Source organism: Paenibacillus sp. UMB7766-LJ446 (genome assembly GCF_030226665.1).
In the GTDB taxonomy this organism is placed as follows: Bacteria; Bacillota; Bacilli; order Paenibacillales; family Paenibacillaceae; genus Paenibacillus; species Paenibacillus vandeheii.
Map to the genome: position 1 here is coordinate 1 of NZ_JASOYM010000007.1, position 115,343 is coordinate 115,343.

Below are 115,343 nucleotides of genomic sequence, written 5' to 3' on the forward strand. Positions count from 1 at the left end.
ATGCCGCCAGCGTTCGTCCTGAGCCAGGATCAAACTCTCCAATAAAGTATTGAAAAGAGCGATATGCTCATTTTGAAACTGACGAGATTAAAAATCTCATTTATGCTTCGAAATCATACGGTCCGAAGACGTGTACTGATTTCGAAGCGTCGATCTTGCAAGCAAGATCGTTACTCACTCGTTGTTCAGTTTTCAAAGATCAAACTTGTTTGTTACTCTTTACCCTGTCAACACTGTGTTTCAGCGGCGACTTAAATAATATATCACACTGACGAAACCAATGCAATAGTTTTTTCGAAAAACATTTAATAGATTCTAAATCCCCGTCTTCCCTGCTAAACCTATTTTGATTTGAAGCACTATTTCCTTATTCATAACGTCGCATAATATGGCTTTTCTGAGATCTACTAAGAGTCCTAGCAGACGAGACATTACCATTATGCTCTTGTATTCCCCTATTTCAATACAATACCCAAAAGGCCAACTCTTCTGACAGTCGGCCTTTTGAAGCTTAATGCTTTTCACTTACTCTACAATGTTATTGTTGTATCCATGGATTTCTACGCTTTTTGTCTGAGCTGCGTTTAGTGGATGTTCCGGTTCGCTCTCTTGATGTTTTCCCGGACACAGATACTTTGGATTTGGCTTTTGCAGCAGGTCTGGCTGTTCTGCGCTTTGCGGTTCCTGTTTTGGCTGCTTGTTTTGGCTTCGCTTCAATATTAAACTCAGCCTCATTCTCTGTAGCCGACTGGCTTAGACTTGCCTCGTCACGTCCGCCCTTTTTGCCTTCCCCCTTGCCTTGTGGAGGATACATTTCACCAAATGCACCAAGCGGAGACGACGGCACCATGTTCTGAGTAGGATATGGGTTTTGATACGCATACTCGATTGGCTGATTTGGCATCATGGATGTAGTCATTTCGGGTTGCATCCCGTATGGATTGTATGTGCCCCATCCTGGGTTCTGATAGTTATGTGAGGGATATGGGTATTGATGATTGGGCATATGATGGTTGGGCATATGATGGTTGCCACATCCACATGGCGGGTACGGAAGCATAGAGTAAGGAGAAATGTGCGGTGGTTGGTGGTTCATATGATCATTGGCTGCAAATGGAGGAAATGGGCTGTTCACCTGACCTGCTGGAGCGATCGGATAGGAGTTATTTAGCATTTCAGCAGATACGTTTGGCATAACGTTGACGTTGTTATGATTATACTCTGTGCCGGTCCAAGGCGTGTTCGATGTATTCCCCATGGAGTACGGACTCACTTCTGGTATACCCGGGAAAGTATTATTGTCATACGCCCCGGCCGTGTACATGTTTTGTGGAGCAGTGTAAACCTCTTGTGCTGGTACAGGAACTTGAGCATACGGATGCTCGGCAGGAGCATGAAGCATTTTACTGCCGCAACCACACGGAGCTTTGGTAGCAGGTGCCACTTCTGTAGGCCATTTCATGTTGTTGTTAGGTATTTCAGGTAAAGGCATGACCTCAGGTGAAATATTAGGCATCGTATACGTCGGCGCTTCAGTTATTGGTTTTAATTGCACTTCGGATTTAGTATTTTCTTTTTTGTAAGCTTCCTTCTGCGGCTTCTCTTCAGGAATTTCAGGTAATTGTGGTAAAACTTCCACTTCTGGCTTGACATTAGGTATGACTGGATTTGCAGGTACCGGAGCTGGAACCGAATTGGAGACTTCCGGTACAGGTGCTGGTTCAGGGGCTGGGGCTACTGGTACAACTGGAGCTGTTTCTTCTTTAACTCCCGTGTATTCCTTCCCTTCTGGTGACAGCTTCTCATGAGCAACATTGGATGATGCACCGTTCTCTGAAGCCGCATTTCCCCCTGCATTGCTTGCTGGGATGTACACGGTTTCCCCTACAAGAAGAGCATTTGGATTTTTCAATTGCGGATTGGCATTGATCATGTCTTTCAACGGAATTCCCCATGCCTGTGACAGCTTCCACAATGAATCGCCTTGCTGAACTTTATGACTGTGCAACATACCTTCGGGCTTTGGTGTTACAGGCTCCGCCGGAATTTTGACCTTCATGCCGATCTCCAACTTGTCGGGATCTGCAATTTGCGGATTAGCTGCGATAATTTTGTCCAACGCTACATTATATTTTTGGGACAGCAGATATAATGTGTCGCCTTTTTTCACCATGTGTATTTTCACTTGGAACTAACCTCCTAGACGTGATACTTGGGCAGTGCATTCGCCCATACCGTTACTACATCCTATGCAGAAATTAGGCTAATGACATCAACTAAACAAAAAAAATCCTTCCTGCCTCAAAAACCGCATACTCCGGGTATGCTGAATTTCTGAGACATGAAGGATTTCTTGCTCCCCTATTCAGGTCGTGCCATTAATCTTCCCAAACTTTGTAACCGTCTTTATCGACAATTTGACGGAACGCTTCCAGCAACCTCAAGGTTACAGGACCTGCGACACCCGTTCCAATCGTTCTGCCGTCTACTTCATAAGCAGCAATAACTTCTGCAGCTGTTCCAGTGAAAAAGACTTCGTCGGCAATGTACACATCATGCAGCGTAAATGGCACTTCTTTTAATTCAAGGTCCAACTCACCGCACAGATCGATAATAGCCTGACGTGTAATTCCTTCGAGTGCTCCAAGATAACAAGGTGGCGTATAGACCACACCATTTTTAATAATAAAGATGTTATCACTGGAGCCTTCCGTAACATATCCTTGGGAATTCAGCATAATCGCTTCACCAGCACCTGCATAGGTGGATTGAATTTTAACAAGGATGTTATTCAGATAGTTCAAGGATTTAATTTTTGGATTAAGGGCATCCGGGATGTTGCGGCGCTGGGATACAGACACGGCTTTCAGCCCGGTAAGATACGCTTCCTCCGGATAGATCGCCAGTTGCTCTACAATGATGATAACGGATGCTTTAGGGCAGCGGAGCGGATCAAGACCCAGATTACCAGGTCCACGCGAAACGATCAGACGAATATAACCGTTACGCATATCATTACGACGTACCGTTTCAGCCATCACTTCCAGCATCTCATCATAAGACAGTGGAATGTTCAGACTGATGGATTTAGCCGAATCGTACAAACGATCCAAATGCGCTTTGCATCTGAAAATGTTACCGTTATAAATCCGAATACCTTCGAAAATACCGTCTCCATACAAAAATCCATGATCATATACCGAAACGGTTGCGTTCTCTTTGGTCACATATTGACCATCCAAATAAATCCATTGTTCTGACACCGATGACTGCACCTCCATAAAATTTTCCATTCCTTGATTCCGAAACTAGATTTATCTCGTTCATTGTACAACAAATGACAAGCTATTTCTTGCTCATTTTACCCAGTCTTATGACAATCCTCAACAATGTTCGCCCTGATTCAGGACGTTTTTAACGAAGGATATGTATAACACGGATAGCTGCCAAGAACGCGCACCTGACAATTCAAAGCCTCAATCTCAGCCATCGCTGCGGTAAGCAATACGGAATCTGCACTTTCCTCAACATCAATGTAAAAGTAATAACTACCCAACTTTTTCTTCGTTGGACGTGACTCCAATCGGGTCAGGTTCAGTTTTCGCCAGGCAAAAGTCGACAGCACCTGATGCAATGCACCCGGCGCATCTTCAGGCAATGTAACCAGCAAACTGGTTTTCACATGGTCAGGCTCTCGTGGTATCTGTACAGGCTCATGACCTATCAGCACAAAACGAGTATAGTTGTTGTCATGGTCGGTAACCCGTTCAGCCATAATGTCCAAACCATGCTTCTGTGCAGCAAGCCTTGTGCCAATCGCAACCCAGCCTTTGCCAGGATTTTTTTTCACAATTTCTACAGCCTCCGCTGTACTGTTCACACCCTCAAGATCTGCTCCAGGTGAATGCAGGCGAATAAAATTCTGGCATTGCGGAATCGCTACGGGATGGGACATGATCTTCGTAATTTTCCCGAAATCATATTCGCCACTCTCTGTCCTGAACTCGGAGCCATGCCCAATCACATTTTGTATGGAGGGATACACCCATTCAGCCTGCATCGGAATGTCCACTTCGTTAACCAGCCAGTCCATATGCAAGCTAACGGAGCCTTCAATCGTGTTTTCAATGGGTATGACGCTGTACTTGGACTTTCCACTATCCGTAGCACGGAAAACATCAGAAATCAGCTTGGAATGAAGCAATTCCAAAGGCTCCCCATTAAACAGAAAATCTACTGCTTCATGAGAAACGGAACCTTCAGGTAATACAGCAATTCGTTTCATGCGTTAACTTCCCCTTTAACTCTGTCCATAAAAGGACTTTCATCTTGATCAGGCAGCACGGTAACACCGTCCAGGTCCGGATCTAACCACAATGCCGATGCAGTGATGCCTTCACGGCTCATCGTGTCTATTAAATATTGCTCCAGCTCAAGCTTACGGGTATCATGACGGTCTACCATCGTCAACACGGTAGGTCCAGCTCCACTCAAAGCGGCTCCAAGCGCGCCATGACTAACCGCGTTCTCCAGGATATCAGCCATGCCGGGTACCAAGGATGCCCGGTAAGGTTGATGAATCCGATCTGACATCGCCTTTTGAATCATATCCAATCTTCCACTGGCCAAGGCAGCAACAAGCAAGGATGACCTGCTTATATTGTGAATGACATCCGATTTGTCGAACTGCTGTGGAATTACATTTCTGGCTTTTGAAGTGGACAACTCGAAGTCCGGCACGATGACCAAAGTTTGCAAATCCTGATGCGGCTCAATGCGAATGTGGTCTACCCGACTGCCATCCCACGCTGCTGTAATGATACCTCCATATAGTGAAGCACCTACATTATCCGGATGTTTCTCCAGCGACGTAGCCATGTCAAGAAGCTTGGCATCAGATAATGGAGTGCCAATTAATGCATTAGCAGCAGCCAATGCAGCTACGATAGCAGATGCACTGCTTCCCAGTCCCCGAGTAAGCGGAATATCGGAATACATGGAAATCTCCAACTCCGGCACGGAGACCCCGGCTTCGTTGAAGACCATCTGTGCAACTTCATATATCAAATTGGATTTATCTGTTGGAAGACCAGTCAGATGATCCCCATGTAAATGGAATGTCGTCTGCTCAGCCGGTTTCATCTCAAGCCAGGCATACAAAGACAATGCCATGCCCAGGGTATCAAACCCTGGACCCAGATTGGCTGTACTTGCAGGTACCTTAACGATTACCCTTGGCTTCAAGCTCATACCGATTGTTGCTCCAGTTGCGCAATTGCCGCCATAACCGCTTCTTCGGAATCTTCCACAACAAGCGGCTCAGTCGCTACCGTTTTAATTGCGATATTAGGATCTTTGAGGCCATGTCCTGTCAGTACGCAAACCACAGTCTCTCCGCCTTTAAAGTACCCTTCACTCTTCAGTTTGTATACACCGGCAACAGAAGCAGCGGACGCAGGTTCAGCAAAAATCCCTTCACGAGCAGCGATCGTACGATAGGCTGTCAGAATTTCTTCATCAGTAACATAGTTAATCTGTCCGCCAGACTCTTCAGCTGCAGCTACCGCGGTTTTCCAACTTGCCGGATTACCAATTCGAATAGCTGTTGCTACGGTTTCAGGCTCAAGGATCGGTTCACCTTTGACAATTGCCATGGCGCCTTCCGCTTCAAAACCGACCATACGAGGCAGGGAATTCGATTTGCCTGCTTCTTTGTACTCCTTGAATCCTTTCCAGTAGGCTGAGATATTTCCTGCGTTCCCCACCGGAATTGCGAGTACATCAGGTGCCTGACCCAGCTGCTCAATAACTTCAAATGCAGCCGTTTTCTGACCTTCAATCCGGAACGGATTCACGGAGTTCACGAGCGTAATTGGATGTTTGGCCGTAATCTCACGTACAATTTCCAATGCACGGTCAAAGTTGCCATTGATCGCAATCACCTTGGCTCCATAAATCATGGCTTGAGCCAGTTTACCCAGCGCAATGTTGTTATTCGGAATCAATACGATACAATTCAGACCCGCACGAGCCGCATAGGCTGCTGCTGCTGCTGAAGTGTTGCCTGTCGATGCGCACATAATCGTGCGGCTGCCTTCTTCCAATGCTTTAGCAACAGCCATAACCATTCCGCGGTCTTTAAATGAACCTGTTGGATTCAGACCTTCATATTTGAAATATAAATTCAATCCAAGTTCCTCGGACAGATTCTCGGCATGAACCAGGGGTGTGTTTCCTTCGTGAAGCGTAAGCAGGGGTGTATTTTCATTAACCGGCAGGTGCTCTCTGTACGTTTGCAGTAATCCTTGATATCTCATTGTGGGTAAACTCCTTTGTCAATTAATAAATCGAATATGATTGCATAAATCTATATGGTTAATCGTGTTCCTTAAAACCGGGACTTCAACCTGAAGATTCAAACCATAATATGAGGAACGAATTATCCTTCTACCCGATACACACTCTTAATGCGACGAATGACGGCAAGGGACTCAAAGTGTTTTAATACTTTATCCATGCTCGCCTTGCTAGCGTTATGCGTAACGATGATGATCTCAGCATCCGGGTTGTGCTCGTTTGGCTGTTGTACAACTGAAGCCAGGCTGACTTCGTATTCAGCGAAGATTTGAGTAATTTGCGCCAGTACCCCTGCCTTGTCATCCACATGCAGCAAAATGAAGTTTTTCGACATAATGTGCTCGTCACTTTGCAAGCGTTTCTGTTTATAAGGCACAATCGCTTTGAGACCATTCACGCCCAGCTTGAGGTTTTTTATCACAGCCACGATATCCGCCACTACAGAAGTAGCCGTCGGGAGTTCACCTGCACCTGCACCGTAGAACATCGTCTCACCTACAGCTTCGCCATGAACATACACCGCGTTGAACACCCCATTGACGGAAGCAATCGGATGATTCTGTCTTACCATCGTCGGCTGAACACTAATCGTGATCTCATCATCCCGACGATCTGCGATACCCAGCAGCTTCATCTCGTAGCCGAGTCTTTTGGCATACGTAATATCTTCACGGGTTACGGATGTAATCCCCTTAACGGTCACGTCTTTCAGTTCGACATTGGTGCGGAAGCCCAACGTACCCAGAATCGCCATTTTGCGAGCTGCATCGAGTCCTTCGACGTCCGATGTTGGATCGGTTTCTGCATATCCGAGTGCTTGAGCCTCTGCCAGAACCTCTTCATACGAGGCGCCTTCCTGGCTCATTTTGGTCAAAATAAAGTTCGTTGTTCCGTTCACTATCCCCATAATGCGGGTAATCCGGTCGGATGAGAAGCCTTCAATCAGCGTGCGGATGATCGGAATGCCCCCTGCCACACTCGCTTCATAGAAGACATCACATTGCTTTTCCTGTGCTTTGGCCAAAATCTCGGAACCGTGCAGAGCCATCAGATCTTTATTTGCCGTAACGATATGTTTGCCCCGCTCCAGCGCTTCAAGAATATACTCTTTGGTCTGATCAATGCCGCCCATCACTTCCACGATAACATCAATATCCGGATGACGAATGACTTCCCAGGGATCTACCGTGAGCTTCGCACGATCTACAGCAATGACACGATCTTTCTCCGTATTCTTCACTGCAATTTTCTCTATGACAATCGGTGATCCAACCTGACTGCTCAGATCCTCCTGATTCCCTTCCACGATGCGAACGACCCCAGTACCCACCGTACCCAGACCCAACAATCCCACTTTTACCGGTTTCACCAACGCTCTACCCCCATTGTCTTTTTCTCCTTCACCCCTGTACGATTCAAACATCCATACAACTTATTACTAAACGTTTTACGATAACGTCTATTTAACCTTGGCCTACAATGCGCGTGCGTCGAACCCCGGGCATATCCTGCATCCGATCGAGCATTTCTCCGATTTCCCCATGGAGATGCGATGTCTCCACCGAAATTACAACGTTGGCTCTTCCCTGGAGCGGGATACTTTGATTAATGGTTAGCACGTTGGCTCCATAACCAGCTACATGTCCGAGCACACGAGACAGTATTCCTGACTGATGCTCCAAATCAATGGAGATCGTTACAATTCTCTCCCGTTCAAGCTGGTTGATCAAATGGATGCCATCCTTGTACTTATAAAAGGCACTTCGGCTTAATCCAACCTGTTCAACCGCCTCATGAACTGTTTTGACATCTCCGGAAGCCAGCAGTTCTTTAACCTGCATGGTCTTCACTACAGCCTCTGGCAAAATGTCTTCCCGTACTAAGTAATAGCGTTCATTCACAGAACGTCCTCTCCTCAAAGACTCATGTATTCATATAGTGGACATTATAAAGGAACTATTCCAAAAGGGCAATACGTTACATGTCTATTTTTGAAAAACAGTTCCTAACAGTATACAAGTTTATCCTGCGTGCAGGTAAGAGAAAAATAAAAAAAACGCAGAGCAGCGGGTCATCTCCCACTTCTCTGCGTATGTTCTAGCCTTTATCTGTACATAGCGGCCAACTGCCTTAGTAGTAGCTGCTGCCTTCCACAAATTCGAACTCAAATTCGCCAATGCGCACAATGGTGCCTTCTTCAGCTCCGCGTTTACGCAGTTCCGCATCCACACCCATATACCGCAATGTACGCGCCAGTTTGAGAATGGCTTCATGGGAGTTCAACTGCATCCGTTTCATCATACGTTCAATCTTGGCACTTTCGACAACGAAGATTTCGTTCTCCCGTACAATACGGAAGCCATCGTCCTCTTTCTTGTCCAAGCTGTACACTTTACGTTCGGATAAGTCTGCCACTTCTTCAACCACTGGCTCGTCCGGAATTTGATCCAGCAGATCAGCGGCACGATACAAGAGCTCTTGAATGCCTTTCCGTGTCAGGGATGAAATAGGCATAACTTCAATATCCGGTTGAACCTCACGTGCCTTCTGCAAGAATTCTTCAAGATTAGCTTCGGAGTCTGGCATGTCCATTTTATTCGCTGCTACAACCTGTGGTCTTTCGGCGAGAACAGGATTGTACAATTTCAGTTCCTCGTTGATTTTCTGCCAGTCTTCGAACGGATCACGTCCTTCGGAACCAGACATATCAACGACATGAACGATGATACGCGTCCGTTCAACGTGACGCAAGAACTCATGTCCAAGTCCAATACCTTCATGAGCACCTTCAATCAGACCCGGCAAGTCGGCCATAACAAAGCTGCGGCCTTCTCCCACACCAACAACACCCAGGTTAGGTGTAATCGTTGTAAAATGATAGGCTCCAATCTTTGGCTTGGCTGCCGATACAACAGACAACAGCGTGGATTTACCAACACTCGGGAAACCAACTAAACCGACATCTGCCATGACCTTAAGCTCAAGTACGATGTACCGCTCTTCGCCCTCTTCACCATTTTCGGCCAGTTCTGGCGCTGGATTGTTAGGCGTGGCAAAACGGATATTTCCCCGTCCGCCTCGTCCACCACGAGCAACAACAACCTGTTGACCATGACGTGTCAAATCAGCCAGTACTTCTCCACTGTCTTCATCCAAAATCACAGTCCCTGGTGGAATACGTACAATCATGTTCTCAGCGTTCGCGCCATGCTGACTTTTATTACGTCCTTTCTCACCGCGAGGGGCCTTGAAGTGACGTTGGTAACGGAAATCCATCAACGTACGCAGACCTTCATCCACACGGAAAATGATGTCAGCTCCTCTGCCTCCATCGCCCCCGGCAGGTCCGCCGTTCGGTACATACTTCTCACGACGAAACGAAACAATTCCGTCCCCTCCGTCTCCGGCTTTCACATAAATCTTAGCTTTATCTACAAACATTGGTTAACCCCTTCTTCCTATATTCCGCAAGGCATTCTGAATTGTATAAACGTATCCTCAGACGGAAGCTGCTCCGTTCTGACTTTTTTTCCTTTGAGTACGGCATTGAGCTGCCGCAGTGTTTCCGGATCGGGTGTTTGATCCCCATCCAGCCGAACAACCACATCTCCATGGTCCTGTCCGAAGTTCAAGGTCAGTTTGCGAACCTCTCCCCAAGACGACCGGCCGCCGCCATATTGATAGGCACGAATCGCATCGGCAATCGCCCCCGTAAGTGACTCGCCATCCTCGGGAGAGACCAGAGCACTAAGCTGTAACTCTTCCTCTACTACCACATGCAATTCCAGAGCGACTCCACTGGTCCGGAAAGATTGAAGATAAAAAACGAGTGAAGGAATACCCAATCTGGAGATTCGGCTTTCTTCGTTAACCCGCTCTACTATTCTTTCCACACATTGCACTGATTTATCAAGTTTGCCCAGCCGAAGATATCCATATAACACCTGAAGATCGTTCATCCAATCATGCCTATGATGATTTAATGATGCAATTGCTGTCTTTTCCATAGATTGTATGATGGTTCTGCGTTCCGCCTCTGCCTGTCTTTTCATCACGTTCACAGAAACAAAAAGCACCGCGACGGACCACAATGCGTATACAGCCATTGAAATAACCACTGGATACAGCATAACGAAAACCAAAGGAATCAGAAGTGAACATGCCGCAATCCACGGCACTCTTTTCCAAGATTTCATGGCTTCTCCCCGTTCTACAAAACTCGGTTGGTTTAATCCCCACCGTACACAAGTATAACATGTCTTTTCTGCCAGTTCATTATCGAATAACCTAAAAATACAAAAAGCCTCCGGCAAAAATGCCGAAGGCTCCTTAGGCGGAATGCCGATATTATGCTTCTACTGCAGCTGCTACTGGAGCAACATTCACAGGGTAGATGCTTACTTTTTTACGATCGCGTCCCCAACGTTCGAATTTCACAACGCCGTCAACTTTCGCAAACAAAGTGTCATCTTTACCGATACCCACGTTAGTACCTGGGTGAATTTTCGTTCCGCGTTGGCGAACGAGAATGCTACCACCAGTTACTGTTTGACCGTCAGCACGTTTAACGCCAAGGCGTTGTGCGTTACTGTCACGACCGTTCTTCGTGGAACCTACACCTTTTTTCGATGCGAATAACTGAAGATTTAATTTCAACATGATTGGTTGTCCTCCTTCTTTAATTATTTGACTTGCTCTATCTGAATATACTTTCCGTATGACTCTGCAATATCAGTGAGCATAAGCACCATGGATTCGAGTAGCAATTGTACCTGGGACCAGGTTCCGTCTTTCTCCAGCACCGGTAAAGAAGCGCTTAAAAAGCCATTCTTCATCTTGGCATCCATTTCGACACCAGTCAGTGTTTCGATCGAGTTCACCGTACCCACTGTAACAGCGGATACCCCGGCACATACGATGTCTTCTCCTCGCTTGGCAAAATTAGCATGCCCTTTGATGGAGAAACGATCGATGCTCCCGTCATCATTACGAAAGACTTGAACGATAATCACTTATCGCACCTTCTTACGCTTTGATTGCTTCGATAGTTACTTTAGTATACGGTTGACGGTGACCTTGCTTCACATGGTAGTTCTTTTTAGGTTTGTATTTGTATACAACAACCTTTTGTCCTTTGCCATGTTTCTCCACTTTAGCCGTTACAGTTGCTCCGGAAATCAATGGTGTACCTGCTGTCAAACCTTGATCGTTAGATACAGCCAGGACACGGTCGAACGTTACGCTTTCGCCATCGTTCGCAGTCAATTTCTCGATGAACAGAACATCGCCCTCTTGGACTTTGTACTGTTTTCCACCTGTTTCAATAATTGCGTACATTTGCCTTGCACCTCCTCATGTCTCAGACTCGCCCGGTCTCAGGTGACAGTCTACTTTCGGAACTGTTCTTGTACCCGGCCAGTGCGGTTACAGCATGTGCAAGACCGTTAGGCTAAACACATACCTGAAGATTATACCACCAACTATACTGAAAATCAATGCAACGGTGAAATATATCTTTTGCCTGTCCCATGACAGGAAGAACACGGCTCCACATAAGGGAGCGTACTCTCTTCCCGTACCTTCTTACGGGTAAGTTCGAGCAACCCCAGCTTGGTCCACCCCATGACAAAAGCCTTAGTTCGATCCTTCTTGAGTTCATTTTCCAGTGTTGCCGCAACTTCCTGCCGATTCAACGCTTCCTCCATATCAATGAAGTCCACAATGATCATGCCACCGATATCCCGAAGACGCATTAAACGGGCGATCTCAACCGCTGCCTGCATATTCGTCTCCGTTACGGTCTCTTCCAGACTGTCACCGCCAGCTCCCGTATACTTGCCTGTATTGACATCGACTACAGTGAGCGCCTCGGTATGATCAATGACAATATATCCGCCTCCAGGCAGCCATACCTTGCGAGCAAAATCCTTGTTCAGCTGCTCCTGCACACGATAGGCAGCAAAAATTGATTCTTCTCCCCTGTACACCTGTACTTTAGGTTGATGGCCTGGACAGATTTCCTTCAGCAAAGCACTCAATTCCCTGGCTTGTACTTCATTATCTGTAATGACTTCATCGCTGCCAGGCGTATACACATCCCGAATAATCCGCTGAACCATACTGTGATCCCGATGCAGCAGGCTTGGTGAAGGCAAGCTATTCGCTTTTTCACGGATCAGACGCCACTGCTCACGTAATGTTTCCAGGTCGGCCTGAATGGCTTCCCTCTGTTCCTCTGCAGATACGGTTCGTATGATAAGCCCCTCTTCGTCCCGTCTCAGTTGTTCACCGAGCGTCTTGAGGCGGGATCGATCGCCCTCACGGGCAATTTTCTTGGAGACGGCTACATAGTCCGCTAAAGGCATGAAGACAAGCCAGCGGCCCGGCAGCGAATAATGAGTCGTCACCCGGGCTCCTTTGCTTCCTACTGGCTCCTTCAGGACCTGAACGATTACATCCTGACCTGGACGAAGCAGCTCCGAGATCGAAGGCTTCACTTTCGGTTGTTTCTCCAGATTGGGATGCAATACATCGTCCACATACAGAAAAGCATTCTTTTTCTGACCGATATCCACAAAAGCAGCTTGCATACCTGGTAACACGTTCACTACCCGTCCTTTGAAATACGAACCCAGCAGCCCACGCTCGCGTGTACGCTCTGCCATGAACTCTACAGCTTTGCCTTCTTCCAGAAGCGCCATTTGCATGAGGTTATGTTCATTATGTACAATCATTTGTTTCATGGCTTCACCTCTAGAAGACAATTCAATTCATCCACATCCATTCTGTATCTTTGCCATACTCATTGTACATGTATTAACCCATTTCAGGACAGATCCACCAAGATGCTACAACTTATCCGTGTCTTGTTTGAAATAAGAACCGATGATTCGCTGCTCAGGCAAAACGGCCATGATTCTTCCCTGTCTATTCATCACATATATCATATGGTATCTTTCTCTCTTAAATAGACGCAAAATAGACTCCAAAGGTTTCGCCGGAAATGAGATTATCGGCTGCGCCAAACTTCCTGTAGCTGCATGGCGGGTGAATGCACTTTCACGATTCATCAGAAATCGGATAAATCGATATGGAATATTTCGGTAATCAGTCACATTGGAATAGAACAGAAAAATCCCGATCAACAGAATATTTAACGGTAACCCGTAATCACCAGTAAACCAGCGTCCAATGGCAACCAAAATAACCCCTGCGCTGCACAGAATGCTGATCCTGTAAGTCCACATCAATGTCGTATAGTAGGGAGCAGCCAGACTAACGAGTGCCTGTACAATTTTACCGCCATCGAGCGGCAACACGGGTAGCAGGTTAAAGAGGGCAATTAGCAGATTCCCCTGTATAATATAATCCAAAAAAACCGGGTCTCCCAGGTTTCCATACTTCAATAATAAAACGACTCCAACCATGAGTATATTTTGAAATGGGCCTGCCAATGCGATAATGATCTCCCGACGAGCTGTAATATTTCCGGCATCCTCAATAACGGCAACGCCGCCAAAAGGAAGCATCTGTATCGAAAGGACACGGCAGCCCAGAAGGGCTGCCGCTGCAGCATGTCCACATTCATGAATAAAAACGATGGCAAACAGCGTGATGAGTTCAATAAAGTTTCCGGTCAACAGGGAGGCCATCATGATGATCACAAAAAAAGGGTGAAACGAGATACGCACCCCCCATAACCTAATCAAGGGCAACCACTTCCGCAGGGTCTACGTACTCCTCTCCCTCTTTTACAGCGAAATACAATGTGGCAGGTTGATCATTTCCAGTCTCCTTCAGGCTACCGACTGCGTCACCCGCTTCTACCCAATCATTCACCTGAACTTCACTTTCGTTCAAGCGTCCGTATATGGCTGTCACTTGGCCAGAGTGCTGGATTACGACCGTAGTTCCATTTTCCGGATCATCCAATACTTGAAGTACTCGTCCGGCATCTGAACTGACAACCTGAACTAGCCCAGTGCCGGCAGGTTCGGGAACAATTTCAATACCTTTCATGCTCAGTGCAAAAGGCTGAACAATGGTTCCAGAGATCGGTTTGCCCAGCAGGTGTCGAATACCCGAGCCGTTCACAGGATCAGTGGTATGTCCAAGAACAGGCAGGAATGATGGCGTTCCGCCAAAGTGACGTTCGTACCATGCAGCGGCATACGCAAAGTCCATATCACGATGCAGCATATCGGCGATCACGGTTTTGGCAGGTGTCGTCCACGCGGTATTCAACTGGAATAATCCCCAAACGCCGCCGAATAATAAAATGCTAACCACCGTTCGTCCCATGAAAGACTTCATCAGATTGAAGCGTGGATGGCCGCCAGGACCATAATGCCCATTCTCTTTTTTCCACAGCCATTCCGGATCTCTTTCCTGTTCTGCCAGTGAAGATCTTGCCGTTCGTAGATTTTCTTGTATATCCATAGCCGAGAGAGGCTTACGTTGCGCTGATGTACGCTTATCAGATACCGGGCCCGATTCTCGCTGCTGCATAATTTCCTCCGTCGCACCATCCATCAGCCGTCGAATGCGCTCTTCTCTTCTCTGCTTGATTCTGAGTTTCGTATTCATGGAATATCCTCCCGCCGAGGCTTGTTTACTACATCCTATGAGGGGCCCGTTCATAATATGAACAAGCTTCGGCTGGAAGCAAAAATAACCCCACAATGTGGAGCCCTTACTTGAAGTACATATCCCGTTCTATACAAGACACCTTAATTAAAATGCCCCATAATAATCAAAAAGCCGGGCTTGAGGGCCGCGGCTGTCATACAAGAATGCGATAAGGACGATCGAGTTAACCCATTCCAAAAAACTTTTTGAAACGTGAAAAGGCACCCTTTTTCTGCTCCAATTGCATCAAGGGAACGGTATCCCCCAGAATACGACGGGCAATATTACGATAGGCAATGGCCGCAAGTGAATCCGGATTCATTACTGTAGGCTCTCCCGAGTTAGCTGCCTTGATGACAAGCTCATCATCAGGAACGATCCCGATCAGATCAATATTAAGTACTTGTAAAATGCCGTCAATGTCGAGCATGTCGCCTGATTTGACCATATTGTTGCGGATACGGTTCACGACCAGCTTTGGTGATTGAATATGTGAACTCTCCAGCAAACCAATGACACGGTCCGCATCACGGACAGCTGCATTTTCTGGTGTAGTGACCACAATCGCTTGATCCGCTCCTGCAACCGCATTTTTGAACCCTTGCTCAATTCCGGCTGGACAATCAATAATGACGTATTCAAAATCTTTTTTCAATTCGAGGATAATGTCCTTCACCTGTTCGGGTGACACAGAGTTCTTATCTCTCGTTTGTGCTGCAGGCAGCATATATAATTCTTCGAAACGTTTATCTTTGACCAAAGCCTGATTCAGTCGGCAGCGGCCGTCTGCAACGTCGCACAGATCATAAATGATCCGGTTTTCGAGTCCCATCACGACATCCAGATTGCGAAGGCCGATATCGGTATCTACCAGACAAACCTTTTTTCCGAGCAGCGCCAGCGCTGTCCCGATGTTTGCCGAGGTGGTTGTTTTACCCACGCCGCCTTTACCCGAAGTGATCACGATCGCCTCTCCCATGAGCTACACTCCTTTAAACACATTAAAATCTCGGCGCAACCGAACGATATTGCTCATCTTGTCGATCTGCATCTGATTGTCCTGTAAATAAGCAAATTCCATTCCGGTCTCTCGGCTCTCCCACTCATCGGGAGGACGGCTGATGATGTCAGCGATCCGCAGCTGCGTCGGTGCAAATACCGAAGCGGCAATGATCGAGTCTTCGTCCCCACCAATTCCAGCGTGAGCCATGCCTCTGAGTGAACCCAAAACATATATATCTCCGGTACACGTTACTGTGCCCCCCGGATTGATATCTCCAAGAAACAGTAGATTCCCATCATGATGAAGCACCTGGCCAGAACGTACCATACCACACATGGTCACAATCGGCGGCGGCCCTTTAACCTCTGGTTTAAGGGCCGGTGAGTCGATGGAACGAATGAGCAAATTCCCTTTTTGTTTCAATATATCAAGAATTGCTTCTTTCTGGTCCTCTGTCACTTCACGGCTGCCCAGTTTGATATCCACATGAACAATCGGTCCGGTCAAAATATTTTGATGGCTGTGTTCCAGCTTATAGCGGAGCTCGTAGAGCAATTCCTCGAATTCACATTGATCGTCCAACAGGAAAACCAGGCCGTCTCGGATGCCTTTAATCGTTACGTGATTCGATTTTACCGTCATAAGCCTGTCCCTCCCATCTCATTACATTTCGTGCCCGGGTCCCCAAGTTCCTGCTTCTCACTCCAAAAATGGTTCAAGAAGCTTCTTGTGCTTTGCTCTTTCTCTTACCAATTCGCTCCAATTGTTTCCGAAGAGGAACATAAATGATCAGCGCGAACACAAAATGAATGAACAAATTGGGAATCATGTATTCAAGCAGCGCCCAGTCAAATGTCACGTGATTGAGTTGGAAGAGCTTATACAGAAAGAATAACATGGTATCATTCAGCAGACTTCCTAAAAGGACGACGGAAACCATCACTGGCAGTGGTGCACGAGGGGCTTGGAAAATAAGTCCCATCATATATGCTGAGAGTCCCATAGAGAATCCGTATGGTCCAATCATTTCGCCGTAAAATACGACGTCATGCAGCAGTCCAAAAAATATGCCAAGCACCAACGCCGTGTGCCGATGATGATATACAGCGATAAATAAAATTACGATGTAAACCAGATTCGCAGAAATGCGCATTTGCCAACCCGAAGGAATGAGTAACGGAAGAATCGTTCCTTCCGCAATGAACAACACGAACAGCAGCAGGAATAAGACTTGCTTGCGCGTCACCATTACTCTTTTACCTCAGGCGGGATAATGACAATCAGCTCTTTCCAGTCTAAAAAGCTTGCGTATGGTTTAATAATCGCAGTCCTTGTCAAACCGTACTCCCCAACTTCAACCTTTTCTACTTTCCCAATACGCATGTACTTCGGAAAATTGTTGATAATCCCGGAGGAGATGATTTCATCATCCTTTTTGATATTGGAATCTTCCGAGATCTTGGTCATTTTGAGCATGCCGGTCTTTGGATCATAACTCTCGATCATGCCAAACACTTTTTCTTTACCAACCGCTGTAGCTGCAATGGCATTGGATGTTGGATCATTGGCGTCCATGGAAGTCAACAGATTAACTGTGGACGTATATGAGCTGACATGACTAACGACCCCAACCAGCCCTTCCTGCGAAGTGACAGCCATCCCAGCCTTAATTCCCGCATTTTCACCAATGTCGATATTAATCGTTCTGCTGTTCGGGTCGGAATTGGCGCTGATAACTTGAGCAATTCGTGAACCGTAGTTATACCGATTTTTTTGTTCCTCGGTAAAATTGAGAGCTTTCTGGAGCTGTTCATTTACCTGCTCCATATCATTGTATTTCAGCCGATCCCGGGTATAGTGACCCATCGCAATGCGAAGCTCTTCATTTTCTTGATATACCGTACGCATGTTCGCCAAATCTTTAAAAAAGCCCGCTACAGAAGAAGCGGGCTTGTAAAATACGTATTGTACAAATCCGACTGAATCCTTCAGGAATTTCTCCGGCCAGGATAGAGCGGTTCGCGGACCGAGCGTAAAGCCCATTAACGCGATAAATGTAACAAGGCCCACCAGCAAAACAAAAAGTCTTTTGTTACCCAGCAGTTTAAACAGTTCGACCACCCTCTAACATCCATTATTCTCTTCCGAGCCATGCCCGGCGGGGAGACTGTCAGACTTATAGTCCCTTCGAGAATATCAGTCCATTCTCCCCGGGTATGCGGGTAATAGCTCTCCCAGCCTAAGCCAGGTCCTCTTCGTTGATATCACGCCCCTTGGCCGATAAGCGAGCCAAGCAGGGGGAGATATCAATTATCGTTTGGAGCGAACTGCCGAACTGCTTCTGCTCTTGAACAAATGAATATTCTCAAGCGCTTTACCTGTTCCGATTGCAACGCAATCGAGCGGGTTCTCTGCTACGATAACAGGCATTCCTGTCTCACCAGCAAGCAGCTTGTCCAGATTGCGAAGCAATGCGCCGCCACCTGTGAGAACAATACCACGGTCCATAATATCTGCTGCCAGCTCAGGAGGACATTTCTCCAATGTTACTTTTACAGCTTCAACAATGGCATTCACCGTATCCGCCAGAGCTTCGCTGATTTCATCCGAAGTAATCGTAATCGTCTTCGGCAGGCCTGTAACGAGGTCGCGTCCACGAATTTCCATGGTTTCCACTTGCTCAAGCGGCATAGCTGATCCGATATCCATCTTCAACTGCTCCGATGTACGTTCACCGATCATCAGATTATATTGGCGTTTAATGTATTGAATCACGGACTCATCCATCTCGTCACCCGCTACACGAACCGAACGACTCGTTACAATCCCGCCCAGGGAGATAACAGCCACTTCTGTTGTACCGCCACCAATATCGACAACCATGCTTCCCGTTGGTTCCCATACCGGAAGATCTGCACCGATTGCTGCTGCAAAAGGCTCTTCAATTGTGTAGGCTTCACGCGCACCGGCTTGTTTTGTTGCATCTTCAACGGCACGTTGTTCTACCGCAGTAATCCCGGATGGTACACATACCATCACGTTAGGATGACGCTGGAACATGGAGCGTTGCTTCTGCGCCTCACGGATGAAGTATTTGATCATCGTTGCCGTTGTATCGAAATCGGCAATAACGCCATCTTTCATTGGACGAATGGCACGAATGTTACCTGGTGTACGTCCAATCATTTTCTTGGCGGCTTCACCTACTGCCTCGATGGTTTTTGTATCTGTCCGTATAGCGACAACCGAAGGTTCTCGCACCACAATTCCTTTTCCACGTACATAAACCAAAGTATTCGCTGTCCCCAAATCAATACCCAAATCTTTCGTAAAACCACCAAACATGACGTAATCTCCTTTTCTGCCTCATATAGCCGCCCCAGTTCATCAAGAGCGTTTCATTTTCATTCCCACCACAATGGCGGAGCTAATATTCGCATTTGTTTTGTGTTGCATTGCTTTGCATGTGTAAAGTGAACCTATCTTCTACGGACAACGCCGTCAACATTCATAGGAAAACATCAACGCCAACCATTATATTATACTAAGCCCTTCTCCTTCAAACTTACGTACGTTCCATCTCCGATAATAATGTGATCCAGCACGTCTATGCCAACAATCGCGCCGGCTTCGATCAGTCTTTTGGTTATTTGGATGTCCTCTGGACTAGGCGTAGGATCACCACTGGGATGGTTGTGTGCGCACACAATAGATGCGCTGCTGCATTTGATGGCAGCCCGGAACACTTCACGCGGATGTACAATCGAAGCGTTAAGGCTACCCATGGAGAGTGTTTCCTGGGCAATAATGTGGTTTTTGCTATTCAGGAAAAGACACACAAAGTGTTCTTTCTGCAAGTAACGTAATTGTTCGGTAAGGATATCGGCCGCATCACGAGGGGTACGGATGGAAGTGGACTGTGTAAGTCTGCTCTTCGCAATCCGATGACCAAGCTCAATGCTGGCTTTCAGCTGTACAGCCTTGGCCATGCCGATTCCCTTCATCGCAGTCAGTTCTTCAAGGCTCAAATCCATCAACGAGCGAATTCCACCCGCTTCGGTCAGAATCCGCTGTGCCATATGCACTGCGGATTCCTGTCTTGTACCCGTTCGAAGTAAAATCGCCAGCAATTCAGCATGGCTTAAGGCGCCCGCCCCGTATTCCATCATGCGTTCTCTCGGGCGTTCTTCTTGGGGGATGTCGCGCATCATATATTGAGGCGACTCCATATGTTCCCTCTTTTCAGATCGTCAATTGCGGAATTTCATGTACGCGGCAGTACATGTATGCCGAATCCATCCAGCATATCGCTAAGCAAGGACAACGGTAGGCCCACCACATTAAAATAACATCCTTCAACACGGTCTATCAGTGAAGCACCAATGCCCTGAATGGCATATGATCCTGCCTTGTCCGAAGGCTCCCCGGTCTGAACGTACGCACGAATCGTAGCTTCAGACAGTTCCTTCATCGTTACATCAGTCTGTCGATACTGAACCATAGATTGCCCATTGTTTGCATCAATACAGGCTACTCCCGTGAAAACACGGTGTACACGTCCCTGTAAACGAGATAACATACGTTCAGCGTCCGCTTCGTCTACGGGTTTGCCAAGAATATCACCGTCCAGAACGACAACTGTGTCACTACCCACGATAACCGCATCCTGTTCACGGCCTTCCAGCCCACGATAAACGGCAAGCGCCTTACGCATCGCAAGCTCCTGTACCGTCTGTTCAGGAGTCCATTCCGTTGGTGTATCTTCATCAGCATGACTTGGTATTACTTCAAAAGCTAGATGAAGTGATGCGATCAGTTCTTTACGCCGTGGCGAAGTGGAAGCCAGAATAATGCGACGCTGTTTTGTTTTATCCAAAATAACCGGCCCCTTATGCTACGGCGACAATCCTATCGGATCACGCTAGTAGATATCATTTTTTTAGTTTCTTCGTCAAAATTCGTCATTCTCCTATAACCTGCGATACAGCCATACAGCAGCAATAATACCAATCAGACTCAGGAGGCTCATTTGAAATTGAAGTGAAATATCATAACTGATAATATCCAGATCAGCCTGCGGCGACCAACGAATGGTCGTGGCTTTCGTTAGAAAGGCAACGGCCTTTACAGGCTGCAGTGCCTTGGCGATCCACGCACCGGCCAGCCAGCCGAGCAGCAGAAACAGCAATAACATGCCGAAGTTTTTTTTCATCGGTGATCTTCCCTCGCCATTTTTTGACACCCACATTATTATACGGGGTTTTGTACGTCAATACAAACACAAATCCGGCAAGGGGAACTATTTCCAGTTCCTTGCCGGACAGGTATTTCAAGGCTGTGTTATGGGAAAGCGTTGATTACTGTTTTATCGCCTCAAGCCATTTTTTTTGCTGTAGTACATATTCCATCAGATCGGACTGTACAGACCACATATGCACATTCGCCGGATTTTTGTTGTATTCGGCAAGTGCGGTTACCGCACTGTTCATCGATTTTTCCATCGCGGATACATAGGGTTGTACGTCTGCACTCAGACCCGGTGCAATACTATTCAAACCAGTCAGCCAGAGTTCATGTTGGTTCTGTAGTGCAGTCATCGTTTCGGCTGAGACGGCTTCAGGAACAGCTTGACCGAGCTGCTGGATCGAGAGGGTAGACAGTTGTTCTACCAAAGTTGATCCACTTGCGAAGAACTGCTGAACATCCTCTGCTTTTCCGCCGAATACTGCTGGATTCACTTCAGGGTTGACGATTTCCTTGACGTACAGTTCCACACCTTCGGCCTTAAGCCTTGTGCTAAGCAGCTTGGCCTCCTCACGGTCAGCCGAAATGCCTGCGTATACCCGATTACCATCCTCCGGGTCGGAGCCTGCTGCAATGCCTGCCTGGGACAATTCCACCTTCGCCTGTTCAGCGCGTTCAGGAGAACTGAATACACCGTATTGCAGTGCATAATAACTGCCGCCTGTAGTTGCTGCTTGGAGCTGCTGTTCCGAACCAGCCACTCCCCCCTGACCTGTCACAGCCGACACCGCCTGATTGGCGGGAATCTTGCTCCCAGGATCTACGGCCCCTTCCCGATTGAAAAAAGAAAGAATAACCATGCCGAAGAGGGCCCCGGTTACAAGTGCACCGGTAACTGAACCTATCATTTTCCAGCCCCTCGGGGGACGATTTCGCTTATAAGAGTAATTTTCACTATCTGCAATCCAATTATGATCACCATAATTCTCGTCCGATCTGCTCTCGTCCTCATCCCCCGGATATGCAGTAAGGTGATTATAGTTGTATTCGGGCTCATCAAGTATCTCATTCTTGTCCGTTCTTTGGTAAGGTTCAGGTACAGTGGAGCCTGTCAGCATCGTCTCTCCCCAGTCTCCGGGTATATCCTCTGGTGTCCATGAAGGCGTTGTATTTAACCGCGTTGGCGTTGGCGTCGGTGTTGGACTGTGCGGAATTTCTTCACTCAAAGCGGCAAATGTGCTGGATGTGGGTATCCCCTTGTTTTCAGGCTTGTCCGACTCGTTATCCCCAAAGCGAAACGTCATTCTAGCATTGCTCACCCCGTACCCTCTCCTTTGTCCCATTTATAACAGCTATATGCGAAGAGAATCTGAAACATTCCATTTCATGCAAAAAACCGCCCGCTTCAAAATGAAGTCAGACGGTTTTAAGGATGTAATTATTTCAACCCTTTGGCAAGTGTATCGCCAACTTTCCAGATATCACCTGCACCCATTGTGAGCACAAGATCACCTGGCTGGAGTCGGTGCTGCAAATCTGCAACAACTTCTTCCTTTGTCGGAAGATAACGCGCAGAAGCATTACTGTTCTGAACGATAAGTTCAACCAGTCTGGCCGAGTGCACACCTTCAATCTGTTTTTCACCCGCAGGGGAATAGATATCGGTAATGAGAACCTCATCCGCTTCTGCAAAGGCGCGACTGAACGCATCAAGCAGGAAGAACGTACGTGTGTAACGCTGCGGCTGGAATACTGCAATGATACGTTTCCCCGTCGCTTTGGCGGCACTGATCGTAGCCTCAATCTCGGTCGGGTGATGAGCATAATCATCAATAATCAGCATATCACGCGCCTCACCCAGCACCTGGAATCTGCGTTTCGCTCCATGGAACTGGATAATGGCAGCCGTAATTTTCTCGAATGGAATACCTGCTTCCAAGCATGTAATGACCGTAGCCATCGCATTATAAACGTTATGTTTACCTGGAACGGACAACTCCACCGTACCCAAAGCATTCCCCTCGTGGTTCATTGTAAAGGAAATTCGGCGATCACCAAGCACGATATCTGTTGCTGTATAATCAGCAGCATGGTCAATGCCGTATGTGGTCACCCGTGATTTTAACGCTGGCAAAATAGCTTGAACATTTTCGTCATCAGAACATACAATGGCCGTACCCTCTGGACGAATTTGACTCAGGAACTGCACATAAGCCTTTTTGAGTTCCTCAAAATCACTGTTGTAATTCTCAAGGTGATCCGCTTCAATATTCGTTACAATACCTAGCCAAGGGTGATACTGCAAAAATGAACCGTCGCTTTCGTCTGCCTCCGCAACAACCCAGTCGCCCTGGCCTGCCTTGGCGTTAGTACCCACGTTCATGATTTCTCCGCCAATGATGTATGTCGGGTCTGTATCACATTTATCCATAACGAGTGCAATCATGGATGAAGTGGTTGTTTTGCCATGAGCCCCCGCCACAGCCACACCCTTGCGCTCGTTCAGCAAACGCGCCAGCATCTGGGCGCGATGCAGAATCGGGATGTTCAGCTGTTCGGCTGCCACACGCTCCACATTATCCGCCGGAGCTGCCGTAGAGTAGACAACCAGGTCTGCCCCATTTACGTGCTCTGCCGTATGTCCGATATATATTTTCGCTCCCTTGGCTGCCAGCTTCTCGGTCAACTCCTGTGAAGCGACATCCGATCCGGTAACGGTGTATCCCATCTCAAGCATAACTCTCGCGATGGCACTCATGCCATATCCGCCAATCCCTATAAAATGAACGTGTTCCGATGTATTTAACAAAACTTTCACCAACCTTTTTCAGAATCGGTTTGATGCAAAAGGGCTGCCCGCACATCTGCAATCAGGTACAATGTGCCGGACACCACCCCCAGATCTTCCGCTTCCGTCCGTGACTTCAATAGATCAAGTGCCTTTGCCCATTCAGGCTCGACGATGATTTCCAGCTCCGGTTTCGCAATGGCGGGACGTACCCGTTCGACAATCTGCAGCAATTCGGCTGCAGCCATTTTGCGTCGGAAATCTGGCTCGGTCAGGATCAGCGTATCCACTAGTGGTAGTATATGCTGTAAATACGCTTCGTGATGCTTATTCGCCAGCATGCCCATCATCAAAATTAACTTGTTGTGAGGATATACTTCGATAATGCTCTTGGCCAATGATTCAGCCCCTTCCGGATTATGTGCTCCATCCAGTACAATTCGGGGTTCATCAACAACTTTCTCAAACCGGCCTGCCCAGAAGGCATTCTCCAGTCCAAGCGCAATATCTTCGTCATCCAGCATAAATGCCATGTATTGCCGAAGTAACTCAAGTACCATAAGCGCACCCGCTGCATTTTCGCATTGATGTATGCCTTGCATGCGTATGCGAGCGTCCAGATCACGGAACGGTCCTGTAAAATGAAAGGATTGACCGTTCTCATCACTGTCCAGTCTATGATAGGAGAAACGATCTCCTGCCAGATACACGGTTGAACTTAACCGTTTTGCGGTCTCCCGAATCACCTTCACAGCCTCTGGCTGCGTAGCACAGGTAACAACGGGTACCCCCGCCTTAATAATGCCTGCCTTCTCTCCTGCAATCGCCTCAATCGTATCTCCCAGTACATCCGTATGGTCCATACCGATATTGGTAATGACCGATATCACGGGTGTAACAATGTTCGTTACGTCCATCCTTCCCCCGAGCCCTGTCTCCCATACCACAATGTCCGGGTAGCATTCTTCCGCATAATACAGAAGGGCGAGTGCCGTGGAAACCTCAAACATTGTAGGTGATCCAAGGGGAGTTGTAGCCATCTCTTGGACTAATGGATACAGGCGGTTCGAGATTTTGAGCAAAGTTTCTTCAGGAATATCCTCACCGTTGTACTGAAAACGGTTTGTGAACTTGGTGATATAAGGGGATGTATACGTTCCAACATCATATCCCGCCTGAAGCAGCACTGACGTCAAAAAAGCGCAAGTCGAACCTTTGCCGTTCGTTCCCGCGACATGAATAAATTTGAGACGCTGGTGAGGATTGCCCAGCAATGACATCAATCCCTCGATTCGTTCCAATCCGGGTCGGATGCCGAAAGGAATAAGGCCATTGATCCAGTTGACTGCCTCGTCATAGGTAAGTAAAGGAGCTGCTATTTCTGTCCCGTTAAGTTCCGTCATATGATTCACCTTTGGTTTTGAGTTTGGTTGAAAAAAGCGGCCGGATGGCGCAAAAGCACTCCATCCGACCCGAATACATTAACCTTTCAGTTCCTTGATTCGTGCAATCACTTTATCCCGTTTGTCGGAATAATCCGCTTGCTTGGCGCGCTCTTCCTCGATAACCTTGGCAGGAGCCTTGGCAACAAAGCCTTCGTTCGCCAGCTTTTTCTCCACACGGAGTACTTCGCCCTCAAGGTTCTGCAACTCTTTCTCCAGACGAGCCACTTCCTGTTCAATATCAATAAGACCCGCCAGCGGCAAGTACAGCTCAGCCCCAGTAATGACAGCAGTCATTGCTTTATCCGGTGAGCTCAGATCCAGGCCGCTGTCGAACTCGGACGTATTACAGAAACGTTTGATGTAATGGCTGTTGCGTTCAATGATGCTGGATGTCTCTGCGTTGTTCGCTTTCACCATCAATTCGATTTTCTTGCTCATAGGTACATTCACTTCTGCACGGATGTTTCGCACTGCACGGATGGTATCCATAAGCAGATTCATCTCGGCAACGGCTTCTGGGTTCTCCAATGCAGGATCATATACCGGCCAGGAAGCCAATGTGATCGTCTCGCCCTCATGCGGCAGATGCTGCCAGATTTCTTCCGAAATGTAAGGCATGAACGGATGAATCAGGCGCATGGTCTGATCCAGCACATAAGCAAGCACCGATTGTGTTTTCTTCTTGGCAACCGAATCTTCCCCATAGAAGGACAACTTCGCAAACTCGATATACCAGTCACACAGGTCATCCCAAATAAAGTTATACAGCAAACGGCCTGTTTCTCCAAATTCATATGCTTCGATTAGACGCGTAATATCACGAGAAGTTTCGTTCAGGCGGTGCAAAATCCAGTAATCCGCTGTTCCAAGATCTCCACTAATATCGCGATCTTCATAGGTGAACCCTTCCAGATTCATCAGGGCGAAGCGTGATGCATTCCAGATTTTGTTTGCAAAGTTACGAGCCTGTTCCACACGCTCCCAGCGGAAACGGAGATCCTGCCCCGGAGTGCTGCTGGTAGAGATCATGTAACGCATAGCATCCGCGCCATATTGCTCAATCACATCCAGCGGATCAACACCGTTGCCAAGCGATTTGGACATCTTGCGTCCGTCTGCATCACGAACAAGACCGTGCATCAGCACATCTTTGAACGGAACCTCTTCCGTGAACTCCAGAGCGGTAAAGATCATGCGCGCCACCCAGAAATAAATAATGTCATACCCAGTTACTAATACACTTGTCGGGTAATAACGTTTCAGATCTTCCGTGTCTTCCGGCCAGCCTAATGTAGAGAACGGCCATAATGCAGAGCTGAACCATGTATCCAGAACGTCTTCATCCTGTCTCAGCTTGCGCCCAGCGTATTCTGGCAGTGTTGTCGGATCTTCAGCAGATACAATAATTTCTCCAGTCTCCTCGTCATACCAGGCAGGAATACGATGACCCCACCACAATTGACGAGAGATACACCAGTCACGAACATTCTCGATCCAGTTCAGATACGTTTTCTCAAAACGATCCGGAACAAAACGAACCCCTTCACCGCTTTGTTGCTTCTCAATCGCTTTTTCCGCGAGCGGCTTCATCTCAACAAACCATTGTGTCGACAAATACGGCTCAACGACAGCTCCTGTCCGTTCGCTGTGTCCAACCTGATGCGTGTGATCCTCGATGTTGATCAATACGCCCTGTTCTTTCAGATCTGCAACGATTTGCTTGCGGCAGTCACTGCGATCCAGTCCCTGATATTTGCCTGCGTCGGCATTCATCGTACCGGTCTCATCCATCACCGTAATCTGTGGCAGATCATGACGGAGGCCCACTTCGAAGTCATTCGGATCATGAGCAGGCGTAATTTTCACGGCGCCACTTCCGAAATCTTTATCTACATACTCATCTGCAATAACCGGAATTTCGCGTCCGATGATAGGCAGCACAAGCACTTTGCCAATCATATCTGCGTAACGCTCATCCTTCGGATGAACAGCAACTGCCGTATCTCCCAGCATCGTTTCAGGGCGAGTTGTCGCTACTGTGACATAACCACTTCCGTCTTTGAGCGGATAACGCAGGTGGTACAAGTGACCCTGAACTTCTTTATATTCAACCTCGATGTCGGACAATGCAGTCCGGTTCACCGGGTCCCAGTTAATAATTCGTTTGCCTCGATAAATGAGGCCTTTTTCATACAGTTGAACAAACACTTTACGCACAGCCTGAGATAAACCTTCGTCCAGCGTAAAACGTTCACGCGTATAGTCGAGCGACAAGCCCATTTTGCCCCATTGCTGACGAATAGTTGTTGCATACTGGTCTTTCCAGTCCCATACTTTCTCCAGAAACTTTTCGCGTCCCAGATCATAACGAGTCAGACCTTCTTCACGCAATTTCTGCTCGACTTTGGTTTGGGTAGCAATTCCTGCATGGTCAGAACCCGGCAGCCACAGTGCATCATAGCCCTGCATCCGCTTGGTACGAATCAGAATATCCTGCAGTGTGAAATCTAGCGCATGCCCGATATGGAGCATTCCGGTTACGTTCGGGGGTGGGATTACAATCGTATAAGGTTCAGCATCTTTACGCTGGCCTGCCTTGAAATATCCATTTTCCATCCAAGTGGAATACCATTTTTGTTCCGCAGCTTTCGGATCATACGTGGTCGGCATTTCTGTTGCAGCTGAATTTTTTTGTTCAGACATGTGTCATTCCTCCGTTACTTATTCATCATCGCCAAAAAACAAAAAAACCTTTCATCCATCAAAGGACGAAAGGTTAGCTTTCGCGGTACCACCTTTGTTTCACGCAGATAGAAAGACAGACTTCCCCTCCTATACTTACGTGACACTTCAAGCAGATAACGGCTGCGACCGGCCCATCCTACCTCAGGTATGAATGACTCATCCCTTGTATTCAAACAGGCAACTCCCGGGCGACTTCGATCAGTTGGTTCCTACGGAATTTCCCAGCGTTACAATCCCGCTCTCTGAAAGGTCATACTGTCTACTACTCCCGATCCACGTTGTTCTTCAAAAAACCTAAACACATCATACCCTGCCCGTGCCCGATAGTCAACCTGACAACAGCGGAAAAAGCGCGCTGCAATGCAGGTTGAGGGCAGATAAAGCAAAAACCCGCCATCCTCAAGGGATCACGGGTCGAAATGGACATTAACCTACCTACAGTTAAGGGATATATAGAATCTGCCCTTCTTCCACAACCTGTTCGGATAACCGGTTATACAACTGGAGCTCTCTGGTACTTAACTGATATCGGTCTGCAATCGTATCCAGTGTCTCTTCACGCTGTACAATGCATAATTTCACCTTACGAAACGGGGTCTGATCCACAAGGGTGCCGAGAAACAGGTTCTTCCACTCTACATCATCAGGCTGATATGCTTCTTCCTGCAGTACTCCAGCGAGTGCCTCTTGCTCCCGTTCAGCTTCCGCCTCACGTGTCACTCTGCCAGAGGATAACAAGGAGGAGATGCCTACGCCCTCTGCCTGTTTTGGTGCAGACTCTCTCTTGCTGCCAAAAGCAACCTTGAGCTCCGGCTTGTCTTCCGTTTCAGCCACAGGTTCAGGGATAAAGGCTTCTTTTTCTTCAGCGGACTCATTGGTGTCCGATACTTCATGAGGTTTGTATTCTTCCGAAATTTCCGGTTCAGATGTTGCGAAGACATCCTGCCAGTTCTCCGACTGGGAATTTGCCGGGACATCTGCTACCGCCTGCTCCTCTTGTTTGGATTCAGATCGGGCAGATTCAAAATGCCAAACGTTCGGTGCTGCTGGTTCATCCGAAGGCTTTGAGACCAATTTGGAATCGGCCTGCTCCGAGTTCCTTGAGTTCGTATGTAAGGTCTCGACGGAAGGCTCGGACCAAACTGACGACTCTTCAGTCAGAGGAAGCAGAGGCTCAGATTCAGGGTAAGAAGCCAACCTGTCGGCTGTCTCCGCCAAAAAAGACGAAACTGGAGAAGGCGTTTCGGATACATTCGATTGCGCTTCATCCTCTTTGTCCCTCAAGGACAAGGACTCTTCGTTTTCAGCCGATATTGGGCTTGGCTGCGCGTATCCAGCCCCTTGCTGCCCGTTCTGAAACTGCTCAGGAGAAACTTGATATAGATGTGCCTGCTGCGACTCCTCTTCATTCCGTGCCGTCTCATCTCCAGCAGAAGGATCAACGAATCCCTGACTGCCATAGGCAGGCTCTGCTGTACTCGTAAGCCCTTCCTCTTCGCTCCGTTGAAGCAGGTATTCCTGAGCAAATACATTGGGATCGCTGCCTGTCTGCTCCAGTTGAGCTGAACGGTCACTCTGCTGAGGGTCAGGCGAATGTACAACGGTAAACTCATCTGCTGACCAGACCTGCGGCTCCTCCACCGGGAAGCCCTCAATGCCGCGAAGCGACAATACGCCTGTAATATTCAAACTTCGGTTGGATAACAAATCGACATCAAAATTTTCAATCTCAATGGAAATATCCTCAAGCGATCTTACCCGGTTCAGGGGTACCGTGATCTCCACCGGGATAAAATGTTTGAGTTCCTCCGAGATCTCGTTCTCTCCCCGATACGCACCTGTCAGCAAAAGATGGCCTCGCAATGTTGCATGATCATCCTGACCTATCACCTGAATGCGAGGATAAAGCTCAATTTCCTCCAGTTCCTCAATCGCAGGGACTCCCTCTGACAAATGAACGCGCTCATAAATATCGAACCGCAAACCATAAGGTTGATTCAACAAAGGTGGCGTCCTCCTTTCGGCATATGTTCACCATGATCCTTCTCATGGGACTGATCCATGGTCCAAATCCTTCGTTACCCCATCTATATGCCTTGAATGAGATGAGCATGCCACCTTTTGTGCAAACCTTTCCGTTTATTGGTCCTTGCCTTCACGTTGTGCCAGTTGTTCGAGATCCGCCGGCCAAGGGTCAACCACTTCAATTCGTACGCCGGTCAGCGGATGGGTAAAACTCAGTGTCTCACCATGAAGCGCCTGCCGGCCAATCGAATCCTTTCTGCCCCCGTATAACTCATCCCCTATGAGGGGGTGTCCTGCATAACTTAAATGCACCCGAATCTGATGTGTGCGTCCTGTATCCAGTGTCAGCCGTACAAGAGTAGCTCTATCCCATACCTCCACGATCTCCACATGGGTTACCGCTTCCTGCCCACCTTCCGAGACACGTCTGCGTTGCTTGTGGTGCCTGTCCTTCCCGATCGGAGCATTAATCGTATTCAACTCTGTGGATATCTGACCGCCTGCAATGGCGACATAATGGCGTCCAATGTCTTTACGCCGCATCGCTTCATCCAGTTTTGCGAGAGCAAAAGCATTTTTGGCATATAAAACAGGTCCTGTCGTGTCCTCGTCCAGACGATGAACATGGCGTACATTCGCCTGAATATTATTCATTTCGTAGTAGGAGGCTACCGCATGATCCAGCGTAATCGCTTGATCCGCACGGCTCCCATCGGGATGCAGCTTCATTCCGGCAGGTTTGTGCACGACCAGACAGAAATCATCCTCATACAAAACATCAATATCCGCCCACCTGGGCTCAACGTCAATCGGCTGAGACGCAAAAAGGGCCAGCCGAAGCCGGTCCCCTGCCAGTTGTATGCCCTGGTTCGTCTTTAGCTGACGCAGCAATTTCTCCGGAAACTGAAGTTCAGACAGAAGCCATTGCTCTGCAGCTGCCTGCCTGTCTGGACTGCCTGTCACCACTTTGCCTGGCATCAGCTCAAGCCATTCCCCACGGCGTTTCCAACTTTTAATCGTCATAATGATTGAAGAGCCTTACGGTTTGCCTCAATCGTATCGTCAATATCCTGCTCCGTATGCACGCCAGAGACAAACATGCCTTCGTATTGAGAAGGGGCAACACTTACACCTTGATCAATCATGGCCGCAAAGTAACGACGGAATTGATCCAGGTTGCTTTCTTTGGCAATATCATAATTCGTAACGGGAACAGCACTGAAAAATGGACAAACCATTGAACCAACACGGTTAATCGTAATCGCTATGCCCGCCTCTGCTGCATTCTTTTCAAACCCAGCCTGCAAGCGTGCAGACAGCGTCTCCAAACGGTCATAGACCTCTGGCGTCAGCAATTTGAGCGTGGTATAACCTGCTGCCATAGCCAGCGGATTGCCGCTCAATGTACCTGCCTGATAGATCGGTCCGGTTGGAGCAATTTGTTCCATCAGATCGCGTCTGCCGCCATAAGCGCCAACCGGAAGTCCGCCACCGATGACTTTACCCAAGCAGGTCAGGTCAGGTGTAACGCCGTATCTCCCCTGCGCACAGTTCAGTCCCACACGGAAACCGGTCATGACTTCATCAAAAATAAGCAGACTGCCGTACTGAGACGTCAAACTGCGCAAGCCTTCAAGGAAGCCCGGAACAGGAGGCACAACGCCCATATTACCTGCAACAGGTTCCACAATGATTGCTGCCAATTCTTCACCGTAACGTTCAAAAGCAAGCTTCACCGACTCCAGGTCATTGTATGGAACCGTAATCGTATTGATAGCCACACCTTCAGGAACACCCGGGCTGTCAGGCAGACCCAGTGTTGCTACGCCAGATCCTGCTTTGATCAGCAAGCTGTCGGCATGCCCGTGATAGGAGCCTTCAAACTTCAAAATTTTACTGCGTCCTGTTACCCCACGTGCCAGACGAATCGCACTCATCGTTGCTTCCGTACCGGAATTCACCATCCGCACAATATCGATCGAAGGCACTCGTTCACAGACGAGTTTTGCCATCTCTGTCTCCAGCAGCGTTGGCGCACCAAAGCTGGTTCCTTTAAGGGCTGTCTCACGCAAAGCTTCTACAACATCAGGATGTGCATGTCCCATAATGAGCGGACCCCAGGATCCCACATAATCAATAAAAACATTGCCATCAATATCATAGATTTTGGAGCCTTCTCCGCGCTCTGCATAGATCGGGGTAAGCCCAACCGATTTGAACGCCCGAACCGGGCTGTTTACACCCCCAGGTATGTACTGTTTGGCTTCTTCAAATGCGCTGCGCGAGCGCTCATCATTACGACGAGTTCCTTGTTGTGCAGTCATGAACATCCTCCTTAGTGATGAGGCCCCTCCAAACTTATTGGATGAGGCCTTTTATATTTTTTTGATAAATCATAATAAGTTTTGTTCATCCTAGCTGTTATTGAAGCAAGCTAATTACTTCTTATTTCTCTGACAACCAGCGTGAAGCGTCTTTTCCGTAGTACGTAATAATCATATCTGCACCCGCACGTTTCATACTCAGCAGAATTTCCATCGCCACTTTCTTCTCATCAATCCAGCCTTGAATCGCGGCTGCCTTCACCATGGCATACTCTCCACTTACGTTGTAAGCAACCAGTGGAAGATCGAATTGGTCCTTGATCGTACGCATGACATCCAGATAGGAAAGCGAAGGCTTCACCATCAGCATGTCCGCTCCTTCCAGCACATCCGTTTCGGCTTCACGCAATGCTTCACGGGCGTTCGCCGGGTCCATCTGATACGACTTGCGATCTCCGAATTGCGGCGTAGAATCCGCAGCTTCGCGGAATGGACCGTAAAATGCCGACGCATATTTCACCGAGTAGGACATAATCGGAATGTGACTGAACCCATTCTCATCGAGTCCGGCACGGATCGCTTGAACGAAACCGTCCATCATGTTGGAAGGAGCAATAATGTCCGCGCCTGCCTTGGCCTGGGATACTGCCGTTTTCACGAGCAGATCCAGCGATTCGTCGTTGAGAACATCTCCGCATATGTGACCGTCCACTTCTACGGTATGCACCATGCCGCAATGACCATGATCCGTGAATTCACACAGACAGGTATCAGCAACAACCAGCAGCTCAGGATACCAGGATTTAATCAGCTTCGTCGCTTCCTGCACAATGCCATCTTCCGCGAATCCAGACGAACCGACACTGTCTTTGGTTTCGGGAATACCGAATAACAGCACAGCCGGAATACCCAACTCGGCAATCTCCTTCACTTCTTCCTGCAGACGATCCAGCGAGAAGCGGAATACGCCCGGCATGGATTTGATCTCGGATTTTACATTTTCACCATAAGTCACATAGATCGGTTGGATAAAGTCATCCACAGTCAAATGGGTCTCTCTCACCATATTTCGAATACCTGTGGATTGACGTAAACGGCGATGCCGTACAATTGGAAAACTCATATGTGTGAAACCTCCCTAAATAGTTATATAGTGCAAAAAGCGAAGCGCGCCGGTATCGTAATGATTCAGCACGCTTCATCTATCGATTGCGTTCAATTTATATGTTCAACGGGGAAAGGCAGCTGCCGCAGCAGGCTTTCGTTCCCACTCACACAAGACAGAGATCAGGCTCTCAATCGTTGCTTCTTCAGCCATCATGGTGACCTTCAAGCCTGCTGCTTCTGCCGTGTTCGCTGTAACAGGCCCGATACAAGCAACCTCTACGTTTTTCAATAAAGGCAAGGGATCCTGTAATCCCATCCGTTTTAGAATGTTCAGGAAATTAGTAACGGTGGATGAGCTCGTGAAGGTCATCGCATGAATGCCGCCCTCTTCGAGCAGCTTCAGCAGTTCATCGTCATCCTCGCCAGCCAGGATGGTGTCATAGATAATGGCCTCGGTGACCAAAAGCCCTCGCTCCCTCAACTGTTCCGGCAACCAGGTGCGAGCAAGATCTCCGTGCGGAAGCAGCACCTTCTGGCCTTCCTTCAGCTCACTTTCGAAAGCCTCCAGCATGCCTTCGGCCTGAAAAGGTCCTGGGATGACCTCGGCAACGATGCCATACTTACGCAATGCCTCCCCAGTGGAAGGTCCTACCGCAGCAATTCTCGCTTGATGGAGCGCACGGACATCCTTCCCCTGCTGCTCCAAATGACGGAAGAAAAAATCCACCCCGTTCACACTCGTGAAAAATACCCAGTCAAACGTATTTAACGCACCAAAAGCCTGTCTGACACTTTCCTGTGCCGACTCCGTTGATGGCATTACGGTCTCGATCACCGGAAATTCATAAGGTTCACCGCCAAGCTCCTCAATCCGGTTCACTAATTCACTAGCCTGACTGCGTGCCCGCGTTACCAGAATGCGTTTGCCAAACAGCGGCAGTGCTTCCGCCCATTTCAACTGCTCACGCTGGTTCACCACCTCACCTACAACAATGACAGCGGGCGGTTGGAAGTTTGCAGCAATGACTTTTGCTTCGATATCTTCTAGCGTGCCTGTTATCGTTTCCTGCTCTGCTCTTGTGCCCCAGCGAACCAATGCCACCGGTGTTTGTGCCGGGCGTCCATGGCGAATCAACTGTTCACTGATATATCCAATTTTGGAGACACCCATCATAAATATAAGTGTGCCTGTTGCATTCGTCACTTTATCCCAATGGATGCTGCGATCAAGCTTGTCCGGACTCTCATGCCCCGTAATGATGGAAATGGAGGAAGCATAGTCGCGGTGGGTCACAGGTATTCCGGCGTAAGCAGGTACACTTATGGCTGAGGTTACACCAGGTACAATTTCAAAAGGAACGCCATTTTTGCGTAGCAAGTCAGCCTCTTCGCCTACGCGTCCAAATATCGTCGGGTCTCCCCCTTTAAGTCGGACCACAACCTTACCTTCCAATGCAAGATCAACCAATAGCTGGTTGATTTCTTCCTGCTTCATCGTATGTCGATCCGGGCGTTTACCCACATATATCTTAACCGCGCCGGGCTTCATTTGTTTGAGTAGTCTTGGACTGGCCAATCGATCATACACTACTGCATCCGCTCTACCGATTGATTCCCAGCCCTTTACTGTAATCAGCTTGGCGTCCCCTGGACCTGCACCAACCAAAAAGACCTTTCCCACCATGTCTCTTCATCCCCTAACTTCTGCCAGTATCTGCTCTGCTCCCCGTTCAATCAATCTCCAAGCCACTTCTTCACCAAGACGAACCGGATCTTTGCCCGTCAAGGCTTCTTTAAGAATCAGCCCGCCATCCGGCGTTCCGACCATACCTGTTAATTGTAACGCGTTTTGTCCATTCGCGGAATCTGCATCTTGCTGTGGCACCCATACGGCATGAGCTCCAATCGGAACCTGACAGCCCCCATTCAATACACTAAGGAAGCGACGTTCAGCCAACACAGGAAATGCCGTTTCCGGGTCGTTGTACAACTGCAACAGATGAAGCAGTTCCGCATCTTCCTCACGGCACTCAATGCCGAGTGCACCCTGACCCACTGCAGGAAGACAAGCTTCCTCTGACAGATATTCCGTAATTCGATCCTGCCAGCCCATTCGATACAAACCTGCGGCAGCCAAAATAATGGCGTCCAGCCCTTCGGTCTCCAGCTTGCGCAGACGGGAATCAATATTACCACGAAGTGATTCAAGCTGCAGATCCGGACGATATGCTTTCAATTGACTGGAGCGACGCAGACTGCTCGTCCCCACTCTTGCGCCTTCCGGCAATTGATCCAAGGTAAGTCCCCCATTCGAAATCAGTGCGTCACGGGGATCTGCCCGGCGAGGAACAGCTCCGTTCGTTAACCCTTCAGGCAACTCCGAAGGCATATCCTTCATGCTATGAACAGCCATATCTATCGTGTGATCCAGCATCGCCTGTTCAATCTCTTTGACAAACAGACCTTTGCCTCCAACTTTGGACAAGGTTACATCGAGAATCAAATCCCCTTTTGTAACGATTTTATGTACTTCAAAGTCAAACGCTAATCCTTCTCGCTCACAAATATCACGTAAATCTTGAATTACATGGCCTGTCTGGGTCAAAGCAAGTGCGCTTTGTCTGCTTCCCACTTTTATTGTCCGCATGTCTACACGTCCTCCTGATTATGGGAAATCCAGTCCCCAATTTGTTCTTCTGTCCACCACTCAAACTGACCTGTACGGATATCTTCCAGCACATTCATCTCGGTTAAACGACGGAGTAATTTCCCCCTGACTTCTGGAGAAGATACACGTGCCTTTACTTCCATCCTCATCTGATACAAAAATTCAATATACGTCTCGTACTCATCTCCGAATTGCTGTTCCAATGTGTCACGAATTTCTGCTGCGGCCACAGGCCCTGCTCCAGCAGTCGATATCGCAATGCTCAGCCTTCCACGCCTGACCACACTTGGTGTAATAAAGGTGCTTCGTTCAGAAGATATGGCGTCATTCACCAGTATACCCGCATCTTCGGCTTCTTGGACAACCGCTGTATTCACTTCACTATGGTCCGTTGCTGCATATACGAGAAAGGCCCCCCGCAAATCTCCATTGCGGTAGGACCGGGCCAGCCATTGAATTCGGGAATCATAATGCAATTGTTGTAACGTTGGCGTAACTTCCGGACTAATCACCTTGATTTGCGCTTGCGCATGGAGCAGACCTTTTATTTTACGTTCAGCAACACGTCCGCCCCCAACCACGCAGCAAGACTTCCCTGATATATCTACAAATATGGGGGTGTAGCGTTCCATCTCCTTCACTCTCCCGTCCAACGATGAAACGCTGAATACGCATTGGATAAAAAACTGATAATGACAAAGCCGTATCCGATGAGCGTCCATCTCGCCATAATGACTGTGGAGAACTGTTTCCTTCTCTTAAAGACGAAGTATCCCACATAGATCGCCATGGCAAGCCCTGTGGCAATAACCTTGAGATCCAAGAGCAAGCTCCAGCGCGTTTCGGCTACGATAGACAATACCGCGAGCATAATTGAAACACCAAGGAGAGGTGTGCCAATCAGTGTAGCACCATCCATATATTTGCTGATCACTTCTAGACTCGGCAGACGACGTACGGTATCATTCCACTTTTTATTCTTGAGCTTGCGGTGCAAAAACAGATATAACATGGCAAATACAGCACCCACCGTCAGAGCTGCGAAGCCAAGATTCGCCAAGGTTATATGCATAATAAGCAATCCATGCACGGTCTGCCAATTATGCAGAGATATCTCGCCTGCTGTAAACCACAAACGGTTCAACACCGTAACCGAGAAACCAACCACGTTCAGCAACAAAATAACAAATTCAGAACGCTGGATACGAGTCATTACCAGAGACATCAGCACGATACTAAATGAAAATATAAACAAAAAATCAAACGTGGTGTAGATTGGAAAATGCCCTTCGGTTAACATGCGTAAAATGACATGGAGCACCTGAAGCGCCCATACAACAACAAGAAACCCTGTGCCTGTCCGCTTCGCCCCCGCATTGCGTCGAATGCAGTCCGAGAAATAGAACAGTAGGCTCAGGGCATACATATAGATTAAAGCTTCATAGATTTGTTCAGCTAGGGTCAAGCTGCCCACCCGCCTTATACGCCTGCCGGAGCATAAGCCGGCACGTGGTCTTGCCGGGAATCGTTAAGATGAACGGTATCCGGTTTGCGCAGAGCCGTGGCGTCGCTCTGGTTTACTTTCTCAGCGGCCACCTCTACTGCATCCTCCAGAGCAAAGATCTGAGTAAACATGCGCAGTGCTTCATCACCGTGCTTGGTTCCAGCCATTTCCTTGATCCGGTTGATCGGATCTGTCGTCATTTGATTCACGATACTTTTCGTCAAACGACGGATAACTTTACGCTGATGTTCATCCAGTTCAGGCAATTTATTGAACAGACTATCCATCGTTTCTTCATGAATGGAAGCGCCTTTTTCCTGCAATGCCCGAATTACAGGCCGAACGCCCAATGTTTTGAGCCATTGATAATAGTCTTCCATCTCAAGTTCAATCATTTTCTCGATCTTCGCAGCTTCCACCTTACGCATCTCCAGGTTACTCTCCACGATTCCTTCCAAATCATCAATATCATAAAGGAATACATTGGATAACTCGCCGATTGCGGGATCGATATCCCGAGGAACAGCAATATCAATCAGGAACAGAGGGCGTGATTGACGACGCTTCATGCTCTCTCGAACAACAGTGGCGTCCAGTACATATCTTTCTGCACCCGTCGAGCTGATGACAATATCCACCTCGTTCAGTCGCTCTAATGCCTGCTCCATCGTACAAGGGGTCCCCCGAAACTTCGCGGCCAATTCCTCAGCTCGCGCAAGTGTTCGATTCGCTACAATGACTTCAGAAGCTCCGTTGGTATAAAGATGTTTTACTGTAAGTTCACTCATTTTGCCGGCACCCAGAATCAGCACCTTCTTATCCGTGAACATGCCAAAGATACGCTTGCCCAGTTCAACAGCAGCATAACTTACAGATACCGCGCTCTCTCCGATCGATGTCTCCGAATGCGCGCGTTTCCCCAGCGTAACAGCCTGTTTGAACAGCATGTTAAACCAGGTCCCCGTAGCTTTCTCTTCCTGAGCTTTGAAAAAAGCTTGTTTCACTTGTCCAAGAATCTGAGTCTCGCCAATAACCATAGAGTCCAGCCCACAAATGACACGGAACAAATGGCGCATGGCTTGATCATCTTCATATATATATAAGTGTTGCGTAAATTCTTCCCGCGGAACATTAAACCATTGTTCCATGAACGTCCGAATAAAATAACCACACATGTGAAGACGGTCTACCACAACATACAACTCGGTACGGTTACATGTGGCTACGATTACACCTTCCAATACACTCTTGGTCAGCTTGAGCTGCTGCAGCGCTTCAGACAAGTCCTTTTCTGCAAATGTGAATCGTTCCCTAACCTCTACAGGCGCCGTGCGATAATTCAAACCAACGACAACGATGTGCATTGCAAGTTCACCTGCCTAATAAATTTCCAATCAAAGTGTTTTCTACATATGTTCATCCATTTATGATTGACATGGTTAATTATATCACACATCCATACAATGGCCGGGCCATTTTTATGAAATGTTTATGAAATCCACATGTAAATCATCTTATGCATTGTCATTTATTGTAGTGTCTCACCAATCTTCGCCCTTATGCGTTAAATACTTGTTTTAATAATAAAGATTCATGAAAACCCCATATAAAAAAATAGCCATGGAAGATTCCATGACTATTTGGGTTTAAGATGATCCTGGGTTCATCCCGATATGTGAACATTATTCATGCTGTCATAATTAAATCATGTATACCAGATCATTTGGTTTCATTTCTGGTGTCTCAACTTGCAATTCGCCCAATCCACGTACCAGTTTTTTTGCGTACGTTTTTTCCGGTTTTAATACGGATACCAGGTAATCAATGGCCAGTTGTGGGTCTACGGTCTCCCCGCAAGTGTAACAATCAATCGCTGCAAACCCTCTCTCAGGATACGTATGAATCGAGAGATGACTCTCAGACAATAGTACAAGCACTGTCGCTCCTTGTGGTTCAAACTGCTTGGATTGTACGGACATTACTGTCGCGCCACATGCCTCCGCTGCTTCAACCAGTTGAGCTTGCAAATACTCCGCACTGTTCAATAGATCAAAGTCTACACCCCAAACATCAACAGCAACGTGTCTTCCGAAAGTTGAATATTCCATCCTTCGGCGCCCCCTTCCTAGGAATAAAATGTTTGAAAATTTCATCCGCTAGGACCTACGTCATTCACTTCCCGAGGGAAAAATCTCTCGCAACATATAATGTCCTGAGTGAATCCTGGTTCCTATATTCTTTTCAACGAGATTAAAAATAACATCTAATCAAAAGGAATGCAACCCCTTTTAAGAAGAACAAAAAAATAAAAAAATCCAGTGTCCGTTAGACTCTCAAATTCAAAAAAATCCCCTTTCGCTACGCCTGGAATGTGCCAGATCAGAGCATAAGGGGACGGTTATTTAAATACTTGTATCATTCACACCTTCAGGTCAATAAGCCTCAAGCTCAAACAGCCGTTTCTGGTGAAGAGCAAGCTTTTCATCAATCTGCCGGAGTTGTTCAGAAGTAGACGCATCTTTTCTTGTATCGAGTAACGAATCAACCTCGGCGTATACCCAGTTTATCTCGCGTTCAATATCCCGAGCCTGGAACACACGCTGCAATTCAAGCAACGTATTTTTGTATTCGTAGATGACACGGATATTTTCACCGGTCTGCTCCACAATTTTACGGACAACGCCCTGAGTATAAACATACGTCATGGTGAACTCTTCATAAATTCGATGAACAACGCCGTCACCCTTAAAGGTCATAAAGAGCTTCCGAACTACGTTCGTCAGATGATGGTTCACCAGGCGGCAAGATAACTCACAGATGTAAAACCCTTCCCTACGGTCAAAAGGGAAATGAACTTCTTCTCCACTCACATCTACGAGCACAATTTCCTGGCAGCCATTCTCCATCACCTTCACACGTTGATGAATCCGGCCATCTTCTGTCATGCGCAAAAACTGATGCATCTGGGGTTCTGACAATTTCAAAGTGGCTTTAACATACTCTGTGGCTAATCGCTGAGCCATAAAAATCTCCTCAATTCTTTCCCGATTGTTTTGTCTTCCTGCACATGTGGCAGTGATCTCAAAATTCTTCAGGTCGGCAAGGCCGCTACTTTAGTACTGTTGGCACAAATGCACCTATACTCATTATACACTACCGTATTGCTATTTCACCCCAGGATAAAACGATGAATATCCACGAAAACCCAACAAAATATGGATTAATCCTTGATCTCCTCAAAGATACACCCAAGTTGCTCACTTTCCTGCATACACATGGCGTAATCCCCGGTTATCCGTTAATTTCGTGGTCTTCTTGACTCTCAGCCTCAGGCTCTTCTTCCGCTACAGCTTGACCGATTCCAGCATAGCGGGTGATGATCTCCCATAATTCTTCCTTACCTAAACCTTCTTCCGATGAAAACGGTACGAACAGATCCCCAGGACGGAGATCCAAAGCTTCTTTGATGACTTTTATATGTTTGGCTCTACGCGTTTTTGGAATCTTGTCCATCTTCGTCGCTACTACAACGAGAGGCAAGCCATGATGGCGAAGCCAGTCATTCATCATCATGTCATCCTTGGAAGGTTCATGTCTCATATCCACCATTTGCATAACCAGTTTCAATTCTTTCCGTTCCAGCAAATACTTCTCCATCATTTTGCCCCAGGCAAATCGCTGCTGCTTCGACACTTTGGCATAACCGTAGCCAGGGAAATCCACAAAATAGAGATCCTGATTGATCTTATAATAGTTCAGTTGCTGTGTCTTACCAGGGGTGGAACTCGTCCGAGCCAAATTTTTGCGATTAATCAAACGGTTGATCAAAGATGATTTCCCTACATTGGATCGTCCCGCCAATGCAATCTCGGGCAGGCCATCCTCGGGGTATTGTTCAGGCCGAACGGCACTGATAATAAATTCGGATTGATTTACTTTCATAATGTATCTGTCCTCTCTTGAACTCCTGTGCTCTTACTTATGGCTGCTGTTCGTATTATGCCATGGATTGTTCTATCATACCAAAAAAACCGTTCCAACGGACGCCAAAGCTTCCGCAGAACGGTTTACTCTTCATACGATCCCTCGTTTAACGGATTACAGGTGTATTCCTGCCTGTTCCACAAGCGCATGTTGCAGCACTTGATCCATATGGGCTACAGGAACAAATTCCACATCTTCCTTGATGCTATCCGGAATATCCCGCAGGTCCCGTTCGTTATCCTTGGGCAATAATATTTTTTTGTAACCGGCGCGGTGGGCCGCCAGTGATTTTTCCTTAAGTCCGCCAATTGGCAACACACGGCCACGCAGCGTTATTTCACCAGTCATGGCAACGTCTTTGGAGACATGCTTGTTCGTCAAAGCAGAGATCAACGCAGTCGCCATTGTAATCCCGGCAGATGGTCCATCCTTCGGAATGGCCCCTTCCGGAACGTGGATATGGATATCGTTCTTCTCGTGGAAGTCAGACGGGATGCCGAGCTGTGCAGCTTTGGACCGGGTATAGCTGAATGCTGCCTGAGCCGATTCCTTCATGACATCGCCCAGTTTACCTGTCAGCGTCAGTTTACCTGTTCCTGGTACAACCGTAACTTCAATGACAAGCGTATCCCCACCCACTTCAGTCCAAGCGAGACCTGTCACCGTACCGATCTGATCTTCCAGTTCGGCCATGCCATAGCGGAACTTGCCAGGGCCAAGGTAGTCTTTGACTTCATCCGATGTGATATTAATTTGACCTTCTACACCGGATACGATGTTTTTAGCCGCTTTCCGGCACAAAGACGCCATCTGCTGTTCCAGATTCCGCACACCGGATTCCCGTGTATATTCACGAATGACACGCATCAAGCTGTCATCCCCAATATTCAACTGATCTTCTTCCAGACCGTGATCCTGCTTCTGCTTCGGCAGCAAATAGTTTTTGGCAATTTGCAGCTTCTCCAGTTCAGTATATCCTGGAATATTGAGCATCTCCATCCGATCCAGAAGCGGACGTGGGATGTTATGCACTGTGTTCGCCGTTGTAATGAACATAACGTTAGATAAGTCAAACGGCAATTCTACAAAGTGGTCACTGAACGTGTTATTCTGTTCGGGATCAAGTACCTCAAGCAACGCTGCGGAAGGGTCTCCGCGGAAGTCCGAAGCCATTTTATCGATCTCGTCCAGCAGGAAAACTGGATTGAGTGAGCCCGCCGTTTTCATGCCCTGAATGATACGGCCTGGCATTGCTCCAACATAGGTACGACGATGTCCGCGAATTTCCGCTTCATCTCGCACACCACCCAGCGATATTCTGACAAATTCGCGTCCGAGTGATCTGGCAATGGAGCGGGCAAGCGACGTTTTGCCGACCCCTGGAGGTCCAACAAGACAAAGGATTGGCCCTTTAAGCTTTTTCACCAGCTTCTGAACAGCCAGATATTCCAGCACACGCTCTTTCGGTTTTTCCAAACCGTAATGATCTGCGTTTAGCACATCTTCAGCCTTTTGAATATCCAGATCGTCCGCTGTCATCTGTGTCCAAGGCAGCCCCAGCAACCAATCGACATAGTTGCGGATAACCCCGCCTTCGGCAGAACTAGATGGCATTTTCTCCAGTCGATCAATTTCTTTCTCAACCTTTTCCTTCACCTTGTCCGGCAAGCTTAGAGCCTCCATCTGATCTCGGAGCTCCTCAACCTCACCGGCACGGCCCTCTTTCTCACCCAGCTCTTTCTGAATCGCCTTCATCTGCTCACGAAGGTAGTATTCCTTCTGGGTTTTCTCCATCTGTTTCTTCACACGCTGACTGATTTTGCGTTCAAGCTCCAGTACTTCCCGCTCATTGTTCAGGATGTCCAGCAGCTTCTCCAGCCGTTCACGAACGTCGATGGTTTCCAAAATCTCCTGTTTGTCCTTGATTTTCAAAGACAGGTGACTTGTAATAACATCGGCCAATCGACCTGGTTCTTCGATATCAGACACAGCTGCAAGTGTCTCGGGTGTAACCTTTTTGGACAGATTAATATAATTTTCGAACTGGTTCAGAACCGTACGCATCAGCGCATCCGTTTCTGGATGACTGTTCTCCTCTTCAGGAAGCTCTAGTGCCAGCACTTCGTAATATTCCTCGTTATCCGTATATTCAATGATTTCAGCCCGTTCCAAGCCTTCCACAAGTACACGAATCGTCCCGTTTGGAAGCTTCAGCATCTGTCTGACCTTGGCAACCGTTCCGATTCTGAAAATATCCTCTTGTGTTGGTTCTTCAATATTTACCTCGGCTTGGGAACATAGGAGAATCAAATGTTCTTCTACCATCGCTTTTTCTAAAGCCTTGACCGATTTCTCCCGGCCCACATCGAGATGCAGTACCATACTCGGGTAGACGAGAAGTCCTCTTAAAGGCAGTAAAGGAAAACGACGACCTTTCGCTTTGCTCGGTCCCATCGCTTTCGCACCTCCAATGGCTCTCAGGTTGTAGTCATTCATTATTCTATCAAATGTTCACATAAAAAACCAATGAAGGGAAGCGCCTAACAGCTTCCCGAATCTGTAACCTGTCCTGGACGTGGCAAATCAGCACGTAAATATGAAGCGGATGCAGGTGGGAAAATCTCCGGTGCAGGTGTTGCTGACTCCTCCGCAAGGTTTAATTGTTTTGTTTGCTCTTCATTAGGTACCCAGTCAAATACTTCACGGAACACGTCTTCAACGGTATCGACCGGAACAACGCGTAAGCCATCCAGATTTTCAAAGATGGACTGCCAGTTCTCGGCGGGAATAATGACCGTCTTTGCACCCGCCTGGAATGCAGCTTCCACTTTGGCAAGTACACCACCGATTGGTTTTACCCGTCCATGGATACTGATCTCGCCAGTCATCGCTGTCTCGTGATCAATCGGACGGCCCTGGATGGCTGATGTAATGGCTGTGGCCATGGCAATCCCGGCAGACGGACCATCAATTGGCGTTCCACCTGGGAAGTTGACGTGTAAATCATAGTCGTTAGGACGAATGCCCATGGCCTTTAATACGGTTAACACATTTTCAACCGATCCTTTAGCCATACTTTTTCGCCGGAGCGTGCGCGAACCGCCTCCAATCTCTTCTTCATCCACAACTCCCGTGATGTTAATCCGTCCCTGATCTCGAAGAGCTGGAACAGCGGATACTTCGATCTCCAAAATGGTGCCCATATTGGGTCCATATACGGCCAAGCCATTCACAAAACCAATCTGTGGCTGCAAAGGAACCTTCCGATCTGGCCGGGGCTGAATCTGGCTGCTGCCAGCAACCCATTCCACATCCGACGCCTGCAGCGTTTCACGTTTTTCGGTCAAGGCCAGCCCAGCAGCGAGCTGAATAATGTTAACCGCCTCGCGTCCATTGGTTGCATATCGCTTGACTACATCAACGGCTTCTGGACATGGACTGAACCCGATTTTCTGAACAGCATCTTCCGCAATTCGCCCAATCTCTTCAGGAAGCAATGGACGGAAATAGACCTCCATGCACCGCGAGCGCAAGGCTGGAGGCAGTTCATGGGGCGAACGAGTCGTCGCTCCGACAAGACGAAAATCGGCTGGCAGACCATTTTGAAAAATATCGTGGATATAAGCAGGAGTATGCGTGTCTTCCGAGTTATAGTACGCACTTTCCAAAAAGACCTTGCGGTCCTCCAAGACTTTCAGCAGTTTATTCATCTGAATGGAATGCAGTTCACCGATCTCATCAATAAACAGCATTCCCCCATGTGCCTTCGTAACGGCACCCGGTTTCGGTTGAGGAATACCTGCTACGCCCATCGCTCCCGCTCCCTGATAGATCGGATCATGCACTGAACCAATCAAAGGGTCAGCAATACCCCGTTCATCGAAACGCGCCGTCGTGGCGTCAAGTTCCGTGAATTTGGCATCTGCCTTAAAGGGAGATGACGGATTCTTTTTGGCTTCCTCCAATACCACCCTTGCAGCGGCTGTTTTCCCCACCCCTGGTGGTCCATATATAATGACATGCTGTGGATTAGCACTGCATAGCGCAGCTTTAAGGGCGCGAAGTCCGTCTTTTTGCCCTACAATGTCATTGATGGTTGCTGGACGCGTCTTCTCTGCCAGAGGCTTGGTGAGTGAAATGGAGCGCAGCTTCCGCAGCTTCTCCAGTTCCTTGCGGGATTCACGCTCCACCGCACTGCGATTCGTTTTCTGGCCACGAAGCAAATTCCAGAAATACAAACCGATCACCACACCAAAAAATAACTGGATCATCATTATGACCATACCAAATTCCATGTCTCAACATCCTCCTGTTCTATCCCTATTCTCATATGAGATCATGCTAATACTTGGTAGTATAGCCTTTTCACCGAGACGTAAACGGGTGATCTGGAAATTGTATGTTTAAGAACAAAAAACAGCCCGTCATTGATGACGGGCTGTTACAGAAGTGATATGAATCAATCAGTGCGAGCGACCAGGAATAACTCCTGTCGTTTCATAGGCTTCCACGATGATGTCGATCTCTTTTTTCAATTCCTCAACCATGATTTCTTCCGGCACTTTACGGATCATTTTACCATGACGGAATAACAAACCTTCCCCGCGTGCACCGGCAATACCAATATCCGCTTCCTTCGCTTCACCCGGACCGTTAACCGCACAACCCAGCACCGATACTTTAATCGGCACCTTGAGTTTGGAAATATACTCTTCCACCTCATTAGCAATGGAGAAGAGATCGATATCCAAACGTCCACAGGTTGGACAGGAAATCAGCGTAGCTGCATTGGAGATCAGACCAAAGGTTTTGAGCAGGTCACGAGCAACCTTAATTTCTTCAACTGGATCCGCACTAAGCGATATCCGCATCGTCGAACCAATGCCCATAGATAACAAGGCACCCATACCCGCAGAACTTTTGATTGTACCCGAGAACAATGTACCCGCCTCGGTAATCCCCAGGTGTAAAGGATACTGAATGATTTGAGCCGCTTTGGTATAAGCTTCAATCGCCATCGGCACATCCGATGCTTTGAGAGACACGATAATATCGTGGAAATCCAATTCCTCGAGAATACCAATGTGATAAAGTGCACTTTCTACCATAGCATCAGCTGTTGGATAACCATATTTTTCAAGCAAATGATTTTCCAGAGAACCTGCGTTTACCCCGATCCGAATCGGAATACCCTTCTCTTTACAAGCTTTGACGACTTCCTCAACTTTGGAACGTTTACCGATATTACCGGGATTAATCCGTACTTTATCGATGCCGTTCTCAATCGCAAGGAGAGCCAGTTTATAATTAAAATGGATATCCGCTACGAGTGGAATATGAATCCGTTTCTTGATTTCCTTGATGGCCGCAGCAGCTTCCTCATTGTTCACCGTTACACGCACCACTTGACAGCCTGCTTCTTCCAAACGCAAAATCTCTGCCACGGTTGCCTCAACGTCTGCCGTTTTCGTTGTACACATGCTTTGAATGATGACCTCGTTGCTGCCACCAATCGTTAAGTTCCCCACTTTTACGGGACGTGTATCTTGTCTTAAAAACATGAGTGATTTCTCTCCCCACAACGTCAAAGCTCCACCCTGACAGAGACATGAAATCGTCTTCTGCCAGGAGTGGAGAACTGACAAGTCTATATTTCAGTGTTGAAACGGAATATTCACCTGTAGTTAGGCACTTTCTTCCTGCTTGTCGTCCTTCCTTTGACTCAGTTCAGGCACGACTCTCTTCTCAACGACCTCTTCAGTAATGACACAGTTCGTAACATCATCACGGGAAGGCACTTCGTACATAATCTCAAGCATAATGCCCTCGATAATCGCGCGCAGTCCACGTGCACCTGTGTTACGTTTAATGGCTTCCTTCGCAATCGCCAGCAATGCTCCTGGTTCGAACACCAGATTCACATTATCCAGCTCAAGCAGTTTTTGGTATTGTTTCGTAAGCGCATTTTTCGGCTCGGAAAGAATCCGTACCAATGTGTCTTCGTCCAGTGGCTCCAAAGTGGAGATGACTGGCAAACGGCCTACAAACTCCGGAATCAGACCAAATTTCAGCAAGTCTTCCGGCAATACCATACCCAGATATTCACCTGGTTTAAGATCTTTTTGTTCCGCAACGGTGTTAAAGCCAATGACTTTTTTACCGATCCGGCGTTTGATCATTTGCTCCAGCCCATCAAAGGCACCGCCGCAAATGAACAAGATGTTGGTGGTATCAATTTGAATGAATTCCTGATGTGGATGCTTACGGCCACCTTGTGGTGGTACAGAAGCTACAGTTCCTTCCAGGATTTTCAAAAGCGCCTGTTGAACTCCTTCACCCGATACATCACGTGTAATGGATGGGTTCTCGGATTTACGTGCTACTTTATCAATTTCATCGATATAAATAATGCCGCGCTCTGCTTTTTCCACATCATAATCAGCAGCTTGAATCAGCTTGAGCAGAATGTTCTCTACATCCTCGCCGACATAACCAGCTTCTGTCAATGAAGTCGCATCCGCAATAGCAAAAGGAACATTAAGGATTTTGGCCATCGTTTGCGCAAGCAACGTTTTACCTGAACCCGTAGGTCCTAACAGCAAAATGTTACTTTTTTGCAATTCAACGTCCTCAATCTTGCTTTGTGTGTTGATCCGTTTATAGTGATTGTAAACCGCAACAGACAAAGACTTCTTCGCCTGATCCTGTCCAATAACGTACTGGTCCAGAATATCACGGATTTCTTTTGGTTTTGGAATATCTTTGAGGTCCAGTTCTTCGTCATGACCGAGCTCTTCCTCAACGATTTCAGTGCAAAGTTCGATACATTCATCACAAATGTAAACGCCTGGTCCAGCGACCAGTTTGCGCACCTGTTCCTGAGATTTACCGCAAAAAGAGCATTTCAATTGCCCTTTCTCATCGTTAAATTTAAACATGAAACCACCCCTTTAGGAATTGATCGGTCTGCTGAGCACCTGGTCAATAATGCCGTACGTTTTGGCTTCCTCAGCACTCATGAAAAAGTCACGGTCTGTGTCCCGCTCGATTTTCTCAAGGGGTTGACCTGTACGATCGACGTATATTTGATTCAGTTTTTGACGTGTTTTAATAATCCATTCCGCGTGAATTTTGATATCCGCAGCCTGTCCTTGAACGCCGCCAAGCGGCTGATGAATCATCACTTCACTGTTCGTCAGTGCATATCGTTTGCCAGGAGCACCGGCTGTCAGCAATAACGAGCCCATGCTTGCTGCCATACCTACGCAAATGGTTGATACATCCGGTTTGATATATTGCATCGTATCGTATATACCCATCCCTGCGGTGACAGAACCACCAGGTGAATTAATGTACAGGCTGATATCCTTCTCAGGATCGTCGGCTGCCAAAAACAAAAGCTGTGCTATGACAAGATTGGCTACATCGTCATCAATCGCACTGGTTAGAAAAATAATGCGATCCTTCAGCAAACGCGAATATATATCGTAAGAACGCTCGCCTCGATTGGTTTGTTCTACAACCATTGGCACCAGACTCATGAGACCAACCTCTTTTCTACATGTAATTAGACATAGGCTACCTGTAAAGCAAACCCAAATTCATTCTAACACGTTCCTGTGACAATGTCATTTTTCACAAGCGGTGTCAAGCCTAAGTGAGTTTACTTTTTAGCCTGATCATATTTAACCATGTTTTCTATGTATGTGCAAATCGGAGCAATCCTATGCCGTTTCGCCTTTTTTTTATTTGCAGGAGAACCATAGGACGTTGAATATGCATCAGCGACACCAAGAAAAAATCACATCCATATAATTACTGAATCCTCTATAAAATGGATGCCATAATTTAAAAATAAGGCACGCAATGATTCACGTGCCTTATCGTTTATTCAGCTGTTCATTACATAACAGCTTGTCTTATTTTTCGTCAGCTTCTGCAGCAACTTCTTCAGCTGGAGCTTCAACAGCTTCAACGACTTTGCTGTTCTCAACGAGAACATCGATCGTTTTACGCAGTTTCACTTCATCACGAAGGCTGTCCAGGGAACCATTACCCTCAAGAATGCCACGAATCTCTTCAGCAGGACGCTTGTAGGATTCAGCCATTTTTTCGAGTTCTTGGTTAACTTCTTCGTCAGACACTTCGATGTTCTCCGCTTTACCAACTGCTTCAAGAACCAGGTTGTTGCGAACACGTTTGGAAGCATCTTCCTGCATTTGTCCTCTCAGGTCAGCTTGAGTTTGACCGGAGAAGCTCAGGAACATTTCCAAGTTCATACCTTGGTTGCGCAGACGGTTGTCGAAATCACGCATCATGTTTTGTACTTCGCTGTCAATCATTGCAGAAGGAATGTCCACTTCAGCATTTTCAGCCACTTTTTCTACAACAGCATTTTCTTGAGCTGCTTTGGCTTCGTCTGCTTTACGGGATTCCAATTGTGTTTTCAGATCAGCTTTGTACTCTTCCAGCGTATCGAATTCGCTAACATCTTTTGCAAACTCGTCATCCAGTTCAGGAAGTTGTTTACGTTTGATTTCATGCACTTTCACTTTGAATACCGCTTGTTTGCCAGCCAGTTCAGCTGCATGGTAGCTCTCTGGGAAAGTCACTTCAACGTCTTTGAAGTCGCCAGTGGACAGACCCAAAACCTGCTCTTCAAATCCTGGGATGAACGTATTGGAACCAAGTTCCAGGGAATAACGTTCAGCTTGTCCGCCTTCGAACGGTACACCATCAACGGAACCGTCAAAGTCGATTACAGCAACATCGCCGTTTTGTGCAGAGCCTTCGTCGATAACAACGAGTTCTGCGTGACGTTGTTGAAGACGCTCGAGTTCTTCAGTCACTTCTACATCCGTTACTTCATGTTTGGCTACAGCAACTTCAACGCCTTTGTAGTCACCCAGTGTAACTTCAGGTTTAACCGTTACTTTCGCTTTGAACTTGAATACTTGTCCTTTAGCGAATTGTTCCACATCTACATCTGGGCGATCAACCGGGAAGATATCCGTTTGGTCGATTGCTTCTGTGTAAGCTTCAGGAAGCAAAATGTCAATTGCTTCTTGATACAAGCTTTCCACACCAAAACGAGCTTCGAAGATTGGACGTGGAACTTTACCTTTACGGAATCCAGGTACGTTTGCTTGTTTAACTACTTTATTAAAAGCTTTGTCGAGTGCTGCAGTTACACGATCTGCACCCACTTCAACCTCAAGAACCCCAAGGTTCTTCTCTATCTTTTCCCAAGTTGCTTTCATTGTATACTTTCCCCTCCAAAATTCACATGTTCACGTAGACAATCACGTACAAAATAACCATTTTAGTATAAACAAGATTAGATTCTTTTTCAAGGGGAATCCCTTGATAGGGTTTGAGGAAAACGTTTCCGGCTCCTATTAACCGTCCAATCCGGCAGATACAAACTGTTTCATTGATCGATATGCTTGCTCCAGGCGAAAGCGCATCGCCCCTGTCACAGCATACATTGAGCGAGTATCTTCCTCGTCATGCGAACCGCCCAGACTATCTGCAACGGTCATATGTAGAGCGGCTGCCCATATATCTGTCATGGAATCATTTTCTTCCAACATGGACATATAATCACGGGTTCCATACACAGCCATAACATATTGAATCCACAGTTCTTGTGCAAAATAAAAGAGTGTAGGCTCATGAACCTCCGTCTGATCTGCCACCCTTTCAAGAATCTGAACAATCTGAAGCGGGAAATCCTCAGGTCTAAGTGGAACGGTATCAATCTCCACTTCAACCGGCTCTTCCCCACGAGTAAACGCAATAATGCCTTGAACACCACGACGGCGTAATGTCTGAAGCACACGGAACTGTAGCAAAGGATGCAGTGTCTTGTCTTTCAGCCATCCGGTAAGCGAATCATCAATTTCTGGCCGATCGAGATAAGCAAGCTGCTCCAGCGCCAACATTGTCTGATCAGATAAAGGTTCCTCCATCACGGTACGAAGCAATTTATCCGCATAGCCATTATCCTGCTCAAGCTTGGACCTCGCATGTTGGCGTGCCATGTCCTCTTCACTGACTTCCTCTGCCTCACGCTCTTCAAGGACCACTGGTAAATCTTCTCCATAGTGAGGGAAAGCAGCTTCAAGCCATTCGAGCAACGCTCGCCATTCGTCATAATGCCGCTCTTCCTGTCCTTGGCATTGCAGCAAAAAGCGAAGCAGGTCCATCGCTTCACCATAGCGTTCATTTTCAAGCATAACCGTCAATTGAATCTGGTAATAGTCCAGCGTCTTAGGAAACAGCACGATATTGTTGCTATGCTCGGTTTCGGGGGTCGTGGATTCCTTAATAGGAGCACCTCCTCTGTATCCTGAATCTCCAGTCGCAATCAACCATAAATAGATGTATATTAAACGATAGTCGATCTATTTTTTGAGTTCTTCTGATATTCTAACATAACCTTAATTATAATGAAAAAAACGTTACTGCCGCCAAATATCATATACGAAAAATAATTTAAAATAAAATGTTTGATATTCATCATTATTTATGATAAAATCAATTTTGCTTGAAAAAATCCATGTCTCAGTAGCTCAGCTGGATAGAGCAACGCCCTTCTAAGGCGTCGGTCGGGGGTTCGAATCCCTCCTGGGACGTAATAAGAAAAGCTTCCTTCGGGGAGCTTTTTTTGCGTTCTGGGGATGATCGGATACGTTCATTGTCTGATGTTGACATGGAATGTTATGCTGGTTTGTGTGTATGTATGTATCAATGCATACATATTAGACAAATAAAACATAGGAGATTAATCATGCCCTCATCTTTACAACAAAACTCACCTAACCAGTCTGCAGTCGATAATTCATCGTCAGCATCCATGAAACTTGGACTCTTACTGGCAGGCATTATCGTTATTGCAGCGACAATGCGTTCACCGATTACGGCAACAGGTCCAATCGTGGATCTGATTCGAACAGATACAGGAATAAGTCATACCATGGCAGGCTTGCTGACCTCTCTTCCTTTGCTTGCCTTTGCGGCAATCTCTCCCTTCGCTCCAAAATTAGCGCGAAGATTTGGACTTGAAACTGCTCTGTTAACTGCCATAATTCTTGTGACCGTAGGTGTAGCCCTCCGGTTCATACCCTCTGTTCCCGTTCTCTTCGCAGGAACAGCAATTCTCGGATGCGGCATTGCCCTGAGCAACGTATTGCTGCCCAGTCTGATCAAGCGGGATTTCCCATTGCGTGTAGGACTTGTTACCGGTCTCTATTCCGTGTCCATGAATATATGGGGCGCTATCGCCTCAGGAATCAGCGTTCCGGCGGCAGGGTTAACCTCCATGGGATGGCATGCCTCACTCGGCATGTGGGCTATACTGTCCATTCTGGCCCTGATTCTCTGGCTGCCTCACGTCCGTTCTGGACGGCGCGGCGAAGTTTACGTGGCTTCGAGAAAGGAAACGAAGCCGGTTCGTCTTATTTCATCTTCCTTAGCATGGCATGTCACACTGTTCATGGGACTGCAATCTCTAATTTTTTACACTACAATTACTTGGCTGCCTGAGGTTCTATCTGATCAGGGTTTCAGTTCCTCTTCAGCGGGCTGGATGCTATCCCTGATGCAAATGGTTAGTGTTCCGGTAACGTTCATCGTTCCGATTCTGGCTGGACGAATGAAAGATCAACGTGGGTTGACAGCAATTACAGGCTCCTGTCTGATTCTGGGATACGCATTCCTTCTAAGCGGTATTTCCTCTCTCGTAACTGTCGGTGTTACTTTGGCCGGAGTTGGAGCCGGAGCATCGTTCGGACTTGTAACCATGTTTTTCGTACTGCGTACGGCTGATGCAAGACAGGCTGCGGGACTTTCAGGAATGGCTCAATCCTTTGGGTACATGCTGGCGGCCTTCGGACCTTTGCTGTTCGGCGTGCTTCATGACTGGACAAAAGGATGGACCCTTCCGTTGCTGGTACAGGTTATCCTTGCCATTGTTTTACTGATCGCAGGGATCAAGGCCAGCAAGAATCGAGTGATTGGTTAGATTTAAAAAAAGGATAACTTCTGTCAAATATTTTGACGTTTAATTACGCTCCCCTTGAGTGCAGGCTAATAAAACCTGTCACCCAAGGGGAGCGTTTCGTTATAAAAGTGTAGCTATCCATTCATGTGGCAATAAAAGACCAAAATAAAAAACGGCCTCCATCCCGCAAGAATTTAGGATGAAGACCGCTTATGCAAAACAATTCCTTCAATAAATTAGTGTAGAAGAACTTACTTCACTTTTACCGTGATCTTGTCGGTGCTGGTGACACCCGCTGCGTTGAGTAACTCAGCCCGGTACGTATAGGTACCTGAAGTGCGTCCAGACACCGAAGTAACAGCGCTTTGCGCATTAGGCGTAACCGCATGGAGTGCTTGGGTGTCGATCAACTTATCATTCTCGTAGAGGCGGTACTCGGTAGCATTGGTTCCCCACCACAAGTTCATAGTAACCTTATACTTGCCGTCGCCATCCCAGTTATCCTGAGAGAGAACCGCTTTGCCTGGCGAAGCGTTGGTAACCCGGACAGTCAGTGTCTGACTCCGCGTTGCTCCCTTGTCATTGGTTAGCTCGGCTACGTACGTATAGGTGCCGTTCGTTTTGCCCGTGATCTTTGTTTGCGCAAACTGCGCCAAAGGCGCATTGTAGGTCAGCTTCTGCGTATCGATCAAAACCCCGTCCTCATAAAGCTTGTAGCTAGTGGCGTTTTCGCCCCACCACAGGTTCATGGTGACGGTATATGATCCTCCAAACAGGCCGTTCACACTCCCGTTATTGTGAGACAATAAGGGTTTTCCAGGCGCCCCTTTAGCTGGAGTTTCCGGCTCGGTCTCCGTGGACTTCAGACTCAGTGCCGTAGTGGCCTTGCCAGAAAGCCCCTGTTGGTCTTTTACCGTAAGTTCAACAGTATATTCACCTGCTTGGATGCCCTCCAAAGGAAGACTGAAGCTACCATCAGGTTTCACTTCAAAAACGCCATCTTTATATGTTGAACCATCCGCTTTTTTCAGGACGTACGTTGCTTCCAAGGCAGCCGCCGGGTCAAACTCGATGTTCCAGCTATCTTTAAGCGCAGGAGCGACATGGAAGTACAAGTCATTCACGCTGCCGTTAATGAGAGCAGCTTCACCTTGTTTGAATTCCAACTTTTCTGGTGCCGTTACAACCGGAGCAGCTTTTTTTACCAAAAATGGAGAAGTATCTTCAATATATGTTTTGCCATCCACACCGATTGCCGTAATATCAATCGTGTAAAGACCATCCGGAATTGTAGTTACCTCGTCTGTAGTGTAATCTGCATACTGTCCATCCCAAGCCAGATTATATCTTGTGTTAGCAGCGAAATTGTAGTAGCTGCCAAAGATAGATCCAATATATCCATCTCCATAATAGCCCCCTTCCGGATTAAGGCCATCGAAGATCTCAATAAGTGCAAAATTCATGGGATTATGGAATTCCATAGCTACATTGAGTGTATCCAGCGCACCATCAGACTTCAATGGATAATGGAACGGGTTCTTCTCTGTACCTTTTACAGTCTCAATGTATTTAACGCCTGCCTGTGTTACGTTGAAATGAGCGACATAAGGAACCGTGAATGTGTTCGTTCCATCAGACAACTGAAGATATCCTTGCGCTTCTGATACCGCAGTAACCCCTTTTGGAACGGTAATGGTCACCTGCAACTCTTCCTCACCACTCAGTGTAAAAGAGCTCTTGTCCACCACAACGGATACGCCTGGCACCGTACGTGTTGGATTCACGCTCACTGTGTAGTTTCCACCGCTGCCATTCAGCGACTCCACTTTAATCGTTTTGCTGACGGTTTTTTCGTCCGTGTTCAGGAAGTTGCCGAAATTGACACTACCTGTAACATTAGGCTTCTCAACTACCGTCCCATTCTCTGTATATTTCGTTACATCTAATACTTTAACCAGGGCAGCAGGATCAATTGTTTTCACCGCTTGAATACGTCCTGCACCTTGATCAAACACATCATATTTCGTCGTATCGAGAACTTTACCATTGTTCATGAGTGCAACTTTGATATCAAATGGTGTCCAGTCACTGTGTTTCTCAATCAACAGGGCAACCAGTCCGGCAACATGAGGTGTAGCCATACTTGTACCTGATTTACGATCATAAGCCTGTGAATAATCTGCTCCGGGCTCATAGGCAGGAACAGTAGACAAAATGCTGGTACCCGGCGCAACTACATCCGGTTTGATATCCAGAGTCACCTTGGCTGGTCCGCGGGAACTGGATGTATTCATTTCATCGCCAGCCGTTTGGCCTTTAACAAAGTCATTGAAGCTCACTTCAACACGTTGGCCGGCATCCAGCTCAGCTTTGATACTTTCTCCATCTTCCTTCGACATGCTCAAGGTTGGAATGAGTTCAAAATTATCTCCCAAGCTCACACCAATCGGGCCTGGAATATTGTTATATACGATAATCGCAACAGCACCAGCTGCTTTGGCATTGGCTACTTTCTCCACAAATGCCAGCTCACCACGCTGTACAAAAGCCACTTTACCCGTGAAATCCTTGCCTTCAAAATCGGTAGGTTTACCCAACCCGGCAAATACAAGCCCATATTGATCTGTCAAAACAGATTCCGGATCAGCTGAAAGGCTCCAGCCCATTACATCAAGACGGTACACCGACTCAGTAACAGCCAATGGACTTTGCTCTGTTTTCGTTGGATCAATCGCAGACTCTTCTTTTGCAGGTGCGACCTCTGGAGATGTTTCGATCGGCGCAGAAGGGGAGGCTGGTTGAGTAGGATCTTCTGATTCACTGTTCTCAGTAGTTGGTGATGCAGCATCGGCAGGTGTTTCGGATGATACTCCACCTTGCTCCGATTCGGACAAAGCAGCTTCACCAACCGCATCTTCCGGTGTTGGTGATGGTTCGCCTTGAGCCGGAATTTCAGAAGTATCCGTTCCCGGTGCTGTTCCCAGCTCAGGAGATGGCTCAACCTCAGGGACAGGTTTTTCCTCCGGAAGCGTACCTTCGCCTTCCTCACCAATCCAGAAATGAGTGTTGGCTGTAATGGTTTGGCTAGGGCCAGTGGAGTTACCTACAGTAATCGCCATAGCCGATGCTCCTGGGGAGCCCAATGTATAGCGGTTAGGACCACTGTTACCACTCGCCACAACAGCTGTTACGCCAGCCAACATGGCATTGTTAAGAGCAACCGAGGTAATATAACTTGGATCATTGGCAGCGTTACCCAGTGAGAGATTGATCACGTCCATACCATCAGCAACGGAACGATCAATTCCCCCCAGTACCCATGAGGTCTGTCCACTGCCATAAGGTCCAAGAACACGATAGGCATAGATATCCGCTTCAGGAGCAACTCCGACAATGCCGTAGTCCCCTGCTTCACGAGCAGCAATGGTACCTGCTACGTGAGTACCATGGGAAGTATAATAGGAGCTTCCCGTGTCATTGAATTCCGGTTGACCAGAAACCTTCCACTCTTCATGTGTTGTTTCGTAGGGATCATTGTCATTTCCTACGAAATCCCATCCACCTTTGTAGGCATCTTGCAAATTAGGATGCTCATAATCAATTCCTGTATCAATAACACCCACTTTGACGCCTTTTCCTTTGTATCCCAGATTCCATACTTCAGGGGCGCCAATAAATGGTGCGGTATCTTTCATATAAGGATTCACTTCATCTGTTTCCGGGGCTACGGTAATTTCAAGGTCAGGATATACACTGACAACACCCGGTATGCGAAGCAACTGTCCCAATTGGTTGCCCTTAAGCTCGATGGCTACACCATTCAGGGCGTATGCGTAATTTTCCAATACTTCATGTTTGATTTTATTCTGAGTGAGGCTTTGTGCAAATGACTCTTGTTGTTGCTCCACTTGAGTCACAGCCTTTGTTTCCATAGAGGAGGTAAAAGATTTACCTGAGAGGGTAGATTCGCCTTGCGCCACAGCAACTGGCTTATTGGAGAGCTCAACAATTACTCGTGTTTTCTCTGCCCCGAGACCTTCCAAGCTCTTGTCCAAAAATGGATCTGCTGCAAGCTGTTCTTCCCGCTGGGCAAGAATCTCTCTCCATTGTGTGGCTTCAGCCTTACTTAGCGAGTTCTCAAGCTGAACACCTACAGGAGCGGCTCCGGCCGCTGGCATGATGATAGAAAAAGTCATTAAAATACTTAACAATATGGATATCAATCTTTTATTCAAGGCTATGCCCCTCCTTCTCAATATGAAAGTACCTCACCAAACACCTGGGTCCTGCTATGACAAGTACTGCAATACCTGTGGCAACTCACCGCCCTATCTGCAAGAAGATTGACCCTTGGTAAATTATTCTACTAAAATAACACATTCCCCTTCTAAATAATTACAGTTATGATATAAAAATTACTTATATGGTTCTTGAGTATGGGAAACCAATAAAATTGTATTTATTTGTCGATTGAATATTTCAATTTTTAATTACTACATAGGAAAAAAGGCCCAGATCCTCTTCATCTGAAAGAGATTCTAAGCCTTTATGTGATCGGAGATTTTGATAAAAAATTAGGATATCAGTTCATTTAACAAAGATATTTCATTTTCTTATTTAACGTTCTGGCTTCACGGCTTCAATACGAAGACGCTTGTAATCGGCATAGATTGCATCATCTTTCCAGAGTTTTGGCACAACCATTTGGCTGGTTTCACGACAGATTTTCTGAATCTGCTCCTGATTCAAACCCTCAAAATAGTCCCCACCAAAATGATTCAACCAGCCCTCGATACCCTGTTCACCATCCGCTAGTCTGGTAGGGCGGTCATAATGGTAGGCCTGTCGTACCAAAAATCCGCCTTGTTCCAGAATGTTGCTATATTGCCCAATCGTCGGGAAATACCAGGGATTGCGCTCTGATCCACGAATGCCAGTGTTTCGTTCATACACTTCCTCTAATGCATCTACAATGATCTGCACATTTCCTTTGCCGCCGAACTCCGCTACAAAACGTCCTCCGGGCTTCAAAGACCTCCATATACTGTCCACTACAAGTCGCGGACTTCGCATCCAATGCAGTGCTGCATTGGAAAAGACCGCATCATAGAGCCTGCTCATCTCAAACTGATGTCCATCACCTTCCACGAACTCGATATCGGGAAACTTCTCCCTCGCACGACGAATCATGTCCGGTGATGCATCCATGCCAATCACCTCAGCCTGCGCTACAGAAATTTCGTACGTCAAATCCCCCGTCCCGCATCCCAAGTCGAGAATAACCTCCCCCTTTTGAGGTTTAAGCCATGAGATCAGACTTTTACCGTAACCCGATACAAAAGCCAGTTTGTTATCATATTCATCCGCTTGCCATTGATTCATTGATTGCATGGACCACCATCGCTTTCATGATTGATATCTTCATTGTGTCATAAGATGGTTTATTATTTAAATATATAAATTCTATACTATTAATAGGTTATACCTATATACTTTCGACTCTTTCCATGAAAAGCAGATTCCCTCACTCTTGCCGTATTCAGAAATGACTGCGAAGTATTCCTCCGAAGCTTATCCTCCGACGGACCTTTGGGATTCTCATCCCCTGGACGCAAAAAAGCTTCCCGAAGGAAGCTTTTTTCTTACGTCCCAGGAGGGATTCGAACCCCCGACCGACGGCTTAGAAGGCCGTTGCTCTATCCTGCTGAGCTACTGAGACAAATATGTATAAAAAATACGGCGCGATTCCTATTATACTCCGTTTTCTATATTTTTCAATAGTTTTATAAAAAAATTAATAATTGCATCTTTTCACATGACTTGAACGTATTATTTTCATACTCAACACAGGAACAGAATATGAATGCTTTAAGCAGGCAATATTGAGGATATTAAGCTCAGATGCATATAGAAAATGGGCTAACATATTCACGATGAGTATTGCTGGGTAATCTTTTGCATACATACATTTCACTGAATTAGATAAAGGAGAGAAACGCTATGAGACAACTTTTATCAGCATTATCCTATTTTAGTATTTTCTTCGCCCCGTTCCTGTTTCCCATCATAATTTGGATTGTTGCCAAAGACAACTATATTGAGGGACATGCTAAACGGGCCCTATTTTCGCATATATTCCCGTTTCTTGCGGCAATTCCGCTACTTTATTTCTTCGTTACCGCCCACAGTCTCGGTTCCGCTGTCGGATTTGTAATTCTGTTCTTTGTCATTTATGCATTAAGTTTTGTATACAATATCGTTAAAGGGATTCAAGTGCTGCGTGAATATGCCTAACCACAAGTTTTCACAATCAAGTTAAATTAAACATTCAAAAACCCGCCTTTCGGAAGAAGGGCGGGTTTCTGCATTCCGGTTACTTGTTTCCCTGACGCCACGGATTTTTCTGGGCAGGACGCTTGCTGTTTATGGCTAGCACTTCCTCGGCAAACTCGGTATGATGCGCGTAAAGGTTTCCTTTGTTTTTCTTGAACTTGGAAGCCATTGCTATCACCTCCCCGGAACTTGTATTTAGTATGGCTCCGGGTAATTCCGCTTATCCTTTGCCCCAATCGGCATATGTTGGAACACTCGCCTTACGCCTGCCCCACCAAATAGCGCTGAAGAGTCGGCCCCAGTAAGCCAAAAGCAAGCAATTCACTCTGAAACCGGGCTTTATCCTCTCCTGCTGTAATGCCTTCACTGTTCTCAAACGCCGCTTCGGTGGCATCTTCAAACGCTGTGTGCATATTGTTATTGTACCAGTCCAGGACAGCATCCGAATGATTGCGTACAATTCGAACGACTTCTAGCGAGTTCCCTGGCTGGGTTGCCGCAACGTATACAAGCAAAGACGGGTCCCCCGTATTTCCAGGCTGCACCTCAACTTCTGCACAAGACAATCCATCCACTTCGGTTAATCTGCGTATTTTGGCATCCTGAATGGCATACATTTATTATCGCGCTCCTTTGTCCATTTCATGTACTTTGTTCGATCTGGTATCGGGTCTCCGGTGTTCCCAAGCGATATATCTCCCGATACACCTGCTGTAATACAGTTTCATATGCACGGTTTACAGTCTCTTCCGGCGTATCCGGCCAAGGGAATACCATTCCTGGAAAGGCTTCTTCCTCTTTTTCCTGCATTAGATTAAGCAGTCCCAGTAATTGTTCCGCCTCTTGAGGCGTCGCATGGATAACCCATTCATACGACGTTGCGTACGGGTCCGGAATAACGGAGCGCCCCATGACAGATACATAATAGGTCATACTGTCCATTTGCAAGTTCTCTCCTTCACAGGCATGTTGAGGCCGTTGTCCCTAGAACTAGTTTCCGAAGAGGACAGACATTTTATGCCTGCTTTCGGCATATATTTGTTACGACTTCTGACGAAAAAGACAACATTTGCTGGCTGTTAGCAACTTAAGCAGCCATTCGGATGAATGACTCGACTAAGAAAGGATGAACAAACCATGTGCGGTATAACCGGCTTCATACAGTGGAATCGGGACTTGACCCAGGAATCAGAGCTGCTGGTCCGGATGACGGACAGCTTGTCGAACCGGGGGCCCGACGCTTCAGGTACATGGATCTCCAATCCTTGTGCGTTCGGACATCGGCGTCTCAGCGTTATGGACCCGGAGAACGGGGCACAGCCGATGCATGCGTTACAGGGAGACACCTCCTATACCGTCGTGTATAACGGAGAACTATACAATGCCCCCGAGTTGAAAAAGGAATTGCTCCAACGGGGACACCATTTCCGCACACAATGTGATACGGAAGTGCTGCTCGCCTCTTATATTGAGTGGGGACCGGCCTGTGTTGACCGGTTTAACGGAATATTTGCTTTTGCCATATGGGATGGTGGACGCGAACAGGTTTTTATGGCACGTGACCGCTTGGGGGTCAAACCTCTGTTCTACAGTAATGCAAAAGATACCCTTGTATTCGGCTCAGAGCCCAAAGCACTGCTCCTCCATCCGGATGTTGAAGCTGCTGTTGGCCCTGAAGGATTGGCAGAGGTATTTATTGTCGGTCCTGCCCGGACACCTGGACACGGCGTATATTCCTCTCTTAACGAGCTCAAACCAGCCCATGCGCTTATCTACAACCGAAACGGTATCAAAACCTATGCTTACTGGAAGCTGGAAAGTCAGCATCACGAACATAATCTGGAAGAAACAGCTGCCGAAGTGCGCAGCCTGTTGCAGGATACATTAGAACGGCAGCTTGCCTCGGACGTTCCGGTCTGCTCCCTGTTGTCTGGAGGACTGGATTCCAGCGCTTTGTCTGCTTTAGCGGTGAATTATTACAACCGTACCGGTCAGGGCCATGTCAGCACGTATTCGGTCGACTATGTGGATAATGCAAAGCATTTTCAGGCCCATTCCTTCCAGCCTGGTGCTGATGGCCCCTGGATTAAGCGAATGGTGGATGAACTGAAGACGGATCATCACTGGATTGAGATTGAAAATGGTGAACTGGTTCATGCCCTGACTCAGGCCATGCTCGTGCGTGATTTGCCGGGCATGGCAGATGTGGATTCCTCCCTCTATCTCTTCTGTAAAGAAATCAAAAAAGGGGCCACGGTTGCCATTTCAGGCGAAGCGGCAGATGAAGTATTTGGCGGTTATCCCTGGTTCCATCGGGAAGAGATGCTGAACTCAGGTACATTCCCATGGTCTGTAGCGCCTGACATGCGAGCAGGATTGTTATCCCCGGACATTCGGGAATGGATCAAGCCGCTGGAATATCTCGCGGATCGTTATTCAGATGCTGTAGCTGAAGTGCCGTTACTCGATGGAGAAACTGGTAAGGCAGCCAAAATGCGAGTCATGTCCTATCTGAACATCACCCGGTTCATGCCTACACTCCTGGATCGTAAAGATCGGATGAGTATGGGGGCCGGGCTTGAAGTTCGGGTGCCTTACTGTGATCATCGTTTAATTCAATATGCGTTTAACGTGCCTTGGGAAATGAAAATGACAGGCGGACGGGAAAAAGGAATTCTGCGTAAAGCGCTGGAAGGTGTATTGCCTGACGATGTGTTATATCGGAAAAAGAGTCCGTATCCGAAAACACATAACCCGCAGTACCTGGCGGCCGTTAAACAGCAGGTGCTTGATATTCTGGATGACGCAAGCTCACCGATCTTGCCATTAATCGATAAAGCTCAAATTCGCAAATTGGCTTCCTCACCGGATGCTTCATCTAACCTACCTTGGTTTGGACAGTTAATGTCGGGTCCACAGCTGTTTGCTTATCTGACACAGATCAACTCGTGGCTCCGTACGTACAAAGTGGCTATTCGGTAAGTTATACTAAGGTTCACATGTATGGGTCAATATTAAAAATGGGTGTTTGGTGAACAGCCATAGCTGTTCCCAAGCACCCATTTTAATATATAAAACCAAAATAATATTCACTTTAAAATTTTGGTTGGAGACCTTCTGCCTATCCATGGATTGCAGCCGGATTTCGTTCAAGCAATCCACTGCCAAAGATATCTCTGAACGGTGTATCCTCCATATGAATATAACCGATGTAACAGCCACACTTCTTCATGCCACACGGGCGGTCTGCGGCTAAAGCTTCCAAACCATCGCGGTATAAATGTCCTATGATCCGACGATCTTTATAACATCTTTTTACATGCCCTGACCCTTGCACATAAAATACCTGCGAACCAGCGGAACAGCGCTTGCCCAAGCTATCGTAATCCTGCAAATTCCCTTCAAACAGCGGGTCAATCGACCGTAAAAAGGCGACCTCATCTACGGTGTAATACTTCGGTCGATCTTTAAAGGCATTGATCCACATATACACATCTTCGGGTAAAGCCTGCCTCATCGATTCAATGGCCGGAAATGCACTGCGCAATCCAACCGTCCCCACACTAAAAGCAAGCCCCATCTCACGTAAAGTCAAACATTGTTTGATAAAGGAAGACTCCTTCGTCTCACGCGGGTGATAGGTCGCCCAAAATGCCGCTTTCTGATGATTCAATTCACGGGCCCAGTCCAGTTTGACGGATAAATTGGTTTGGACTGCAATTTTGTCCACATGCGGCATATGTGACAGCTCTATCATGGCGTCCCGGTACCAGCGACGTACCAGGGCTTCTCCATACGGGTTAAAGAAAATCGAAAATTGATGTCCTGCGTTCTCCTGTTCACCCACCCAATTCACAAATTGACGAAGTTGTTGTTCATCCACTTCCAGCGTCTCCTTGGAATCTACCGTTTTGCTAAACGGGCAGTAGGGGCAGTCGTAATTACAGGACGACAGCTTGCCCCGATAATACAAGGTTGCTCTCATGAGAACACAAACCCTTCCATTTGTTCACGAACCTCAGCGGAGATGAGCCAATCTCCAATAGCATCCGAGTAACCCAGTCCCTCTTCTGTCAGACGCAGCACCTGGTTATCCTTAGCGTCCTGTCCAAGCTCAGCCATGCCCTCAGACAGCAATTCACTCAACCATCCGTAGTCAGACATAACTTCCGTCCCGAATCGCTGATCATAATCCGACAATGCCAATCCTTCCCGATGCAGCAGAGCTTTCAGAATAAAGCGGCGCTTCTGCTCCTCCCGGCTCAGGACAATGCCGTAATCGGCCACATCATAACGCTCGGTCGCCACATAATCGGCAATGATGCTTTGTGTTGCCTTATAACTCACACCATACTTGGAAGCATAGTGTACTTCACTGGTATACGAGCGCGCACCGCATCCCAGACCAACCATGCCTTCCTCCTGACAACTGTAGGGAAGAAGCTCCTTACTGCCAAAAGTAGATTGCTCTTTGGCAAATCTGCGCATGGAATACTGGACATAGCCCCTGCTTTTTAAAGTCTCACGCGCAGCCCTGTAAAGCTCCATGCGAATATCGGGTCCCTGACGCTGGATATCGTCTGGCTTCACAATGGTATTCTCACGGGTGTAAAGCGGATAAATGAAAATCTCACCCGGTTCATAGGAGAGGACACGTTCCAGGGAATACAGCCATGATTCCACCGTTTGTCCCGGCAGCCCATAGATCAGATCCAGATTCAACAAAGGAAATTCAAAACGCGCAAGTTTCTCAAGCGCGCGTTCCACTTCCTGCGGTTTCTGTGGACGGTAGATCGCTGAGGCCTCCGCTTCAATAAAACTTTGGATGCCCATGCTTACCCGGTCCACGCTTCGCTCCTTCATGATCGTCAATTTGGCTTCCGTCACGGTATCCGGTGACGTTTCTACCGAGATCGAAGCTTGCGTCGGATCAAGCCCCATCACCTGTTCCGCAATATCAAACAAGCGGTTCAACTGCATTTCATTCAATAATGTGGGTGTCCCACCACCGATGGCAAACCTCGAATAGGGTCTGCGTGAAGTGAGTAGTGCCCACTGCATGGCTTGCCGTTCCAGCGCATCCACATAACGTACATGGGTGTCATCACGGCGATCCGGCAGCGTGAACAGATTGCAAAATCCGCAACGAGCGGCACAAAACGGAATGTGCATATATAAAAAATACGTATCGGTATTCTCACGTTCCCACAACGGACCGAGCGGTAACGGCGGGTTCAAGTCCCGATATGCGGTCTTGTGGGGATACGAATATAAATAAGAGCGATAGGGTGAAGCAAGCACTTCTCTAAGACTGGTTGCTGTATTGGAGCCGGACTGTGCGGAATGACCTGCTGTCGTATGTTGAGATTGATCGTCCATCGGTTTCCTCCTTATCTCCGGTTTGTTATCGTTCGTAGTACAAGCTGTCTCCAGCAGTTTCAGCAGTTCTATAAAATAAATTCACGGTAAGGCACATTCCAGACGACATCATGCGCCAGCCTGTGCCCCTGATAACCATCCTCACCATACGCCGTGCCATGATCGGAAAAAGCAAGACAAAACGTAGGCCGTGAACGCTGCCTCATTGCATCAAACAATGGCCCGAGGGCCTGGTCTACATACCGAAGCGCAGCACGCTGTGTTTCTACCGAGTCCTCTCTGGCACCCTCCACAAAATAGCGATTGGGTCCATGGATGGCAGACACATTCAGGAACAGAAACAGCTTCTCATCCGGTGCGCTCTGCTCCAGCAGCTTCAGGGCATGCTGAACCTGATGCTCGGTCGATTTGGGATTGGTTACCCCAAAGTTCATCCGCCAGTAGCTCTGCTGGAAATAACCCGGCAGCACTTTGGCGAGCGGATTTTTCTTGGTGAAGAAAATGACCCCGCCAATACAGATCGTACGGTACCCTTCAGCAGCGAACCCGGATACGATATCCGGTGTGTCGAACAGCCAGGTATGCGGATGAGTCTTTAATCCGGTATTCCGGGAATGAAAAAGTCGCACATGGGAGGCTTTGTCCGTATTGGCAGGTGTAGGCATGAAGCCGCCAAAAAAGGCATGATGTGCCGCATAAGTAAAACTTCCCGGTGTATGACGCTGCTCCCAGGAACCCGAGCCGCACAGGTTGGGGCAATTCTGTTCCTCCAGCTTTGCCACGTCATACCTCAACGTGTCCAGCGTAATCATTAACAGATCATGGGAGCCTACGATGGTGTTCATATCAGGCATGGTTGTAAGGCCCCTTTCGCAAAAGTTCCATTTCCCATTCATACGTTCCAAGTCCGTTATGCTGTACTCTGTACAACAAATCTCCGAACGGATTTACATCCAGAACATAAGCGCGGGGCTCAGTGCCACTACTGAGCATCACATCAATACCAGCAGACCATGAGTTGGGAAAGGCAGCCATCGCCGCTTTCGCTGCCGTCTGAACCCGTTCCATCTGCTGTTCATCCAGCCCCGCTTCTGCGGGCAGCAACCGCTCATTGCGCAAATGCAGATTGGTGATTGGTGTCTGACTAAGCCGTACGACAGCATGACCTGCTTGTCCGCCTGCCACAAGCTGGCGGATATCAAACACGCTTGAACCCAGGGACGCTTTGGCCATCCAGCGTTCAATCTGGGCACCCTCAGCACACAGCCAATCCATGAGCGCTGAAATTTCCGGAATACGTGTATACCTGCGCATGCGGCCTTCATTATAAAAAATGATCTTTCCTTGATCCCGCTCCATTCCCACCGTAGTTATGGCAATTTCAGCACCCGTTCGCGGATTAATTTGATAGGCAACAACGCCTGAAGCCCCGGAACCACACGCTAGCTTCACGAAAACGCGATTCATACCGGCTGTCTTCATTGCGATACGCAGCTCGGCAGCGTTTCTGATCGGCTCCGAAGAGGGGAGCATTGGAGGGATCTGAACCCCGTGTGAGTTTAGATGCTGCTGGCATCTCCTTTTATCAAACATGATCGCAATGTCATCGGGATCATTCATGAACCGGGCATTGGGCCAATATTCACGCGCTTCACGGCCGATTCGTTCCAAACATGCCTTCCAGCCACGAAACCATTGACCAGGGGCGTGGATTCGCCCCCAATCCTGTTCAAGAACGAGTGTCTGTTCTGCCGAAATCATGCTTGCAGAAGTACCATCCTTTAACTGAGCTGTATCACTCCCAGCTCCAAGAAAGAGCAGCTCACGCTCTACCTCCCATTCCTCACCAGGAGCATCCATTCGAATAAGAGGTATGTTAATCGATCCGTGAACTGAATCATGATTTGCATATGACATCGAAACTGATGAAGATAGCCACGGCGCTACGTTCGTGTGCGTAGTCCCTCGCCCTCTCAGACATTGCTGTAAGGCATCCGCTATAGTACCGCCCTGTCTCCAAGTCTTTAGCAAACAAGCATAAGGCAGCACAAGTGCAGGTTGTAAGCCAAGGCGCTGTCTTGCCTCCTGTAATCCAAGTGTACGACGATTGTTCGGGTTTCCAATTAACAATAACGGCTGCTCCAGAGTTTTATTCGAATCCTTCAATGGGCGTTGCAAATGTTGTTCTATCTCCGTCATGCCTGACATCATTTATTCCGTTAACGACGGGTAACGCCAGTCATCTTCATCACTCTGTTGTTGCTCGCTGACATCTACAGATATGCCAGAACGTTTCCAGCGAATGAGCATTTCGTCCGTCATGTAGTGGTAACTAAGATTAAGATGCTTAAGTTTTTTGATCTTGTCACTGGCAAGCAGCGCTTCGGCCCCTTCATCAGACAACGTGCCCTCCGACAGATCAAGGACTTCCAGTTGATCCAAAATCGGCGCCTCTGCTGCAGCTTTTGCAATCTCATCCTGAATCTCACTATCTTTCAGACCCAGGTAGACAAGCTTTGGAAACAAGCCTTGTTCCAAGAATGGAAGTACATCCTGAAGCGAACCATCGAACCCGTAATCCTCCATACCCAAATATAGTTCAAGCTTGCGCAATTCAGGCAACTTAGCGCGGGCAATTGAAGCTAATATGCCTTGGGGCAGACCACCGCAAATAATGATCAATTCTTCAAGTTTGGCATGCTCCATTGGCTCCAGACTTAGTCCGCTGCTGCCCTTTACTGAAAACGACTTCAATTCAGGAAAAGCAACCAGTAGTGGTGTGAGATCCGTCTGAATAATCCATGATACCTCGCATTCTTCAAAGCCCATATCTCCGATGAACAGTTTCTTCAAGGACGGAAAGCTTGGAGCCAATTCGGTGAGTGTTCCCAAGAATTCATCCGGCGAATTTTCATAAGCCTGTCCCCAGTCTCCAATAATCAGGCTCTCCAACGAACCAGCCTCCGGTTTGGCAGACAGCTCCCTGATCAACGTTTCCATACGAATACCGTTCTCATAATCATCATAAGACACCGTAAGTTTCACTTCTTGCATAAGCAAATCCCCTCCGTTTGAGTTCATTGATGATTCAATTACCTTGAATGTTAACCCATACGGTACAAGACTTGCAACTTCTTCCAACCCCGGTCCTAATGCTCTGCTCAAACGTGAAATCTTCATATTTCCTTTATAGGTATAGGAACATACGTTCCGATATCTATCCTGAGAAAATTGGGGTTTATTTGGGGTCTAACGTACTGGCTTTTTTAAGTTCAACTCACTCATTTAAAAATAAAAAAACGTTAATGGTCGGTAAACCATTCCACAGGAATGATTCTTACCTTCCACTAACGCTTTGATATTGAAGCAAGGCTATGAATTCACCTTATACATTCATATTCGTATGAGCCGGTTCGGTTGAAGCTCAGCCTTCCAGTGTGGATACGAGCGCTCTCAGCGCATGACCCCGGTGACTGATCGCCTGCTTTTGCTCCAACGTAAGCTCAGCCATCGTCATCTCGTATTCAGGCACATAGAAGAGTGGGTCATATCCAAATCCGCCACCACCGGCTGCTTCAGCTGTGATCCAGCCTTCCACCGTGCCTTCTGATTCATACTTGTCTCCGGTTGCCGGATCATATAACACCAGTGCACAGACGAAACGGGCCGGACTCAGCAGCGGTTGCTCGGTATCTTCACCGGATTTGAGCGATTCCAGCGCTTCAAGCAGCTTGGCATTGTTCTTGGCATCGGTTGCACCCTCGCCTGCATATCTCGCAGAATACACTCCTGGGTCACCGTCCAGCAGATCCACGCACAATCCCGAATCGTCAGCCAGGACAGGCAGCCCAAGGGCATCACCCACCGCTTTGGCTTTCTTCCAAGCATTCTCCGCAAAGGTTACGCCATCCTCAACAACATCCGGCAGCTCCGGATAGTCAAACATACTTTTGACCTCTTTGCCCAGCGGAGCGAATGCATGGGCAAATTCACGTACTTTCCCCGCATTGCGGGTTGCAACAATGATAATTGAGCTATCCAGACTCATCTTAGGCTTCTCCTAGTCCACGAGCACCGATCTTGAGTGCAATGGGACCAAGAACTTCTTTTTGACGCTCAATCATTTCCAGAATACCCTGTTCACCCAGCTCCAGCATCGCGTTCAGCTCACGACGGTCAAATGGTGCTTCTTCGCCTGTTCCCTGAAGCTCCACATATTTCCCGCCGCCTGTCATCACCAGATTCATATCCACTTTAGCTTTGGAATCTTCATCATAGTTCAGATCCAGTACAGGTTGTTCTCCAACTACACCCACACTTACCGCTGCAATGAAATCTGTAATCGGGAACACTTGCAGTTTATGTTGTTGGGAAATTTTGTTCACAGCGAGAGCCAGAGCTACAAACGAACCGGTAATGGACGTTGTGCGTGTACCCCCGTCTGCTTGTATAACATCACAGTCCAGTGTAATCGTACGCTCACCCAGCGCCTGCAAATTAACGACTGAGCGCAGTGCCCGGCCAATCAGGCGCTGAATTTCCATGGTGCGCCCAGTCAATTTGCCGCGGTTCGCTTCACGCTGATTCCGGGTATGTGTTGCACGTGGCAGCATGGAGTATTCAGCCGTTACCCAGCCTTTACCCTGCCCTTTCATAAAGGGAGGAACACGTTCCTCCACAGTAGCTGTGCAAATAACCTTGGTATCTCCCACTTCAATCAGTACAGAACCTTCGGCGTATTTATTTGTGTTAATTGTTAAATTCATCGGGCGCAGCTGGTCGCTTGTTCGTCCGTTAGATCTCATCATTTCTGCCTCCTACGACTTAAGCATCCTGTAATGTCGAGCTTGTTCACACTTTTACTAATCCCTTCTATATTACCAAAGAGTTCAGTTAAAAGCATCCTGTCCCCCAAAGAGTTCTGTTAAAAGCATTCTATCCATCAAAGAGTTCTGTCAACCTTACGCTAGACGGCTCTTTGTGGCTTAAATTGGAATCTCGTTGATATATTCAGGCTTCGATACGGGGGCACTATAATCCCGATTATCATCACTCATGACTGTCTTTTGGCCATTCCATTCAATCTGGATTTTAGCTTCCTTGCCTGCTGTGTTCTCAGCCGTGGTCAACACGACGGATTGCAGCAGTTCACTTGGCACGACATCTCCCTCGGTGAACATGTCGTCTTTGAGTGCAACCGTTACGGTTCCATCCTGGGACGTTTTGACCGATTGCAGCTGGGTTCCGCCTGTCATAACCTCTTCCAGCTCCCCGCCTTTGGCTGGCCCCTTGATCAGTTCATTCAACGCCGCCTGCACCCGGTCTCCACCTGGTGTCACAAGACGTGTAACCGGAACATAATATTGGATGCCTGCTGGCGTAGCGGCTGAGAAATAAACCGTCACCGGACTGCTGTTGGTCGTGAATGTATCACCCAAATCGAGATTGATGCCCACCGCCCGGTTCAACGGTTCCGGCAGCGGTGTGCTGTTTACTGGCATTTGCGTCAGCTTTTTGCCGTCTACCCAGATCTGTACGTTCTGCACATCTGGTGTACCCGTGAGTGTCCAGGTGACAGCCTCCAGCATTTTGCGCTCGTCCTTGGCATCATACTTGGCGAAGTCGCCCGAGAACTCCACGACTGCCAGCTTGTCATCCGCATGAATCGTTACGTTCTGAACAACAGTGGCCTGCGGGAGAACGCCCTGAAATCCTTCAGGCAACATCCCTGCATAAGGACCGCCCGTCACGAGTGTATCCAGAGCTGTTTTGGGACTGCTAACGTCCGTGCCCGACGGAAGCGTCATGGATACCGGAGCAAGCAAACCTTGCTGATCCTGCAAATACACGGTTGTAAGCGGCAGCTTGGCGAGTGATCCGTTGCCTTCGGCCGCCTGAATCATAGCCGCTTCCTGAATCGGCGGCGGTGGATCGATTGCCTCGGAGGACTGTGCCCCAAACATGCCACATCCGGATAACACCACAGGAATACTCAACAGCGCAGCTGCAGAAGCTGTACGCAAATAACGGATCTTACTCATGATCACGTTCCCCCTCATCATTTTTACAGTTTGTACTACCATGTATACGAGCCTTTGCCCAAAAAATAACTACTTTTTAAACAAGCGCATCATGCATAAAGTCAAAAACAGGCGTTCCATCCCCATCGAAGGTAGCAAAGAAACCCAAAACGGTTAATAACGTATTAGGATACAAGCATAAGGACATTGCTAACTTCAGAGGAGGAATCGCCCATGGAACATCCTGAGCAAGAAAAAATCCCTTACAGCCTGAATAGCCGCAAAGTGGAAGAGGCCACGAGGGAATGGCTGCACAAGCGGGGCGTCAAAATCTCTGAGATCGCGGAACTGGTCATGATGCTGCAGAAAAAGTATTATCCAGATCTGACGATGGAAGAATGTATCGACAATGTGGAGAAAGTGTTACGTAAACGTGAGGTCCAGAACGCAGTCCTGACAGGCATTCAGCTGGACCTGCTGGCAGAGCAAGGCAAACTCATTTCGCCTTTGCAGGAGATGATTGAGAATGATGAGGGGTTATATGGTGTGGATGAGATTCTCGCGTTCTCCATCGTCAACGTATACGGCAGTATCGGATTTACGAATTACGGTTATGTAGACAAGTTAAAACCCGGCGTGCTTGAACGTCTGAACGACAAGAGCCTTGGGCCTGTGCATACGTTTCTGGATGATATCGTGGGGGCTATTGCCTCGGCGGCCAGCAGCCGGATTGCACATCGCAAACAATCGGAGCTTGAAGAAGCTTTGGGACAAAAACCGGTCAGCGATGATATCGTATAGTTTACGATTCTGATCATGACAAAAAGGCGGCCACCAGGCCGCTTCTTTTGTATATTCACTTATTTCGGTATACGTTATTTCATATGCTCCTGTCTTCCCGCTCCCGCCAATCGATATACTTCTCTCCAATTCGGTTCGGCTGAAGCTGGCTTAGCCTGTACACGACTGGGTCCAATCGTAATTTTCGGGCCTTTGCGTTCTCGCAACAAACCACGAAGTACAGTAATACCAAGTATGCTCAACCCAGTAAATACATACATCAGGCGCATAATGACGTTGCCGGAATCCGTACCAGTAACCATGCCATGGAACAGTAAACCGATAAATACGGGATAAGACAGCATATGGAACATAAACCACCATTTGCGGCCAAGCTTGTTACGCAGGTCACTGGATAACAGTACGATCACCAGACCATAAAAGGCTAACGTTCCCAGTCCGCTTCCGATTGGATGCACGGAAGCCGTAAACGGAATGAGCAATTCACTCCAGGTGAACGGACTATAGTGATCAATATATAGGGTTAACGCATGCACAATTCCAAGTCCGAAGGCGAGCCAGGTCGTTCGGGTATGCCAAGTATACATGGCCGCTTTGGGTTTGCCTTTAGCCATGGGCATCCCTTGGGCAATCCCCAGAAACACACCCGCAAAGAGCAGCAAATAAGCAGCTATCCCACTAATTCGAATGATATTCCACGTTGGCAGGTATTCTACAATCCATTGTGCCATAACCGGCTCCCCCATATCTGATAGACTTGGCGTTTATATAAGGCTGAAGCGGTGATCCGGATCAAAACCGGGCCAGCGTTCAGCAAGCGTATCGGTATTTCCTCTAAAATAAGTGCTCCCTTCCCGAGTCATCCACAGGACGTCATGCCGGTCATAATGTCGGTTTAACCAGCCTACTGCCTTGGCACTTCCCAAAATGCAAACGGTCTTGGCGATAATTTCACATTGTGATGCATGTTGGCCCAGAACGGTACACTGCAGTACATCTGTATCTGCCGGCTCCATCGTCCGGGGATCAATCAAATGATGCGAAAGGCTACCGTCCGTATTCTGCCACTGTCGTCGCACAATACCAGAAGTGGCAACTGCACCTTTCCGCAACTGAATGTTCCCTATCAGATTACGCTCCTCTTGATAAGGATCAGTGACATGTACGGACCACATCGGATGATCCATTGTCCCCCATGCCTGAATATCTCCACCTGCGTTAATCAACCCCGCCGGAATATGAAGTGTACGTTGCAGCCAATCCGCGATACGCTCAACGGCCCAGCCCTTAACAATGCCCCCAAGGTCCAGCTCGGTTCCAGGGTCCTTATGAACCATTCGACTGCCTTCCCTTTGAATCCAGCTTGGGCGGCTATAGTCATATTCGTCTCTCAGCATATCTGATATATCCGATTGTCGGATGTCCAATCTGCGTTCGATTCCTGATGGATGAAGCTCTCTTTGCTGCAGCTGCTCGAAGCTGACATCGTAACCAGAAGCCCGCAGAGCCTGAGAGATACCTGGCTGAAAAATCCCTTCCGTCTGACCAATATATCCGTATGCCAAACTTAACACTTCATCCATTGCTGCGGAGATGGGCATCCAGCCTGTGCAACGATTCAGACGATTCAATTCACTATCTGCCACAAATCGGCTGAAACGCTGTTCCTGCGTTTCGAACCAATTTTTCACCAGCGCTGCCGCATGCTCAGCCTCTTCCCGTCCTGCTGCCAACTGGACTTCCACGTCCGTGTTCATCGCTCGGAAGCGGAACCTAAGCAGACGGGAGGCTTGCTCCGTGCGGCTCATGATGCACCTGTGCGTGACTGATAGTTGCCACCGCTATAATCGGAGTCTGTATCCTGATTGCTGCTCTGATCTGACATCCAGCCATCCGACGATCTGCCTTGATTCGGAACGATGGCGTTGGTTCCATCGGCTGTCCCCTCATCCAGGCTATAGCCCTCATTGGACGGTGCATTGGAAATGCTATCCGTGTTATCTGTCCATTCGTCCATGACATCATCCTGGGTATCCACCCGGGTAGAGGCTGTACTGCTTATATCGTTACCATTAGCCGCCGCATAAGCGATATCAAAGGCATCAGAAGTTCTTACATATTGAAAGAGTGCAGCCACCGTCAGCGTTGCTGCCGCCGAGGCTTGCCATTTTCTCCATTGGTTTCGTTTTTTTCTAGTCATCGCTCTTCCCTGCTTTCTGTGGCGAAGTTTATGCATTTATCATAGAGTTGCAGGCTTAAAAGAAGATGAATGAACCGTTAAGAGAGACTAAAGCTTTATTTTATTCAAGTCATTATTTAAGTCGTTACACGCAAAAAAAGACTCTGACCAGGAAGATCCCCTGCCTCAAAGTCTTATAACCCCAAGCATACTCCCTAACCATGCTCCCTAAAAAAGAATTCTCCGTCCGTCCGCTGCTCCTGTACAATAACCTCACGCCGGATCAATTCCTGCAGATGCGCCAACGTCTCACTCATCGCAAAGCGAAGCTGATGTGCTCCCAAGCGGTCGCCGAACATAAATACACACATATCATATGCACTCGTCGGTGCTTCCCGGATTCGCTCACCCATCTTCTGAAGGCGTTCCTCATGATGAGTAAGCAAATGGACGGTTCGATCGGCAAAATGGCCAAACGGATTCCGGTGACCAGGATATGCCACCTTTACATCCAAAGCCCCCAGTCGATGCAACCCTTCCATGTAAGACAACAAAGGCTGATCGTCACTTCCCGGCTGCAGGCTGATATTCGGGGAAATCTGCGGCAATACCGCATCTCCACACAGGATTTCCCCGGAGTCGGGCGCATAGAAGGATAGATGTCCAGGCGCGTGACCTCCTGTTTCCACCGCAATCCACTTTTTCCCGCCCATAACCAGCCATTCTCCATCTTCAATCGGTGTCACAACCGGAAGTGGCGTAATCTGTGAGTTGAATCCCTCCATATGTTCGCGGATCTGCAGCGTCTTGTCTACCGGCATCCCATGGCAACCATAGTATTCCGGTAGCACTGTGTTAATGGTCGCCTCAGGACCCCACATATAATCTGCCTCCTGGCGGGATCGTGTGGACATTCGGACAGGCGCACCCGTTTGCTGCTGTATCCAGCCAGATAACCCCAGATGATCGGGATGATGGTGGGTCAGTACAACTTGCTTAATATCCTGAAAAGTTAAATTGAAATCGGCAAGCGCTTCGTGCCACTCCTGTTCCGTCTCAGCACTGCGTGGTCCCGGGTCAACAATCGTTATTGTTCCGTCCGGTTCATGAAGTACATAGCTGTTCACCCAGCGCAGTGGAAAAGCCATCGTAATCTTGATCCGATGCATGCCTGCTGGCATGGATATGGATTCCGTTTGCTTCATTAATATTCTCCTCCAACTCTACTGCACAGGCCGATGACCGACAAAAATCATCCGCGGCGATGTCTGCTCATCGTACTTTTCTTCATCATAACCGCCATGTACCTGATCCACCACGAGTCCTGCCTCGTGAAGCAGATCACGTAGTTGTTCGCGGGTGTACAATTTGACGCGTTCCTGATAGATTCGCGGTTCCTGCCCGGATGCGATATCGGTGATGTGTATTTCTTTTTGCACAAATCCATCCTGGATCTTGCGAAACTCTTCAATATACTGTCCTTCGCTTTCACGTGTTGAATGCTGCACCAGATGGCGAGTCACGTAAGCCGTGTTCATAAAATCAATAATATAGCTGCCTCCCGGCTTCAGCATCCGATGAATGGCGCGTAATACTCGAAGTTGCTCTCCATCCTCTCGGAAATAACCAAATGAGGTAAACAGATTGACCACGGCGTCATATCCGCCTTTCAGTGGAAGCTCGCGCATATCGGCGTGATACCACTCTACACGATGTTCGGTATCCATTTCACGTGCTTCACGTAAAAGCACATCAGAAAGATCGATACCGGTCACCTGGAAACCAGCGTCAGCAAGGGCCAAAGAATGTCGGCCCATACCGCAGCACAGATCCAGTACCTTGGATTTTGGCTGAAGCTTTAACCAGCTTATCATTTTATGTACTTCCTGGTATGCACCTTGCACATCCCGATGCTTATACACAAGAAGGTAGTCTTCTCCAAAACTCTTTTCATACCATTCCGACATTACGTATCACCCTCCACATGGTCACTGGCCCAACTATCCGTAATACGCTGTTATACCAGCCGGATCATTTCTCTATAGCTTTTAGCCATTGTACCGTCTTTATCCTTCAAACTCAAAAATACCCATGAATCGTCCGCGTTGAACGGCCGGGAACCACACGATATAATGTTAAACATAGTCAGGCCCTCGCGAATCGGTTAACTATACATAGAGGAATGATATCAAACCAGTATGGCATTTTCACATCATGAACGACAGGTGACGACTGAAACATAACGCTAACTTAAGATATGCAGCAGCAACAGGAGGTGTTATTTATGATTCGGATTGGACTTACGGGCTGGGGAGATCAGGAAGATTTATACCCCAATCGTACCAAAGCGAAAGACAAGCTCCGTCTGTATGGGCAATATTTTACGACCGTAGAGGTAGACAGTTCCTTTTACGCCGTTCAGCCTCGGGACCGGATGGCACGCTGGGCAGCGGAGACGCCGGAATCCTTTGCTTTTATCGTCAAAGCCTATCAAGGGATGACAGGACATCTGCGGGGAAAACCCTATTTCACCAGCACCTCGGAGATGTATAAGGCTTTTCGCGAATCGCTGGAGCCTGTTATGGAAGCAGGCAAGATGCAAGCAGCCTTGTTCCAATACCCGCCGTGGTTTGAGTGCAATCGGGACAATGTCAATGAGCTGCGTGAAGTAAAGCTGAGAATGGAAGGCATCCCGTGTGCTCTCGAATTTCGTCATCGCAGCTGGTATGAAGAAGGCATGCGCGAGCGGACGCTGGCTTTTATGAAGGAGCAAGGCTGGATTCACAGTGTCTGTGATGAACCTCAGGCAGGTCAGGGATCTATTCCCATCGTTCCCGAGGCTACCGATGCCGAGATGACGCTGGTGCGCATGCACGGACGCAATGTATCAGGCTGGCACCAGAATGGTGCACCTAATTGGCGCGAGACCCGTTATCTGTATCGCTACAACCAGGAAGAGCTGCTGGAGTGGAAGGGTTATCTGGAGCAATTGCAGGAGCAGAGCAAGGATGTTTATGTGATTTTCAACAACAACTCAGGCGGCGACGCCGCTGCGAATGCACAGATGATGATGGAGCTGCTGGAGCAGCCTGTGAAGCCCTTTCCTGACCGTACGGAGCCGAAGGAGGAAGAGGGACCGGAGCAATTGGAGTTGTTTTAACCCCCTCAGTGCAATTCAGTATGTGAACGGAATATTTCCATCCATAAAGAAAAAGCGGCAAGCCTTAGGGCTATGCCGCTTTATTGGTCGTTAAGCTATATGTGATGAATTCATCGTTGCTGCACTAGCGCTTTACGGCTGTAACTGAAGAGTCGAGCGAAACCCCGCTCAGCTGCTGGTTCATTTTATACGCTTCAATTCCTGCCAAAAGCACTATGCCGATACCGTGTGTATCGTTCAGAATCCACCCCAGATCATCCCGGTAATAGAGTGCGGTAAAGGAATAACCGGAACCCCGGCATACGCCGTACACATTTCCTTTGTAATCAATGGACAGACGGGTCATGCCTTCCCAGCCTTTACGTACCGCTTCCAGATAGGCCTCTGGCTGCTCCAGCCAGCCTTCACGAATACCGCGGGCATAGGAGTAGATGAACATCGATGTGCAGGAGGTTTCCTCATACGAATCCGTGCGACTCAGCACCTGATGCCAGAGTCCATTTTCACCTTGCAGGGCCAGATAGCCCTGACATAAATCCCGGTAGAAGCTCAGCAGTTCCGGGCGTTTGACGTGATCACTTGGCAGAATCGATAGCAGTTCAGTTAGCGAAAAGAGAACCCATCCATTTCCGCGCCCCCATGGAATGCCTGTCGCCCGCCCACGCACAAAATCATACACATGGGACATGATCTTCTGTTCAGGAATATAGAGATATTTGCGGAACATGAGAAACTGGTTGATCGCATCATCCCAATAAGAAGTATCTCCCGTCAACTGACCGTAACGCATCAGGAATGGCGTGCTCATATACAGATCATCGCACCACATCGTTTCCTGGCGCATCTCGCCGCTGCCACGAACACGGTAAAAGGCTCCGTCGTCCAAACGTTCCTGTTCATCCGTGATGTAGTCTGCAATACGATCTGCGGTATCCCGGCCTCCACGAATGTCGCCTAGTTCCATTGCTGCGAGCAGCGTAGAGCCAAATGAACCGCAATCATCCAGACTGTCGATGGCAGACAACTGATTATTGATTCCCGCGGCGCCGTACCCTTCCCGATCCCATAGACCGTAACGGTCAAACGACGTACTCAGGCCGATATGGTCCCGCACATACTGAACATAGTCGTCACGCCCCAACTCCTGTCCAATCTGCAGAAGGCCAAGCAGGGTAACACCAAGTGGATAATTCCATTTCCCGTAATGGGTATTTTCCAAATAGGGACGAACACTGGTTTCGGGAAGATCTACATGCCAGTACACGCCTTGGGCTCCATCATCAAATACGGTATCTGTTACCACGATGTCTTCGGGAGATGGTTCAGAGCCGAGCGAAAATAAACCTGTGTATAGCCACGCATCGGAACATCCTGCAACCGGATGAGGTGGTCTCAATCTCCAGCCTTTTGAATCTGAGGTTTCCCCAGTATTCAATGTAAATCCCCAGGAGCCGTTCCCAGCCTTCGTTTGACCTTTGGCTACAAGATCACAAGCACCATAGCGACGAGTCAGCTCAACATGGAACGTTCCGGTAGCCCCAGCGGTGTAGACTTCCCTACCGTCTACATATAAAGTTAGTGCACCGTCATGCGTTCCTTGTAAAATTACTGGTGACAATCCAGGCTGGATTACATCCAGCTTGGACCAAGCATAAGCCACCAGCGGCTGTTCTATGTGGGAAGAATTTGCTGAATCTGATATATCTATCGGATCTGTGGCAACTGTCAGAATTCTGTTAAAACAACCCGCTCCCAATTCCTCCTCTGTCCAGTCCCTGCGTGGGTACCAGGAGAGACCCGTTTCTGCTTCAGTCATGTCATCACGAGGGAGTGCAGGTAGAAGTTCATCGACTGGTTCGGAGTACAGCCAGCCCTCCTGACCTTGGCGGTCGACGCCTGGCGTGAGGAAGTGAAGCGGGAAATTTTTAAATGAAGCCGTGCCGTAAATACCACCAAATCCCACCTCTGTTTTTACAAAACAAAGTAACACTTCGTTCCAGCCATACTTCACGGACATGGGAATCTGGGTTCTTCGCTCGGGAAATAACTCCTGCAACAGCTCGGATTTGAAGATTTCTTCTCCGTTCACGTAGACCGTCACCGGACTATAACAGTTCAGTCCCGTATTTAATGTAGCCTCCTGCTGACTCCACAGCTTGCCCCACACGTACACATACTGTCCTGCACGAGCCTCTTTCCACTTGGCATCCAGATTCAGATCATAACGGTAATCCCCAAGCCTGCGAAAGCCTCCCCGATGGTACGCCCGGAATAAAAAGGAGTGTTTCGGATGATCCCCAATATAACGCTGGGCCACCGTGGTCAAAATATCCGGAATTGAATCATACACCTTGCCTGCAATCGCCTCGTTCTCATGAAAATAACGAATGATCGTCAGCTCCCTTCCTATACCTTGATTCGTTCGGTTAGTCGCAATGTCTCTCCAGCTTTCACTTCAACCACCTGCTGATCCACCGTAAACCAGACGGGGATGGCCGATGGGTTGTGAATGATGGACCGATCTGCTGAACATTCCAGACGTTTGACTGCTTTCCAGTAAGCCATCACTTCGATATTCGTTGCGTACCAGATGTCCTCCCGGCCGCCAATGTGCTCAGCAAACTGTTCAATAATTTCCCAGTTGTCGTTATCATTGAATTCATAGCTGTGACCCCATACATATAACAAGAGTGGCGTACCTGTCTTCGTATGCTGGATATAACGTTCAGCATGAGCCGCCAAATCATGGTTATGGTGGCAGGTTGGATGCCATTCGAGCGGTCGCTCAGGCAGTGTGTACCTGCCATGGGATTCAACCGTACGTGCATAATCGATACCAAGCCACTCCAGCTTGGTGCTAAGTGAACGGTCATAGCCCCCATTCGGGTAGGCCATACCTCGTACCGGATAACCGACAAGCTGTTCCAGCGCTCTCCGATCCTCCATAATCTCTTCGGTCAGCAGCTCATCCGGAACGTAAGGCAATGTAGGATGGGTGACCGTATGTACAGCCACTTCATGCCCGGCATACAATTCCGCTACTTCTGCCGTCTCGATCCGACCCGGCTTGCCCAGCGTACCGGAGTTCAGATTGAATGTGCCTCTCAGCCCATGTCGATTGAAAAGTTCCACCAGTCTGCGATCATGTATCACCCCGTCGTCATAACTGAACGTCAAGGCTTTCATCACGCCACCCGGATACCGGTCGAATTGAATGCGATGTCCCATCTTGTTCCTCCTCCTCTTGAGTAGCCAGGATCTCCAGATTAGTAAACGGTAGAACGTAATCTCGACATACCCGTTTCTCTCGTAATGTTTATTTTTCAGTGGATCACTGACCCACTTCACGCAAGCTATGACTGGCTGAGTCAAAATACGTACCTTCCAGCAGTCCAATTAATGTATTGGTAACACTTACTTCAATATCGTTATCCCCTGATTGAAGCCAAGAGGCTTCTCCCGTCCAGCGATATGGAGACCAGCATCGAACGCCCAGACTATAACCATTCACCCGTACCTCTACCACATCCTGTACCCGCCAGTCGATGAATTCCAGGTCAAAAGACGCCATCTCTTCAGCAGGCTCATCCAGCCAGAAGTTACGTTTATAACTCATCTCTCCTGCAAAGTAGGGATAAAGCGGTTGGGGTTCTGGCTGAATCCGAATCGCTGTATCCGGTTCAGGAACAAGAGAGATCATCCCCTCATGATGGAATTCCACACCAAATCTCCCTTGCAAATACAGCGGATCAACGATACCTTCTTCATCCCTCGTAACCTGTACGGTAACGGTCATTTCATTCAAACCACTGTGTAATAACTCTGTTATATTGCAGCCAATATTATGGTGATCGGTAATTTCAGTCGACTCAAATTGATCCGGTCCAATCTGTTGTCCGTTAATTTCTAGGGTCCATTCACCCGCTATAGCCACCCTGTCCATGAATAACAGACATTCGGTCAATGCCGTCCTCAGCTCAAATGAAGTCGTATATTTGCACTGGATCGGATAGGCAACGGATGCTTTTTTTGGTGTGCCAAATACCTGGTTAAACTGGAGCGGCAGATGATGTTGCTCCGATAATTCTGCCGCCTGGTCAATAAAAGGTTTGACTGCAACAGGATTACGTTCAAAAATTACACCGTTGTCATTGGAAGCCGTTAGGTTGAACTGTCCCATTCGAAGTGTGTTGCATTGCACCGTTTCCAGTCGCCATGGTCCCTCCGAAGGAAGTTTAATGATGTCGGGCTCTTTCTCGGTAACTACACGGTCTGGGCCAGCCTTCAATCCTGTTTGGTTCAGAGCAAAAGGATCGCCCTCAGATGCCTCTTGGGCATGTTGTAAAGTGAGCTTCACCGCATGGGCTTCATAGGGAGCAAGCTTTAGCGAAATGCACCACTCCCCACCACTGCTGGTATATGGTAATGGATCACACTGCCCCGTCTCCAGATCGAGCCGTTCCGCCAGCAGACGTGTACCTGCCGATAGATCCACACTCGACCATAACCGCTTGGCTACTATTTTCAACTGCCCTTCAAGGTGTTGGCCCTCCTGGTTGGACAAAAAGATCATAAACTCTCCGTCCGATAATTGACGGGTCTGCATAAGCAGCGACGCACTTTCTTCTTCCATAATCCAACAGATCGGTTCGGGCAGTACCTGATCCAGCAGCAGGGAGATCAATTCCAAGGAGAAGTCATCCCCGCGACCTGTTCCCGCAGGTAGAAAATAGGCATTTCCCTGCCCCCGTCGCCACATGGATTCTCCGCTGTCGTGATCTGTTTCTTCCGTATTGCCCCAATATGCCTCGTGCGGCTGGTTGCCTGCACCAAAGAACTGAGCGGCCTCATCTCCCACAGGGCTCCCCGGCTGGATGGCTACATGTGGTGGCATGCCTACGGAAATGACCGTTCCTCCCTGTTCGACGAATTGTTTCACCTGCTGCCAGGCTGCTGCCTCCAGGTTCAGCATCGGTGGAAGAATCAGTACCTCGTAACGTGCATAGCCAATCTGAATTGTGCCATCGGCCAGCACGGCTTCGGCCAACAGCTCAGGGTCCAGATGGTCATAGTCACGTCTGTTTTCGAGCAGGTGAGAACTGATGCGCATCCAGTCGTTCGTGAGACGATCCAACTTGGTCCGTTCTGCTTCGTCCTCTCCACCATATTCAAATCCGTGTAACGGATTACCCATCAGGCTCCAGAACGTGGTCGTTGGATCAAGCACAGCAATTCGGATATCCGCTGTTCCGGTGCTCATCAGATAGCTTAAACGTCCCGTGTAATCTCCCAACTGTCGGAAGTGACGCCAATACGGGTTCTGTATGAACTGGGATGGTGGTGCATCGTGTTTGGCAAGTCCGCCAATCGTATAGAAAAAGGCATGGAAGTTAAAAAAGTTGGTGCCCATGGCTGCCATCCGATCAATCATCCATTTGGCATCCTGCAACGTCATCGACCAGCCTACGCTGTGAAAACACTCCATCAGATTACGGTTACGTCCCAGCTGTCGGGCAAGCGAGCTGACCATCTTCGGATTGTCGCGCATTTTTTTGCCATACCGTTCCAGAATCCAGGATAAGGGGCGTCCGATTTTCTCATGTGCCGAATCTCCACCTGGCATGTGGCTGAACAGCTGCGTGGTCATCCGAACCCCGGGCACTTCTGCCGCATATTCAATCCCCGCCCCTTCGCACCAGTCATGTACCTGTTTGTGGTACGACTCCCTGAGCAGCAGATGCAGCGACTGGTAATAGTCATACCGGATTCGTTCTGCATCTGGAAAATCGCCATGTAGCAGAGCGGGCAGGGACTCAATCAAGCTGTAACCGCAGCGTACACTGAAATACCGGGGAAGCTGTGGAGACCACGGGATACGCCCAAGCGGCGCGATTTCATCGGAGAACATGCCTTTGATTACGCTTTCAAATCGTTCTCCAACTGCCTCCTTATACCGGTCATGGGTCAGTTCAATAAAACGGCTCATCGCTTCCTTGTGGCACGGGTCAACAAAGTTGCCGTAATATTTGAAATCATCCAATTCTTCTTCCTGAAATATAATCACGTCCCATTCCCCAGCGGGAGCTTCCCACAACAGTCGAAAAGCCGTTCGATATGTAAAAAACCGCTTGCGATTATACGACGTGAGTCCTGTCTCCTGATATACTTGATCCGTCTGAATATTGCCGATATTGCTGCGCAAATCAATGGATTCATGCCACACTCGTTTGCCGTGCGCATCCTTGGGTATTGCCTTTGCGACTAGAATTCTTCCCCATGGCAATTCATGCTCCACAGCTTCTCCGCCAGGAACATGGAATTGATGATGTACAAGCTGGCGCTGCTTCGCCTCGGGAAAATCAAGTGTCACTTCACCGCCGGCCATTCCGCTTGGATAAGGGTACTCGTCATATAACCAGACCTGCATGCCGCAGGCAGCCGCCGCTTCCACCGCAATTCGTACCTTGTCAAACCACGCTTCAGACAGATAGGGAATCTCCAGCCCCTGACGTGGACAGATGAAAAAACCGCCTACGCCCTGTGCAGACATTTCGGCGATTTGTCGTTTGATTTGCCCTTCTTGCATATCCCCATTCCAAAACCAAAAGGGATGAACCCGGTATTGCGCTTCAGGATTTTCAAATGCATCCTCGTTCCACATGTCGCTTCCTCCCTGTATGTTCAAGAGTGGCTATCCGTCTACCAACATCGTTCATTTAAGTTCAAATCAGTTTGTTTTGCATTGATTATACATCAAAATCCAAAGACTGGAAGCCATATTTCACAAAAAGAGATGAAGCTGGTTTTCAGATAGCCTGAGCAATGCATATACGGAAATGCCCGGCTGCCGCCCTACACTGGGAGCAAGGCTGCCGGGCTCTGGAACATCAATCTACTTCAGTGCAGCGTACAGCTCATTCACTTCTTTGACATAGTCATCACCACCACTGCTTTTCCACAGCGCTACGGCATCCTGGAAGCCTTTTTCATCAATTTGCCCTACGATGAATTTGATACGCGCATCATTAATGATGTTATCCAGCTGTGGTCCTTTCTGGGCATACACGTCAGAGATCAGCGGTTCGCCAGGATTGGCTATGACGATCTCCTCATTGGCTTTCTGCACCTGTGCAACCTTTTGGCGAACAGGTGTCTGCTGCACACGCAGCGTTTTGTCCTCTGGAATAAACATCAGGATCTGGTTAAGACCCTGTACGTCTCGCAACGCCAGTTTATCGGTCGTCGGAATGATGTAATCCTCTTTTTTCTCATACTGCTTGCCTTCGAGACCGTTCCCCAACAGCGCCTGCAGCTCAGGTTCATTCAACTGATCCAGGAAACTCAGCACCTTTTTCAGGTCTTCTTCCGTTTTGACACTGCTTTTGGAAATGGCAATCATGCCGGAATAACCGGATGTTGGCATGTCACGAAGGCCCTTTGGACCTTCCATTGCTTGAAGCACATCCACGTGTCCCGTTGCTGCCGGATCCTTCTCCAAAATTTTCTGATCCATGCGCTGTGCGTTATCTGCCACATCCACCATCACGCCTGCTTGCCCGTTCACAAAAGGATCGGACAACTTGGTTGCATCCATCACGGCAAAGTCCTTGTTAACCAGACCCTCGCTATAGATTTGACGGAAAAATTTCAGCGCTCCCATATACTCCGGTGTCTCATGCGCCGGTATCAAACCTCCGTTTCCATCTTCGCCCCATTTGTTGGGTGCACCGAACCAGATCTGCATATTATCCCATGGACCTGTGAATTTGCTCGCCACCAGACCGTAAGTGTCATCCTTACCGTTGCCGTCCGGATCATCCTTCGTGAATGCTTTCAATACGTTGTAAAACTCGTCAATGGTCTTTGGCTCTTCCAGACCAAGCTTCTCCAGCCAATCCTTGCGAATCGTGACACCGTTACGTCCAAGGGCACGTGCGCGGTAGATGCCATAGGTTTTGCCATCGATGGAAGCATTGTTGGTGATAATTTCATTCATCTGGCTCAGGTTCGGGTAGTCTTTCAGATAAGGCCCAAGCTCCCAGAACGCTCCGGTACGAGCCGCATTAATGAAACTCGGAGATTTGCCAAGTACAACCATAACATCGGGCAGTTTGCCCGAAGCCAGCGTGATATTAAATTTGTCTTCATAGGAGCTGCTCGGTACCCATTGCAGATTCACATCCATCTTGGTCAATTCCTCAAGCTTCTGAATCACAGGGCTGTTATCCGGCGGATTCTCCGCTTCAAAGTTCGGAAGCATGATCGTAATCTGATCCGTGCCTCCCGCAGCGGTTCCTGAACCTGCTTTCTCTGTGGAGCAAGCCCCCAGAACCGTACTCAGTACTAATAATGCAGAGAGTAGTAATGCACCTTTTTTGAATCCCGTCTTTTGTCCCATACGTTCTCCCCCTTGGCTTTAGCCTTTGATTGAACCTAACATGACACCTTTGGCAAAATGTTTCTGCAAAAACGGATACACCAGCAAAATCGGAATGGTACCGACCACAATCACCGCCATCTTAATGGACTGCTCCGGTGGCTGTACAAAGTTGGGGTCCATATTCGCCATATCGCCGACACTGGCCTGCGAGAGCAGAACAATCTGTCTCAGCATGACTTGTAATGGCCATTTGTCACTGTCGGAAATGTACAGGAGGGCCGAGAAAAAGTTATTCCAGTGCCCTACGGCGTAAAATAACGCAAATGTGGCAATCACCGGTTTGGATAATGGCAGAACAATGCGCCACAACACCCCAAGATCCGAACAGCCGTCAATGCGGGCCGCTTCCTCCAGCCCGGGCGGCATTTGCTGAAAAAAGTTTTTGACAACAATTAAGTTAAAAGCGCTGATCGCGCCAGGAAGCATGAGGGCCCAATAGGAATCCAAAAGTCCAAGTCCACGAATGACGAGATAGGTTGGAATCATCCCGCCACCGAACAGCATGGAGAAAATCACCATGTTCATCATAGCATTACGCCCCCAAAAATCACTTCGGGACAGCGGGTAAGCCATCGTCAGCGTGAAGAAGAGATTGACCAATGTGCCTGCAACCGTTACAAATATGGAAACCCCTATACTGCGGAAGATGGTGCACGAGGAGAAAATATACTCATATGCGCTGAATGAAAATACCTTCGGGATAAGAAAAAAACTGCGTTCGGTTATCTCGGCTTCAGTCGCGAATGAATTTCCTATGATATACAGGAAAGGAAGGACGGTTAATATGCCCAGAATCCCCAGCATGACGTAATTGAAAATATCGAATACTCTGCCGGCAGGGCTGTTGTATAAACGGCTGTTCATGGGCGATTTCCTCCTTATGAATGGATGTCAATGGATGGCAACACACCTTAATAGATTCCGGGATGACCGAATTTCTTGGCCAGTTTGTTACTGCCGAGCACCAGAATGATCCCGACCACAGACTTGAATAACCCAACAGCCGTACTGTAACTGAATGCACCTTGCGTAATCCCGACGGTGTACACATACGTATCAAATACGTCAGCCACATCACGATTCAGCGAGTTGGTCATCAGATAGATCTGTTCGAAGCCGGTATCCAAGAAGTTCCCCAGTCTGAGAATGAGCAAGATCACAATGGTTGTGCGAATGGCCGGAAGCGTGATATGCCACATGCGCCGCAATCGTCCTGCACCATCCACAATAGAAGCCTCATATTGCTCTGTATCCACACCTGCCAGTGCCGCCAGGAAGATAATCGTTCCCCAGCCCATCTCTTTCCACATCATCTGAACAATAATGAGTGGACGAAATGACCCCGGACTCGCCAATACATCGATCGGTTTACCTGTGATCCAGGAGATCAGGTCGTACAAAACCCCACCTTGCGGAGTCAGGAATACATAAGTGATACTCGCGATAATAACCATGGATACAAAGTGAGGTACATAAACGAGCGTCTGAATCGTTCTTTTGAAGAAAGCGACCCGGATTTCATTTAACAATAAGGCGATAATAATCGGTGCCGGAAAAAAGAATATAAGATCATATAAGGCAAGGACGAGTGTATTCCTCAGCAATCGGAAGAAGTCCGGATTGGAGAAGAAATTCGTAAAGTTCTCCATGCCCACCCATTGACTATCGCGGATGCCCAGAAAAGGCTGATAGTCCTGGAAGGCAATAACGATCCCCCACATGGGCAAGTATTTAAATATGACAAAGTACAAAAATCCGGGAAGCACAAGCACGTACAGCCATTTATTTCGTTTGATCTGCCTCTTCCAGTTGGACTCCCGCTTCATCGGCAATGCGGCCATTTCCACTTGAGCTGCTGTAGCGCCATTTCCATTCCAGTCCGTCTTCCCGCTCATAATGTCTCCCCCCTTATTTATGTAAGCGTTATCAAATGACTTGTTATTCAGACTATACAGCTGCCCTGTTTCCGGCAACCTTCATTTTTTGCATGGTTACGAAAAGTGGCCCGAAAGCCCGCTATAACGCCATTTGCACTTCGACTTGGACCTATTTTGGCAGTGGAGATTGCACATTTTTGCAGCATTATCCTTCTTTGCTCCCAAGGTGTTTCCGAGGTAAAACGTGAAAAACCGGAGTCCCATGAAGCGGGATTCCGGTCAGCGTTGAAGTCTTATGCACAGGTTTATTTACCCAGCCATTGATCCCGATACTGGCTCGGCGTTAAGCCTTCCTGTTTCTTGAAAATCCGATTAAAGTAACTGTGCTGGTATCCAACAGCGCCTGCGATATCATTGATTTTCATCGTGGTCTCACGCAGCAATTGCTTCGCCGCATCCATTCGTACCCGTGTTAAATAATCAATGAAATTCATACCGGATACCTGCTTGAATGCTTTGCTTAATGCGTAAGGGGTCATCCGCTCCGCATCTGCACAGCTTTCCAGGGAGAGCTCATTTCGATAATTCTCATCGATAAACAACATCGTGCGTTCCACCACCTGCTTCAGCGGCTCCTGGGATCGGATCTCGATCTCCTGTATATAAGGAAGCAATACTTCTCCAGTCATCCATTTCATCATTTGGGCAGGTTCGCGAATTGTCGACAATCGCTCATACATGTTGCAGCCTCCAAACAGTTTGTAAGGCGTTACCCCGGTTTGCAGCATCATATGCTGAATACTTCCCAACAATTGAAGCATCATCTGCTGCACCTGGAATTCGGAACCGCCTGCTCGGGTGACCTCGATCATAAATTGCTCCAGTACGCGCTCCGATTCATCCTTCTTCCCAAGCCTGATCGCCTGAAGAATCTCACGTTCCAGCCCCAGTGGATACGAGGCTTCTTCCGTCCTGCGGAAACATTGCTCATCCTCCAGATCGAGAATCTGGCTCCCAGCTTCCACGCTGCGATAAGCAACCGCCTGCTCCATCTCTACGAATAATCCCGGCAATTCCTGCAGGGAAGCAGCCGGACGGCTTACCATCAACGTCACGTTCATTTTCAATGTCTGACCGATGACCTCCACCAGTTCCTGTCCCCATATCAACGCTTGTGACTTTACAGGCTCGTCCTCGGGAGCAATCACAAGCATGGCTGAAGACAGGTCGTGAAAGTTCATCACGCTAATTTGATTGAAAACATTTTTGGAAACTTCTTCAATAATATTGACTGCCGCAAAGGTAACCAGCCCCGTATCCTGGCTCCCAAATCGACCCTGCAGCTGGGCATATCCCGTAAAATACATCTGAAGCAGCAAAAACTGCTGGCCTTCCACCTCAAAGCCAAGATTCCTCATTCTCTGCTGGAGATCCTGCTCGTTATAGGCATACAGATGCCCTTGCACCAGTTGTAATACAAAACTGTCCCGCAAGTGGGGCAGTTGCTCTTGTAGTTGCCGATGCGCCGTTAAACTCTGCGAAGTCAACTCGTTCCACTGCTGCTCCAGCAGCTGGAATTCATCCAGCCTGGTGTCTGGTGTCGTTTCATTCCTGCCCGGCGTCAATAAGTGAAGCATCCTGGCGACGGGAGAATATATCCTGCGTGAAGCAAACCAGGATAACACCAGCCCCAGGAGAAGACTGCCTGCGCTCGCAATAACAATAATTTTGGATACAAGCTTCACTGGCGAGGTCACCGATGTCAGCGGAGCTGCAGAGACATACGTCCAGTCCGAATCAATCCGACTCAAAGATCCATAGGATACGGAATAGGTCTCGTCCTCATATTTGAAGAGGAAGGAATGGCTGTCTGCATGTAGGACGACTTCTTCTTTGAGCTGCTGCTCAAAAGCAAGGTCTCCCTTCCCAGCTCCCGGATTCCCGGTAACGAGCGTATTTCCCTTCTGGTCCATGAGAAACGTTAACCCTTCGTCATAAGGAGTAAGCGTTTTCAACAAGCTGGCGACTTTCTCATTATCCAGCGTAATGATCAGCGCACCGAATGGATTAATGCTTTCACCCGGAATCTTATGTACAAGAACCAGTGCATTACTTGAATCGGTATGCAGTATACTATCCTTTGCTTGAGCTGCCTTATCACTTCCTTTGCTCGCAACCCAATCTGTCCAATACACGTGGTTGCCCATCGTCAGATATCGGTCATAGGCCTCTATTTTCGCATCGTCCTTCAACTCGTTATAATCCCGGTTAAACAAAATCGATTTCGGTTCCTGTAAATATAGCTGTGCGGTTTTGATGAGCGGATGGGAGCCTTGCAGCACATAAAGAGTGGTGACAATCTCCTGTGTTTCGTTGAAATAATACACAAAATCCAGCGTTCGCAGCGCGTTGCCAAATCGGGGCTCAAAAGCCCAATGGGACAAGTTCATCTCCAGATATGCGAGTTGGTCGTCCACGTTGCGTGCCCGATTCTCAATCTGGCTTTGGTGCATCTGATTAAATTCATTTTCCATCCGGCCAACAACCAACTGGTACATCACGATGCCTGTAATCAGTCCGGGAATGCTGGCAATGAGCAAAATAAGCATTAGACTGTTTCGGTAAAAACGCCCTTTATGCCGTCCTGTCGTGAACCCTGGCCAACTCGTGAGTCTACCGGATAGCCTTACCTTCCTAGCTGGTTCCATCAGCGCTCACCTGCCTGCTTGCGTATGTTCTGACTGTCATGGGAACTCCCTCAACTCCCCTGCAAAATACATCTGAGAATATATGGATGAAATCCGTTTCTTGTATTATACGCATAATTTCCAGGGGAATGAAACTGTACGTAGCAGATCATTTTTTAACCAATGTTTTATTAACACATCAAAATGGATTACAATAAGGAAAAGCAAAACATGAAGGAGGCCCTTTTAATGAAGGAACAAGCTTATTTTCAAGAAAATAGAGAGAAACACCTGGCAGAATTAAATGAATGGTTATCCATTCCAAGTATTTCAGCCATTTCAGCGCATAAAGAGGACATTAACCGTGCGGCACAATGGGCTGCGGATGCACTCACACGTGCAGGCATGGAAAATGTAGAGGTTATTCCAACGGCGGGACATCCGATTGTCTATGCAGACCACCTGCATGCACCCGGTAAACCAACCGCACTGATCTATGGGCACTATGATGTACAGCCTGTCGATCCGCTGAACCTGTGGGATACACCTCCATTCGAACCTACCGTGCGGGACGGCAAACTGTTTGCACGTGGGGCCACGGATGACAAAGGACAAATCTTCATACATATTAAGGCGGTTGAAGCTCTGCTTGCCGAAAACAAGGAACTTCCCGTGAATGTAAAATTCTGCATCGAAGGGGAAGAAGAAATTTCCAGTCCAAACCTGCCGATCTATCTGAATGACAATACGGACAAGCTGCGTGCAGATATGATACTTATCTCGGATACGTCCCTGCTCGAAAAAGGAAAACCGGCGATTTCCACGGGTCTGCGTGGCCTTTGCTCGCTCGAAGTGGATCTGAACACAGCCAATACGGACCTGCACTCCGGTTCATTCGGAGGCGGTGTACCGAACGCACTGCACGCATTGGTATCCCTGCTCGCTTCGCTGCATGATGAGCAAGGTCGCGTAAGTGTTGATGGTTTCTATGATGGTGTTCTGCCACTTTCTCCTGAGATGAGAGAAGAATTCGTGAAGCAGGGCTTCAATGAAGAACAGCTTCGTCAAGACCTGGGACTGGAGCAATTGTACGGGGAAGAAGGCTACTCATTCGTGGAACGTGTTGGCGCACGTCCAACGCTGGAATTGAATGGCGTATGGGGCGGTTTCCAAGGGGAAGGCACCAAAACCGTTATTCCGAAGGATGCTCATGCCAAAATCACATGCCGCCTTGTTGCGGACCAAGATCCACAACATGTGCTTGATCGTATCGAAGCACATCTGCGCGCTCACCTTCAGCCAGGGGCGACGCTGCATGTGAAGCAGATTGAGAAAGCCTTTGCGTTCAATACCGATCCTTCCGATCCGGTAATGCAAAAAGCAGCCGATGCGTATGAGCAAGTGTATGGCGTTCGTGCTCTGTTTACGAAAGACGGCGGCTCCATTCCGATCGTGGAGAAACTTTCACGCGTGCTCGGTATTCCGGCTGTCATGATGGGCTTCGGTTTGCCAGATGAGAATCTGCATGCACCGAATGAGCATTTCAACCTGGAGAACTTTGATAAAGGGTTGTTGACGATTGTTCAGTTTATGAAGAGTTTGTAAAGTAGAGTTCATGTGAAAAATAAGTACTGGAAAGCGTGCTGAGTGGCCGTTCCGGTGCCGAATCGTTCTTTCGATCGCTGTTATCCCCGGATTTATTTGATTCCCTTTTGAAAAGGTGAAATCCGGGTATAAAGGCGAGCGCTTCGCTTCTACAGAATCGATTTCGTCCCCTGCACTACTTTGCAGCTTTTCCATAACTTATTTTACGATTGAACTACTTTACAAATGATGGGTAGTAGGTAGGTATATAAATAGGGGTGTGCCGTCCATATTCAAGACGGCACACCCCTTTTGTAATTGGTAGATCTGGATACAATACCTTCCGGTAAAGACACGTGGCATCCTCCACCTATGAGCGGAAGGTTGTGAAATTTAACATATGCACAAGCTGCATCATGTGCGTGATTTCCTGCTGGACTTCGGAAGTATCCGTACCAGCCATCGCCAGATTGGCCCGCAGCGTTCTGCGGGTGTTCAGCATTCCGTCGATTAATTTCATAACCGTGTTGCGTCCACGATGATCGACAATCATGTACTTTTTACGTGCATCCAGCTCCACCCATACGATATTGCTGAATGAGGTGAACAGGTATCTGCGATACTGCTCCATATCGGTCTCATTGTAGTGCTCACCATAAAAGGCATAATATCCGTGTACGTGCAGCTTTTCCGCCAGCTCTGTGATGAACGGGTCGAATTCGAGCATAGCGTTACGTTCCATGTTTCACGCCTCCGTAATGCGTGATCCGCAGATCCCGGCTTTTTTGAGATCTATTTTAACACATTACGCAAGCTATTGCCTGTTGAGGCACACAACAACACTACAGATGTAGAATTAACCGCCGATTCGTCTTCCCTTCACCCACACTTCCTCAATTTTCAAATCACCATTCAGCAAAACGACGTCCGCCTGTTTGCCTTTAGCAAAGGAACCCGTTCGGTGATCAATGCCGAGCAGACGTGCCGGAGTCAGGCTGGCTGCACGTGAAGCTGCATTCAGACTCATACCCACTTCCTGTACCAGATAGCGGAAACCACGAATCATTGTCAGCGTGCTTCCTGCCAGTGCGCCTCCATCTTTCAATCTGGCTACACCTTCTTTAACAATCACAGGCAGGTCGCCAATTTTGTATTCCCCATCATCCAGCCCGGCAGCAGACATGGCATCCGTAATTAGCACGATTTGATCGGTAGCTTGCTTCAATTGTGAGAGAAGCGAGATTGCCGCTGGATGCACATGAATACCGTCTGCAATGACCTCTGCACTGATGCGGGGATCACTGAGCACTGCTCCGGCGGCTCCGGGATTCCGGTGATGCAGCGGTGTCATCGCATTGAATGTATGCACTGCATGATGCAGTCCGGCTTCAACTGCCCGCTGTACTTCTTCATAAGTAGCATCCGTATGACCTAATGCTGCCGTAATACGCTGCTCGCGCAGCCACGAAATGACTTCCAGCGCTCCCTCACGTTCCGGCGCCAAGGTGACTTGACGGATCAGGCCCGGATATTGTTTTTCCCACGCCTCCAGCCACGACACATTAGGCAATACGATATGATCCGGATTTTGTGCGCCAGGCCATTTGGGACTGAAAAAGGGACCCTCCAGATGTACACCTTCCAGCTGTGCATAAGGCATGTCACCGGAACGGTAGCTGTGCACTTCAGACAATACCCGATCCAGGCTATCTTTGGGCGCTGTCATGGACGTAGCCAGCATGGCAGTGGTCCCCTGTGTGCTGTGGAATGAAGTGATTTTATCCAACACTTCCTTACTCGCGTCCATGAAGTCCTCTCCGTTACCACCATGTACATGGATATCTATAAACCCAGGGACAATGACACCATGCTTGGAAACAGGTACAGATAAGGCTTCACGGCGAATCTTTTCTGTTAGTCCCTCGGGTGCACCAGCATATAGGATTTTCCCTTCTGTCCAGACGAGTACACCATCCTCCATTACACCATCAGGCAATACGAGTTTGCCTCGAAGAAGGGAAATGGTTTTTTCACTCTCTTGCTCATGTTTCTCCGTATGTTCTACGCTCACTTCACCAACCTCCCGGCAGCACGGTCCAGCAATACGACCACATTGGGATGACATTGCAGCAGCGAAGCGGGACATTGTGTCGTAATCGGCCCCATAAAGGCTTCACGAATAATTTCGGCTTTCTCCTCACCACGAGCGATCAGCAGGATTTGTTTGGCTTTTAGTATCGTACCTACCCCCATCGTAATGGCCTGAGTCGGAACTTCATCAATGCTATTAAAAAAGCGGGCGTTTGCTTTTCTTGTCTCTTCTTTGAGATCCACCACATGTGTCCGCCCTGTCAGCTCGGTTCCAGGTTCATTGAAGCCAATATGACCATTATGTCCGATTCCCAACAGCTGCAGGTCTACAGGGCCGCGATCATCAATCCGTTGTTCATAGGAAACACATTCTTGGCTCAAATCCGAAGCCTGCCCATCCGGCACATGCGTTCTGGCAAGATCGATATCAATATGGGAAAACAATTGTTCATTCATAAAGCTGCGGTAACTCTCGCGATGGTCCACAGGGAGACCGACATATTCGTCCAAATTGAAGGAAGATGCCTGCGCAAAGCTGACCAGACCTTTCTGATACAAAGCAATAAGCGATTTATAGATACCTACAGGAGAACTTCCCGTCGCAAGGCCCAGTACAGCCCGAGGTTTCGTCTGCAGCAAGCTGGCAATCACACCTGCACCCGTTGCGTTCAAATCTTCTTCATTTTCAAAAATACGTATATTCATCTTCTTAGGCACCTCCGTTATGTTGAACTCGATAAGACTGTACATTGTGATACGATTGTTCCAATTTGGGGATAAAACGATCAAAGTCTGCACTCACCATGCCCGTGAACAAAATATCAACGACATGCAGCAGTGCAATACGTGAAGCCATATCTCCCCGCCTCATGCCTTCTTCCAGTGAAGAAGTAAACAGCGGAATATCCGACACCCCCGCAAGCTTGTTATTCCCATAGGATGTTAGCGAAATCGTTGAAGCTCCCGCCTGTTTGGCACAATGCAAAGCATCGATCGTCTCCGGCGTTTCACCCGAATAGGATACTGCCATCGCCACATCTCCCTCACTCAGTGAAGAGGCCGACGTAATTTGCATATGTGAATCCGAGAAGGCGGTACAGCTTTTGCCGATCCGCACAAGTTTCTGGTAGAAATCCTGCGTAACAATGGAAGAGGTTGCGACACCGTAGAGATCAATGCGACGTGCATGACATAACAGCTGAACCGCATGCTCCAACCTGCCCAAATCCAGCAAACGGGTAGTATCCGCAATGGAGGCCAGATGATTGGCTTCAATGGCTTCCACAATTTTGGATAATGGATTGCCCGCCACGATATCCTGATAAGCTGTTTCATTGGTGGAATGAGACAATTCTGCGGCAAGCTTCATTTTGAAATCGGGAAAACCTTTGAAATGGAATGATTTGCAAAAGCGGGTTACCGTAGCCGCACTCGTTCCGCTTTGCTGCGCAAGATGATTAATGGTCCAGCCAGGAATATCGGATGGAGACTGTAGAATCACCTCTGCAATTCGTCGTTCCTGTGACGGAAGGTCATTCAGTTCTTGCTGCAACGCATGTAGTATGGCTGCCATGAGTACTCCTTTTTTTGAAAATTATTTTTATAAATTCATTATAAATAAAGAAAATTATTTTTATATTTTCATTTTAATCAATACGTTGCCGCAAATCAAGAGGATTCTCACCATATAGTAGCAGTATGTATGTTGAAATTTTGAGAAGGCATTTTCTTGATTAAGGAACCGGATTCAGCTTATATTAAAATTAAACTTTGAAGCGAATGTGGAAATTTCCTTTGTAAGGAAGGAGCATTCCAATAACTATATGTAGGTGAACCCTTATGCCATATACGATTACGATTTCCATCACGCTCTGCCCGTAGCAATCTGTACCCTTGGAATTTCTGCGGGCTGAGCCTTTTCCCAAGGGAGCGTGATGATCAATGAAATCTCAGCAAAGAAATCGAGCCTATTACAGGCATCACAGAAGGCGTGTTATTCAGCGTAAAAAACAGCTTGCTATTCGGTACGGTTGGTCCTACAAGTTCGAAGGGATTTTTGCCAAAGGAAAGATACATTGTTCCTGCTGGTGGTGCTGTGAAAAGACAAAGCGGCTAGGCTATCTTAAATCTGATCTAAACAGAATAGCGGAATGCAATCAGCAGCTTCTAAATCCAAACTTCTGAGAATATCTATTCAAAACAAGCGATTCCTTCACTTAGGAATTCGCTTGTTTTTACTTTCCACCTAAAACAAAAAAGTCTTTCCCCATTCTTCATCATGAAGAATAGAAAAAGACTTTCATGCTGCTTCAATCAACTGTGCAGTGTCGGGTAAGCTTCAGTTGTCCGAGCTGAGCAAGTTCGGAAACAGGTATTTTACATTATGTTTCTAATACTATTTTACAAGATTAGCATCTGACAGTTTCTCTCCCCAATCTATTTAAGCCTATTCCCCTTAACAAAATCTTCGAAATCGTCGCTTAGTTCAATAACCGTTCGTCGCTCATTGTATTTCTCGTACTCCGAAGCAGCCAGTTTCTCCGCTACCTCTTGAGATACTTTGCCAGCATTGGTCAAAATCTCGCGCTCATTGAACTTAAGGAACGAATTCAGCTTTTCAATCCAGTCTTTCATGTACATGGGGGACTGACGTTCAGCTTGATCCTCTGCATAATCCAAATACATTGTTACAATACGATTCAACGCCTGCAGTTCTTTATCGGTCAGATAATTTTTAGCGATTGTTATATCACTTTTTCTTACCTTAACGCCTTTCCAACTAGTCAGCCCCATATTGTCTTTATCTGCGCTTGCTCGCTCCGCAATCAGTTCTGCCGCCGTATGTCCATGGATAGCAAAATGAAGCTTATTCTGTACTTCAGCAAAAAAATCTTTGGATAAGCTGTCATTTGGATCATAGTCCATTGAGGTGGCATAGATATCTGTAATCTTCCTGTAAAATCTTTTCTCTGATGCACGAATGTCACGAATGCGCTGGAGCAGTTCACTAAAATAATCTTTTCCAAAATTACGCATGTCCTTTAAACGTTCGTCGTCCATCGTAAAACCTTTAACCAAATATTCGTTTAGTCGCTCCGTTGCCCAACGTCTAAACTGTGTACCTCTGTGTGAACGAACACGATAGCCAACAGCAACAATTAGCTCCAGGTTGTAATGCTTAACTTTACGTTTAATTTCTCTTGAACCTTCAGTTTGAACTTGTAAGTATTCCTTACAAGTTGATTCTGATGCCAGCTCACTTTCCTGATAAATGTTTTTGATATGAAGAGTGATGTTTTGAGGGGTTGTCTGATATAACTCGGCAATAGCTTTCTGACTCATCCAGACCGTTCCATTCTCCAGCTTAACGTCAATTTTGGTATTCCCATCTTCAGTTTGATACATTAAGATATCTGTAAGATTGTCCATTTTTCAACCTCTCTCATTTCTTACTCTGCAAACATTGGAATATACGTTCCCATTTTATCATATCTCAAGCCATCTCCGTTAGTCCCTCTGAAGCTAATAATTGCCATAAAATCACAAACAAAAAAGTCTTTCCCCATTCTTCATGATGAAGAATAGAAAAAGACTTTCATGCTGCTTCAATCAACTGTGCAGTATCGCGTCAGATCTTCAGTTCTCCGAGCTTAATCAGCTCAACAACTGCTTGCGAACGACCCTTAACATTGAGTTTTTGCATCACATTCGAAATATGGTTACGCACCGTTTTCTCGCTGATGAATAACTGCCCTGCGATGTCACGCGTTGTTTTGTCCTGAACCAGTAATTCGAATACTTCGCGTTCACGGTGGGTCAACAGAAATTTGCTTTTATGATCGATACCCTTCAATGTTCACCCCTCCTTGCTCGGGTTGTGTTGGTGTAACAAGGTTAAGGGGATACAGTCAACTCATCTTATGTAGGGTCAAGGGCGTTGGTTCAGTTTTATCAAAAAAATGGGCAGTAAATTGGGGTTTTAAGAATAAAGCTAAGTCTTATATAAGCATTCTATTTCATTTTCTTGAAAAAGTTATTTTCACTCAGAAACAAGCATGCCTTTGCTGCTGATGTCACCATCTGCGCAAAGGCAACTTGTTCGTTCTTCTGACTATTGTTTACCGATGATTCATGCGGTTCATCATGCCATCGTTGTTGTTACGATTCATGCCACCATCAAGCACGCCGTCACGGTGATTGGTGTTCAACGCATTCGTTGGGAAAATACGTTCAACCATCGATTGGAACGTGTTAATCATGCCTCTAACCGGTTTGCCGTTACGAATATCCGTGGCATAGCCCTCCACATGCTGAACAAATTCCGGGTTAGCCGACACGTATACGTTCTCTACGTTAGGTGCAAATTGTTTGATTTTGGCCGAGATTTTGGATTTAATCTCTTCCGGTGTGTTGTCATCCGTGCTGTCCATTCGCGTGGTTTCACTCTTCATGCCATAATGACCATCGCTCATTGAACGTGAAGTACCAGTGCCACTGTTGGTCAGACCACGCATCATGCCATAAGATCCAGTACCCATGGTTCCATAGATGCTGCGGTCATTGCCCATGTGGCTGCGATCCGTAGCTGCATTGGTGTTCAGTCCTGGCGCAATGCCACTTGTGCTGTATGGAGACATTGTTCCATTACCACCATTTACACGCAAACCGCCCATTTCCTGACCCATGCTTTCGGTACGCATTGTGCCATTTGCACGGTTACGCAAAGATTTGCTTTCCAATTTGCCAGTGTGACCATCTGTCAAACGGACTGCAACATACGCGTTACGATCGGTCAGCATAACATGTGCTGACTTCACTTCCTTCATTTCCGTAATACGTTTAGCCAGCTCGTCACTTGATTTCAGGTCAGTGACGTTATGCGTCCGATAGCTTTTCGCACGAATACCATCCATCCCATTGGACTCAACACCATAACGGTTAATGCCTTTCACTTCATGACGAACACTTTGGGTGTGCAGATTGTTGTTATCTTTTGTGCTGGTTCCACAACCCGTCAATCCAGCCATTACGAAGATTGCAGTAGACAAAGATAAGCTGATTGCTGTCGCCTTTTTGGCTGCTGGCATGTCTCATCCTCCAATTATGTTGGTTTTGGTCACAAGGATAGGATGCTCTTCTGTACGGACCGATATGCTGAAAGGATATGGAACATCAACCTCTATTTATCTGGGCTAAACGGGAATTCTTTCAAGGTTCAAAAAAAAACAAAAAAAGCGGTGCATGCACAAAGTGCAGCACCACCTTCATTACCTTCGTATTCCTGTTTCAGTTAGCTCCTCAATTGTATGTTGAAGCAGACACTTCACTTATTTGGATGAGGAAGTTCCATCAGCGTCCTTCTTCGCTGAAGATGACGCATCTGATTTTTGGATCGAAGTCGGAAATTGCTCTGCTTCCTTCAGACTAGCTGCATCCATAGGATAAGCCCACTGACCGTCTGGTGTGACTACCCAGATCTGATCCGGTTCCGATGGAATAGTAAGCCCACGGTACACATCCGTAACAGCTTCTCCATTAACCGTCTGTTCAACGGATAAAGTAAAGCGTGGCACGGTGCCTTTCAGTTCAGAAGCTTTGCGTACATCGTCTGCTGTGGACAGGTTTTTAATTTTGCCAATCAGCGATACAGCATCTGTAGCTTCAACCGATTCACCATTAAGCGTCCACGTCTGCTCTGCTGCACCCTCCTCAGAGGCTGATTTGAGCATCCAGGTGGCTGCTTCACCTTCCCACTCCAGCGTATTCACATTGCTTTCATCCAGATTAAAGGGAGTCGTGTCCAACAGATCGTGCCGTGATTTTTCTATATTGCTGATGGATTCCGTCTGTACGGCTACGACAGGCCCGGAGTCTACCCGAACATAACGAGCGTCATCAGCCGGAAGCTGGCCACCGATGCTCAGTTTGATTACAGAGTTATCCTTCAGTTGGATATCCAGCAGCGTTGCATCTGCACCCAATCCATACTTGTCGAGATCCTTCGGCTCTTCCTCCACAATCAGTTCCTGATCCGCACCACTCAAGCCATCAAGCCAACTGCTAACCGCATAACCATTCAGAGGATAAGCCTTTGGTTCCACCATACTCCATACGCCATTGTTTAGTTCCAATTGTGAGGCCTTTGAGGCACCTGATGTGTCTGCACTGGTGTCATGAATCGTGATGGACTGGATGTCGGCAGACTTAATACCAAGCAACTTGACCTTCTCCGCTTCCTCTTCACGAAAATAATTTTGACTGGCCGCATAGACCCAGCCGATAATCAAAACCAATACGACCAGAATCGTTGGGAGCCATTTTTTCATACCCGTCTGCGCCTCCACCATAAGAGTACACCTATCATAACAAAGATGAGCGGGAATGCGACAATTGCCACGAAGAAAATAGTTCTGGCCTGCTCACCGTCCAGGTACGCCGTTTGATAACCGGATTGCACCCGCGGACGGATGGTTACCCCGTCTTCTTTTTCACTTAAATAATTAACGGTATTCAGAATAAAATCCCTATTTCCGCCGTTCGCTATTTCCGAGTCCTGCATGAAAATGGATGAACCCAGAATAACAGCCTTCGGTTTGCCATCCGTTGTATCAGCTGCATATCCAAGATCAACAGGACCTTGTACATCCTGATCTGGATCATTGGATGTCTCGTTTTGCAATAAGCCCCCAATGTTCGTCTCACCATAACTGTCATTCGATGAATGAATGAGCGGCGACAACGTGTATTTATCCTGCTCTTTGCTTGTCAAAGCAATGGACAGGGATAACATTGGATACAGCTTGCTTTCTGCTAGTTTATCCGTGATGGCATGTGTGCCATACTCCGGCACAACCCAAAGTGGTCCCATTGTGCTGGCCTGCTGATTATCCACCATGACTGCATGCTCATCAACCACGCCATAATCGGTCATGAGTGCATCAATATTTTTCCATGTCAATTTCATGTCTTCGTGAAAACCGAGGGATAACAGCAATTTTCCTCCGTTACTCAAATAAGTCCGTATAGCCTTCAGTTCCGCATCACTGATGTCGCGCTGTGGACCGATGATCGCAAGCACATCCGCATCTTCGGGAACCTGACCCGCCTGATTTAGTTGAAGTTCTTCTGTTGTGATATTATTCTGTTCCAGAGAGGCACGCAGCGTAGTCAGTTGATCCACTCCAAGCTCCTCATGCCCTGTCAGGAAGACCATCTTGTGCATCTCCGTTGAAGACAGGTTCATTAGGGCTTGTGTCAGCTTCTCCTCACCTGTGAACTGGTACGATCCATCGCTACCATCCCCGACAGCGGTGAACAAACTGGCGATATCAATGACTTTATGCTGATCGCCCTGTTCCAATACAATGGAGCTGCCTGTGATTCCATATTTGGAGGCCAGCGTAGGCTCCTGCGTCAGATTGTATTGCTTCATCGTCAGTTTGCTGTTGCGTTTCGTGTATTCCTGAACCATATCTGTAACTTCGCGGTTCAAAACTGTATTATTCGCATTTTCGACAGTTAACACCAAGACGTTGACGTCTTCTTTTACGTTTTTGATCGCGGTTAAAGACTGGTCTGACAAGGTATATTGTTTGTTCGAGGTCAGATCCCATTGGAAACCGCCAAGCGAATTCAGAAACAGGGTCAGCAAAATAAAGATGCCAATCACCGCTACAGACAGCACGGTACTGTTGGTATGACTCAACCATTTTTTCATCTTCTCACCTCCACCGCTTCCGTTCCACAATTTGAATACTTAACAGGAGAAACACACCTGAGAGCGTCACGTAATACAATATATCCGGGCCACTAAGTACGCCCTTCGTAAAGCTGTCAAACCGGTTCGTCAGTGCAAATGGGTCAAGCCATTGCTGTAGGGCAGATCCGGAATTGCCAGCAAATGAATCAAGCATCCAGAATACGAGCAAGATAATAAAACCGGCTACCGCAGACACCATCTGGTGCTGAGATAGCGTGGAAGCAAACAGTCCGATCGCCATCATGCTTCCGCCTAGGAAAAATAGACCCAGTGCAGACAACCATACTGATGTCAGATACAGTTCACCAAAGAAGGACATAATAAACGGATAAACGAGACTGCACAGAATAAGTACGACGAGAATGGCCAGTGATGCCAGATATTTGCCGAAAATAATCTCGGTCACCCGTGCAGGTGAAGTCAACAACAGTTCGTCCGTCCCCTGTCTAAATTCCTCTGCCACCAGTCTCATCGTTAGCAGCGGCACTACAAACAGCAGCATGGATAACGTGTCGCCCAGTACCAGGCGATAATCTACAATACTTGGCTGATAGTATACAAAGCTGGAATAGAACAGCAAACTTGTCATCAGTACATATACAGCAAACGCGAAATACGACGTCGGCGACAGGAAGTATGCTTGCAATTCTTTGTTGCAAACCGCCATCATTCTTCTCATTTGGACTCCTCCCCTGTGCGGGATTCAGATGAAGCGCTCTCGGACATTGCCGATGGCTCTTGATCTGAAGCGATATCCGATTGGGTCTCTGCTTCCTTCGCCGCGACTTGCACGGTATCCGCTTGAGGCTCCTTCGTGGACAGTTCCATTTCGGATTCCGTTTCCGTTGTCGTAAGCTTCAGGAAAATCTGTTCCAGACTGAGATTTTCTTTCTTCATCTCCAGGATCGGCAAGCCTGCCCCAGACAAAAGGTAAAACAGTTCTTCCCGAAAATCGTCCGACGATTCACCCGTGAGCAGCATTTTGACTGTATCGGAAGAATCGTTGGACGTATGTCCATCAGGTGTATGAACGAGTTCAATCCGCACCTTCTCCCAAGGTGTCAGCAAGTTATGTAATTGCTGCTCTGTTGCCTTCACTTCAATGGATACTTTGAACTGATCACCCATCGCTGAGCCAAAATGCTGAGGTGAACCATCCAATACAAGCTGTCCCTGATTAATGATTAACATGCGATTACAAATTGCGCTTACTTCAGGCAAAATATGTGTACTAAGCAGCACGGTATGATTCTCACCCAGTTCACGAATCAGATCCCGTATTTCTATAATCTGATTCGGATCCAGTCCTGAAGTGGGTTCATCCAGCACGAGCAAATCCGGTTTGTGAATAATGGCTCCAGCCAGACCCAGACGTTGCTTGTACCCTTTGGATAGTCCACGAACCAGTTGCTTCTCCCGATCCTGAAGACCCAGTCTGCTCACCATCTCACTGACCCGTAACTTTACTTCACGTGTTGGGACATCTCTTAGATTAGCGACGAATTTGAGATACGACTGAACCGTCATATCGGGATAAAGCGGGGGTGTCTCCGGCAGATAACCAATCTTGGAACGAACGCTCCGCCCCTGATCGTGCACCGATATGCCATCTACCGTTATGGAACCTTCCGTTGGATGCAAATAGCCTGTGATCATTCGCATCGTTGTTGTTTTCCCGGCACCATTTGGTCCCAAAAATCCAACAATCTCACCGCGCTCCATTGTGAAATCCAGTTGATGCACGCCGCGCCGTCCATCAAATACTTTGCTTACCTGTTTCACTTCGAGCACATCATTCATCCTTTCCCGTTAAAATACCCGTGTGCCATCGTCGCTTTTCTTCGGATGGTCAACACGGGAAGTTCCTTGTATCTTACGTGTTGTATCCTAAATGCAGCTTAAAGTCACTTAAAAGAGAGCTTAAAAATATTTGTCTAAAATGTGAACAACCCTCCATTCACCCACACCCTGTACTCTGGGGCAACGTACCATACAGTACGGGAGCATGAGCTCCTTCACAAAAGTCAGAGGGTGAACCGTGTGAAAGTACTATTCACATTTTTTGTTCCAAGCGGTGGTGTGAATACATTAAACCGACTTCGTACAGCCGTTCTGCAACGGCATGGCATCGAAGCGCATGTATTGTATCTGTACCCTGGCTCGGGAATGCAGAACAATAACAGCACGCCGGTCTTCACAGCTTCCAGTGATGAGGAGATACACAGCTTGATCCATCATCATCGTTATGATGCCATTATTGTCACTTCGGATATTTACATGCCGGGTAGATTAAGGTCCCTCGGGTATAATGGGCGCATTATCTTTGAAGCACAGGGACTAGGGACGCGTGAACATGCTATGGAAACCATTCAGATGGGAGTACCTTATCTGCAAGCCCACTGTAATGCCGCGGTCATTCCTCCTACGGATCATTTACTGGAGCTGTTCATCCATATGTGTCCATGGCTTCATCGGTTTGTCATTCCCAATATGCTGGATACCACTACCTTTGCCCCCATCTCGGTGGATATCCCACCCTATCCGATACTTGCATGGGTGGGAAGGCTCGAACACAACAAAAACTGGCGGGAATATTTGATGATATCCAGTGAAATTATTAAAAGTGTTCCAGAAGCCAGACTATGGATGTTCCATGATCCCACCTTGGCCAATCCAGAAGATGAGGTCATGTTCCGACACATGCTTGCGGAGTACGGGCTAGAAGATCGGATTGGCATCTTTATCAACGTCCCCCATTCCCAGATGCCCACATTCTACTCCATGATCGCAGCTTCGGGGGGAATCATGCTGTCTACATCATTGCTTGAAGGCTTTGGATACGCTGTTGCTGAAGCCATCAGCTGCGGCTGTCCTGTACTCAGTACCGATTCGGATGGCGTACGTTCCTTCATTACACATAACCAAACGGGAAAATTCTATCCGATTGGAAACGTGAATGCCGCTGTATCTGAAGCAGTAGACCTGATGCATAACAAACAGCTGCGGGATTATATACGCATTCAGGGCAGACAGCATATGGCCGTTTCCTTCTCACCTGACCGATACGCCATTTCATTCCGTGAAATGATGACAGCCTTGAGCATTTTCTTTTGAACAAAACAAAAAGGCAGTTCAGAAACATCTCTGAACTGCCTTAAATTCAAGTGAAGTGTTACCTTAATCTCAGCTTATTTGAATTAGTGTCCCATCATCATCGCTGGATCGGGTTTATCCCCTGTTTGAAGGGAATCTTCTTCCATCCGTTTCGGTTTGCGCAGGATCAGACTGAGCAGACATCCAAACAGGGCAATGCAAGCCGCCAGGAAGAAGGTGTCGTTAAAACCAGCCACTAATCCATTCACCATACCTGCAGCATCAGTAGCTCCAGCTGTATTGCTTGCAATATGGGAGGTCAGGAATCCGGTTAGGCCGGCAACGGCAAAGGATACGACTACTTGTTGTGCAGCCGCAGTAAGCGGGGTGACCCGACCTACCAGCTTACGTGGAGCAGCATTCAGTACATGCGTATTAAGAGGCATCATGGAGAAGCCCATACCCAAGCCCATCATGACAAGACTAAGAATGATTAGACCCAGACCGGTTTCCGCCGTAATAGAAGACAGAATAAACAGTGCACCCGAGATGATACCCAGACCCACAAAGGCCAGTGGTCTTGCACCGATTTTATCAAACAATCGTCCACCAAGTGGCATACCCACACCCGAAGCCAGCGCCTGCGGAAGCAGAATAAGTCCTGTTTCCAGTGCAGTGTAGCCTTTGATCTGCTGCAAATACAGCGGGATCAAAATCATCGCTCCGAACAAAGCAACCTGTGATACCCATGCGAGAATAATACCACGTGTGAAATCCGAGGATCTGAATACCCGAAGTTCCAGCAGTGGATTTTTGTGACGAAGTTCCACGATAATGAACAGAATCAATGCCACGCCCCCGACAATCACACCCGTCAGTGCTGTTGCAGAACTCCAGCTTGTTCCACCCTCACTTACACCGTATGCAAGCATTGAGAATGCAATTGGCGCCAGAATCATGCCGAGCAGATCTAGTGCAGGTGTGCGTCCACGATCCGTATCCGGCAGGAACTTGATACATAGAATAAAAGCGGCAATACCAATCGGCAGATTGATCAGGAAAATCCAGTGCCAGCTGAATGATTCAATGAACCAGCCGGATAATACGGGGCCCAGTGCAGGAGCCAGCAACATCGGAATTCCGAGCATCCCCATGATCGAGCCTCTTCTTTCAGGAGGAGCCAGACGGAACACCATCGCCATACCAATCGGAGCAACCATGCCTCCGCCAAGTCCCTGGATGATCCGGTAAATAATCAATTGTTCAGGAGATTGCGCAATTGAGCATAATACCGAACCCAAGGTAAACATCGCAATCGTGAACAGAAATACTCTTTTGGCTCCAAATCGGTCGGTCAACCATCCCGCCAGCGGAATGACAGCTGACAAGGCCAACGTATAACCTGTAACGGTCCATTGAATGGTCTTCAGATCCGTCTCAAAATATTGAACCAGATTTGGAATCGCCACGTTAACCACCGTGCTGTCCAAGATGACCATAATCATCCCGACGATAATAGCCAGTAGCGGCAAAATAATCGTTTTAATCGAAAACTCCGCCGGGTCCTGGGGCACTGCTGTTTGTTGTTTCACTCTCTCCACTCTCTTTTCCGGCCTGGAGGCGTTATCTTTGTATCTGCCTCTCGATCGGCCTTATATTCACGACGTTTCAAACTTTTGTTTTAAACCGTCGTTTTAAACTTTTGTTTAATTGGGCAACGAATTAAGTTCATGCCAAAAAATGGACCAGGTCTTCTCCTGCTCCATCCATTTGGATAAACTCCTTCTCGATGTGAGCTTTACTAATCTGCCATCTTGATCATCTGATGCTCCGAAAGTATACCTAAGGTCTGACCCTGGTCACTTCTGCAGTATATACGAATAACCAGATGGCTTGGTGAAGAACTGTTGCTAATGATACGCAGCTCGCACGGATCGGATGAGACTTCCAGATTATGAATAATATAGTTTCCTGTATCTGCCCCTATCCGAAAAAGGTATCGATATAGCTCCCCCCGGGTAGGACTTACTCCTCCAACAAATATATCCACATCGTTGTTCCCTGCAAATTCCAATTCAATGTCCATGTATCTCACCGGAACAACGGTTTGCAGCAGGTTTTCGTGAATCTCCAACACAAATGCGACCACTGTACATCCCCTCCTGTAAAGCGAGTTGAACCTTTCTCCAGATATGTTATGCCTTCTCTCGTCCATTGCTATTTAAAATCACCCATTTTAACCAATTCCACGGAAACGCCCACCCTTTCGTCTGCCTTTTTTCATAGACTGGATAGATAGAAGCTCGGCCTGTGCAGGCCGAGACAAGGGGGTACCTATGAGAGTTCTGCTCGTGACCTATTGGGAGCTTACACAGATGGGTGGAATATGGACATATGTGAAGCAGCTGGCTGACAGACTGATGGCACTTGGCGTAGAGGTGGATATAATGGGCACCAACGGAGCCAAAAATGAAGTGTACATTCGCAATCTAAATCGTTCCTTCTCAAAGGATAAGGTATGGCCTATGCTTCAAGCCAAGCTTAATCCAACAGATTTTCCTCAATTCACTGCCGATTCTCTCGTGGCTTATTATGAGTTGAACAGATATGCCTTTGAAATGGGAGCTGCCTATCTAGGCGTTGATCATTACGACGTCATCCATGCGCAGGATCCGGTCGCTGCCGTTGCAATGAAACGCATATTGAACCCCAATACACCACTGGTCACAAGTTACCACGGAGCGCTTGCGCGCGAAGCCTTTTACGATGCTCAAAACTCTAACGCGAAGCTTACACTTCCCGAATATATGCAATCCAAACGCGGACGTTACTTCCTTTCATTAGAAGAGCGAAGTGCTGAACAATCCGAACTTATTCTGGTCTCCAGCCATTGGATTAAGAGCACACTTACGGACCTCCGTGTTCCCGAATCGAAATTTCGAATTATTCCTTATGCTGTGGATATTCCAGCCTACCGTGCACAAGCAGCGGTCAAGTTCCGTCAGCGCAAGCCAGCGGGCAAAAAAGTGATCGCCTTTACAGGCAGACTGGAGCACATCAAAGGGGTGCACATTCTGGTCAAAGCACTCTCCAGCCTGAAGAAGACCCGATCCGATTGGGTCTGCTGGATTGCTGGAGAAGGCAACCTAATGGAGGATTTGCGTTCCCTGGCCCATGATCTTGGCGTAGGTGGTGACATCGTTTTCTGGGGTAAACTCGACAACATTCCTTCATTCCTGCGTCGTGCCGATATTTATGTGCAGCCCAGCTTGCAGGATACGCAGCCTTTCTCGGTCACAGAGGCTCAGCTCGCCGGATTGCCTGTCATCGTAAGCGGGACGGCAGGTATGCCTGAGATGGTGCAGCCTGAACATACCGGCTGGGTCGTGCCACCGCAGGATGTCGAGGCCCTTAGTCAACTGTTAAACGCTCTTCTGCAGGATAATGCCACCCGTGCAAAGGTAGGAGCAGCAGCTAAAGCATGGGCTGAACAACATCGATCACTGGAGGAGATGGGATTGCGCACGCTGCATGTTTACCAGGAAGCCATTTATTTAGGAGGTCAGAGAATATGACATTGCTTGTCCCCAGTGATTTGTATAACCGTTGGTTCTCCATCCCAGTGTCGACGACACATATTGAGGTGGATTACGCTGTAATGAACGAATTAATGAGGAAACTGCCCAAAGGATATGTTTTCCCTGACCCAGCAACCATGATCATTCTGACTTCTGAGAATAACTAGAATCAAGACACTTTACTAACAGGAACAAACAAGAGGATATTCGTTCATGCCGCCCCACTTCACGGCAATCGAATACCCTCTTTTTCTATCTTTATCTTACGTTTCACTATCTAGCCTAGCGATACGCATTCGTGGCTCCCACGACTTTAGCTTTTGCTTCTCTACTTCCAATAACCGCCTACCTGCAGCAGATTAAGCAGCACAGGCCGATGCTTCGCTTGAACAAGCTCCATTTCGGCTTTCAATGCCTCAAAGTGTTTCTTGGTTCCCATGGATTCATGAACCCGATAACACATCAACGGCTCATTGTAATAGAACAGCTCATAGAGCGGAAACAGTCTCAGCCACATCTCATAGTCATGCGTGTAACGAAAATCGGTGTCAAACATGCCGAACTTTCGAAATGCATCCATCTCTAGCATCACGGTACAGCCGTTAATTGGGCAACCTTCGGTCAACACCTGAAGCATCTCCAGACGACTTCCTACCTCCGGTCTCACCGTGTCCACCCACTCACTGTTTGCATCTACATAATGATAGGCCCCGTGACAGAATGATGCCTTGACGTCGAGCATGAATTTCAGTTGTTTCTCTACCCGGTCGAGCAGCATCACATCATCGGAGCTGAGCCACACAAAGTAATCCCCTGTCGCCTGTTTGATACCCTCGTTTAACGCGGTTGCCGTTCCACCATTCTCTTTTCGAATATAGCGAATGCGATCCATGAAGGGCTGCAGCCGCTCCACATGCTGCGTAGAGCCATCATCTACCACTATGACCTCAATATTCTGATACGTCTGGTGAACGGCGCTGTGAACAGCCTGCTCAATGTACGCGCAATTATAAAAAGGAATGACAATTGATACTTTCGGCTCCATTCGGTCCTCCCCTTTCTCCGCGTAAATAATCCCCATTCCCCCTATTATATGAGGACAGATCCGATAGGTATCGGGCATCTGTTGGCATAGCTACGCATAAATTATCCACAATTTAAATAAGCATCTTGCATTAATCCAGAGAGCGTCTTTCAATCAGTAGGAAACAGCTCGAAATGCTTCTATTCGTCTATATCTTGTTCCCAGAGCGAGTTTAGTGAATTATGAAAAATGCTTACAAAAAAAGAGGGCGTTATTCGGCCACCCTTGCGGCCTCCATAACCCCAACCAAGTTTTTTTTATCCTCCCATCACAGCAATTCGCTGTAACAAAGACTCCCGATATCTGGACCACACCATGGAGGCCTCCCGGCCGATGGAATCCGCATGACGTACCGACCCCATTTCTCCATGCCGTCGATATGCTGTGAGCGACTCGTTCAGATATGGAAAACGATGACCGTTCAGCAGGATACGCATCCATAGATCCAGATCATGTGTATAAGGCAACAGTTCGTCGAACAATCCCACCGCACTGAACAGATCCTTGCGAATCATCACGGTACAACCGTTCACCGGATTACCATTAACGAAGAGGCGCAGCCAATCTGGCTCAGGTACCGGGTCAGCCCCTCCGTTCAGCTTGGTCACCGCAGAATGTTCATTAATGTAATTAAAGTTGGTATGTGAGATGAGCACATTCTCCCGTTGCATAAATTCAACCTGATGACGAATCTTATCCGGATATAAAAGATCATCCGAACTTAACCATGCGATATAGTCCCCGGAGGCATGACGGATGCCGTGATTCAGAGCCGAAGCAGTGCCGCCGTTGCTTTTGCCAAGAACATAAATGTATGGAAGATACGGCTGAAGCAGCTCCGCATGCCGGGTAGAACCATCGTTGACGATAATGATCTCCACATCGGTATATGTCTGGTTCAGTGCACTCTGGATCGCTTGAGGCACATAGGGACAATTGTAAAATGGAATGACGATGGACACTTTCGGATTCATTCAGTCGACCTCCCATGCTGGGTACGAACATCACTCAGAATGTCCTGAAGAGATTGGGCAAATGGAATCAGTGGCTGCCAGCCCAACTTGCGCAGCGCCGAGAATTCCTGCTGATCTCCTGCCCCGTCCGGACCGGAAGAAGCGCCGTCCCATCGTACAGGCACCTCCGCTTCGGACATGGTAAGCAGCATATCCGCAATCTCTCCGAGGCTGCGCTCCGTGCCTGACACAACCGGGTATACATTCCCCGTGGTGCCTTGAACAAGCAGTGTTGCATAGGCTCTGACCGCATCCCGCACATCCAGAAAATCACGGGTATTATCCCGGCCGGATAGACGAAAGGCTTCCGTCTTGCCTTCCAGTTCACAGGCAACAATATGACGTGCAAGCAGCGAACATATGCCCGTCGAAGGGCCTGCCCCGATCAAATTCCCCGGCTCGGCCAGCATAATCTGCTGTCCAAAGAGAGACATCCAGGATAGAGATACCATTTCCTCCAGTGCTTTGCTGAGACTGTAGGGATGAGGGGGCTGCGGTGCACGACCGGGTTCGGCGGTATATTTTAATCGGGAACCTACAATAACGGTCCGTGCCGCCGGACAGCTTCTCAGCGCATCCAGTAAATACAGAACAGCCATCACATTGGTCTCCAGTACGAGCAACGGATCAGCCCATGAATCAGGTACGGAATTTTTACCTGCTAGATGCAGTACATAATCCGGTTTTACCTCATCAATCAGATGACGGACTTGCTGTTTATCGTTAAGATCACAGACATGTAGAGCCACGCCATCGCCAAACGAATGTATGCCTACCCGCCTGACCACCGCTGCCACCTCCGCACCAACTGCCCTGAAGTAAGCAACCGCATGCCGTCCAGTGAAGCCGGAGGCACCCGTGATCAGTACCTTTTTGCCTGTTAGCTCTGTTCCATCCATAATGCCAGCTCCTTCAGCATCGTAGAATAATCCGGAAGGTCTGTCTTCACATCCTCACGTGTGGATACTAACGTGCGGTCCTGCACAACGCTATCATCAGGTACGATAACAACATCCTGTTTATCCCATGTCTGTTTGAACAGCACAAGCAGATCGTGCTTGCTGACAGGCACCGGATGCGCCAGATGGATGAGACCACTGACCGGCGACGCCAGATAATGATCTACCCATTTGGCCAGTTCTAAGGTGGTCACTCCATTCCAGAAGACACGTGTATACCCACCAACCTCGCCTGTGCAGGACATGAACCAGTGCATCAAACCGATGCCGCCTTTTCGAATTTCAGGTCCTATAATGGACGTACGGATCGTCAGATGCCCGGCATCCTGAACTTCACCCAGTGCTTTCGTGATGGCATAGGCAGATGTTCCATCCGTTACATCATCCTCCCGGTATGCTCCCCGGTCCCCACTAAACACACAATCTGTACTGATGTGTATCAGACGTGCACCGATCGTATCGGCGATCCGCCGCAGACGATGCGGCAGAAATCCGTTAATATGATAAGCGGTAATTCTGTCTTCATCCGCAAAGCTGTTCAATACACCCACTGCATTAACGATGACATCCGGGTGCACAGCCTCCACCAGACGATCGACCATGAAGCAGTCGTTTACATCCAGCAGCAGACCGTTAGGATCGGATACATCCCGGGTCGTGTAGAAGACACTATGCACGCCTTGACGGCGGAAATAGTCGACCAAGATATGGCCGGCCATTCCGTTTCCCCCAAGTATCAGAAGTTTCATGACAGGAATCCTCCGCGTTGCAAAATTTCACGAATCTCTGCTTTGCTCATCAGTTGATGCTCGGAACTGAAGCTGCTGAAGGAGACCGGAGGACAGTTCGTGTAATGCTCTTTCAATCCCGGAATACCCAGTGTAGGCAAAATCACCAAATATTGCTCATCATATACGACGGTGGTCATGCTCTCGAATTCACTCATCAGAATTTCGTGAATCTTCTCACCAGGCCGAGTACCGCGCTCCACAATAGATACATTCTCCACACCTGAATCCTCAATCAGTACTTCTGCGAGATCTACAATTTTGCAGGTTGGCATCGTCATGACAAATATATCTCACCACCGACACTTTCCACCGAAGCCTTGAACAGCAATGTGATCGCATCTTTCAGGGTAAGAAAGAATCGGGTCATTTTCATATCCGTGATGGATACTTGACCTTTGGAACGAATCTGATTCTTGAATAAGTGTACGACACTGCCGTTCGTTCCAAGTACATTCCCACCACGTACGGTTACAAACCGAGTATTGCTGTGCAGCAGATTGGCATATACGATTAACTTCTCCCCGATTGCCTTCGTCATGCCATAGAAATTGGATGGATTCGCGGCCTTGTCGGTCGAAATATAAATGACTTTTTCCACATTATTTTCAATCGCAGCTTCAATGACATTCTGTGTGCCGATCACATTGGTTTTGAGTGCTTCATACGGTTGGTCTTCACACACCGGCACATGCTTGAGCGCTGCGAGATGAAATACATAATCCACATGCTGACAGGCAACGGTTAGGGCATCCTTGTCTCGAATATCACCAATGCGAAAATGAAGACGCGGGTCTTCGAATTCACGACTCATTGCCACTTGGCTGGACTCATTCCGGGAGTAAACAATAATCTCCTTGGGCTGCTGGGGCAGCAGTTGAGCCACAAGTTCATAACCCCATGATCCCGTACCGCCAGTCACGAGTATACGCTTATTTTCAAACATGCATTTTCCCTCCAAGCAGAAATTTGACCACTTTACTGGATACATCGGTTGCTTTGTAACCTTGTGGGCAATCCCAGTCGTTTGACATTTCGGTCATTACTTTCACACAGCCCGCAATACGCTCCGCATCCAGACCTGAGACCACGTTACTGCCGCAATCCACGGTCTCCGGACGTTCTGTCGTTCGACGCATGGTTACCGTAGGCACTCCCATGATGCAGCACTCCTCCTGTACGGTTCCACTATCTGTAAGTGCACAGCGTGCATGTCGTTCCAACATCACGAAGTCGAAAAAACCGAATGGCTCGTGAAATTCCACCAGCGGGTGCATCTCCAGCTGCAGATGCTCGGCAATTCGAATGGCCGTTCGAGGGTGAATGCTGCATATGACTCGCATGGCATGTTCTTCAGCGACCTGGTTCAAGCCTTTCATGATTTCCAGCAAATGTGGAGGGTGGTCGACATTTTCCGCCCGATGGGCCGTAACCAAGAAATATTTCCCGGACTTCAGCTTCAATTTCTTTAGTATTTTGCTGGAACTCACTTGTGCGTCGTAGTGTTGCATCACTTCATAGATTGGGTTACCTGTCAGCACGATTCGGCGACTGGGCACTCCTTCACTAACCAGATGTTTCTTACTCTGTTCGGTATACGGCATGTTAATGGTGGAAATGGCGTCGATAACCCTACGATTTTTCTCCTCGGGTACATCCAGATCAAAGCATCGATTGCCTGCTTCCATATGAATGACGGGTATGCCCATCCGTTCTGCCAGAACGGCACATAATGCACTGTTCGTATCCCCGAGCAGCAGTACTTTATCCGGTTTCTCCTGATGTAATAGATCTTCTATTTGTGTAAACATCGAGGATAACTGTCGACCCAGCGAGGCCGCTTCATCCTGAAGGACGTAGTCCGGCGCCCGCAGGCCCATTTCCTTGAAGAAAAGACCGCTGAGACTTTCCGTGAAGTTCTGTCCCGTGTGTACCAGAATATGTTTGGACGCGTACTGGTCCAGCTTGGAAATGATCAGGCTGAGCCGTATAATTTCAGGTCGCGTACCCAGCACCGTCATGATCTTCATCGTAACCCCTGCCTTCATCGTCTATTGGATAATCTCCGGCGAACCCGGCTTCGTTTGGCTATGCCAGGCACACGTTTGCGCACAGTCGGTTTCATCACACGCACACGCTGTTTCTTCTTTTTGCTTGGCTTCAGTTTTCTTCTACCAGTTCCCGTTCCTCGTTTCAACCGGTAACGTCTCCCCCTGCGGTGAGGCGATTTCGGATAACGACTTCGACGTGTTCTGTGGCTTGAGTAAGGTTCTGATTCTTCATGAACAGGCTGACCGATGGCAAGCGGAGGCAAGGACGAGAGCGGCAAGGCCTGCATCACACTCAATGGGAACAATCGTGTCCGAACCGAAGCCGGATCCAGAATCAGCACGGTTCGCAAACGGCCCTCATCCCAAGCGTACACTGGCCCATTCGGAGGCTGAATGTACGGAAACCATCCGGGAAAACGCATCAACCACTGTGTCACCATCGTATGCAGCTTTGCCCTGTAGGTTTCAATACCGTACAGCTTTTCCGCTTCTGTCCGATTACGCCAACCGGTGTCTGAGGCCAGTTCAGGATCATTTAGCAGGGTTGTTGCCAAGGTGACAAGCTCTTGGGAATCCCCGGCCGGGGCCAAAAATGCACCACTTCCTACCGATTCCAGCAATTCCTTGAGTCCGCCCTGTGC

Annotated in this window: 99 protein-coding genes, 2 tRNA genes, 1 pseudogene and 2 other annotated features (1 of these 104 running past the window's edge); of the genes and pseudogenes, 10 read left to right on the plus strand and 92 right to left on the minus strand. The window is 47.9% G+C overall.

All coding sequences use genetic code 11. From position 1 onward, the window contains the following. Nucleotides 1-538 precede the first annotated feature (538 nt). From QP794_RS17815 to QP794_RS18040, 46 genes are all read right to left on the minus strand, one after another. On the minus strand, nt 539-2,185 hold the full coding sequence (locus QP794_RS17815) for a LysM peptidoglycan-binding domain-containing protein (RefSeq protein ID WP_285078322.1): 1,647 nt from the start codon (nt 2,183-2,185) through the stop codon (nt 539-541). A gap of 193 nt (nt 2,186-2,378) precedes the next feature. Beyond that, on the minus strand, nt 2,379-3,263 hold the full coding sequence (gene ilvE / locus QP794_RS17820; protein WP_024633951.1) for a branched-chain-amino-acid transaminase: 885 nt from the start codon (nt 3,261-3,263) through the stop codon (nt 2,379-2,381). 140 nt (nt 3,264-3,403) lie between these two features. Then, nucleotides 3,404-4,285 (minus strand): prephenate dehydratase, encoded by an 882-nt coding sequence (gene pheA, locus QP794_RS17825; protein WP_285078323.1) that lies wholly within the window; start codon nt 4,283-4,285, stop codon nt 3,404-3,406. Further along, a complete protein-coding gene (thrB, locus tag QP794_RS17830) occupies nt 4,282-5,250 on the minus strand; it encodes a homoserine kinase (protein WP_285078324.1) in 969 nt (322 codons plus the stop codon). The genes pheA and thrB overlap by 4 nt, the downstream gene beginning before the upstream one ends. Further along, nucleotides 5,247-6,317 (minus strand): threonine synthase, encoded by a 1,071-nt coding sequence (thrC, locus tag QP794_RS17835; protein ID WP_285078325.1) that lies wholly within the window; start codon nt 6,315-6,317, stop codon nt 5,247-5,249. Before thrC ends, thrB begins: the two co-directional genes overlap by 4 nt. Before the next feature lie 122 nt (nt 6,318-6,439). Further along, complete coding sequence (locus QP794_RS17840) at nt 6,440-7,726, minus strand: homoserine dehydrogenase (protein ID WP_024633955.1); 1,287 nt, start codon at nt 7,724-7,726, stop codon at nt 6,440-6,442. A gap of 94 nt (nt 7,727-7,820) precedes the next feature. Beyond that, nucleotides 7,821-8,258, minus strand: coding sequence for an ACT domain-containing protein (locus QP794_RS17845; protein WP_024633956.1), 438 nt, complete (start codon nt 8,256-8,258; stop codon nt 7,821-7,823). Between the two features lie 229 nt (nt 8,259-8,487). After that, entirely contained in the window at nt 8,488-9,798 is a 1,311-nt protein-coding gene (gene obgE, locus QP794_RS17850) for a GTPase ObgE (RefSeq protein WP_024633957.1), read from the minus strand. A gap of 17 nt (nt 9,799-9,815) precedes the next feature. After that, nucleotides 9,816-10,553 carry a Spo0B domain-containing protein gene (locus tag QP794_RS17855; RefSeq protein WP_024633958.1) on the minus strand — a complete coding sequence of 246 codons (738 nt, stop codon included), beginning with the start codon at nt 10,551-10,553 and terminating at the stop codon, nt 9,816-9,818. Between the two features lie 151 nt (nt 10,554-10,704). Further along, the gene (rpmA, locus tag QP794_RS17860; RefSeq protein WP_024633959.1) at nt 10,705-11,016 is read right to left on the minus strand and encodes a 50S ribosomal protein L27; all 312 of its coding nucleotides are present in this window, start codon (nt 11,014-11,016) and stop codon (nt 10,705-10,707) included. A 23-nt stretch (nt 11,017-11,039) separates the two neighbouring features. Continuing rightward, on the minus strand, nt 11,040-11,369 hold the full coding sequence (locus QP794_RS17865) for a ribosomal-processing cysteine protease Prp (protein WP_079347324.1): 330 nt from the start codon (nt 11,367-11,369) through the stop codon (nt 11,040-11,042). A gap of 13 nt (nt 11,370-11,382) precedes the next feature. Further along, nucleotides 11,383-11,694 carry a 50S ribosomal protein L21 gene (gene rplU / locus QP794_RS17870; protein ID WP_024633961.1) on the minus strand — a complete coding sequence of 104 codons (312 nt, stop codon included), beginning with the start codon at nt 11,692-11,694 and terminating at the stop codon, nt 11,383-11,385. A gap of 14 nt (nt 11,695-11,708) precedes the next feature. Further along, nucleotides 11,709-11,793, minus strand: a sequence feature (ribosomal protein L21 leader region). 56 nt (nt 11,794-11,849) lie between these two features. Further along, nucleotides 11,850-13,100: an Rne/Rng family ribonuclease gene (locus QP794_RS17875; RefSeq protein WP_285078326.1), complete on the minus strand. Its 1,251-nt coding sequence runs from the start codon at nt 13,098-13,100 to the stop codon at nt 11,850-11,852. Between the two features lie 105 nt (nt 13,101-13,205). After that, the gene (locus QP794_RS17880; RefSeq protein ID WP_285078327.1) at nt 13,206-14,066 is read right to left on the minus strand and encodes a M50 family metallopeptidase; all 861 of its coding nucleotides are present in this window, start codon (nt 14,064-14,066) and stop codon (nt 13,206-13,208) included. After that, nucleotides 14,059-14,943 (minus strand): M23 family metallopeptidase, encoded by an 885-nt coding sequence (locus QP794_RS17885; protein ID WP_285078328.1) that lies wholly within the window; start codon nt 14,941-14,943, stop codon nt 14,059-14,061. Before QP794_RS17885 ends, QP794_RS17880 begins: the two co-directional genes overlap by 8 nt. 226 nt (nt 14,944-15,169) lie before the next feature. After that, complete coding sequence (gene minD, locus QP794_RS17890; RefSeq protein ID WP_024633965.1) at nt 15,170-15,964, minus strand: septum site-determining protein MinD; 795 nt, start codon at nt 15,962-15,964, stop codon at nt 15,170-15,172. Between the two features lie 3 nt (nt 15,965-15,967). Continuing rightward, nucleotides 15,968-16,630, minus strand: a complete 663-nt coding sequence (minC, locus tag QP794_RS17895) for a septum site-determining protein MinC (protein ID WP_024633966.1) — start codon at nt 16,628-16,630, stop codon at nt 15,968-15,970. Between the two features lie 73 nt (nt 16,631-16,703). Further along, nucleotides 16,704-17,237, minus strand: a complete 534-nt coding sequence (gene mreD, locus QP794_RS17900) for a rod shape-determining protein MreD (protein ID WP_024633967.1) — start codon at nt 17,235-17,237, stop codon at nt 16,704-16,706. Further along, entirely contained in the window at nt 17,237-18,109 is an 873-nt protein-coding gene (gene mreC, locus QP794_RS17905) for a rod shape-determining protein MreC (protein WP_285078329.1), read from the minus strand. Before mreC ends, mreD begins: the two co-directional genes overlap by 1 nt. 189 nt (nt 18,110-18,298) lie before the next feature. Further along, on the minus strand, nt 18,299-19,333 hold the full coding sequence (locus tag QP794_RS17910) for a rod shape-determining protein (protein ID WP_063568116.1): 1,035 nt from the start codon (nt 19,331-19,333) through the stop codon (nt 18,299-18,301). A 194-nt stretch (nt 19,334-19,527) separates the two neighbouring features. After that, a complete protein-coding gene (gene radC, locus QP794_RS17915; RefSeq protein WP_024633970.1) occupies nt 19,528-20,217 on the minus strand; it encodes a RadC family protein in 690 nt (229 codons plus the stop codon). A gap of 35 nt (nt 20,218-20,252) precedes the next feature. After that, entirely contained in the window at nt 20,253-20,864 is a 612-nt protein-coding gene (locus QP794_RS17920; protein WP_285078330.1) for a Maf family protein, read from the minus strand. A gap of 93 nt (nt 20,865-20,957) precedes the next feature. Next, a complete protein-coding gene (locus QP794_RS17925) occupies nt 20,958-21,200 on the minus strand; it encodes a DUF4321 domain-containing protein (protein WP_024633972.1) in 243 nt (80 codons plus the stop codon). A gap of 145 nt (nt 21,201-21,345) precedes the next feature. Beyond that, nucleotides 21,346-22,551 carry an SPOR domain-containing protein gene (locus tag QP794_RS17930; protein WP_285078331.1) on the minus strand — a complete coding sequence of 402 codons (1,206 nt, stop codon included), beginning with the start codon at nt 22,549-22,551 and terminating at the stop codon, nt 21,346-21,348. A 119-nt stretch (nt 22,552-22,670) separates the two neighbouring features. Further along, nucleotides 22,671-23,990: a UDP-N-acetylmuramate--L-alanine ligase gene (gene murC / locus QP794_RS17935; protein ID WP_285078518.1), complete on the minus strand. Its 1,320-nt coding sequence runs from the start codon at nt 23,988-23,990 to the stop codon at nt 22,671-22,673. 56 nt (nt 23,991-24,046) lie between these two features. Beyond that, nucleotides 24,047-25,423, minus strand: coding sequence for a bifunctional folylpolyglutamate synthase/dihydrofolate synthase (locus QP794_RS17940; RefSeq protein WP_285078332.1), 1,377 nt, complete (start codon nt 25,421-25,423; stop codon nt 24,047-24,049). 78 nt (nt 25,424-25,501) lie between these two features. After that, nucleotides 25,502-28,168 (minus strand): valine--tRNA ligase, encoded by a 2,667-nt coding sequence (locus QP794_RS17945; protein WP_285078333.1) that lies wholly within the window; start codon nt 28,166-28,168, stop codon nt 25,502-25,504. Nucleotides 28,169-28,226: 58 nt separating this feature from the next. Continuing rightward, nucleotides 28,227-28,495: a binding site (T-box leader), on the minus strand. 156 nt (nt 28,496-28,651) lie between these two features. Then, the gene (locus tag QP794_RS17950) at nt 28,652-30,214 is read right to left on the minus strand and encodes a LysM peptidoglycan-binding domain-containing protein (RefSeq protein ID WP_285078334.1); all 1,563 of its coding nucleotides are present in this window, start codon (nt 30,212-30,214) and stop codon (nt 28,652-28,654) included. Between the two features lie 135 nt (nt 30,215-30,349). After that, nucleotides 30,350-31,258, minus strand: a complete 909-nt coding sequence (locus tag QP794_RS17955; protein ID WP_285078335.1) for an RluA family pseudouridine synthase — start codon at nt 31,256-31,258, stop codon at nt 30,350-30,352. Then, on the minus strand, nt 31,255-32,559 hold the full coding sequence (gene hemL, locus QP794_RS17960) for a glutamate-1-semialdehyde 2,1-aminomutase (RefSeq protein ID WP_079347346.1): 1,305 nt from the start codon (nt 32,557-32,559) through the stop codon (nt 31,255-31,257). The genes QP794_RS17955 and hemL overlap by 4 nt, the downstream gene beginning before the upstream one ends. A gap of 121 nt (nt 32,560-32,680) precedes the next feature. After that, on the minus strand, nt 32,681-33,682 hold the full coding sequence (gene hemB, locus QP794_RS17965; protein ID WP_285078336.1) for a porphobilinogen synthase: 1,002 nt from the start codon (nt 33,680-33,682) through the stop codon (nt 32,681-32,683). A 105-nt stretch (nt 33,683-33,787) separates the two neighbouring features. After that, nucleotides 33,788-35,350, minus strand: coding sequence for a uroporphyrinogen-III C-methyltransferase (gene cobA / locus QP794_RS17970; protein ID WP_285078337.1), 1,563 nt, complete (start codon nt 35,348-35,350; stop codon nt 33,788-33,790). Nucleotides 35,351-35,356: 6 nt separating this feature from the next. Next, nucleotides 35,357-36,313, minus strand: coding sequence for a hydroxymethylbilane synthase (gene hemC / locus QP794_RS17975; RefSeq protein ID WP_285078338.1), 957 nt, complete (start codon nt 36,311-36,313; stop codon nt 35,357-35,359). Nucleotides 36,314-36,315: 2 nt separating this feature from the next. Further along, nucleotides 36,316-36,966, minus strand: a complete 651-nt coding sequence (locus tag QP794_RS17980) for a precorrin-2 dehydrogenase/sirohydrochlorin ferrochelatase family protein (RefSeq protein ID WP_285078339.1) — start codon at nt 36,964-36,966, stop codon at nt 36,316-36,318. Nucleotides 36,967-36,971: 5 nt separating this feature from the next. Beyond that, the gene (gene ccsA, locus QP794_RS17985; protein ID WP_024633984.1) at nt 36,972-37,799 is read right to left on the minus strand and encodes a cytochrome c biogenesis protein CcsA; all 828 of its coding nucleotides are present in this window, start codon (nt 37,797-37,799) and stop codon (nt 36,972-36,974) included. Between the two features lie 14 nt (nt 37,800-37,813). Then, nucleotides 37,814-39,202 carry a glutamyl-tRNA reductase gene (gene hemA / locus QP794_RS17990; protein ID WP_285078340.1) on the minus strand — a complete coding sequence of 463 codons (1,389 nt, stop codon included), beginning with the start codon at nt 39,200-39,202 and terminating at the stop codon, nt 37,814-37,816. Nucleotides 39,203-39,538: 336 nt separating this feature from the next. Beyond that, nucleotides 39,539-39,946: an adenosylmethionine decarboxylase gene (gene speD / locus QP794_RS17995; protein WP_024633986.1), complete on the minus strand. Its 408-nt coding sequence runs from the start codon at nt 39,944-39,946 to the stop codon at nt 39,539-39,541. A gap of 324 nt (nt 39,947-40,270) precedes the next feature. Then, nucleotides 40,271-40,861, minus strand: a complete 591-nt coding sequence (locus QP794_RS18000) for a non-ribosomal peptide synthetase module (protein ID WP_285078341.1) — start codon at nt 40,859-40,861, stop codon at nt 40,271-40,273. A gap of 268 nt (nt 40,862-41,129) precedes the next feature. After that, nucleotides 41,130-41,780, minus strand: a complete 651-nt coding sequence (gene yihA / locus QP794_RS18005) for a ribosome biogenesis GTP-binding protein YihA/YsxC (RefSeq protein WP_285078342.1) — start codon at nt 41,778-41,780, stop codon at nt 41,130-41,132. A 156-nt stretch (nt 41,781-41,936) separates the two neighbouring features. Beyond that, a complete protein-coding gene (lon, locus tag QP794_RS18010) occupies nt 41,937-44,276 on the minus strand; it encodes an endopeptidase La (RefSeq protein WP_285078519.1) in 2,340 nt (779 codons plus the stop codon). An 86-nt stretch (nt 44,277-44,362) separates the two neighbouring features. Continuing rightward, nucleotides 44,363-46,117: an ATP-dependent protease LonB gene (lonB, locus tag QP794_RS18015; RefSeq protein WP_024633990.1), complete on the minus strand. Its 1,755-nt coding sequence runs from the start codon at nt 46,115-46,117 to the stop codon at nt 44,363-44,365. Nucleotides 46,118-46,285: 168 nt separating this feature from the next. Continuing rightward, entirely contained in the window at nt 46,286-47,383 is a 1,098-nt protein-coding gene (ispG, locus tag QP794_RS18020; RefSeq protein ID WP_024633991.1) for a flavodoxin-dependent (E)-4-hydroxy-3-methylbut-2-enyl-diphosphate synthase, read from the minus strand. A gap of 123 nt (nt 47,384-47,506) precedes the next feature. Next, nucleotides 47,507-48,760: an ATP-dependent protease ATP-binding subunit ClpX gene (gene clpX / locus QP794_RS18025; RefSeq protein WP_079347367.1), complete on the minus strand. Its 1,254-nt coding sequence runs from the start codon at nt 48,758-48,760 to the stop codon at nt 47,507-47,509. A 12-nt stretch (nt 48,761-48,772) separates the two neighbouring features. Further along, nucleotides 48,773-49,363 (minus strand): ATP-dependent Clp endopeptidase proteolytic subunit ClpP, encoded by a 591-nt coding sequence (gene clpP, locus QP794_RS18030; RefSeq protein WP_024633993.1) that lies wholly within the window; start codon nt 49,361-49,363, stop codon nt 48,773-48,775. Nucleotides 49,364-49,741: 378 nt separating this feature from the next. Continuing rightward, on the minus strand, nt 49,742-51,082 hold the full coding sequence (tig, locus tag QP794_RS18035) for a trigger factor (RefSeq protein WP_024633994.1): 1,341 nt from the start codon (nt 51,080-51,082) through the stop codon (nt 49,742-49,744). Between the two features lie 138 nt (nt 51,083-51,220). Then, on the minus strand, nt 51,221-52,195 hold the full coding sequence (locus QP794_RS18040; protein WP_483311923.1) for a hypothetical protein: 975 nt from the start codon (nt 52,193-52,195) through the stop codon (nt 51,221-51,223). Nucleotides 52,196-52,385: 190 nt separating this feature from the next. Between QP794_RS18040 and QP794_RS18045 the strand changes: the two genes are divergently transcribed. Then, nucleotides 52,386-52,459 (plus strand) — tRNA-Arg (locus tag QP794_RS18045). 155 nt (nt 52,460-52,614) lie between these two features. Then, nucleotides 52,615-53,847, plus strand: a complete 1,233-nt coding sequence (locus tag QP794_RS18050; protein ID WP_285078343.1) for a CynX/NimT family MFS transporter — start codon at nt 52,615-52,617, stop codon at nt 53,845-53,847. A 230-nt stretch (nt 53,848-54,077) separates the two neighbouring features. Here QP794_RS18050 and QP794_RS18055 read toward each other — a convergent pair whose 3' ends face one another. The 3 genes from QP794_RS18055 to QP794_RS18065 all read right to left on the minus strand — a co-directional run bounded on the left by QP794_RS18055 (nt 54,078) and on the right by QP794_RS18065 (nt 59,545). Then, on the minus strand, nt 54,078-58,061 hold the full coding sequence (locus tag QP794_RS18055) for a S8 family serine peptidase (RefSeq protein WP_285078344.1): 3,984 nt from the start codon (nt 58,059-58,061) through the stop codon (nt 54,078-54,080). A gap of 382 nt (nt 58,062-58,443) precedes the next feature. Then, entirely contained in the window at nt 58,444-59,208 is a 765-nt protein-coding gene (locus QP794_RS18060; protein ID WP_350338880.1) for a class I SAM-dependent methyltransferase, read from the minus strand. Between the two features lie 263 nt (nt 59,209-59,471). Then, nucleotides 59,472-59,545, minus strand: a tRNA-Arg gene (locus QP794_RS18065). Between the two features lie 281 nt (nt 59,546-59,826). Between QP794_RS18065 and QP794_RS18070 the strand changes: the two genes are divergently transcribed. Beyond that, entirely contained in the window at nt 59,827-60,120 is a 294-nt protein-coding gene (locus tag QP794_RS18070) for a magnetosome magnetite crystal formation protein family (RefSeq protein WP_053783120.1), read from the plus strand. 79 nt (nt 60,121-60,199) lie between these two features. Here the strand turns inward: QP794_RS18070 and QP794_RS18075 are convergent, their stop codons facing one another. The 3 genes from QP794_RS18075 to QP794_RS18085 all read right to left on the minus strand — a co-directional run bounded on the left by QP794_RS18075 (nt 60,200) and on the right by QP794_RS18085 (nt 61,101). After that, complete coding sequence (locus QP794_RS18075) at nt 60,200-60,328, minus strand: hypothetical protein (RefSeq protein ID WP_256984583.1); 129 nt, start codon at nt 60,326-60,328, stop codon at nt 60,200-60,202. A gap of 91 nt (nt 60,329-60,419) precedes the next feature. Further along, entirely contained in the window at nt 60,420-60,776 is a 357-nt protein-coding gene (locus QP794_RS18080; protein ID WP_285078346.1) for a hypothetical protein, read from the minus strand. Nucleotides 60,777-60,801: 25 nt separating this feature from the next. After that, nucleotides 60,802-61,101, minus strand: a complete 300-nt coding sequence (locus tag QP794_RS18085) for a hypothetical protein (protein ID WP_024632510.1) — start codon at nt 61,099-61,101, stop codon at nt 60,802-60,804. A gap of 195 nt (nt 61,102-61,296) precedes the next feature. Between QP794_RS18085 and asnB the strand changes: the two genes are divergently transcribed. Beyond that, nucleotides 61,297-63,141, plus strand: a complete 1,845-nt coding sequence (asnB, locus tag QP794_RS18090) for an asparagine synthase (glutamine-hydrolyzing) (RefSeq protein WP_285078347.1) — start codon at nt 61,297-61,299, stop codon at nt 63,139-63,141. A gap of 139 nt (nt 63,142-63,280) precedes the next feature. On the opposite strand, the gene QP794_RS18095 is transcribed toward asnB, so the two are convergent. From QP794_RS18095 to QP794_RS18130, 8 genes are all read right to left on the minus strand, one after another. Continuing rightward, nucleotides 63,281-64,144, minus strand: coding sequence for an STM4011 family radical SAM protein (locus QP794_RS18095; RefSeq protein ID WP_285078348.1), 864 nt, complete (start codon nt 64,142-64,144; stop codon nt 63,281-63,283). Beyond that, entirely contained in the window at nt 64,141-65,538 is a 1,398-nt protein-coding gene (locus tag QP794_RS18100) for an STM4012 family radical SAM protein (RefSeq protein ID WP_285078349.1), read from the minus strand. The genes QP794_RS18095 and QP794_RS18100 overlap by 4 nt, the downstream gene beginning before the upstream one ends. Nucleotides 65,539-65,606: 68 nt before the next feature. After that, nucleotides 65,607-66,392: an STM4013/SEN3800 family hydrolase gene (locus tag QP794_RS18105; RefSeq protein ID WP_285078350.1), complete on the minus strand. Its 786-nt coding sequence runs from the start codon at nt 66,390-66,392 to the stop codon at nt 65,607-65,609. Then, nucleotides 66,385-67,749 carry an STM4014 family protein gene (locus QP794_RS18110; protein WP_285078351.1) on the minus strand — a complete coding sequence of 455 codons (1,365 nt, stop codon included), beginning with the start codon at nt 67,747-67,749 and terminating at the stop codon, nt 66,385-66,387. The genes QP794_RS18105 and QP794_RS18110 overlap by 8 nt, the downstream gene beginning before the upstream one ends. Beyond that, nucleotides 67,750-68,592 (minus strand): STM4015 family protein, encoded by an 843-nt coding sequence (locus QP794_RS18115; RefSeq protein ID WP_285078352.1) that lies wholly within the window; start codon nt 68,590-68,592, stop codon nt 67,750-67,752. A 370-nt stretch (nt 68,593-68,962) separates the two neighbouring features. Next, complete coding sequence (locus tag QP794_RS18120; protein WP_285078354.1) at nt 68,963-69,586, minus strand: XTP/dITP diphosphatase; 624 nt, start codon at nt 69,584-69,586, stop codon at nt 68,963-68,965. A 1-nt stretch (nt 69,587) separates the two neighbouring features. Further along, nucleotides 69,588-70,346: a ribonuclease PH gene (rph, locus tag QP794_RS18125; RefSeq protein ID WP_024632518.1), complete on the minus strand. Its 759-nt coding sequence runs from the start codon at nt 70,344-70,346 to the stop codon at nt 69,588-69,590. Between the two features lie 177 nt (nt 70,347-70,523). Next, nucleotides 70,524-71,579, minus strand: a complete 1,056-nt coding sequence (locus QP794_RS18130; protein ID WP_285078355.1) for a GerMN domain-containing protein — start codon at nt 71,577-71,579, stop codon at nt 70,524-70,526. 213 nt (nt 71,580-71,792) lie between these two features. Here QP794_RS18130 and QP794_RS18135 point away from each other — a divergent pair, with 213 nt between their 5' ends. Then, the gene (locus QP794_RS18135; protein WP_024632520.1) at nt 71,793-72,359 is read left to right on the plus strand and encodes a phosphatidylglycerophosphatase A family protein; all 567 of its coding nucleotides are present in this window, start codon (nt 71,793-71,795) and stop codon (nt 72,357-72,359) included. Between the two features lie 74 nt (nt 72,360-72,433). Here the strand turns inward: QP794_RS18135 and QP794_RS18140 are convergent, their stop codons facing one another. The 5 genes from QP794_RS18140 to QP794_RS18160 form a co-directional block, all read right to left on the minus strand. Continuing rightward, nucleotides 72,434-73,090, minus strand: coding sequence for a ferric reductase-like transmembrane domain-containing protein (locus tag QP794_RS18140; RefSeq protein WP_285078356.1), 657 nt, complete (start codon nt 73,088-73,090; stop codon nt 72,434-72,436). A 33-nt stretch (nt 73,091-73,123) separates the two neighbouring features. Then, nucleotides 73,124-74,167, minus strand: a complete 1,044-nt coding sequence (locus QP794_RS18145; RefSeq protein ID WP_285078357.1) for an FAD:protein FMN transferase — start codon at nt 74,165-74,167, stop codon at nt 73,124-73,126. After that, nucleotides 74,164-74,559 (minus strand): hypothetical protein, encoded by a 396-nt coding sequence (locus QP794_RS18150; RefSeq protein ID WP_285078358.1) that lies wholly within the window; start codon nt 74,557-74,559, stop codon nt 74,164-74,166. Before QP794_RS18150 ends, QP794_RS18145 begins: the two co-directional genes overlap by 4 nt. Nucleotides 74,560-74,753: 194 nt before the next feature. Further along, complete coding sequence (locus QP794_RS18155; protein ID WP_285078359.1) at nt 74,754-75,743, minus strand: MBL fold metallo-hydrolase; 990 nt, start codon at nt 75,741-75,743, stop codon at nt 74,754-74,756. A gap of 18 nt (nt 75,744-75,761) precedes the next feature. Continuing rightward, nucleotides 75,762-76,505, minus strand: coding sequence for a class I SAM-dependent methyltransferase (locus QP794_RS18160; RefSeq protein ID WP_285078360.1), 744 nt, complete (start codon nt 76,503-76,505; stop codon nt 75,762-75,764). 317 nt (nt 76,506-76,822) lie between these two features. Here QP794_RS18160 and QP794_RS18165 point away from each other — a divergent pair, with 317 nt between their 5' ends. Continuing rightward, nucleotides 76,823-77,698: a DUF72 domain-containing protein gene (locus QP794_RS18165; RefSeq protein ID WP_285078361.1), complete on the plus strand. Its 876-nt coding sequence runs from the start codon at nt 76,823-76,825 to the stop codon at nt 77,696-77,698. 124 nt (nt 77,699-77,822) lie between these two features. Here QP794_RS18165 and QP794_RS18170 read toward each other — a convergent pair whose 3' ends face one another. The 7 genes from QP794_RS18170 to QP794_RS18200 all read right to left on the minus strand — a co-directional run bounded on the left by QP794_RS18170 (nt 77,823) and on the right by QP794_RS18200 (nt 90,723). Further along, on the minus strand, nt 77,823-80,048 hold the full coding sequence (locus QP794_RS18170; RefSeq protein ID WP_285078362.1) for a glycoside hydrolase family 88/105 protein: 2,226 nt from the start codon (nt 80,046-80,048) through the stop codon (nt 77,823-77,825). Between the two features lie 56 nt (nt 80,049-80,104). Further along, nucleotides 80,105-80,926: a polysaccharide deacetylase family protein gene (locus tag QP794_RS18175; RefSeq protein ID WP_285078363.1), complete on the minus strand. Its 822-nt coding sequence runs from the start codon at nt 80,924-80,926 to the stop codon at nt 80,105-80,107. 103 nt (nt 80,927-81,029) lie between these two features. Further along, a complete protein-coding gene (locus QP794_RS18180) occupies nt 81,030-84,359 on the minus strand; it encodes a glycosyl hydrolase (protein ID WP_285078364.1) in 3,330 nt (1,109 codons plus the stop codon). Nucleotides 84,360-84,590: 231 nt separating this feature from the next. Beyond that, nucleotides 84,591-86,096 carry an extracellular solute-binding protein gene (locus QP794_RS18185; protein ID WP_285078365.1) on the minus strand — a complete coding sequence of 502 codons (1,506 nt, stop codon included), beginning with the start codon at nt 86,094-86,096 and terminating at the stop codon, nt 84,591-84,593. 18 nt (nt 86,097-86,114) lie between these two features. Beyond that, the gene (locus tag QP794_RS18190; protein WP_285078366.1) at nt 86,115-87,002 is read right to left on the minus strand and encodes a carbohydrate ABC transporter permease; all 888 of its coding nucleotides are present in this window, start codon (nt 87,000-87,002) and stop codon (nt 86,115-86,117) included. Nucleotides 87,003-87,049: 47 nt separating this feature from the next. Continuing rightward, the gene (locus QP794_RS18195) at nt 87,050-87,979 is read right to left on the minus strand and encodes an ABC transporter permease (protein WP_052016746.1); all 930 of its coding nucleotides are present in this window, start codon (nt 87,977-87,979) and stop codon (nt 87,050-87,052) included. Nucleotides 87,980-88,320: 341 nt separating this feature from the next. Then, nucleotides 88,321-90,723: an AraC family transcriptional regulator gene (locus QP794_RS18200; protein WP_285078367.1), complete on the minus strand. Its 2,403-nt coding sequence runs from the start codon at nt 90,721-90,723 to the stop codon at nt 88,321-88,323. Nucleotides 90,724-90,951: 228 nt separating this feature from the next. Here QP794_RS18200 and QP794_RS18205 point away from each other — a divergent pair, with 228 nt between their 5' ends. Then, nucleotides 90,952-92,307, plus strand: coding sequence for a dipeptidase (locus QP794_RS18205; protein ID WP_285078369.1), 1,356 nt, complete (start codon nt 90,952-90,954; stop codon nt 92,305-92,307). Between the two features lie 349 nt (nt 92,308-92,656). On the opposite strand, the gene QP794_RS18210 is transcribed toward QP794_RS18205, so the two are convergent. The 11 genes from QP794_RS18210 to QP794_RS18260 all read right to left on the minus strand — a co-directional run bounded on the left by QP794_RS18210 (nt 92,657) and on the right by QP794_RS18260 (nt 103,936). Next, complete coding sequence (locus QP794_RS18210) at nt 92,657-93,028, minus strand: hypothetical protein (RefSeq protein ID WP_285078370.1); 372 nt, start codon at nt 93,026-93,028, stop codon at nt 92,657-92,659. 114 nt (nt 93,029-93,142) lie between these two features. Continuing rightward, on the minus strand, nt 93,143-94,357 hold the full coding sequence (gene nagA, locus QP794_RS18215) for an N-acetylglucosamine-6-phosphate deacetylase (protein ID WP_285078371.1): 1,215 nt from the start codon (nt 94,355-94,357) through the stop codon (nt 93,143-93,145). Next, nucleotides 94,354-95,082 carry a glucosamine-6-phosphate deaminase gene (gene nagB / locus QP794_RS18220; RefSeq protein WP_094938333.1) on the minus strand — a complete coding sequence of 243 codons (729 nt, stop codon included), beginning with the start codon at nt 95,080-95,082 and terminating at the stop codon, nt 94,354-94,356. The genes nagA and nagB overlap by 4 nt, the downstream gene beginning before the upstream one ends. 4 nt (nt 95,083-95,086) lie before the next feature. After that, entirely contained in the window at nt 95,087-95,950 is an 864-nt protein-coding gene (locus tag QP794_RS18225) for a MurR/RpiR family transcriptional regulator (protein WP_024632538.1), read from the minus strand. A gap of 863 nt (nt 95,951-96,813) precedes the next feature. Then, complete coding sequence (locus QP794_RS18230; RefSeq protein ID WP_285078373.1) at nt 96,814-97,806, minus strand: virulence RhuM family protein; 993 nt, start codon at nt 97,804-97,806, stop codon at nt 96,814-96,816. Between the two features lie 199 nt (nt 97,807-98,005). After that, on the minus strand, nt 98,006-98,230 hold the full coding sequence (locus QP794_RS18235) for a helix-turn-helix domain-containing protein (protein ID WP_017692532.1): 225 nt from the start codon (nt 98,228-98,230) through the stop codon (nt 98,006-98,008). A 265-nt stretch (nt 98,231-98,495) separates the two neighbouring features. Further along, nucleotides 98,496-99,464, minus strand: coding sequence for a YhcN/YlaJ family sporulation lipoprotein (locus tag QP794_RS18240; RefSeq protein ID WP_285078376.1), 969 nt, complete (start codon nt 99,462-99,464; stop codon nt 98,496-98,498). 240 nt (nt 99,465-99,704) lie between these two features. Beyond that, complete coding sequence (locus QP794_RS18245; protein ID WP_285078378.1) at nt 99,705-100,703, minus strand: DUF4340 domain-containing protein; 999 nt, start codon at nt 100,701-100,703, stop codon at nt 99,705-99,707. Continuing rightward, on the minus strand, nt 100,700-102,094 hold the full coding sequence (locus tag QP794_RS18250; RefSeq protein WP_285078379.1) for a GldG family protein: 1,395 nt from the start codon (nt 102,092-102,094) through the stop codon (nt 100,700-100,702). The genes QP794_RS18245 and QP794_RS18250 overlap by 4 nt, the downstream gene beginning before the upstream one ends. A gap of 4 nt (nt 102,095-102,098) precedes the next feature. Next, entirely contained in the window at nt 102,099-102,815 is a 717-nt protein-coding gene (locus QP794_RS18255; protein WP_285078381.1) for an ABC transporter permease subunit, read from the minus strand. Next, nucleotides 102,812-103,936, minus strand: coding sequence for an ABC transporter ATP-binding protein (locus QP794_RS18260; protein WP_483311924.1), 1,125 nt, complete (start codon nt 103,934-103,936; stop codon nt 102,812-102,814). The genes QP794_RS18255 and QP794_RS18260 overlap by 4 nt, the downstream gene beginning before the upstream one ends. A 240-nt stretch (nt 103,937-104,176) precedes the next feature. Between QP794_RS18260 and QP794_RS18265 the strand changes: the two genes are divergently transcribed. Next, nucleotides 104,177-105,250 carry a glycosyltransferase family 4 protein gene (locus tag QP794_RS18265; RefSeq protein WP_285078383.1) on the plus strand — a complete coding sequence of 358 codons (1,074 nt, stop codon included), beginning with the start codon at nt 104,177-104,179 and terminating at the stop codon, nt 105,248-105,250. Between the two features lie 83 nt (nt 105,251-105,333). On the opposite strand, the gene QP794_RS18270 is transcribed toward QP794_RS18265, so the two are convergent. Together QP794_RS18270 and QP794_RS18275 are read right to left on the minus strand one after the other, a co-directional pair. Then, nucleotides 105,334-106,821, minus strand: a complete 1,488-nt coding sequence (locus QP794_RS18270; protein ID WP_079347538.1) for a DHA2 family efflux MFS transporter permease subunit — start codon at nt 106,819-106,821, stop codon at nt 105,334-105,336. Between the two features lie 209 nt (nt 106,822-107,030). After that, nucleotides 107,031-107,378, minus strand: coding sequence for a hypothetical protein (locus QP794_RS18275; RefSeq protein ID WP_285078386.1), 348 nt, complete (start codon nt 107,376-107,378; stop codon nt 107,031-107,033). A 187-nt stretch (nt 107,379-107,565) separates the two neighbouring features. On the opposite strand from QP794_RS18275, the gene QP794_RS18280 reads away from it, so the two are divergent. Further along, entirely contained in the window at nt 107,566-108,804 is a 1,239-nt protein-coding gene (locus QP794_RS18280; RefSeq protein WP_285078388.1) for a glycosyltransferase family 4 protein, read from the plus strand. After that, entirely contained in the window at nt 108,801-108,974 is a 174-nt protein-coding gene (locus QP794_RS18285; protein WP_179132714.1) for a hypothetical protein, read from the plus strand. Before QP794_RS18280 ends, QP794_RS18285 begins: the two co-directional genes overlap by 4 nt. Before the next feature lie 161 nt (nt 108,975-109,135). On the opposite strand, the gene QP794_RS18290 is transcribed toward QP794_RS18285, so the two are convergent. The 7 genes and pseudogenes from QP794_RS18290 to QP794_RS18320 all read right to left on the minus strand — a co-directional run. Then, nucleotides 109,136-109,852 (minus strand): glycosyltransferase, encoded by a 717-nt coding sequence (locus tag QP794_RS18290; RefSeq protein ID WP_285078389.1) that lies wholly within the window; start codon nt 109,850-109,852, stop codon nt 109,136-109,138. Nucleotides 109,853-110,148: 296 nt separating this feature from the next. After that, nucleotides 110,149-110,865, minus strand: a complete 717-nt coding sequence (locus QP794_RS18295; RefSeq protein WP_079347545.1) for a glycosyltransferase — start codon at nt 110,863-110,865, stop codon at nt 110,149-110,151. Next, complete coding sequence (locus tag QP794_RS18300; protein WP_285078391.1) at nt 110,862-111,803, minus strand: NAD-dependent epimerase/dehydratase family protein; 942 nt, start codon at nt 111,801-111,803, stop codon at nt 110,862-110,864. The genes QP794_RS18295 and QP794_RS18300 overlap by 4 nt, the downstream gene beginning before the upstream one ends. Continuing rightward, on the minus strand, nt 111,785-112,612 hold the full coding sequence (locus QP794_RS18305; RefSeq protein WP_094938318.1) for a dTDP-4-dehydrorhamnose reductase family protein: 828 nt from the start codon (nt 112,610-112,612) through the stop codon (nt 111,785-111,787). The genes QP794_RS18300 and QP794_RS18305 overlap by 19 nt, the downstream gene beginning before the upstream one ends. Beyond that, nucleotides 112,609-113,597, minus strand: a pseudogene (locus tag QP794_RS18310) (polysaccharide biosynthesis protein). The gene QP794_RS18305 and the pseudogene QP794_RS18310 overlap by 4 nt, the downstream one beginning before the upstream one ends. Beyond that, nucleotides 113,590-114,681: a non-hydrolyzing UDP-N-acetylglucosamine 2-epimerase gene (wecB, locus tag QP794_RS18315; protein WP_285078522.1), complete on the minus strand. Its 1,092-nt coding sequence runs from the start codon at nt 114,679-114,681 to the stop codon at nt 113,590-113,592. Before wecB ends, QP794_RS18310 begins: the two are co-directional and overlap by 8 nt. Before the next feature lie 14 nt (nt 114,682-114,695). Beyond that, nucleotides 114,696-115,343: the 3' end of a glycosyltransferase family 4 protein gene (locus tag QP794_RS18320; protein WP_285078394.1), read on the minus strand. The gene runs 975 nt beyond the window's last position; the window shows 648 of its 1,623 coding nt (coding positions 976-1,623); its start codon lies off the right edge, out of view — the gene reads right to left on this strand; the stop codon is at nt 114,696-114,698.

Coding starts and splice junctions, on each gene's coding strand:
- nagB (WP_094938333.1), bottom strand. CDS start 95,082: ATGAATATACGTATTTTTGAAAATGAAGAAGATTTGAACGCAACGGGT.
- QP794_RS18160 (WP_285078360.1), bottom strand. CDS start 76,505: ATGTCGGAATGGTATGAAAAGAGTTTTGGAGAAGACTACCTTCTTGTG.
- lonB (WP_024633990.1), bottom strand. CDS start 46,117: ATGGAATTTGGTATGGTCATAATGATGATCCAGTTATTTTTTGGTGTG.
- rplU (WP_024633961.1), bottom strand. CDS start 11,694: ATGTACGCAATTATTGAAACAGGTGGAAAACAGTACAAAGTCCAAGAG.
- wecB (WP_285078522.1), bottom strand. CDS start 114,681: ATGAAGATCATGACGGTGCTGGGTACGCGACCTGAAATTATACGGCTC.
- QP794_RS18080 (WP_285078346.1), bottom strand. CDS start 60,776: ATGTATGCCATTCAGGATGCCAAAATACGCAGATTAACCGAAGTGGAT.
- yihA (WP_285078342.1), bottom strand. CDS start 41,780: ATGAAAGTAAATCAATCCGAATTTATTATCAGTGCCGTTCGGCCTGAA.
- QP794_RS17875 (WP_285078326.1), bottom strand. CDS start 13,100: ATGAAACAAATGATTGTACATAATGAACATAACCTCATGCAAATGGCG.
- QP794_RS18105 (WP_285078350.1), bottom strand. CDS start 66,392: ATGCCTGATATGAACACCATCGTAGGCTCCCATGATCTGTTAATGATT.
- QP794_RS18285 (WP_179132714.1), top strand. CDS start 108,801: ATGACATTGCTTGTCCCCAGTGATTTGTATAACCGTTGGTTCTCCATC.
- QP794_RS18120 (WP_285078354.1), bottom strand. CDS start 69,586: ATGAGTCTGGATAGCTCAATTATCATTGTTGCAACCCGCAATGCGGGG.
- QP794_RS18185 (WP_285078365.1), bottom strand. CDS start 86,096: ATGGGACAAAAGACGGGATTCAAAAAAGGTGCATTACTACTCTCTGCA.
- clpX (WP_079347367.1), bottom strand. CDS start 48,760: ATGTTTAAATTTAACGATGAGAAAGGGCAATTGAAATGCTCTTTTTGC.
- QP794_RS18225 (WP_024632538.1), bottom strand. CDS start 95,950: ATGGCAGCCATACTACATGCGTTGCAGCAAGAACTGAATGACCTTCCG.
- QP794_RS18280 (WP_285078388.1), top strand. CDS start 107,566: ATGAGAGTTCTGCTCGTGACCTATTGGGAGCTTACACAGATGGGTGGA.
- QP794_RS17980 (WP_285078339.1), bottom strand. CDS start 36,966: ATGGAACGCTACACCCCCATATTTGTAGATATATCAGGGAAGTCTTGC.
- hemC (WP_285078338.1), bottom strand. CDS start 36,313: ATGCGGACAATAAAAGTGGGAAGCAGACAAAGCGCACTTGCTTTGACC.
- QP794_RS18180 (WP_285078364.1), bottom strand. CDS start 84,359: ATGTGGAACGAGGATGCATTTGAAAATCCTGAAGCGCAATACCGGGTT.
- minD (WP_024633965.1), bottom strand. CDS start 15,964: ATGGGAGAGGCGATCGTGATCACTTCGGGTAAAGGCGGCGTGGGTAAA.
- QP794_RS18305 (WP_094938318.1), bottom strand. CDS start 112,612: ATGAAACTTCTGATACTTGGGGGAAACGGAATGGCCGGCCATATCTTG.
- murC (WP_285078518.1), bottom strand. CDS start 23,990: ATGAGTGCCATCGCGAGAGTTATGCTTGAGATGGGATACACCGTTACC.
- rph (WP_024632518.1), bottom strand. CDS start 70,346: ATGATGAGATCTAACGGACGAACAAGCGACCAGCTGCGCCCGATGAAT.
- QP794_RS18140 (WP_285078356.1), bottom strand. CDS start 73,090: ATGGCACAATGGATTGTAGAATACCTGCCAACGTGGAATATCATTCGA.
- QP794_RS18300 (WP_285078391.1), bottom strand. CDS start 111,803: ATGGATGGAACAGAGCTAACAGGCAAAAAGGTACTGATCACGGGTGCC.
- obgE (WP_024633957.1), bottom strand. CDS start 9,798: ATGTTTGTAGATAAAGCTAAGATTTATGTGAAAGCCGGAGACGGAGGG.
- QP794_RS18240 (WP_285078376.1), bottom strand. CDS start 99,464: ATGCCAGCAGCCAAAAAGGCGACAGCAATCAGCTTATCTTTGTCTACT.
- QP794_RS18210 (WP_285078370.1), bottom strand. CDS start 93,028: ATGGAACGTAACGCTATGCTCGAATTCGACCCGTTCATCACAGAGCTG.
- minC (WP_024633966.1), bottom strand. CDS start 16,630: ATGACGGTAAAATCGAATCACGTAACGATTAAAGGCATCCGAGACGGC.
- QP794_RS17940 (WP_285078332.1), bottom strand. CDS start 25,423: ATGACGGAACTTAACGGGACAGAAATAGCAGCTCCTTTACTTACCTAT.
- cobA (WP_285078337.1), bottom strand. CDS start 35,350: ATGGTGGGAAAGGTCTTTTTGGTTGGTGCAGGTCCAGGGGACGCCAAG.
- QP794_RS18155 (WP_285078359.1), bottom strand. CDS start 75,743: ATGAAGCAAACGGAATCCATATCCATGCCAGCAGGCATGCATCGGATC.
- thrB (WP_285078324.1), bottom strand. CDS start 5,250: ATGAGCTTGAAGCCAAGGGTAATCGTTAAGGTACCTGCAAGTACAGCC.
- QP794_RS18175 (WP_285078363.1), bottom strand. CDS start 80,926: ATGGGACATCGCATTCAATTCGACCGGTATCCGGGTGGCGTGATGAAA.
- QP794_RS18255 (WP_285078381.1), bottom strand. CDS start 102,815: ATGAGAAGAATGATGGCGGTTTGCAACAAAGAATTGCAAGCATACTTC.
- QP794_RS17955 (WP_285078335.1), bottom strand. CDS start 31,258: ATGACGATTAAAAGTTGGAAACGCCGTGGGGAATGGCTTGAGCTGATG.
- QP794_RS18295 (WP_079347545.1), bottom strand. CDS start 110,865: ATGAATCCGAAAGTGTCCATCGTCATTCCATTTTACAATTGTCCCTAT.
- QP794_RS18145 (WP_285078357.1), bottom strand. CDS start 74,167: ATGAGCCGCACGGAGCAAGCCTCCCGTCTGCTTAGGTTCCGCTTCCGA.
- QP794_RS18165 (WP_285078361.1), top strand. CDS start 76,823: ATGATTCGGATTGGACTTACGGGCTGGGGAGATCAGGAAGATTTATAC.
- QP794_RS18200 (WP_285078367.1), bottom strand. CDS start 90,723: ATGGAACCAGCTAGGAAGGTAAGGCTATCCGGTAGACTCACGAGTTGG.
- clpP (WP_024633993.1), bottom strand. CDS start 49,363: ATGAGTCTGGTGCCAATGGTTGTAGAACAAACCAATCGAGGCGAGCGT.
- pheA (WP_285078323.1), bottom strand. CDS start 4,285: ATGAAACGAATTGCTGTATTACCTGAAGGTTCCGTTTCTCATGAAGCA.
- QP794_RS18230 (WP_285078373.1), bottom strand. CDS start 97,806: ATGGACAATCTTACAGATATCTTAATGTATCAAACTGAAGATGGGAAT.
- QP794_RS18130 (WP_285078355.1), bottom strand. CDS start 71,579: ATGAGTAAGATCCGTTATTTGCGTACAGCTTCTGCAGCTGCGCTGTTG.
- QP794_RS18290 (WP_285078389.1), bottom strand. CDS start 109,852: ATGGAGCCGAAAGTATCAATTGTCATTCCTTTTTATAATTGCGCGTAC.
- QP794_RS18135 (WP_024632520.1), top strand. CDS start 71,793: ATGGAACATCCTGAGCAAGAAAAAATCCCTTACAGCCTGAATAGCCGC.
- QP794_RS17885 (WP_285078328.1), bottom strand. CDS start 14,943: ATGAATACGAAACTCAGAATCAAGCAGAGAAGAGAAGAGCGCATTCGA.
- QP794_RS18050 (WP_285078343.1), top strand. CDS start 52,615: ATGCCCTCATCTTTACAACAAAACTCACCTAACCAGTCTGCAGTCGAT.
- QP794_RS18085 (WP_024632510.1), bottom strand. CDS start 61,101: ATGGACAGTATGACCTATTATGTATCTGTCATGGGGCGCTCCGTTATT.
- QP794_RS18150 (WP_285078358.1), bottom strand. CDS start 74,559: ATGACTAGAAAAAAACGAAACCAATGGAGAAAATGGCAAGCCTCGGCG.
- QP794_RS18205 (WP_285078369.1), top strand. CDS start 90,952: ATGAAGGAACAAGCTTATTTTCAAGAAAATAGAGAGAAACACCTGGCA.
- asnB (WP_285078347.1), top strand. CDS start 61,297: ATGTGCGGTATAACCGGCTTCATACAGTGGAATCGGGACTTGACCCAG.
- speD (WP_024633986.1), bottom strand. CDS start 39,946: ATGGAATATTCAACTTTCGGAAGACACGTTGCTGTTGATGTTTGGGGT.
- QP794_RS18195 (WP_052016746.1), bottom strand. CDS start 87,979: ATGGCCGCATTGCCGATGAAGCGGGAGTCCAACTGGAAGAGGCAGATC.
- tig (WP_024633994.1), bottom strand. CDS start 51,082: ATGAAAGCAACTTGGGAAAAGATAGAGAAGAACCTTGGGGTTCTTGAG.
- QP794_RS17925 (WP_024633972.1), bottom strand. CDS start 21,200: ATGAAAAAAAACTTCGGCATGTTATTGCTGTTTCTGCTGCTCGGCTGG.
- QP794_RS18075 (WP_256984583.1), bottom strand. CDS start 60,328: ATGGCTTCCAAGTTCAAGAAAAACAAAGGAAACCTTTACGCGCATCAT.
- QP794_RS18070 (WP_053783120.1), top strand. CDS start 59,827: ATGAGACAACTTTTATCAGCATTATCCTATTTTAGTATTTTCTTCGCC.
- QP794_RS18190 (WP_285078366.1), bottom strand. CDS start 87,002: ATGAACAGCCGTTTATACAACAGCCCTGCCGGCAGAGTATTCGATATT.
- QP794_RS18000 (WP_285078341.1), bottom strand. CDS start 40,861: ATGGCTCAGCGATTAGCCACAGAGTATGTTAAAGCCACTTTGAAATTG.
- QP794_RS18110 (WP_285078351.1), bottom strand. CDS start 67,749: ATGATGTCAGGCATGACGGAGATAGAACAACATTTGCAACGCCCATTG.
- QP794_RS18060 (WP_350338880.1), bottom strand. CDS start 59,208: ATGAATCAATGGCAAGCGGATGAATATGATAACAAACTGGCTTTTGTA.
- mreD (WP_024633967.1), bottom strand. CDS start 17,237: ATGGTGACGCGCAAGCAAGTCTTATTCCTGCTGCTGTTCGTGTTGTTC.
- hemL (WP_079347346.1), bottom strand. CDS start 32,559: ATGACTGCACAACAAGGAACTCGTCGTAATGATGAGCGCTCGCGCAGC.
- QP794_RS17910 (WP_063568116.1), bottom strand. CDS start 19,333: ATGTTTGGTGGTTTTACGAAAGATTTGGGTATTGATTTGGGGACAGCG.
- QP794_RS18115 (WP_285078352.1), bottom strand. CDS start 68,592: ATGCAAGAAGTGAAACTTACGGTGTCTTATGATGATTATGAGAACGGT.
- QP794_RS18095 (WP_285078348.1), bottom strand. CDS start 64,144: ATGAGAGCAACCTTGTATTATCGGGGCAAGCTGTCGTCCTGTAATTAC.
- radC (WP_024633970.1), bottom strand. CDS start 20,217: ATGGAGTCGCCTCAATATATGATGCGCGACATCCCCCAAGAAGAACGC.
- QP794_RS18100 (WP_285078349.1), bottom strand. CDS start 65,538: ATGGACGATCAATCTCAACATACGACAGCAGGTCATTCCGCACAGTCC.
- thrC (WP_285078325.1), bottom strand. CDS start 6,317: ATGAGATATCAAGGATTACTGCAAACGTACAGAGAGCACCTGCCGGTT.
- QP794_RS18245 (WP_285078378.1), bottom strand. CDS start 100,703: ATGAAAAAATGGCTCCCAACGATTCTGGTCGTATTGGTTTTGATTATC.
- QP794_RS18250 (WP_285078379.1), bottom strand. CDS start 102,094: ATGAAAAAATGGTTGAGTCATACCAACAGTACCGTGCTGTCTGTAGCG.
- hemA (WP_285078340.1), bottom strand. CDS start 39,202: ATGCACATCGTTGTCGTTGGTTTGAATTATCGCACGGCGCCTGTAGAG.
- hemB (WP_285078336.1), bottom strand. CDS start 33,682: ATGAGTTTTCCAATTGTACGGCATCGCCGTTTACGTCAATCCACAGGT.
- QP794_RS17855 (WP_024633958.1), bottom strand. CDS start 10,553: ATGAAATCTTGGAAAAGAGTGCCGTGGATTGCGGCATGTTCACTTCTG.
- ispG (WP_024633991.1), bottom strand. CDS start 47,383: ATGTTTTTAAGACAAGATACACGTCCCGTAAAAGTGGGGAACTTAACG.
- lon (WP_285078519.1), bottom strand. CDS start 44,276: ATGGGACCGAGCAAAGCGAAAGGTCGTCGTTTTCCTTTACTGCCTTTA.
- QP794_RS17945 (WP_285078333.1), bottom strand. CDS start 28,168: ATGTCTGAACAAAAAAATTCAGCTGCAACAGAAATGCCGACCACGTAT.
- QP794_RS18260 (WP_483311924.1), bottom strand. CDS start 103,936: ATGAATGATGTGCTCGAAGTGAAACAGGTAAGCAAAGTATTTGATGGA.
- rpmA (WP_024633959.1), bottom strand. CDS start 11,016: ATGTTGAAATTAAATCTTCAGTTATTCGCATCGAAAAAAGGTGTAGGT.